Consider the following 87,209-nt stretch of genomic DNA (forward strand, 5'->3'; position numbering starts at 1 on the left):
TCTCGATAAACACTATTTCCCGACACGTCGCTCTTCCGATCTCCCGCCTTGACACACCCGGCCGCCGACTGAGACTCCCACCGGAGGGGCGGGGGAGGTCGGACCCGCCCCAGCCGCGGCAGAAAGATCTCTGCCGCGGCAGCGAAGGAAAAAGCGTCCTCGCCGGACAGGCAGGCTCTGGGATGACCACCCCTTCGCGCTGCTGGCCAGCGTTGGGGAGGTGGGCCGCCGGGTGGCCATCCCGTCGCCTGAACGAGGCCTATCACTTTGAGCCGGGCCCGCAAGCTTGCGTCGTCGGCCCGCTCTGCGCTGTGGGTTGCGGGCCCGGCTCAAAGCGATTTTCACGGCCTCAGGCGACGGGATGACCACCCAGCTCCTCCGATGACAAGCTTCCTGCTGCTCACCCGTCATGTATAAGCACTGTTACAATCTCCCCGTGTCTCTGGCCCGCGCCTTTGTCGACCTCGGTCCGCTCCGTACCTCGCCGCCCTTTCGGCGGCTTTGGCTGGGGCAGGTCTTCTCCGGCTTTGGCTCGCAGATGACCCTTGTTGCCGTCATGTTCCAGGTCTGGGAACTGACTCGGAGCACCCTGTGGACCGGGGCCGTGGGGCTTGCGCAAGCTCTGCCCATTGTCGTCTTCGGTCTGTTCAGCGGGTCGCTTGTGGACCGGGTTGATCGGCGGAAGGTTGCCCTCGTTGCCACCACCGGGCAGGCCGTCTGCTCCATTCTCCTTGCCGTGCAAGGGTTTCTGGGGGACGTTCCGGTTGTTGCGGTGCTGGTACTGGTCGCCGCCCAGTCGTGCTTTGTCGCCTGTGGTGGGCCGGCCGCTCGGACCTTCGTCCCGCGGCTGCTGCCGCCCGGTCAACTGGCCGCCGGGCTGGCTCTGGACCGGATTGCCTTTCAAAGCGCCATGCTGCTCGGCCCCGCGCTCGGCGGGCTCGTTCTCGGGTGGGCCGGTGTCGGTGGCTGCTACGTCGTCGACGCTCTCACCTTCGGCCTGGCCTTCTACGGCGTCTTCGGCCTCCCCGCGATGCGGCCCGATGGCGAGCCGTCGCGGCCGGGGCTTCGGGGGGTGGTCGATGGGCTTGCCTTCCTCGTGCGGACGCCCGTTGTTCGCGGGGCGCTGCTCACCGATCTCGCCGCCACCGTCCTGTCCATGCCGATCAGCCTGTTCCCGCTCGTCAACGCCGAACGCTTCGCCGGCGATCCGCGGACGCTCGGCCTGTTCCTGTCGGCCGTCGCGGTCGGCGGGGTTGTGGCGTCCGTCTTCTCCGGGACCTTCACGCGGCTGCCTCGGCCCGGCCGGGTGATGCTCGCCGGATCCGCCCTCTGGGGTGCCGCGCTGACCGGGTTCGGGCTGGCGCCGGACCGGTGGCTCGGGCTCGCCTGCCTCGTCCTCGCCGGGGCGGCCGACACGGTGTCGGTGGTTTCGCGCAGTGCGCTCGTCCAGCTGGCCACGCCGGACGCGCTGCTCGGCCGGGTTGCGGCCGCCGAGCAGATCGTCGGGCAGGCCGGTCCGGATGTCGGCAACCTGCGCGGTGGGCTCGTCGCCAGTGCCGTTTCGGGCACCTTTGCGCTGGTCAGCGGTGGGGTGCTGGGCGTGCTGGCGGTGGTGCTCGTCGGTGCGGTGACGCCCGGCCTGCGCCGCTTCTCGATCCCCGCCGAGGCCGTTGCGAACGGTTAGCCCGGTGCCAGTTCCAGTGCCTTCTCCGCGCCCTGGATGAGGTCGGCGTAGGTGATCACCTCGACGCGCCCGAGGTGGGCGTTGTACGTCCGGAGCGTGTCGGGGACCTGCTCGCGCGCCTTGGGGTCCGGCACGTGCTGCGGGTCGCCGATGACCACCGTGGCGAACGCGCGGCGGCATTCGATGCCGAGCTTCTCCTTGATCGTGGTGCGTTCTTCGTCGAATTCGCGCAGGTAGTTGATGCTCTGGCCGACCGCCTTGTTCACTTCGGGGCCGACGACGAAGTAGTTCCGGTGGGGGATGACCAGATCCGGGACGCAGGCCCGTTTCAGTTCGACGACGTGGAGTGCGCCGTCGGCGCGGATCAGGGGGACGTCCAGCTGGGTCATCACCGTCAGGTGCCGTCGCTTCGCCTTGTCGACGAACTTTCCGCCGAACATCCACCAGCTTTCCTCGAGGATCTTCTGGAATTCGTTCTCCTTGGCCGCCGGATCCCGGACGACTTCGGAAAGCGCCGTGATGACGTCCCGCTGCTTCGCGGCCTGGATGCCGTCGAGCAGCACCTGCCCGGCGCCGTGCGCGGCCAGGATTCCGGCCCCGTTCGGGGCGTCCGCCAGCGCTTCCGCCAATTGGGCCAATTGGCCCGCGTCCGCTTCGCCCGTCTGGACCTTCCGGATGACGGCCGCGAGCGGGGCGTCCGGCTCGGCGGGCTCGAAACGGCCCGAGAGGAACCGGTGCAGTTCGGCGATGTCGGCGTCCTCGCACGTCCACCCGCTCGCGCCCGGCCGCAGGTCGAACCCGGAGAAATCGGGGCGCGGTGTCCAGGAATTGACCACCAGGATCAGCTGCCCGTCGCCGCTTTGTTCCGGTACATAATAGAGCGTCGCGGTTTTGTAGACGTTTTCGCCCCGGTGGACGACCGTGGATTCGACGTGCCGGTAGCCGGGGGGTGTCGATTCTTCGATCCGCCTGATCAACTCGTCGGCGGGATCCGGTTCGCCGGGTGAGGAGGTCACGCCAGGCAGTCGCGCCGCCACTCGGTGGCGTTACGACGATCAGCGCAACCCGAGGTCACTACCTGCAGTGGCAAGATCACGAAACCCGGCCGCGTGACGTCGGTTTCTTTCCGGCCCTCCTGACCGTCCTGTCAGTAGGTTACCCGTTCGCCTTCTTGTCACTCTTTCGCGTGAACCTGGCGGGGCATATTTCTCGGCAACGTATTTGCGGCCCGGGAAATCGTCATCTACAGTCCGGCTGATCACGGCCGAACGAGCCGTATTCCGTGGTCCCCATAATTCTCTCCGAGGAGTGGCATGCTTCATCGCGCCTCGACACGCCGGCTCGCCGTGCTCGCCCTGGCCTTCGCCGTCCTGCTGACCGGGTGCAGCCAGCTCAAGAGCTCCTCCGCCGCCGGTGACGTCGAAAAGCCGTCGATCCGGGTCGCGATCCTCACCACCGTCGACCTCGCGCCGCTCTGGCTGGCCCAGGAGGGCGGGTACTTCAAGGCCGAGGGCCTCGAGGTGCAGACCGACGTCGGCGCCAGCGGGCAGGAGACGCTCAGCCGGATGACGAGCGGCCAGGACGACCTCGCGCTGTCCACCTACACCCTGTTCTTCCTGGCCAAGAGCAGCGGCGCCGCCGACGTGAAGCTGGTGACCGACGGGACGTCGGCGAGCCCGCGCAGCAACGAGGTCGTCACCGTGCCGAACTCGCCGGTCAAGACGGTGACCGACCTTCAGGGCAAGCGGATCGCCATCAGTTCGAAGAACGCCGCCTCGGACGTGCTGACCCGGTCGGTGATGCGCGACCACGGCGTCGACCCCGGCAAGGTGCAGTGGGTGCCGATGCCGCTGTCGGAGATGAGCGGCGCGCTGGCGCAGGGGAAGGTTGACGCGGCCTACCAGCCGGAACCGTTCCTCACCCAGGCCGCCCGGACCGCGGGTGCGTTCCCGGTCATCGACGCCGCCAGCGGCAGCACCCAGAACTTCCCGCTCACCGGCTACGGCGCCACCGCCAAGTGGGTCCAGGACCACCCGAAGACGATGCGGGCGTTCCAGCGCGCGATGCTCAACGCGACCCGCGCCGCCGTCGACCGGGCCCGGATCGAACCGCTGGTCGTCCGCAACGCCAAGGTCGACCAGGACATCGCCAGCCTGATGGTGATGCCGGCCTTCGGGTCGAGCCTGGACGCCCGCCGCATCCAGCGGGTGCCGGACTTGCTGCAGCAGCTGGGCGTGGTCCAGACGAAGCTCGACGCCTCTTCGATGATCGCCCCGCAGACCGGCACCGGCTGAGCCGGCGACCGGTCGCGAAGAGGGCGGGTGCGCATCGCGCATCCGCCCTCTTTTGTATGTGGCCGAGGGTTTCCGCAACGGCCGCTATCCCGAAATTTTCAGACCACCGGGCGCCCGTCCGGTTTCGGTGATTCGCACCTTGACACGACCGCCGCCGCAGCCCAGTCTCTTCATACCGACCGCGCGGTACGACGTTGTCCACATGGTGGGATAGGAGAGTCATCGATGGCGCTTCCCGGCGAAGACCTGCTCGTGGTCGACGGCCTCACCGTGCGGTTCGGCGGTCTTACCGCCCTGCACGACGTCCACCTCAGCGTCGACGCCGGCACCGTCGTCGGGGTCATCGGGCCCAACGGCGCGGGCAAGACGACGCTGTTCAACGTCGTCTGCGGCTTCGTCCGGCCCCAGGCGGGCCGGGTGCTGTGGCGGGGGCGCCCGCTCGTCCGGCACCGCCCGGAGCACCTCGCGCGGCTCGGGATCGTCCGGACGCTCCAAGGCCTCGGGCTCTTCCCCGGCCTGACGGTCCTGGAGAACGTGATGGCCGGCGCGGGCCGCCACGCCCGCACCGGCGCGTTCCCCGCCCTCGTCGGCGCCGGCCGCTCGGCCCGCGACGAAGCCGAGCTGGCCGGGCGGGCCCGGGAGACCCTGGGCGAACTCGGGATCGCCGACCTCGCCGGCCGGCTGCCCGGCGTGCTGCCCTACGGCGTGCGGAAACGGGTGGCGCTCGCGCGGGCCCTGGTGGCCGAGCCCGACCTGCTGCTGCTCGACGAGCCCGCGAGCGGGCTGTCGTCCGCCGAGCTCGTCGAGCTCTCGACGTTGATCCTCTCGCTGCGGCGGCAGATGGCGGTGGTGCTGGTGGAACACCACATGGACCTGGTCATGCAGGTCTGCGACCAGGTGGTGGTGCTGAACTTCGGCGAGGTGATCGCGACCGGCCCGCCGGCGCGGATCCAGGCCGATCCCCGCGTGGCCGAGGCCTACCTCGGCGACCCCGCCGAGGAGGCGTCCGGTGCTTGAGATCGAAGAGCTGTCCGTGGCCTACGGCGCGGTCCGCGCGCTCGACGGCGTCGGCATCACCGTCGAACGCGGCGGGATCACCGCCGTGCTCGGCGCGAACGGCGCCGGGAAGACCACCCTGCTGCGCACCATCAGCGGCCTGCACCCCGCCCGCAGCGGCCGGATCGCCTGGGACAAGAAGGACCTCACCGGGCTGGCACCGGACCGGATCGCCCGCGGCGGCGTGGCGCACGTGCCCGAAGGCGGCGGCGTCATCACCGAGCTGACCGTCGACGAGAACCTCCGGCTGGGCGCGCTGTGGCGGCGGGACCGCGCCGACCGGGCCGCCGCCCGCCGGGAGATGTACGAGCTTTTCCCGGCCCTGGAAGAACGTTCGGCGAAACCCGCCTCGACGCTCTCCGGCGGCGAACGGCAGATGCTCGCCATCGGCCGGGCCCTGATGAGCCGGCCGTCGCTGCTGCTGCTCGACGAACCTTCGCTCGGCCTCGCGCCGCTCATCACCGCCCGGATCATGGGCATCCTGCGCGACCTGCGGGCCTCCACCGGGCTCACCGTCGTGCTCGTCGAGCAGAACGCGCACTCCGCCCTGTCCATCGCCGACCGGGGGTACGTCCTCGCGCTCGGCCGGGTCGTGGCCGTCGACACCGCGGCGGAACTGCTGGCCGACGACGGCCTCCGCCACGCCTACCTGGGTTTCTGACCGTCCTAATTGGAGGTGAACGGTCCGGTATGCAGGACTTCTTCGACCTGACCCTCGGCGGGATCTCGGCCGGCGCGGTGTACGCGGCGCTCGGGCTCGCCCTGGTCATCATCTACCGGGCCACCCGGGTGGTGAACTTCGCGCAACCCGCTCTCGCCCTGATCTCCACCTACCTCGCCTACTCGGTGACGAAGGCGACCGGCAGCTACTGGCTCGGGTTCGCCGTCGCGATCGTCGCCGGGACGCTGCTGGGCGTCGCCACCGAACGGCTGCTCATCCGGCCGCTGCGGCACCGCTCCGAGCTCAGCTCGATCATCGTCACCCTCGGGCTGCTGCTGGTGCTGCAGGCGGTCGCGGGCATGATCTGGTCCAACGAGCCGCTGGCGTTCCCGTACGCCTTCGACTTCCGCGGCCGGTTCTCCGCCAACGACCTGTTCGTGGTGCTGATCGTCGTCGCCATCGCCGCGCTGGTGCTGGTGGTGTTCAAGTACACGCCGCTGGGCCTGCGGATGCGGGCGGCCGCGTTCGCCCCCGAAGTGGCGCGCACCCTCGGCGTCCGGGTCGGGCTGATGCTCACCGCCGGCTGGGGACTGGCCGCGGCCGTCGGCTCCCTGGCCGGGCTGCTCGCCACCCCGCCGTTCCTCTTCCCGAACGTGCTGGACGGCGTCTTCGTCTACGCGCTCACCGCGGCCGTGCTCGGCGGCCTCGACAACCCCTTGGGCACCATCGCCGGCGGGTTCGTCCTCGGCGTCGGACTGTCCTATGTGTCCGGCTACTTCGGACCGGAGATGGTGACGATCGCCGCGCTCGCCATCCTGGTGGTCGTGCTGACGCTGCGGCCCAACGGGCTGTTCGGCCGGGCCAAGGTGAGGCGGGTATGAGCGTGCGCACCGAACCACCCGAGGTCCTGGTGGCCCCGGCGAAGCAACGCCGGACGATGCCGCCGCTGCTCGTCCACGCCCTCGCCGCGCTGGGCGCGTTCGCGGTGGTGGTGCTGCTGACCCTGGTCACCGACGAGTTCACCAACCTGCGCCTCGCGACCATCGGGTACTACCTGGTCGCGGTGGCCGGGCTGACCCTGCTGACCGGCCTCACCGGCCAGGTGTCGCTGGGCCACGGCGCGTTCATGTTCATCGGTGCCTACACGGTGGCGCTGCTGGTGAAGCACGTGCCGTCGTTCCCGCTGTGGGCCGACCTGCTGCTGGCTTCGGCCGCCGGCGGGCTCGCCGGGCTGCTGGCCGGCGCGGCGGCGGCCCGGCTGCGCGGCCCGTACCTCGCCGGGGCGACCCTGGCGCTGGCCGTCGGCCTGCCCGCGCTGACCCGGAAGTTCCCCGACTTCCTGGGCGGCAGCAACGGGCTGAACTTCACCGTCCACAGCAGACCGGCCGGGGTCGGTGTCCCGGAACTGCGCTGGCAGACCTGGATCGTCTGGCTCAGCGTGCTGCTCGCGCTGGTCCTGGTGGTGAACGTCGTCCGCGGCCGGCTCGGCCGGGACTTCCGCGCGGTCCGGGACGACGAGGTCGCCGCCGCGCTGAGCGGGATCGCCGTCGGGCGCACGAAGATCCTCGCGTTCCTGATCAGCGCGGTGTGCGGTGGGCTCGCCGGTGGCCTGCAGGCGTTCCTGCTGGGCACCGCCGCGCCCGGCTCGTTCACGCCCGCGCTGTCGCTGAGCCTGCTGGCCGCGGTGGTGCTGGGCGGGCTCGGGTCCCTGTGGGGCGCGCTGTGGGGCGCGGTCGCGCTCGTGTACTTCCAGGCCTGGTCCGAGGACCTCGCCGACGTCCTGCACCTGAACACCGACGTGGCCAACAACCTCCCGCTCGCGGTGTACGGCGTGATCCTCATCGTCGTCGTGCTCGCCTTCCCGCGTGGCATCCAGGGCGGTTTCCAGAAGCTGCGCGGGCTTCTCCGTCGACCCGCCGAAAAGAAGGAGAACCATGAGAACCACTAGGTACGGCGCGGGGTTCCTCGCCCTCGCCCTGACGCTGACCGCGTGCGGCGGCGCGGGGGAGAGCGACGGCGGCGGGCAGCAGGCCGCCGATTCGGCGGTCGGCGTGACGAAGGACGCCGTTGTCATCGGCACGCACCAGCCGCTCACCGGCCCGGCCGCGCCCGGGTACAGCAAGATCTCCGTCGGGGCCCGCGCGGTCTACCAGGCGATCAACGACGCCGGCGGGATCAACGGCCGCAAGATCGACTACAAGGTCGAGGACGACGGCTACAACCCGACGAAGACCGTCGAGGTCGTCAAGAAGCTCGTGCTGCAGGACAAGGTCTTCGCGATCGTCGGGGGCCTGGGGACGCCGACGCACTCGAAGGTCGTCGAGTACCTGAACTCCGAAGGCGTCCCGGACCTGCTGGTGTCCTCGGGCGCGCTCGCCTGGGACAACCCGCAGAAGGCGCCGATGACCTTCGGGTACCAGGTGGACTACACCCGGGAAGGCAAGATCCAGGGCAAGTACGTCAAGGACACCTTCGCGGGCAAGAAGGTCGGCTACTTCACGCAGAACGACGACGTCGGCCGCGACACCCAGGCCGGGCTCGACCAGTTCGTCAAGGACCAGGTCGTCGCCAAACAGGGCTACGACAGCGCGAACACCGACGTCACGCCGCAGCTGTCGGCGCTCAAGGCGGCCGGGGCCGAGGTGGTGGTCTGCGCGTGCATCCCGGCGTTCACCGCGCTGTCGATCCTGGCCGCGGCGAAGATCGGGTACAAGCCGCAGTTCGTGGTCAGCAGCATCGGCGCGGACCCGGCGACGCTTTCCGGGCTGTTGCAGGACTTCGCCAAGCGCGGCGGCGCCAGTGTCTCGAGCGGGCAGCTGCTGGCCGGCCTGATCGGTACCGGGTACCTGCCCGACGTCGCCCAAACCTCGGACCCCTGGGTCGCCTACTTCAAGGGCATCCACGACAAGTACATCGCGAAGGAGCCGTTCACCAACACGGTGCTGTTCGGGATGGTGCAGGCCTACACGTTCGGGCAGGCGCTGAAGGCGGCCGGGCCGGACCCGACGCGGCAGAAGGTCGTCGACGCGATGAGCTCCGGCGCGCTGAAGGGGCCGGGCCTGACCCCGTTCGGGTTCTCGAAGGACTCGCACGCCGGCTACACGGGCGCGTACGTCTTCAAGATCAACCCGGACACCACGACGACGGTGCTCCAGCCACCGGCCGTCACCGACCGGGGGACGGGCGCGATCTCGCCGTACTCCGGTGAGCGGGCCACTCCCGAGCAGGTCAACCTGGTGAGCAAGTGACGTCCGGGCCGGCTCGTGGGCGCCACGGGCCGGCCCGTCCGCTCACATAGGGTGGCGACATGAGTGTCAGGGAGAAGGTCGTGCGGGCGGCGGTGCGGCTGTTCGCCGAGAAGGGCTTCGAGGCGACGACGGTCCGCGAGATCGTCGAGGAAGCCGGCGTCACCAAGGGCGGGCTGTACCACTACTTCGAGTCCAAGGACGACCTGCTCTTCGAGATCTACGCGGCGATGCTGCGGATGCAGACGCGGCGGATGGTGACGATCGCCGAGTCGGACCTGCCGCTGCCCGAGCGGCTGCACGCGATCATCGCCGACGTCGTGGTCACCAGCATCGCCGACCTCGACGCGGCGACGGTGTTCTTCCAGTCGTTCCCGCTGCTGGAGAAGTCCAAGCAGGTCCAGGTGCGGGCGGAGCGGCGGACGTACCACGAGCGAGTCCGCGACCTGGTCGCCGAGGGGCAGCAGTCCGGGGTCTTCCGCGCGGACGTCCCGGCCGACCTGGTGATCAACTACCACTTCGGCGCCATCCACCGGCTGGGGATGTGGTACCACCCGGAGGGCGAGCTGTCGGGGGAGCAGGTGGGGAAGCACTTCGCGGACCTGATGCTGCGCAGCCTCCGTCCATAGTGGACCGGTTTGACTTCGCCGCCGCCGTGGTATTGATCGGGATCATCGCTGTCTCGCCGAGGAGGGTGCTCGTGCAGATCCAGGTCAACACCGACCACAACATCCACGGTGGCGAACGGCTGGCCGCCTACGTGACCACCGACCTGGAACAGGGCCTGTCCCGGTTCGGCGGGTGGCTGACCCGGGTGGAGGTGCACCTCAGCGAAGACGGGGGCGCCGAGACGGAGGACAAGAAGTGCGTGATCGAGGCCCGGCCCAGCGGCAAGCAGCCGGTGGCGGTCACCCATCACGCGGCCACCGTGGACGACGCCTACGCCGGGGCGACGCACAAGCTGGTGCGCGCGTTGGAGTCCCGGTACGAACGCGCCCACGACCACAAGGGCAGTGACAGCATCCGGCACATGCCCGCGCCGGAAGACCCCGTGATCGGCTAGTCTCGAAGCCGTGTCGAGCCCCGAAGCGTCCAGGACCGGGCTGCCGGTCTTCCCGGCGGCCCGATAACTCCCCGTTCCCGGGTTGCCGGGTGACCACGAAATCGTCCTGCCGATCTCGTGATCTCCTGGAGCTTCCGTGCCCCTGTACCTCCTCGCCCTGGCCGTGTTCGCCATGGGCACGTCCGAATTCATGCTGGCCGGGCTGGTGCCCGGCATCGCCGCCGCCTTCGCCGTCCCGGCGGCGCAGGCGGGGTACCTGACCTCCGCCTTCGCCGCCGGGATGGTCGCCGGCGCGCCGCTGATGGCGGCCCTGTCCCGGTCCTGGCGGCGGCGGACGGCGTTGCTGGGCTTCCTGGCGCTCTTCGCGCTGACCCACGTCGTGGGCGGGCTGACGACGTCGTTCGCCGTCCTGCTCGCGACGCGGGTGCTGGCCGCGGTGGCGAACGCGGGATTCCTCGCCGTGGCCCTGACCGCGGCGACCGGGTTCGCGCGCCCCGGCCGCGCGCTCGCCGTCCTGCTGAGCGGCACGACGGTGGCGTGCGTCGCCGGAGTGCCCGGTGGAGCGCTGCTGGATGCGGCGTTCGGCTGGCGGTCGGCGTTCTGGGCGGTGGCCGCGCTGTGCCTGCCCGCGTTCGCGGCGGTGTGGTGGATCCCGGACACCGCGGCGGGCGAGCGGCCGGTCGGGTTGCGGGCCGAGCTGGCGGAGTTGCGACCGCTGGCCGGGGTGCTCGCCGTCGCGGCGCTGGTGAACGCGGCCACGTTCGGGGTCTTCACCTACCTGGCGCCGGTGGCCGCGGGTGTCGCTCCGGTGCCGGTGGTGCTCGGTGCGTTCGGTGTGGGGTGCTTCGCCGGGATCACCGCGGCCGGGCGGCTCGCCGACCGGTGGCCCGCACGGGTGGTTCTGATCGGTGGGCCGCTGCTGCTCGCCGGGTGGCTCGCGGCGGCCCTGGCCGGGCAGGTCCCGGCGGTGCTCGTCACGCTCGCGTTCACGCAAGGTGCGTTGTCGTTCGCGGTCGGGGGCACGGTGATCGCCCGGATCCTGCGGCTGGCGGAGGGCGCTCCGACGATGAAGGGGTCCTACGCGACCGCTGCGCTCAACGTCGGGGCCACGGCCGGCCCCGTGCTGGCCGGGGCGGTGGCGAACCCCTTCTGGCCCGCGGCGGCGCTGGTGGCGGCGGCGCTCGCGACCTACGTCTGCCTGCGCCGCCGGACGTAGTGGGTGACCAGGCCCGCGATCGCCGCGACCGCGATGCCGCCGGCGATCGTCCGAGGTAGCAGATCCAGCCCCACGAGCAGGCCGCCGGCGTTGACCGTGGCACTGATCACCAGCACCAGCCACAGCAGGACCGGGGTCGAGGGACGCGTCGAAACGTTGTCGTTGTTCATGCCGTGAACGCTAAAGATCGGCCGCGCCGGCGGAAATGCCGTGCGCACCCGGATGCGGGGTAGTGCCTGCGCTACCCCGCATCCCGGCCGAGGTACGCCAGCACCGCCAGCACCCGGCGGTGCCCCGCGCCCTCGTCGGAGGGCAGGCCCAGCTTCGCGAAGATGTTCCGGATGTGCTTCAACACCGCGCCGTCGCTGACCACCAGCAGCTCCGCGATGGTGCCGTTGTTGTAGCCCTCGGCCATCAGCGCCAGCACTTCACGCTCTCGCGCGGTCAACGCCGCCAAGGGATCGGCCGCGCGCCGGCGGGCCATCAGCTGGGCGATCACCTCCGGGTCCATCGCCGTGCCGCCCTTCGCCACCCGCTCGAGCGCGTCCAGGAACCGCTCGACCTTGCCGACGCGCTCCTTCAGCAGGTAGCCCACCCCGCCGACGCCGTCGGCCAGCAGCTCGACCGCGTAGCTCGTCTCCACGTGGGCCGACAGCACCAGCACCGGCAGCGCCGGGTGGATCTCGCGGGCCCGGACGGCCGCGCGCAGGCCTTCGTCGCGGTGGGTCGGGGGCATGCGGACGTCCATCACGACCGCGTCGGGCCGGTCGCCCTCGACGAAGGCCAGGAAGTCCTCGGCGTTGTCGACCGCCGCCGCCAGTTCGATGCCCGCCGTCTTCAGCAACAGGGCGAGGCCTTCGCGCAGCAGCGCGTCGTCCTCCGCGATCACGACCCGCATGGCAGCTCCACTCGCAGCACGGTCGGCCCACCGGGTGGGCTGGTCAGGGTGAGGGTTCCGTCGAAGGCTTCGGCGCGGCGCCGGATGCCGGCCAGCCCGCTGCCGTCCGACTCGACCGCGCCGCCGCGGCCGTCGTCGCGGATTTCCAAGTACAGCAACGACGCCGTGCCGCCGAGCGCGATGTCCACTTTGGACGCATCGGCGTGCTTGGTGACGTTGGCCAGCGCCTCGGCGACGACGAAGTACGCCGCGGCCTCGACCGCGGCCGGGCGGCCCGCCTCGTACTCGACGTCGACCGCGGCGGGCACCGGGCAGCGCTCGGCGAGCGCCCGCACCGCCCCGGCCAGGCCGCGTTCGCTCAGCAGCGGCGGGTAGATGCTGCGGACGACCGTGCGCAGTTCGGCCAGCGCGTCGGTCGCGGTGTCCTGGGCCTTGACCAGCAGGTCACGCGCGGTCGCCGGGTCCCGGTCGTAGAGCTGCCCGGCGATGCCCAGCTGCAGCACGACCGCCGCGATCCGGGCCTGCGTGCCGTCGTGCAGGTCACGCTCGATGCGCCGCAGCTCGGCGCCGTGGGCTTCCAGCGCCGCCGCGCGGGTCGCGGTCAGCTCGGCGACCCGGTCCGCCAGCACGACGCCGGGCGCGGGCCGCAGCAGCCGCTGCGCGAGCCCCGCCTTCCACCGGGCGACGCGCGGCATCAGCAGGAACAACGCCACCATCGCGACCGCGCTGAGCACGCTCAGCCCCGCCATGGGCCACGAGTTCACCACCAGGCCGAGCTGGCCTTCGATGCCGCCGGGCACCCACGGCCAGACGACGGCGAAGACGACCTGCTGGAGCGCGCTCACCGGCAGGCCGAACGACAGCACCCCCAGGATCGTCCCGGTCGCCGCGTGGAGGGCGAGCCACGCGAGGTCGCGGCGGGTCGCCGGGTCCTTCAGCGGGGAGCCGTCGCGGTACGGCTCGGGGATCGGCTCGCCGAGGTGGCGCGCGGCCTGGCGGCGATCCACCCCGACCGGCCACCGGGACAGCCGGATCATCGGGGCCAGCGACGGGATCCCGACGCCGAACGGGCACAGCAGGACCACGGCGAACAGCCCGGTGAGGGCGAACATCGACAGCAGCGAAGTGCCGGCGCCGACCACGAGGTAACGAACCGCCGACCAGCACTCGCGCAAGCGGGTCGTCACGGCCACAGTGTCCCACCCCACCCCCGGGGTAGTGCTGGCGCTACCCCGCATCCACCTCCCCACAGGATCGATCCGCCGTCCGCGCCGCCCTAGTTTTCCTGGGGAGAGAACGAAGGGGATCGCAATGACCACAGCGAATGCGCTGGAACTGACCGGGGTCCGGAAGGTGTACGGCTCCGGTGACGGCGCCGTCACCGCGCTCGACGGCGTGTCGGCAGAAGTGGCCCGGGGGACGTTCACCGCCGTGATGGGCCCGTCGGGCTCGGGCAAGAGCACCTTCCTGCACTGCGCGGCCGGCCTCGACCGGCCGACGTCGGGGCGCGTGCTGCTCGGCGGCACCGAAATCGGCCGGCTCAAGGAACGCCAGCTGACCGAGCTGCGGCGCACCCGGATCGGGTTCGTCTTCCAGGCCTACAACCTGCTGCCGTCGCTGAACGTGCTCCAGAACATCACCCTGCCGCTGCGGCTGGCCGGCACCAAGCCGGACCCGCAGTGGCTGCGGCAGGTCGTCGACGGCGTCGGGATCGCGAACCGGCTGGAGCACCGCCCGGCCGAGCTGTCCGGCGGGCAGCAGCAGCGCGTCGCGATCGCGCGGGCCCTGGTCACCCGGCCCGAGGTCGTGCTGGCCGACGAGCCGACCGGCGCCCTCGACACCCGCACCGGGCGGCAGGTCCTGGACCTGCTCCGCGCGATCGTCGAGCAGATGGGCCAGACCGTGCTGATGGTCACCCACGACCCGGTCGCGGCCTCCGCCGCGCACGGCGTGCTCTTCCTGGCCGACGGCAAGCTGGCCGGCCACCTCCCGCACCCCACCCCCGAGCGGGTCGCGGAGCGGATGACGCACCTCGGGGAGTGGTGAGCGTGCTGGACCTCGCCTGGCAGACGATCCGGAGCCGCCTCGGCGGGTTCGCCGGCGCCTTCATCGCCATCCTCTGCGGCACCGCCCTGGTCGCCGCCTGCGGCATCCTCATGGAATCCGGCCTGCGCGCCGGCGTCCCCACCCAGCGCTACGCCGCCGCGGCCGTCGTCGTCGGCGGAGCCCAGTCCGTGCGCCCGCCCGGCGCCGACGCCCTGTCCTCCGAGCAGGTCGGCGAGCAGCCGCCGGTCCCGGCGGCACTGGCCGGGCGGATCGCCGCCGTCCCCGGGGTGCGCGCGGCCGTGGCCGAGCAGAGCTTCCCGGCGCAGGTCGTCACCCGCGACGGCCGGGTGCTCGCCGACCGCGAGTCGCTGGGCCACAACTGGGACGCGGCCGTGCTGGCACCGTTCACCCTGCGCGGCGGCACCGCGCCCGCCACCGCGGACGAGGTCGTGCTGGACGCCGGCCTCGCCCGCCGGGCCGACGTCGGCGTCGGCGGCCAGGTGCGGATCACCACCCGGTCCGGGCCGGTGCCCTTCAAGGTGAGTGGCGTCGTCGACGGCACCGCGCGTCAAGCCGCCCTGTTCTTCACCCCCGGCCGGGCCGCCGAGCTGGCCGGCCGCCCCGGCCAGGTGCACGTGATCGGCGTCCTCGCCGACCCCGGCGTGGCGCCGGAGACGCTCGCCGAGCGGGTGCGGGCGGTCGCCGGCGGCGCCGAGGTGACCACCGGCGTCGAGCGCAGCAGCATCGAGTTCCTCGACGTCAGCCAGACCCGGGTGCTGCTGCTGGCCATCGCCGGCTCGTTCGGGGGGTTCGCGCTGCTGGTCGCGGTGTTCGTGGTGGCGAGCACCCTCGCCCTGACCATCAACCAGCGCCGCCGGGAGTTCGCGCTGCTGCGCGCGGTCGCGGCCACCCCGCGGCAGATCCGCAAGCTGATCGGCACCGAGACGACGCTGATCGCGCTCGTCGCCGGCGTCCTGGGCAGCCTGCTGGGCCTGGCGGTCGCCGGTGGCCTGCGGGACGCGTTCGCCGCGATCGGCGTGATCCCGGCCGACTTCGGGCTGGCGATCAGCCCGCTCCCGCCGGCGGCGGCGGTCCTGCTCGGCCTGGGCGCGGCCCGGCTGGCGGCCTGGGCGGCCTCGCGGCGGCCGTCGTCGATCCGGCCCGTCGAGGCGCTGGGCGAGGCCGCGGTGGACCGCCGTGAGCTGGGCCGCGGCCGGCTGTTCACCGGCTGGGCCCTGGTGCTGGCCGGCGTCGGCGGCGCGCTCGTCCCGCTGTTCCTGCGCGGCGACATCGCCGCCGCGATCTCGACCATGTCCACCCTCGTCGTCGTCATCGGGCTGGCCGTGGTCGGCCCGCAGGTGACCGGGCTGGTCACCCGGTTCCTGGCCCCGGTGCTCGCGCGGGTCTGGCGGATCAGCGGGTACCTCGCCGGGGCGAACGCCCACGCCAACGCCCGGCGCGTCGCCGCGGCGGTGACCCCGCTGATGCTGGCCGTGGCGTTCGCGCTCGCCACCTTCTACGGGCCGACCGCGACCGCCGCGGCGGCCCAGCAGGAGTCGGCGCGGTCGACGACCGCCGACTACGTCCTCACCGCACCGGGCGGGCTCTCGCCCGAGGTGGCCGCGGCGGCCGGCCGGGTGCCGGGGGTCGCGGCGGCGACGCCGGTGGTCCGCACGTCCGTGATCACCGCGACGCCGGTCGGCGACAGCGTGGAGGTCCAGCGGACCCCCGCGCAGGGCCTGGCGGGCGACCGGGCCGGGGCCGCGCTCGAGCTGGGCGTCGACGCCGGACGGCTCGCCGACCTCACCGGGAACACCGTGGCGCTGAGCCGGGCGGAAGCGGACTGGCTGGAGAAGAAGCTCGGCGACGAGGTCGAGTTCTACTTCGGCGACGGCGTCCCGGCGAAGCTGCGGCTGGTCGCCACCTACACGCACGACCTGGCCTTCGGCGACTTCGTGCTGCCGGTCGCGCTGGCCCGCGAGCACATCGGCGGCCGGCTGGACGATTCGGTGCTGATCCGGCGGCAGCCCGGCGCCGACGCGGGCGCGGTGGCTTCGGCGCTGAGTGCGTTGCCCTATCCGGGTTTGGTGGTGGCTCCGGCGTCCGTCAGCACCGCGCCGGAAGGCGGCGAGCGGCAGGCGCAGTTCTACCTGAACCTGGTCGCGGCCGGCGTCATCGTCGGGTACCTCGCGATTTCGGTGGCCAACACGCTGGTCCTGACGACCGCGCAGCGCGGCCGCGAGTTCGCGCTGCTGCGGCTGGTCGGCACGACCCGCCGCCAGGTGACCCGGATGATGCGGCTCGAAGCACTGGCCACGGTCGGCATCGCGATCGTGCTGGGCACGCTGGTGGCCCTGGTCCCGCTGGCGCTGCTCAACTTCGGGTTGCGGGGCAACCCGGTCCCGGCCGGTCCGCTGACCGTCTACTTCGGAATCGTCGCCGGCGCGGCCGCGCTCGGGATGGTGGCGATCGGGGTGGCGACGTCGGTGGCGCTGCGGGCCCGGCCGATCGACGCGATCGGCGTCCGCGAATAGGGGGAGCGGGGTGAGCCGGAGCCGGCTCACCCCGCCCGGTGTCAGCAGGCCGTGTGGGTGTCCACGCCTTCGAAGGAAGTCACCAGGTACTGGGTCGTCTGCCCGAGCAGCACCGAAGTGCCTGCGGCCACGCACTTCTCGCCCTGCTTGGCGCGGACGCCGCCGCCGTAGGCCAGCCCCCACACCTCGATCTTCGTGGCGGCGGAACCGCAGTTGCCCCAGTGGTAATCGCGTGCGGACGGGCCGGACGCGCCCGGCGTCCAGTAGTTGCCGCAGGTGACCGACTCCGTCGCGGACGCCGTGCCCGCCGTGACCGGCAGTGCCGTCGCGACGATTCCGAGCGCGACCGCGGCCGCAATTCGTTTCATGTGAATCCCCCGTGGTGATCGAGAACGGTGCGGTGCCCACGCTAGCGCTTTCCGGAAGCGGCAAACCCCCTGTAATTCCTAGGGGTTGACGCGAGGTACGCCCCGCGCGATCATCGAAACTTTCCGAAAGTTATTGCCCGACCAGCGGGATCGCTCGCATGCTTTTCCCATCCTGGCTCGCCTGCCAGCCTCGACGAGGAGGAAGCATGCTCACCAAGAAACGCGGCCGCAGCAGGGTGTTCGCCGGCGGCGCCGTCCTTGCGCTGATCGCCGCATTCCTGCCCGGAACCGCCTGGGCCGACACGGTCATCACGTCCAACCGGACGGGCACCGACAACGGGTACTACTACTCGTTCTGGACCGCCGGCGGCGGCTCGGTCTCCATGACGCTCTCCTCCGGCGGCAACTACCGGACCAATTGGAGCAACGTCAACAACTTCGTCGCCGGCAAGGGCTGGAGCAACGGCAGCCGCCGGACGGTGAACTACTCCGGCAGCTTCAACCCCTCCGGCAACAGCTACCTGGCCCTCTACGGCTGGACGTCCAACCCGCTCGTCGAGTACTACATCGTCGACAACTGGGGCAGCTGGCGGCCGACCGGGACGTACAAGGGCACCGTCACCAGCGACGGCGGCACGTACGACATCTACCAGACGACCCGCTACAACGCGCCGTCCGTCGAAGGCAACAAGACGTTCAACCAGTACTGGAGCGTGCGCCAGCAGCGGCGGACCGGCGGCAGCATCACCACCGGCAACCACTTCGACGCGTGGGGCCGGGCCGGCATGCGGCTGGGCAGCTTCAACTACTACATGATCCTGGCGACGGAGGGCTACCAGAGCAGCGGCAACTCGAACATCACGGTGGGCTGACCATGCGCCGGTCGATCACCATCCTGGCCACGGCGGCCCTCGCCGTGGCGGGCACCATCGCCGTCACGCCGGCGGCCCAGGCGGCCGCGTGCAGCGGGTACGTGGGCCTGACGTTCGACGACGGGCCGTCGAACGCCCACACCCCGGCCATCCTGAACGCGTTGCGCCAGAACGGCTTGCGGGCGACGATGTTCAACGAGGGCCAGTACGCGGCCGCCTACCCGGCGCAGGTCCGCGCCCAGACGAGCGCGGGCATGTGGGTCGGCAACCACAGTTACACGCACCCGCACCTGACCCAGCAGAGCCAGGCGCAGGTGGACTCCGAGATTTCCCGCACCCAGCAGGCGATTTCGGCCGGCGGCGGCGGTACGCCCCGGCTGTTCCGCCCGCCGTACGGGGAAACGAACGCGACGGTCCAGTCGGTGGCGGCCAAGTACGGGCTCCGCCAGGTCATCTGGGACGTCGACTCGGGCGACTGGAACAACGCGAGCGTCAGCGCGATCGTCGCGGCCAACGCCCGGCTCACGAACGGCCAGGTCATCCTGATGCACGAATGGCCGGCCAACACCCTCTCCGCCATCCCGCAGATCGCCCGCACGCTGGCGAGCCGCGGGCTGTGCGCGGGGATGATCTCGCCGCAGACGGGGCGGGCGGTCGCCCCGGCCTGAGGCGTGCGGAGGGCGGCGCGGCGCTTGCACCCCGCCGCGCCGTCCTCCGAACCTCCACAGTGGATTCCCCGGCGGCCGTCCGGTGGTAGCCTGCCTCCCGGTGCCGGGAGGGTGATCATGGGGGAGCCGCGGGTGATCAGGGTGGTCGTGGTGGACGACCAGCAGGCCGTCCGCGAAGGCCTGGTCGCGCTCATGGGCCTGCTCGACGACGTCGAGGTGGCCGGCGCGGCGGCCGACGGCGCCGAAGCACTCGCCCTCCTGCGGCGGCTCGACCGGATCGACGCGGTCCTGATGGACCTCACGATGCCGGTCATGAGCGGCGCCGAAGCGACCGAGCGGATCGTCCGCGACCACCCCGAGGTCGCCGTCCTGGTCCTGACGACGTACGCGGACGACGGATCGATCGCCGGCGCCCTGGCCGCGGGGGCGCGCGGCTACCTGACGAAGGACGCGGGCCGCACCGAGATCGGGGCCGCACTCCGGGCGGTGGTCGCCGGCCAGCTGACCTTCGGCGCGGGCGTGTCCGGCCGCGTGGCGTCCGCGTTGTCGGGCCGGGGCGCGGAGAAGGACCGGCTGCCGGACGGGCTGACCGCGCGCGAGGCCGAGGTCCTCGGCCTGATCGCGGCGGGCTTGAGCAACGGCCAGATCGCGGCCGAGCTCGTCATCGCCGAGGCAACGGTGAAGACGCACATCAACAACGCCTTCGCGAAGATCGGCGTGCGCAACCGGATCGAAGCCCTGCGGTACGCGGTCCAGCACGGCCTGGGCCGCGGGTTCCCGGCTTAGCGGCAACCCGGCTCACCGGCCCAGTTTCTTCAGGATGATCGCGACCACGCCGAGCAGCAGGACGAGCAGCAGGATTCCGCCGCCGATGACGGCGAAGCGGAGGAACATGAAGCCGAGCACTTCGTTCATGGCTTTCCTTTCCGGTGTTTCCGACGGAAAGGAAGTTAGGGCGCGACCCGGGTGGAGCGGGACCATCCGGCGGTGGAGATCCGGGTGGATCCGCCAGGCAAGGCGTCGGTCGACTCGGACATTTCACCGGCCTGGTGACGGCCGGTCGCCGGCGGCACCCGGAACCTGCCGGCCCGCCATCTCGTCACCGGCAATCCGGGCGCGGGATGGCCGTCGCGTCCGCCGAAGATCTGGCGCCGTCGGGCAACCGGTTGGTCGGCAACGCGCTGTCCGGCAACGGCGTCGACGTCGCCCACGCGGCTTCGGACCGGGCGCCGGGGAGCGGAACTGCTTGCAGGACAACGTCTTGACCTCGACCGCGACGGACGGGATCGCGAGTACGATGGCGTGCCCGGCGAGTCCCGGGCAGGCGGCGGGGTGCGCTCGGCTTTGCCGCCGGCCTCGCGCGCGGCCTGCCGGGGGCCGGTCGAACTCGACGGCTACCCGGTACCGCCGATCGCGCTGCCGGCCGAGCACGCCGGGGTCAAGCAGGGAAGCGCCTGGCGGCACTGGCGGCGGTGCTGCTGCTGGCGGCGTGTAGCGCGGAGCCGCGTCCGCTGTCCCCGGAGGAGGCGGAGCGGCTCGCGCCGGCGGGGTGGTCCCGGCTGCCTGCGCGGCGAACCGACAGCCGCCGCCTTGCGCGGGCGGCCGGGGAGCCCTGTCTGGCGATCGCCGGTCGCGCCGCCGGGCGGGAGGTCTGCCCCGGCGATCGCCGGTTGCCCGGCTGGGCGGGGAGCCCTGTCTGGCGGTCGCCGGTCGCGCCGCCGGGCGGGGAGCCCTGCTTGGCGGTCGCCGGTCGCGCCGCCGAGCCGAGCCGAGCCGGTGCCGCGTGCCCGGGTGTCCGCTCGACCTCAGCGGGCCGGGCGTAGGTGCTCGGCTCGCCAGTGGCGTCCGCGGCGGGGCGTCCGCCAGTGCCGTCCGCGCCAGGGGCGGACCGGGCCGCGTGCCGCCAGGAATGCCGGCTGGTGCTCCGCAAACCCTGCCGCCGTCAGCCCCATCAAAACTGGGTAGCGGACCTCGCCGCGGCGCAGCTCCGTGTCGCGGGGGCGGCCCTCCTCGCGGAAGCCCAGCTCTCCGTGCAGCGCCAGGGAGGCGAAATTGCTGCCGTTGATGCTGACCTCGCACTTGCGGTAGCGGCGCAGCTCGAACATGTACGCCAGCAGCACCGTGACCGCGTCGGCGGCGTACCCGCAGCGGCGGTACTGCGGGCCGATGCCGATTCCGTAGCTGAAGTGGCCGGTGGCCGGGTCGGCCTGGATCCAGATCGAGCCGACCAGCGTGCGGTTGTGCAGGGTCTCGATCGCGAAGTGGAAGTCGTCGCCCGTCGAGTCGCGGTGGGTCGCCCAGTGGCGGTAGCCGCCGATCTGGCGGTCGGAGCCGCGGTCGAAGCCGATCAGGGTGCGGTGATCCGCCGGGCGGACCTCCCGCAACCGCACCTTCCACCCCGCCCAGCTCATCGGCAGTGATGGTACAGCCCGGTCACCAGCAGCACAGCGTGGTCATGTCGTCGAGGCGGACGAACCTGGACGCGCCGTTCCACCGCGTGGACGGGGTGTCACAAGCTCCGCCCCGCCGGTGTCTTGAGGTCGTTCCGCCCGACGACACAGTGAGGACGAAGCCATGGACACCCGCCTCGACCTGTTTTCCACCGAGACCGGCACCCGGCTGGGCAAGCGGTTCGCGAGCCTCGGCCAGGTCATCGACCGCTCGCCGCTGCCGAAGCTCACCCGGGAGCTGGTCAGCCTGCGGGCCAGCCAGATCAACGGCTGCGGCTGGTGCCTCGACATGCACGCCAAGGAGGCCGCCGCGGCCGGGGAGTCGGCGGTCCGGCTCGCGCTCGTCGCCGCCTGGCGGGAGTCGACGGTCTTCACCGAGGCCGAGCGGGCCGCGCTCGCGCTGGCCGAGGAGGGCACCCGGCTCGCCGACGCCGCCGAAGGCGTGTCCGACGAGACCTGGGCCCGGGTGCGCGAGCACTACGACGACGAGCAGGTCGCCGCCCTGATCGCGCTGGTCGCCCTGATCAACGCCGCCAACCGGCTGGCCGTGATCGTGCACCAGAAGGGCGGCTCCTACGAGCCCGGGCTGTTCGCCGCTTTCGCCGAAAAGGGCTGAACCAGCGCGGCGAGGACGGTGCCGAGCACGACCACCGGCGTGAGCGCGAGGAACGCGCCCCCGATGTGCCCGGCCACGTCCTCGCCGAGCAGGCTGCCGAAGACGGCCACCCCGAACGCCGCCCCGATCGACCGGGCGAAGGTGACCACTGCGCTCGCCGCCCCGATGTCGGCGGCCGGGACCGCGTTCTGCGCCGCCGTCAGCGCCACCATCGGGACCATGCCGATCCCGACGCCGGTGATGGCGAAGTACGCGATCAGCGCCGGCTGCGTCGTCCCCGGCGCCAGGGTGCTCAGCAACAGCAGCCCGGCGACGTTCAGCGCCATGCCGGTCACCAGGACGCCCCGCACGCGGCCCGGCGCGGCGACCCACCGCCCGGCCAGCGACTGGCTGACGACCAGCCCGAGCACCAGCGGCAGCAGGTGCACCCCGGACAGCGTCGCCGAGACGCCGGCCACGACCTGCAGGTACGTCGGCAGGTAGACCAGGACGCTGAACATCGCCACGTTGGCGATGAACCCGACGGCCGCGGCCACGACGACCGTGCGCGAGGGGAAGACCGGCAGCACCGGGGCCGCCGCGCGGCGCTCGACCGGGACCACCAGTCCGATGAGGACGATCGCCCCGCCCGCGAGGGCCAGCGTGCCCGGGGACGTCCAGCCCCACCGTGGGCCGAAGGAGGTGATCAGGACCAGCGCCGTGGCCGCCCCGGCCAGCAGCACCGCCCCGGCGTAGTCGATGCGGACGGGCGCCCGCCGGGTCGTCGTGGGCAGCGCCCGCGCCGCGAGCACCACGGCCACCAGCCCGAAAGGGACGTTGATCAGGAACGCCCACCGCCACGACAGGTGGTCGGTGAACAGGCCCCCGAGCAGCGGTCCGGCGATGCTGGCGACGCCGTAGACCGAGCCGAACCGGCCTTGGTGGCGCCCGCGCTCGGCGGGCGCCGCGATGTCTCCGACCAGAGCGAACGTCAGGACGATCATGCCGCCGCCGGCCAGCCCCTGCAGGGCGCGGGCGGCGATCAGCTGGGGCAGGTCCTGCGCCAGCCCGCAGAGCGCGGACGCGATCAGGAACGCCGTGGTGGCCACGAGGTAGAGGCGCTTGCGCCCCAGCAGGTCGCCGAGCTTGCCCCACAGCGGCGTCGCGGCGGTCGAAGCGAGCAGGTAGGACGCGGTGATCCAGGCGACGTCCCGGAACCCGCCGAGGTCGCGGGCGATCCGGGGCAGGGCGGTGGCGACGATGGTCTGGTCGAGCGCGGCCAGCAGGACGGCGAGGAGCAGCGCCGTCATCGCCGGCCGCACCGCGGGTCTGACGGGGGTGTCGAGCGTCATTTCGCGGCCGGAACGGTGATCGTCTTGTATTCGGTGTAGGTGCCGAGCCCGACAGCGCCGTACTCGCGGCCGAGGCCGCTGGCCTTGAACCCGCCGAACGGGCCGTCGAAGCCGATCGGCGCGCCGTTGATCGTCACCGTGCCGGTCCGCACCCGGCGGGCGACGGCGAGCGCGTGCGCCGGATCCGCCGACCACACCCCGCCGGACAGGCCGTACTCGGAGTCGTTGGCGATGCGGACGGCGTCGTCCTCGTCGTCGTAGGCGATCACGACCAGGACCGGCCCGAAGATCTCCTCCTGCGCGATGCGCATCGAGTTGTCGACGTCGGCGAACAGCGTCGGCGTGACGTAGTTGCCCGTTTCCAGCCCCGCCGGGACGTCCGGGCCGCCGGTGACCAGCCGCGCGCCTTCCGAGACGCCGAGGCGGATGTAGTCCAGGACGCGCTGCTGCTGGTCACGGCGGATCATCGGGCCGATGAACGTCCCGTCGTCGGCCGGGTCGCCGACACCGAGCGACTCGACCAAGTCCTTCAGCCCGGCGACGACCTCCTCGTAGCGGCTGCGTGGCGCGAGGATGCGCGTCTGCGCGATGCAGGATTCGGCGTTGTTGAGCAGGGAGCCGAACTTGACGCCCTGGATCGCCGCGCCGAGGTCGGCGTCGGGCAGGATGACCATGGCCGACTTGCCGCCCAGCTCGAGGCTGACCCGCTTGAGCTGCTCCCCGGCCAGCGACGCGATGCGGCGCCCGGCGCGGGTCGACCCGGTGAAGGCGATCTTGTCGACGTCCGGGTGCTTGACCAGGTATTCGCTGGTCTCGCGGTCGGCGGGCAGGACGCTGATGACGCCCTCGGGCAGGCCGGCCTCGGCGAGCAGTTCCGCGAGCAGGTTCATGCTCAGCGTGTTCTCCGGCGAGACCTTCAGCACGACGGTGTTGCCGGCGAGCAGCGCCGGGATGATCTTGGCGGACGCCGAGGAGAACGGCGAGTTCCACGGGATGATCGCGGCGACCACGCCGATCGCTTCCCGGCGCACGACCGACCGGAACGGCGCGGCGGGATCCGACGGCTCCAGGGTCTCTTCCCAGCCGAACTCCTCGGCCGCCTTCAGGTAGGCGTTGGCCTGCCGGGTCAGGCCGGGCTGGCCGGCCTTCGTGAACCAGAGCGCCGAGCCGTTCTCCGCGGAGATGAGCGCCGCGATCTCGTCGGCGCGCTTCTCGCGCAGGGCGGCCAGCTTGCGGACGACGGCGATCCGCTCCGCGGGCGAGGTGCGCGGCCACGGGCCTTCGTCGAAGGCCTTCCGGGCGGCCGCGACGGCGCGGTCGACGTCCGCGGGCAGCGCCTGCGCGGCGCGGCCGAGGACGGAGTTGTCGTGCGGCGAACGGATGTCCAGCAGCTCGGTGCTGCTCGGGGCGGTCCACGTGCCGCCGATGAAGAGGTCCTGGTAGGTGACCACTGCTGCTCCCTAAGTCGATCTGCCACATCACTGTAGCACTTAAATGCCTCGCCGGTGTGACAGTTAATGCTAGGGTGGGAGAGTGAGAGCAGACGCCGCACGAAATCTCGAACTGCTGCTGACCACGGGCGCTCGCATGCTCGCCGAAGACCCGGCCACGAGCATCGCGGCGATCGCGGCGGAGGCCGGCGTCGACCGCCGGACCGTCTACCGCCGGTTCACGAGCCGGGAGGAGCTCCTGTCCGCGGTCTACCAGGTCCGCCTGGACGCGATCGAAGCGGCGATCGAGGCGGCCCGGTTCGGGGAGGCGCCGGTGGCGGAGGCGCTGCACCGGTACGTCCGGGGGATCGTCGAGGTCAACCGCACCTGGCCGACCGAGGTGAGCCGGATGCGCTCGGACCCGGAGATCTGGGCGCGGCGGCAGCGCGCGATCGAGGAGGTGGACCGGTTCCTCGAGCGGGCCGCCGGAGAGCACTTCCTGCGGGCGGGGCTGCCGGCCGGCTGGCCCGGCAGCGTTCTGGGGGCCCTGCTGCGTCTGTCCACAAAGGATCTTTCGGCCCTGGACAACCGCCTGGCCGCGGACGTCATCGTCGACACGTTCCTCCGCGCCTTCGGCGGCCCCTCGGTCTCGAACGCCTCGGCATGAGCCGGCTGCCGGCGTCTCCGCGCTGCGAAACGCCACCCGGTGCAGATCGACGTCGAGTTCGTCCCCTCACCTGACTCGGCTCGAGATCGCTGATCCTGGGTGGGGGTGCTGGCTGTTGAGCTGCGGTTTCGTCGTGTGAACGGCGAAAATCTGCGCACTGAGCGGCCGGTTCTAGGGGCCTGCCCATCGCTTCCCGGTTACGGCTTCAGCGACAAGCCGGCCGCGCCGGGGTGGGGGATCGAGCGGATGTCCGACGCGTGGTGCGAGCTGATGGCCCGGCTCGGCTACCGGCGGTTCGGTGCCCAGGGCAGCTGGTCGTGGACCGACTCCGGTGGCGACCTGCATCGGGCTATTACCCGGGATGAGATCTCCGGGTCGGCCGGGCGCCGGTGACCGTACCCACCGGCTGTTCGGTCTTCCTCAAGGAGCTGCAGCGCCCGTATCGGCGGTGGGCGGAGCGCCGGTTCCCGAACATCCGGTCCTGGAACGAGCCCGGCAAGGTCGGCCACTTCGCGGCGTTCGAGCAGCCGGCGTTGTTCGTCGACGAGGTCCGGTCATTCTTCCGGCTGGTCCGCTGATGGTCACTCGGACTCGGTAAGCGGCTGGCTGAAGACCAACAAGTGCCCATCGGGTGTCCGTACGTTGAAGTCGCGCATCCCGTAGGGCCGGTCAGCCAGTGGCTCGACGATGTCGGCGCCGCGGGCGCGCAGCTCGTCGTGGCAGGAATCGACGTCGTCGACGACAACCGTCACCTTGGCCGGGTCGACGCTGCTTTCGGCGGACAGGTGGAACTCGGCGGAATTGCGGACCACGGCCGCGTAGCTGGGTGGGGTCTCCCAGGTGAATATGGTGTCGAATCCGAGCACGTCCGTGAAGTACGACCGCGCTGCCTGCACATCTCGGCACGGCAGCACGGGAACCGCCACCCGCATGATCATTCGGACACCTTACCCGACTTTGGCTCAAGATCGCAGATCTTGGGTAGGGTGCTGGCTGTTGAGCTGCGGTTTCGTCGTGTGAACGGTGAAAATCTGCGCACTGAGCGGCCGGCTCCAGGTTGTCTCTCGTGGCGTATGTGCGCACGGTGAAGACGGCGTCGGGGGCCAGGGCGGTGCAGATCGTGCACACCTCGCGTCGCGGGTCGCGGGACATCGAGCACATCGGCTCGGCGCATGACGATGCGGCGTTGCAGGCCGGCAGTGGTGCACCGACTGCACGCCTAGGAGCGCTGGTCCTCGCCCGGAGCGTTCGTCCCGGTCTGCGACCCCGAGAGCTGCCGGGCCGTGTTGACCAGTCCGACCATGCTGAACGCCTGCGGCGTGTTGCCCACCTGACGTCCCAAATCCGTGTCGTACTCCTCCGAGAGCAGTCCGACGTCGTTGCGCAGCCCCAAAAGCTGCTCGAACAGCGAGCGGGCCTCGTCGGGGCGGCCGGTTGCGTGCAGGGCGTCGGCGAGCCAGAAGCTGCAGGCCAGGAAGCTGCCTTCGCCGCCCGGCAGCCCGTCCACCCCGCCGTCCGCGTCGGCGTCGTAGCGCCGGACGAAGCCGTCGTGGGCGAGCTCGGCGCGGACCGCGTCCACCGTCCCGCGGACCCGCGGGTCCTCCGCCGGCAGGAAGCCGACGCGCGGGATGAGCAGCAGTGCCGCGTCCAGCCCGCGCGAGCCGTAGAACTGGGTGAACGTGTTGCGGTCGGGGTCGTACCCGTGCGCGCAGACGTCCTGGTGGATCTTCTCCCGCAGCGCCCGCCAGTCCTCGACCGGGCCGGCGAGACCGTGCGCTCGCACCGTGTGCACCGCGCGGTCGACGCCGGCCCAGGCCAGCACCTTGGAGTGGACGAAGTGCCGCCGGTCGCCGCGGACCTCCCAGAGGCTGTTGTCCGGCTGGTCCCAGTGCCCTTCGAGGAAGTCGAGCAGGCCGCGCTGCAGGTCCCAGGCCGGGTGGAACGTCGGGAGCCCGGCCTCGCGGACCAGGTGCAGCCCGTCGAGGACCTCGCCCCAGACGTCGAGCTGGAACTGGTCCGCCGCGGCGTTGCCGACCCGGACCGGCGCCGAGCCCTCGTAGCCGGCCAGCCAGTCCAGAGTGGACTCCGGGAGCCGGCGGGTGCCGTCGAGGCCGTACATGATCTGCAGGTCGGCCGGGTCGCCGGCCACCGCGCGGACGAGCCATTCCCGCCAGGCGCGAGCCTCGTCGTGGTAGCCGGTGCCGATCAGGGCCTGCAGGGTGAACGTCGAATCGCGCAGCCAGCAGTAGCGGTAGTCCCAGTTGCGCGGCCCGCCGAGCTGTTCCGGCAGTGACGTCGTCGCGGCGGCGAGGATGCCGCCGGTCGGGGCGTAGGTGAGGGCCTTCAGGGTGATCAGCGCGCGCCGGACCGCGTCCGGCCACTGTCCCCGGTACCGGCAGCGGCCGATCCAGTCCGCCCAGAAGCGTTCGGTGTCGGCGAGCGCGGCCTCGGCGTCGGCGAACCGCGGCCGCGGCCGGTAGGAGGCGTTGTGGGTGAGGACGAACGGGACGCGCTCCCCGGCGGCGACGGTGAACTCGGCGTGCGTGGCCAGGTCCTCGCCGTGCAGCGGCACCGGCGTGCGGACCCGGATCGCGTCCGGGCCGGCGACCGCGACGAACTCGCCGTTCTCCTGCCGGACCCACGGGGTGACGGAACCGTAGTCGAGCCGCAGCCGCAGCAGCATGCGCATCGGCACCCGGCCGGACACGCCTTCGACGATCCGGACGACGTCGGCGGCTTCCCCGCGCGGCGGCATGAAGTCCAGGACGCGGACGGTGCCGTCGGCGGTGTCCCATTCGGTCACCATGATCAGCGAGTCGCCGCGGTACGAACGCCGGGTCGCGGGCCCACCGCTCGCCGGGGCGAGCCGCCAGGTGCCGGCGTGCTCGTCGCCCAGCAGGGCGGCGAAACAGGCCGGGGAGTCGAAGCGCGGCAGGCACAGCCAGTCGATCGCGCCGTCGCGCGAGAGCAGCGCGGCCGTGTGCAGGTCGCCCAGGAGGGCGTAGTCCTCGATCGGGGCCACGGCGATCAGCGCTCGAGGTCGAGAACGACCTTGACGTCGTCGTCGCCCGCTTCGAAGGCGTCGGCCGCCTTGCTCAGGGGCACCCGCCGGGTGACGAGCCCGCCCAGCCAGTCCGGGTCCGCGCGGCCGAGTGCGTCGGCGGCGGCCCGGTAATGGCGGAGGTTGGCGTTGACCGAGCCGATGACGACGTCGTTCTCGAGAACGAGCTCGCGGTTGATCGTCCCGGCGTCCACGGTCAGGCTGCGCCCGGTGGAGGAGACGCCGGTGAGGCAGACGATGCCGTAGGAACCGGTGCCCGCCATCGCGTCGAACACCAGCGAGCCGGCGCCGGTGGCTTCGAGGACGATGTCCGGCTCCAGGGACGCCAGCACCTTCTCGATCGGCTCGTGGTGGTAGGTCGCGCCGAGCGCCTCGGCCAGGCGGGGCTTGGGGCCGTCGGTGACGCGGTCGAGGAGGTGGACGTCGAGGCCGCGCTGGACGCCCAGCAGCGCGCCGAGCAACCCGATCGGGCCCGCGCCGGTCACCAGCACCCGCTTCGGTTCGAACCACGCGCGTTCCCCGACGCGCTGGATCTGCTCCCACGCCTTCGCGACCACCGTCGTGGGTTCCATCAGCATGCCGACGTCCCGCAGGCGGGGATCGAGGCGCACCGCGTAGTCCGCCTCGACGGTCCACAGTTCGCTGCCGTAGCCGTCGATCTCCTTGATGCCGCGCTCGGTGTAGCGGCCGTTGCGGCACATGTCGAACTCGCCGGCCGCGCACGCGCCGCACGGCACCGGGTCGGGCCGCCGGACGACGCCGACGACGAGGTCGCCCTCGGCGAAGTCACCGGTGGCGGTGATCACCTGCCCGAGTGATTCGTGCCCCAGCACCAGGCGGTCCCGGCCGGGTGGTGCCCAGCCGTACTCGCCGCGGGCGATCTCCTTGTCCGTGCCGCACACGCCGAGCGCGAGGCCGCGGACCAGCAGCTCGCCGTGCGCCGGTCGCGGGTCGGGCACCGTGGCGACCCGCAGGGAGCCCTTCTGTCCCGGCACAACGGTCAGCGCTCGCATCTTCGTTCCTTCCCGCGACGGCGTGCTCGATCACGGGTTGACACCGTTGCGTTCCGCAAAACATGCGTGCGGGCGGCAATCAGCGGGCAAATGCGACGTTGCGGTGCACAAAGTCCGGACGGGACCGGAAACCGGCCCCGTCCGGGTGACGCTTTCAGCCGGCGGCGACGATGCGCCACCGCTGGTTGGCGCTGCCGCTGTCGCCGTACTGGCCGACGTCGGCGCCGCTGCCGGCGCGGCCCATGCCGTCGAGGTACAGGCCGGTGCTGCTGTTGCGGATGCGGACGTTGTTCGCGTCGGTCACCACCGACCACAGCTGGTTGCCGCTGCCGCTCCCGGCGTACTGGGCCGCCGCGGCGCCGTTGGTGGTGCGACCCGCGCCGTCGAGGTAGAGGCCGGTGGCGCGGTTCTTGATCCGCACGCGGTTGCCGGCGTTCTCGATGACCCACTGCTGGTCGGCGCGGCCGGGGTCGGCGCTCGCCTGGCCGGCGGGGGAGCCACCGGCCGTGCGGCCCAGGCCGTCGACGGACAGGCCGGTGGCCGCGTTGACGATCCGGACGTACGTGCCGCCGCCGTCGCCCAGGCCCCACGCGTACCGCAGCCGGGTCAGCCCGCTCGGGTTGGACAGCGACAGCTTGATCCCCGGCCCGGTGCCGGTCTTGGTCGTCATGCTGTACCAGTCGCCGTCGCGCAGGCCCGGCCAGTACACGCTGCCGACGCCGAGGCTGCGCATCTTGCCGCTCACGCCCCGGATGTAGTCGGCGAAGAACGAGCCGCTCGGGATGCTGTAGTCGAGCGTGTCGTAGTGCACGCCGTTCTTGCTGCCGGGCGACATCGGGCCGCCCCACTCGGTGACGACGGTCCGGTCCGCGTACGCGCCGATCGAGCCGCCGAGGTGGTCCGCCCACTCGGTTTCGCTTTCGTAGCCGGCGAAGAACGAATAGTCGTGGGCCGCCAGCAGCGTCCCGTCGAGCCGCCGGTCGCCGCCGACCGCGGGCACGTTCTGGGCGTACCCGGTGCCGTCGAGGATGACCCGGCTCCGCGGCACGCCGGGGTACCGGGCCAGCCAGGCGGTGTAGAAGTCGTTGAGCGCGGAAGCGCTGTAGGCGTACGGTTCGTTGATGACCTCGAAGTAGGCGTTCGGGTTGCTGCCGTACTTGGCGACGACCGTGTCCCACATCTGCTGGAACCGGCCGGTGTCGGTGGGTTTGCCGCCGGTGTAGGCCCAGTAGGCGAGGATCACCTTGCCCTTGGTGAGCGCCGTGTCGATCGCCCCGGTGTAGGTGCCCCAGTAGCCGGAGACCGTCGGTTCGTTGATCGGCATCCGGACCGTGTCGGCCCCGGTGATCGAGTACAGCTGGCCGACGACCTGGTTCGCGGTGGCGGCGGCCGAGGAGTACGTGTCGGCGGCGCCGAGCCCGGAGACGTACAGCACGCCGTTGACGAAGTTGTCCCGCGTGTCGGCCCAGTTGACGCCCTTGAACCCGGAGGTGGCCGCCTGGGCCTGCGGCGGGACGGCGGCCAGCAGTCCGCCGGCCAGTGCGGTCAGCGCCAGGAACCGCACCGCCTTGGAAAGCGTCCTGCGGAGCACGGAGTGGGTCGGTTTCATCGGTTCGTTCCTTCCCGGATCCCTGCGCAGCTTCGAGACATTGGGTAACACCTCGCCCGGGGAACCGGCCAGGGTTTCGAAGGAAAACGATCGGAATCGGTCAGGAAAGAACACGGCCGTGCCGCATCGAGCAGCGCCAGGGCTGTTCGATGCGGCACGGAATGCGGTCAGCCGAAGTTCACGTCACTGCACCACATGTACGTCTGGTCCTGGTGGGAAGCCTGCCAGATCGTGAAGATCACGTGGTGCCCGCGGTAGCCGGAGGTCTGGACGTTGAAGGTGATGTCCTTCGCCGGGGCGTAGCGGCCGGTCTGCGTCACCTGGTCCAGGTTGCCCCAGCCGAGGCGCTGGGTGACCGGGTCGTAGCCGTTCTTGCTGACGTAGACCCGGATGAAGTCGGCGCCGTGGCTGGCCTGGTCGTAGAGGTGCATCGAGAAGGTGCTGCCGATGGTGGTGGTCCGCCACTGGCCGGGGGTGTTCAGGGAGTTGTTGCGAGACAGGCCGTTGCTGCACAGCTGCCCGTCGGGCGTCGCGCCCTGGAAGTTGCCGTGCAGCCCGTCCCGCAACGCGCTCATCCAGTTCCACATGGTGTCGGCGTTGGCCTGGAAAGCCGCCCAGCACATCGGGTCCTGCTGCTGCATGGCGGGGTTCGTGTGCTGGCTGCCCCAATCCTTCCAGCACTGGTAGGCCCGGGTGGCGGGGCCGACGATGGTCCCGTGCGCCGAGGCGGTGGGAACCCCGACGAACAGGCAGGCCAGCCCGGCGGTGACGAGGGCGATGAGCCCCCGCCGTCCGGTGCCGGCCCCGAAGAAGGTGCGCCTGCGCATGGAATGAGCCTCCATTCTCGGAAGAACGTGCGGTTCATGTGGGAGCGCTCCCAGGGTGGCAGCAGCTTATTCTCGATCCGGACAAACGTCAACCAATCGCCGGACCGGAATTGGGGTTATTCCCCACCGCACCCGGTTTCGAAAAGAACGGAATTCCCACCGAAACTTTCGGGTTCAGCAGGACGACGAGACGGTGACGTTCTGGTCGGACACGCGGATCACGCGCCCACCGGCAATGAAGAGCGACGTGCCCGCGTTCCCGCCCAGTCGCAGCACACATCCCGGTGCCGGCGCCGGTTTCGCGGGGTCGGCCGACGAAAGCCGCACTTCCGGCGCCCGGATCACCGTCGTGCCGAGGACGCCGAAAGCCACCGGGCGGCCGGCCAGCGCGTCGGCCGCGAACCGGTCGCCCAGCCGGAACGGCAGCACCACCAGGAAGACCACCGCGAACCCGGCCAGCGCGCCGGCCAGGCCGCGGAGCAGGTAACGCCCGGGCAGCGAAAGCCGCACCTCCGCCAGTGACCGCACCCCGGTGCCGAAGGACAGCCGGATCCACGTCGACTGCGCCGACGTCGCCCGGTTCTGCAGCCACCGGACGGCCAGGAACGCCGCCAGGGCGACCAGGCCGACCAGGAACGCGCGGGCGACCAGCCAGGTGAAGGTGATCCCGACGTCTTCCGGGTCGACGCCGAGCGCGCCGTAGAAGCGGGCCATCAGGAGCCAGCCGAAGGCGTAGGACAGGCCCGCCACGCCGGTGGTGATTTGCGCGGCCTGCGCCGCCCACTCCGAGACCCCGGCCAGTTTCGACGTGCTCACACGAACCTCACCAGGACGAAGATCGCGAGCAGCGCCCCGAGCAGCAGCCCGCCGGCGAAGATCCACCGGTCCGCCGTCCGCACCGCGGCCGGGTCGCCGACCGGCGCCGGTTCCACCACGGTGCCGGTGGTCTGCGCCGACGCCTTGTCCAGGCCCCGGCCCCATTCCGTCAGCGACGGCCGGGACCCGGCCGGTCCGGACGCCCGGACGACCAGCTCGGTGAGCGCGGCGGGCAGCCGTTCGGGCGGCAGCGCGTCACCCGGGTACCAGTGGGGCGAGACCAGCACTCGCGGCACCAGCAGGCCGAGGACGTAGGACGTCGACGCCCGGTCCGGGCGCGCGACCTCCTCGGTGAGCACGCGGCGGTCGGTCCAGTCGACCGTGGTGTAGAGCGGCGCGGAGCTTTCGCCGGCGAGCGGCCGCAGCGAGTCGCAGTCGAGGACGAACACCTCGGCGGGGTCGAGCTTCCACAGGAGGTTGTGCGACGCGAGGTCCTCGTGCACGAAGCCGTGGTCGTCCAGCCAGGACAGGACGTCCAGCAGGGCGCGCAGCAGATCGACCTTCTCGCGGTCGGTGGCTCGCGGCACGCCGAGCTTCTCGGACCGCTTTTCGTACAACAGGAAGTTGAAGTCGCGGACCCGCGTGCGGCCCGAAGGCAGGGTGAACTGGAACTCGGCCGCGGCCCGCACGACCAGTGCCCCGACGGCTCGGTCGCCTTCGCCGACGGTGGCGACCGGCCAGGCCAGCGTGCGCCGGACGTGGCCGAGCGTCTTCGCGTCCCAGCCGGCGTGCGTCCCGACCAGCCCGTCGAGCTCCGCGGCGTCCCGCGGCTCGGTGTACTTCTTGTACAGCAACGTCTTCCGCGGGCCGGCGATCGAGAAGACGGCCGACGCCCCGCCGCGCGCCAGCTGCTCGCCGACCGCGACCTCGGCTTCCGCGATGCGGGGCGGTACCGGCGGCCAGGCTTCGGCGCTCACGCCGAGTCGTCCCGGTGCCGGATCGCCCGGGACGTCACGAGCTGGTCGGTGTAGGACAGCAGATCGGCCAGGATCTGCTTGGCCAGCGGCTGGTCCGGGGAGTCGCTCAGCAGGCGCATCCCGGAAACCTGCATCGCGTCGAGGATGTGCTGCGCCTGCGACCGCTCCACGCCCACGGTGATGAGGATGACGCGGGGGTGGGCGTGCCGGTAGAACTCGTTCAGCGCCTCCCGCCAGCCGCGGTCCGCGGGGACGCCGTCGGTCACCAGCAGCACCAGCGGCCGGTGGAACGACACCCCGGCGGCCAGGTGGGCGGCCGCGTCCGCGTCGGTCAGCCGCGTGAGCAGCTGGAAGGCGGGCCCGAACCGGGTTTCCCGGCCCGGTGACAGGGCGGGGAGGCCGGTCACCTCGGTCAGGTCCGAAAGCGGCAGGACGCACCGGGCGTTTTCGGCGAAGGCCACCAGGCAGACCCGGACCCGGTCGCCCAGGAGCGGCGACTCCAGCAGTTCGTCGGTCATCGCGGTGAGCACGTGCTCGATCTCGACCAGGCGCCCGGCCATCGACGGCGAAGTGTTCACCACCAGGTAGATCGGCATGATCCGGTGCAATCCGCACTCCCCGCTCGTCCGGCCCGGAGCGCACCCCCGGGACAGCCACCCCCCTGAGAGGACCGCTTACCGCGGGGAGTCGTCGGACGGACCGGCCACCGTTACAGGCCACGTCGTCGGGTGGTGGTCTGCGCGGTCACGGCCCGCAGCGTCTTCCGGTGGCCGACGACGTGCTCGCCGCCGCCAGGCCGTCCGCGGGGTTGACGCTCGGTGCGGACACACCGGTGGACGGAGTCGGCGACGAGGCCCGGATCAGCACGCACGGGAGCCTGGTCGTGTTCGTCGCCCGGAAGTCCAATGTGGTCTTGGTGGTGGAACGCACTTCCTTCGGGAGCAAGGGAATCGAGGCGGCCGTCACCGGTACGCGAGAACACTGCTGGACTCGGTCGCGCTTTCCCGGCGTCGACCGCGTCAGGCCGCTTCGACCGCCTCGGCGAACCGCCACGGCAGCAGGCGGAGCACGCGCAGCACCCGGCCCGCCGGGTCGACGCGCACGGTGCAGGCGATGCCCCGGCCGGTGGCGAGCAGGTAGCCGTGCTCGACGGCGGCCAAGCCCGTGGCGCTGAGGAACTGCACGCCGCACAGGTCGATCACCAGGTGGGCCGGCGTGCTCGAGACCGTGGTGGCGATCAGGTCGCGCAGCCGCGGGGCCGTCGCGAGGTCCAGGTCCCCGGCCGCTTCGACGACCGCGGTGCCCGGGGCGGGCCGGTGGGCGGTGAGGCGGAAAGCGACCGGCGGTTCGACCGTGCCGGAAACCGTGGGCAGCGTGTGGTGGCAGGTGGTCATGGTGGCCTCTTTCGTCGGCCACACCCTAGGTACAACGCTGAAGTGAAATCGCGGAACGGAAAACCGCGCGACAACTGATGCCCTGAGCGCAGGGGGAGTCTCGTGCCGGCCGTCGGCTCGACCGCTGTTCTCAGCATAGGCCATCCGGGCACCGGCGGCAGGAACCGGGAACTGCTTGAACGCGCAACTGGATGCGAGTAGTAGTGGCAGGAGGACCGAACGAAGTCCAGTCACTCTCCAGGGGAGAAGCAATGCCACTTGGTTTCAGCCTTCCGGTGTTCGGCAAGGCGGCGGCCACGCCGGGCGGGATCGCGCGGTACGCGCGCGAGGCGGAACGGGCCGGCGCGGCCGGGTTGTGGGTCGGCGACCGGCTGCTGTCGCCGGTCGACCCGGTCGTGCCGTACCCGGGCTACGACACCATGCCCGAGGAGTTCCACACCGCGCAGGACCCGTTCACCGCGCTGGCCATCGCCGCGGCCGTGACCGAGACCGCGGTGCTCGGGTCGAGCACCATCAACGCGACCCAGTACCAGCCCGCCAACTTCGCCAGGCTGCTGACCAGCATCGACGTCGCGAGCAACGGGCGGCTGCTCCCCGGTCTGGGCATCGGCTGGTCCCCGGACGAGTACGCGGCGGTCGGCGTGCCGATGTCCGAACGCGGCAAGCGGCTCGACGACCTGCTCGACCTCCTGGAAACGTGGTGGTCCAAGGACACCGTGACGCACGAGGGCGTCGGCTACAAGATCGCGGAGTCGAACGTCGCGCTGAAGCCGGTGCGCAAGCCGCCGGTGCACCTGGCCGGCTTCGGCGAGAAGTCGCTGCGCCGCGTGGCCGAGCGGGCCGACGGCTGGCTGCCGGTCTGGTCGGTGCCCGAGCAGTTCCCCGCGGACGTGATCACCTCGACCCTGGCCAAGTTGCGCGCGGACGCCGAGCGCGCCGGCCGCGACCCGCAGGCGCTGGGCGTGGCGCTGCGGGTGAACGCGGCCCCGGGCACCGAAGCGGAGGCGATCGCCGAGTCGGTCACCAAGATCGTCGAACTGGTGGCGCCGGACCACACGTTCGTGGACCTCACCTACCTGACCGGCAGCATCGAGGAACACCTGGACCTGACCGGCCGGCTGCTGGAGCTGACCGCCAAGGGCTGAGCCCCGTCCACGTCGGCGGCACCGCGGGTCCGGCACCCGCGGTGCCGACACCGGCTCAGAGGGACGGCTTGCCGGGCTGGTAGAGCCAGGTCCGGAAGAACGAGCCGAGGTCGCGGCCGGTCAGCCGCTCGACGAACCGGATGAACTGCCGCGTCGAGACGTTGGTGTACCGGTTCGCCGACGGCCACTCCTTGAGCACCCGGAAGAAGGCGCGGTCACCGATCTTCGTGCGCAACGCGTGCAGGGTCATCGCGCCGCGGTTGTAGACCAGGTCGTCGAAGATGTGGTCGCGGCCCGGGTCGGCGACCTGGCCGCTCCAGTCCTCTTCGTCCGCGTACGTCTTCTCGAACGTCTGCTGCACCGGGACGCCGTCGAACTTCTCCTGGTAGAGCCACTCCGAGTAGGTCGCGAAGCCTTCGTTGAGCCAGATGTCCGACCAGCGCACCGGGGTGAGGCTGTCGCCGAACCACTGGTGGCCGAGTTCGTGGGCGAGCAGGTCGCCGTCGACGTCGCTGGTCTTGTGGTCGTAGACCGGCCGGCTCTGCGTCTCGAGGGCGTAGCCGACGCCGACGTCGGCGAGGATGCCGCCGGTCGAGTCGAACGGGTAGGTCCCGTACACCGACGATTCCCACTGGACGATCTGCGCGGTGGTCTGGTTGAACACCTTGCCCTGTCCGGGTTTCGTGTCGATCGACCGGCCGATCGCGGTGATGTTCGGCAGGCCGCCGGCCGCCACGCCGCGGGTGACGTTGTAATCGCCGATCGCGAGCATGCTCAGCTCGCTGGCCATCGGCCGGTTCATGGTCCAGCGGAAGGTGGTCCGGTGATCGCGGGTGGTGGTGGGCCCGGGTTCGCCGTTGGCCAGCACGGTGAGCCCGGCCGGCACGGTGATGGTCTGGGTGTAGGTCGCCTTGTCGTCGGTGGTGTCGTTGACCGGGTAGTAGGTCGCCGCACCGATCGGCTGGTTGAGTGCGACCGCACCGTCCTTGGTGGCGACCCAGCCGGACAGGCCCAGCGCGGGGTCGTCGATCTTCTGCGGCACGCCGGCGTAGGACACCGAGACGACGAACGGGGTGCCCTTCCGCAGCCCGGACGGCGGGGTGATCACCAGCTCCTGGGCACCGCTGCGGGTGAAGGCGGCGTTCCGGCCGTTCACCGAGAGCCTGCTGATCGTCAGCGGCCCCTGGAAGTCCAGGTCGAAACGGGAGAGGTTCTGGGTGGCCGTGGCGAAGATCGTGGTGGTCGCGTCGATCGCCTGGGTGCTGGGGTCGTACGCGAGCCGGATGTCGTAGTGGCCGACGTCGTAGCCGCCGTTGCCCATGTCGGGGAAGTACGGGTCCCCGGTGCCCGGCGCACCGGGGGAGAACACCGGCGCCGCCTCGGCCGCCGGGCTCGTCGCGGCCACCAACCCGGCGGACAGGACGCAGGAAACGAGCAACAACAGACCACGGCCGCGGTAGACGCCTCGCATCGATCCTCCTCGGCAATCATCGACGCTGAAGCGTAGGTCCGACCCGGCACCCGGATCAACCGAACGCAACGCGCCGGACGCTGACCTGCTTCAGTCCTCCGTGGCCCACCGGTGCACCGCGAACCGGCTGCCGTCGCGGCGGACCTCGGCCGCGCCCGATCCTCCGAAGTGAGCGGGGACGACGAGCTCGCCGGTGTCCGCCGCGCGTTCGAGGATCGCGCGCCGGGTGGTGGCGGCCTGCCGCGGGTCTTCGCAGAAGCAGCTGCTGTGCTCCGGGGCCACGATCTGGGCGGGGCTGTGCAGCAGGTCGCCGACGAACACCGCCCGGCCCGCGCCGGAGGACACCCGCAGCACCGACGAGCCGGGGGTGTGGCCCGGCGCGGCCTCGAGGGTGAGGTGGCGGTCGAGGCGGTGGTGGCCTTCCCACAGTTCGGCCCGGCCGAGCACGGGGGCGACGCTGTCGGCGTAGACGAGCAGGCTGCCTTCGCGGCGAAGCTGCTCGTGCGGAGTGCGCGGGGCGGGACGGCGATGGGCGTTGCCCGGGTCGAAGTACCCCTGGTCGACGCGGGGGATCAGGTAGGTGGCGCGGGGAAAGGTGGGCACCCAGTCGCCGTTGCGCAGTTCGGTGTTCCAGCCGACGTGGTCGTAGTGGATGTGGGTGTTGACGACGACGTCGACGTCCTCGGGCCGGACGCCGGCCGCGGCCAGCCGCTCGAGGAACGGCGTCGCGAGGTGGTCGAACAGCGGGATCTGCGGCCGGTCCCGGTCGTTGCCGACCCCGGTGTCGACCAGGATCACGCGGCCTTCGCTGCGGAGCACCCAGGTCTGCACGGCACCGCGGTAGCCGCCGGTTTCCGGGTTCCAGTGGTCGGGGGCGAGCCAGCCGGCGTTGCCGGTCCAGAGCTCCGGCGGGCTGCCGGGGATGATCGTCTGCACCGGGGCGATCTCGCCCTGCCACTCGACGACCTTGACGACTTCCACTTCACCGATGTGCATGACGCCACGCTAGGACGCCTGCACGAGCGTTTCCATGCGTCATCGGCTTGTTTCGATGCTCGATCGTCTCAGGGCTACGCTGTCCGTGTGGACGTGCTCAGTGACGCGATCGCCGCGGTGCGGGTCGGCCGGCCCACGTCGAACCGGCTGCAGGCCGGTCCGGACTGGTGCTACCGCTTCGCGCCGTACGAAGGTGCGGGTTTCCACGTGCTGCTGCGCGGCAGCGGCTGGCTGGTCCCGGACGACGGGGAGCCGGTGGCGCTCGGTCCCGGCGACGCGGTCCTGGTGCCGCACGGCAGCGCGCACGTGCTCTCCTCGACGCCGGACGCGGCCGGCGCGGTGCCGTTCGACACGGCGGTGGCCGAGCCGGCCGGGCGCACCGAGTTCCTGTGCGGCAAGTACCGGCTGTCCCACGCGCGGCAGCACCCCTTGCTCGCGAGCCTGCCGGAGGTCGTGCACCTGCCCGCCGAGGTCGGGCGCCACCCCGAACTGCGCGCGGCGATCGACCTGCTCGGCGTCGAGGTGAGCGAGCGGCGGCCGGGCTCGGCGACGGTCCTCTCCGGCCTGCTGGACGTGCTGCTGGTCTACCTGATCCGCGCCCGGCTGGCCGACCACCCGGACCCGGGCTGGCCGCAGGCGCTGCGGGACCCGGAAGTCGCGGCCGCGCTGGAAGCGCTGCACGAGCACCCCGAAGCGCCGTGGCGGGTCGAAGACCTGGCCGCCCGGGTCGGCCTGTCCCGGGCCACCCTGGCCCGCCGCTTCACCGCGCTGACCGGCCGGCCGCCGATGGCGTACCTGACCTGGTGGCGGCTCACCACCGCGGCACGGCTGCTGCAGGACACTGACCTGGCCTTGCCGTCGATCGCCGCGAAGGTCGGTTACGCCTCGCCGTTCGCCTTTTCGCACGCGTTCAAGCGCCAGTTCGGCACCGCGCCGGGCGGATTCCGGGACGACGGCCGGACTTGATCGTCGCCGGCCGGCACGTCGGTGCGAGGCACCGGCCCGGCCGGCCGGGGCCGGGCTGGCACACTCAGGCGGTGATCCTCGGATACGTCCTCGCCGTGCTGGCCGCCGTCGCCTCGGGCAGCGGTTCCATCCTGGAGTCGGCCGGCGTCCGGCGGGCCGGGGCCTTCGGCGGCTCGCCCCAGGATCTGGTCGCGCTGCGCCGGCAGCCGCTCTACTTCCTCGGGGTGGGCGTCGATCTGCTCGGGTTCGTCTTCGCCGCCGCGGCCCTGCACCGCCTGCCGCTGTTCCTGGTCCAGTCGGTACTCGCGTTCAGCGTCGGCGTGACCGCGACGATCTCCGCGATCCTCGGCGTCCGGCTGGCCGGCGCCGGGTGGGCCGCGCTGGGCGTGGGGGCGACCGGCCTGGTGCTGCTCGGCCTGTCCGCGGACCCGGGCCCCGCGCGCCTGCTGCCGCCCGGGTGGAAGCTGCTGCTGGTGGGCGTGGCGGTGGTCATCGCGGCGATCGCGTTCACCGCCCAGCGCGGGAACGGCCGCTGGGCGCCGATCGTGCTGGGGTTCTGCGCCGGGCTGGGGTTCAGCACCGTCGGGATCGCGGCGCGCACGCTCGACGCGTCCGGGCCGGTCTGGCACCTCGTCCTCGAGCCGGCGCTGTGGGCGATGATCGCCAACGGGCTCGTCGCGGCGGTGGCGTTCGCGATGGCCCTGCAACGCGGCCGGGCGACCGCGGTCACCGCCATCATGTTCACCACCAACACGGCGGTGTCCTCGCTCATCGGCGTGGCGCTGCTGAACGACCGCGTCCGCGAGGGCTTCACCGCCGCGGCCGTGGCGGGGTTCGTCCTCGCGGTCGCCGGAGCGATCGGCACCGCCCACTACGCGGCCGGCCACCGGACGGAGCCCAGCACGTCCGCGGCGTGAGCGCGGGTTCAGGTCAGGCGTAGCCGCGCTTGAGCATCATGCCCGCGGCTTTGCCGAACTCGGCGTCGGTCGGGATGGCGAAGCCCAGCGCGTTGGCGTAGCGGGTGACGATGTTGAACACGGCTGCGACCGCGGCCGCGTCTTCGAGCTGCCGCCGCGTCGCTCCCGCGGCCAGCGCCGCCCGGATGTGCCCGCTCTCCAGGTCTTCGGGGTGCAGTGTCATGGTTTCCAGCACGCCGAGCGTGGCGCGCAACGGGTCCGAGATCGGCGCGGTGTGGTAGTCGGCGAGGGCCGCGTCGGCCACCGCTGTGTCCATCCCGTGCACGGCGATGGCCCGGTGCGCCCCGACGCAGAAGGGGCACGAGTTCCACTTGGCGACCATCGCGGCCATCAGCTCCCGCTCCGCGACGGACCACCCGCTCGGCCCGCGCATCGCCGCTTGCGTCCACGCGCCGAGCGCCGTCCCGACGAAACCCTTGTGGTAGAAGGCAACCCGGGCCGCGTCCGGAAGACGCGCGCCCAGCGCCAGCGAGATGACCCGGATCAGCAGCCTGCTGCGGAGACCGTCGCCGCGTTCGACTTCAGGCAGGCGCATCGGTCGCCTCCGCGATCACCCGCGCGGCGGCGTCCCACCGGGCCAGGCCCGCGCCGACGCAGGCGGACAGGACGATCTCGAACGCGGCCTTGTCACTGCCGCTCGCTTGCCGCACGGCATCGACCTCGGCGTCGGTGACCCGGTAGGAGGCGGCTCCGATCTGCCGCGCCAGCTCGTCGTACGGTTCGGCGACGGGCGGCCCACCCGCCGCGCGGCCCGCGACGGCAGTCCGTAGCGCTGCCTCGGTGATCCCGGTGTCGCCGCCCATCGCCGTGCGCAGCGTTTCCGCGCGACGGCGGTGTGATTTGTCGGGTTCTGTGCTCATCGTGGCCTCTCCGCTGCTCCTGGGATCGGGTCCGGTGTGGACGGTATCGGCTTCAATTCCCGCGCGGCATCCCGTTGCGCCGATCGGCAGAGTTTTCGAGCGCTCGGACGCGGCCGGCGAGGTACCGCTGGTCGGCGGGGTTGGTGGCGACTTCGTGAGCGCGCCGGTACGCCGCGACCGCGTCGCCGGTCCGGCCGAGGCGGCGCAGAAGATCGGCGCGGGCGGCGTGCCGCAGGTGGTAGCCGTCGAGGCCGTCGATCCGGTCGATCAGGGCCAGCCCCTCGGCCGGGGTGGTGGCCATCGCGACCGCGACGGCGTGGTTGAGCGCGACCACCGGCGACGGCGTCACGGCGAGCAGCTGCTCGTACACCGCGGCGATCGCGGGCCAGTTCGTTTCTTCGGCCGTCGGCGCCTGGGCGTGCAGGACCGCGACGGTCGCCTGCAGCAGGTAGGGCCCGGACGTCCCGAACCGCAGGGCCCGGTCCAGCAGCCGCACGGCTTCGGCGATCTCGGCACGGTCCCAACGGGACCGGTCCTGGTCTTCGAGCAGGACGAGGTCCCCGGCCGGCGTGTACCGGGCGGCCGAGCGCGCGTGGTGGGCCAGCAGCAGCGCGACCAGGGCGAGGGCTTCCGGTTCGTCGGGCATCAGGGTGGCGACGAGCTTGGCGAGGCGGATCGCCTCCTGCTGCAGTTCGCGGTATTCGGGCTGGTCGCCGCCGGCGGTGTAGCCGCGGGTGAAGATCAGGTAGATCACCGCGAGGACGCCGGAGAGCCGCTCGGGCAGCAGGTGGTCGGCGGGGACGTCGAGGCTGATGCCGGCGTCGCGGATCTTGCGCTTGGCCCGCACGAGCCGCTGGGCCAGGGCCGGTTCGGCGATCAGGAAGGCCCGGGCGATCTGCCCGGCGGCCAGGCCGGCTACGGCGTGCAGCGTGAGGGCGACCCGCGCTTCCTCGGCCAAGGCCGGGTGGCAGCAGGTGAAGAGCAGGCTGAGCCGCTCGTCGCCGACGCCGAGCAGGCGCTGTTCGTCGAAGTCCACGGTCGCCGCCTCCGGCGGTGGTGCGAGCCGGGCGAGCTTGTCCCGGCCGGTGCGGGCCCGCCGGAGGCGGTCGATCGCCCTGTTGCGGGCCGCGGTCAGCAGCCAGGCCACCGGATCGCCGGGCGCCTGGTCGTCCCAGCGGCGCAGGGCGAGCGCGCACGCGTCCTGCAGCGCGTCTTCGGCGAGTTCGAAGTCACCCAGCACACGAACCAGGGCGGCGAGCAGCATCGTGCGGTGCTCGCGGAAGGTCGTCGACAGGACGGCCGCGGCCGTCATGCGCCGGTCGACGGACGGTGGTCGAGATCCGGAACCCCGGCGATCGGCCGCACTTCGATCGTCCCATCGGCGGCCATCGGGCAGAGCGCGGCCAGCTCGAGGGCTTCGTCGAGGTCGCGGCAGTCGAGGACGTAGGTGCCACCGAGGTGTTCGTGGGTCTCGGGGAAGGGCCCATCGGTGATCAGCGTCTTGCCGTCGCGGACGCTGACGGTGGTGGCGGTGTGCTCGCCTTGGAGCGGGTGCCCGGAGACGAACGCCCCCCGCCGCCGGCATTCCTCGGCGAAGGCGTTGACCCGGGCCAGGGCGTCGGGGAAGGCGGGATCGCCGGGTTCGGGCCGGTCGCAGTTGTAGATCAGCAGCATGTAGTGCACGTGTCCTCCAGGCCGGTGCGTCGGGTGCCTCGAAGAGGATGACGAACGGCTCCCCCGGAACTCGACAGCACCTTCGGAGATTGTCGGCCACAGGGTGTCGGCCCGGCAGCGTTGCCCGGTATCGAACTTCCGCCCGGTGCAACGAAATACCGCCCGCCAGGATCGGCTGATCGTGGCGGGCGGTTTCGAGAGAGTGGAGCTAGGGGGACTCAAACCCCTGACCCCCTCACTGCCAATGAGGTGCGCAAGGCCCCCTGACCTGCGGTTTTGGCGAAACCGCAGGTCGATTGGGGCAGTTGAGCGCACTTCGGTGCGGCTCAGCGCGGTTCTGGGAGGGGCTTTGCCCCAGCTGTGCCCCAGCGAAATCGGTGAGAAAGACTGTCCACGTTCGTCTCGAACAGCTGTGCGGTCTTCGCGCCCCGGGTTGGTGCCGGCCGAGCAACATCGAGATTTTGCGGCGCCTGCAGCCGGAGCCCACAGTGACGAGCTACGTCAGTCGCCCGACAGCGGCCTCATCAGGCGCGGGCCGAACGATCGCGCCTGTCGTCAGAAAATGACCGTATGAGCCGCGTCGCAGGCGGACCATCGGACGCCATCTCCTCGAGGCTGGTACCGCTGGTGGTGCGGTCAAGACGAGTCCGTTCATCGATTCGCCCCCAGCCGGACGAGGTCGATGCTGACGAGCGGCCCGCCGAGTTGGTGCAGCCTTCCGCCTTCGGCGAGGCGGCCAAGATCGATCGGCGCGTAGCCGAGGTTGGTGAGCACGGCGCTCAACGTCTTCTTGGCGGCTGCGTCGTCTCCCGAGACGAACAGCACACGATTTCCGCCGGCGGTCTGGGGCTCGGCTCCGAGGACAGCCGCGCCGAGGTGGTTGAGGGCTTTGATCATGTGCACTGGGGGCCAGCGCGGCGATCTGCTCGCTCGACGTCGGCTGTCCGAGTGCCGGGCGTGCCGAGAAGTCGTTGGTGGCGTCGACGAGCACTCGGCCGTTCCAGTCGGGCAGTCCGGCGAGCGCCTTGGCTGCCTGCGGGTGGGGCACGGCGAGCACCACGATCTCGGCCTGCGCGGCCTCGTCCCTCGTGGCGGCGATAGCGCCGGGCCCGAGATCGGCCACGAGTTGTGTGAGTGTTTCAGGGCCGCGGCTGTTGCTCAGCAGCGCCTCGTGGCCGGCTGCGACGAGGCGCCGGGCGAACGCGGTGCCGATCGCGCCGGCTCCGATGATGCCGATTCGCATGGTTGTTCTCCTGTCGTGTGTGGATGGGCTGATGGTTCAGCCGTGGAGGTTGTTTGTGGGGCGGCCAGCGGGCCGGTGCGTCGTGGGGGCTCAGACCATCTTGTTTCCGCTGAGCGTCCGTTCGGCGGTGAGGTAGGGCTGGACGACGTCCCAGTGCTCGACGATGCGGCCGTTGTCGAAGCGGAAGATGTCGACGATCGCGGCGTCGCCTTCAGGCAGCCAGCCGCTGACCTTGCTGTGGGCGATGACGTAGTCGCCGTCTTCGAAGATTCGTTCTGGGTTCCAGCTGAAGCCGACGAGCGACGGCACGGCGGTGCGCAGGGCGTCGAGGCCGTTGGGGAGGTGGGGACTGTGCTGGACGTACGGTTCCGCCCAATATCGGTCCAGAGCTGTCAGGTCTTTCTGCTCGAAGAGTTCGTGCATGGCGGTGCGCAGGACGTCCTTGTTGGACATGGTCGGCTCCAGTGGCGTGCGATCCGAAGTTGATGGAGACCATCGTCGGGTGCAGGCGCTGCGGGCCGCGCCCGTTGGATGACTGGCGTCGTGACGGTCACGAAGTACCGGAAGGAACGGACAGGGGCGCGGTGCCGGCGCCGCGCGGGGGGTAGCTGTCGATCTGTCGGCCACGCCGGTGTGCACGCCGTGGCCTTCCAGCCCGTCCGTTGTGAAGGTTTCGGGCGCGAACGACCTCCGCGGTCGGAGGTGTAGTGCTGGGCGTCGTGCCGATCGACCGATCATCCAGCTTCTGGCCCAGATTCTTCAGGGGGCCGGCCCTCCCTGCGGTGCAGGCCAACGCTCGCCGGCCGTCCATCTGGAGCCATGTGGCCGGGATCAAGAAGGCGATCACGTTGCTGCCGGACTTGCACTTCGACGTGCACAAGGTGGTCGCCTCCGGTGACTGGGTCAGCGTGGCGTCCAAGGTGACGGGGCAGGGCAACACCACGAAGGTCATCGTGGACACTTTCCGCTTCGAGGATGGCAAGGTCGCCGAACATTGGGATGTCACCCAGGACGAGGCTGCCGCGCCGGTCCTCGTGCGGTCATCGCCGGAACCTCTCGCACACGACGCCGTACCGGTCGTGGAGAAACTTCGGTGAAGGGAACGAGGTCTTCGTCCATGCGCGGGTTACCGGCTTCATGCCGGTGCCGCTGATCGCCGCCTGCATCTTGCGGCTCGACGAGGACGGGAAGATCACCGCTCACTGGCCTACTGTGCAGGAGGAGGTGCCTGCCGAGGGCACCGCCAACGGAAACCCGATGACCACACCGCGCCTGACTGTGTGAGAACACCGGCGACTGGGGAGGCAACGAACAGGGCCTGGTTCGAGCCGTTCGAGCCCTGTACCGGTGGTGCGACCAAACGCCGAAGGCGTCCATCTTGGATGCCTTCGGCGTTTGGTCGTGTATCCCCCGGCGGGTCGGCGTCTCGTCCTCCGCGGGACTGCGCGCGCGGCGGACTGAGGTCGTCGGCTGCCAGGCTTGCTGGTCAGCCGGGGCAGCCGCGGCGGGAGGGTGATGCCGGTCAGGCCGCGAAGCGTCGTGCAGGCCGGCGGCGTCATCGCGCCAGTGCACGATCCAGCAAGTCGCGGGACGCGGTCATGAACTTGTCGACCCGGTCCGGGGTCATGGTGAGCGACGGCCGGATCGGGCGGGCCTTGCGGTCGAACATCACGCCGGTGCGCTCGTCGAGGTCGTCGGTGAACAGCAGTGGCACGATGCGTTCGGCGTAGGTCTGCGGGGACTGGGCGAGCAGTCCGACGAGCGCCTCGGTCGCCTTGTGTGCGACGCTGCCTTCGCCGAGGTAGTTGGCGCGGATGCCGGTTTTGATCAGGCCGGGGTTGAGGCCGAAGAACGCCGGTCCCGTCGTGGCGTTGGCGCCGTGGATGGTCAGCGCCTCGTTGGCCACGACGGTGTTCATGTGCGCACTGTTCTGGTTGTAGGCGGTCAGCGCATTGAGGTCGTCGGGGTTTCCGTCCTGGTCGCCGCCGGGGCCGGCCATGATGAACACCCGCGCGCGGGGCGAGTTGGCGGGGCGAGCGATGCCGATGCGCGGGTCGAGGCCGCGCAGCAGGGCGTAGCGGCTGAGGTAGCTGATGGCCATGTCGCGCTCGATGCCGTCCGCGGTTTCCTCGCGGATCTTGGCGGCGGTGATGCCGTTGGTGAACAGGACGACGTCCTCGCTCTCCACGGGAAGCTCCTCGCCCACCCGGATGGCTTCCTTCATGGCGGACAGGTCGGCCTGGGCGAAGCGCAGCCGCTCGTGCGGAGTGTCTCGGAAAGTGCGGCCGACGACGGTGACGTCGGCGCCGCGGGCCAGGGCTTGGCAGGCGATCGCCTGGCCGAGGCCGTTGGTGCCACCGATGACGGTGAGGCGCTTGCCGGTCAGGTCGAGGCGGTCGATGGGGGCGGAGTGGACGATGGTGCTGCGGTCGAGAGTTCCGAAGGCTCCCATGGTGATCAGTCCTTTGGTGAGAGGTGCGAACGGTGGGCGAAGGGTGGTGCGTCACGGGGGCGGCCGCGCCGTGTGTTGTCGCGGGCGTGTTTCGTCGGCGGCCGCGGCGGAGAGTCCGGCACGCTGAGCGAGCTGCGGGCCGCCGGTGTTATCGGCTGCGGATCAGCGCGGGTCGGGGCGGAGGCGGACGACGCGTTTGCCGAAGCCATGCCGGGTGGCGACGTCGACGTAGGCGCGGCGGATCTCCTCGAGCGGGTATTCGGCCTCGATCGGCACGACCAGCTGCTGCTTGACGACCAGGTCCAGGAGCTTCTCCCAGATTTCCGGGGACATCGCATCCGCGTTGCCCCGGACTTGCGCGCCGTGGCGTTCGGCCGCTGCGTAGTCGGCGATGGTGTTGATCCGGTGAGGCGGCACGCCGAGGTCGATGGCGAGGTCGACGTATCCGCCGCCGAAGGTGTCGAAGACCGCGTCGATGCCGTTCGGGGCCAGCTCCTGGAGCTGGTCACGCAGACGCGGCCCGTAGAAGACCGGTTCGACCCCGAGCTCCTGGAGCCGGCCGGCATGGGCGGGAGAGGTGCCGCCGATGACCCGCGCGCCGTGGAGCCGGGCGAGCTGGGCGGTGAAGATGCCGGACCCGCCCGAAGCGGAGGAGACGAAGACGGTCTCCCCCTCGGCCGGTTTGATGGCCGCGACACTGCCCCAGCCGGTGGCGCCCGATGCGGGGATGGTGGTGGCGGCGGCGAAGTCCAGACCTGCGGGGATCTTCGCGGCACCGGAGGCGTCGATGACGGTGTAGTCGGCCATCGCGGCGCGGGGCGCGAACCCGATCACCGGGTCGCCGACGGCGAAGCCGGTGACGCCGGGGCCGAGCGCGGCGACGACGCCGGAGAAGTCGTGCCCCTGGCCCATCGGGAATTCCGCCGGCCACCGCTGGGCGTACACGCCTTCGCGGATGCCGACTTCGGCCGGGTTGAGCGAGGCCACCACGACCTGGACGAGGAGCTGTCCTTCGGCGGGGTCGGGGCGGGGGAGGTCGACGACGGACAGGACTTCGGGTCCGCCGTAGCGGGTGAACTGCACTGCTCGTGGCATGGGTTGCTCCTGGCTCGGGAAACGTGGTCAGGTCGAAACGGGCGGTCCGTGCCGGTCGAGAGGGCGTTCTCGGCGACTGTGCCCGCTCACTTGCTGCTGTGGTCTACTCAAGCGATTGCATGAACGTTCATGTATTACTGGCAGTTCTGTGCCCTGCGTCGTCGCCGGTGATGGGCGGTGCGCTGGTCCTGTTGCTGCTCGCGCTCGGACGGAGTCTCAGTGCGATCGGCGCGCTGGGCCCGGCCTCATTTCCGGGCTCAGTCGCCGGTGGTTTCCAAGTGGCGGCGCAGCGCCGCCGTGAGCTTCTCGACGCCCGCGAGCTCCTCGGCAGTGAGTGCGTCGACGAACAGCTCGCTGATCGCTTGCAGGTGGGGCTCGGCTCCGCGGCGCAGCTCCGTTGCCCCGGTCTCGGTCAGCACGATCTCGGCCGCGCGCAGGTCTTTCGCGCTGCCCTCGCGGGTGACGAGGTCTCGACTCTCCATCCGCCGCAGGTGGTGGGACAGCCGGCTGCGCTCCCAGTCGCACACGTCGGCCAGCGCCCCCGACCGCAGCCGGTGCCCCGGCGCCTCGTGCAAGGCGAGGAGAACCTGGTAGTCCGCGGGAGACAAGATCGATTCGCGCTGCATCCGCCGCGCCATCCGCGTCTTGAGCCGTTCCGCGGTTTCGATGAAGTCCCGCCAGATCCGCAGCTCGTCACGCGACGGCCGGCGTCGCTTTGCGCTCGCCTCGCTCATGCCCTCACCCCGTAGTTGACCCGTCAGTTGCTGACGTGTCAACAATAGCTCCGTGGGGTTGACGCGTCAATTACTCACGAGACGCGCTGCGGAGCGGTTGACCCCGGGCGAGGCTCGGGCTTGCGGGCTGTGCCTTCTTGCGGAGTCCACGCTCGGACCTTTCCGGCGATGGGGGAATGGGTGAACCGATCGGACTTGTGTCAGTCGATCGGGGACCAGCGGTGTTCCGTCGGTGAACCATGGTGATCACAGTGGCGGATGCATTCGGTGGCAGTGTCCGTCAAATGACCGGAGGGGCGACGGTCGCGGGGCACGGGCCGCGTCCGGTCCTGCGGACGGTCCGCACCGGCGGTCGCGGTCGCGGTTTTCGCTCGGCGGCCGGGTGCCCTGCCGGGCGCCTTCGTCACCGGCGTCAGCCTGCCCGTCGACGGCGGCTTCGGCGCGTAGTAGCCCACGCCGTCAAGTTATTGACGCTTCAATATTGACGCGTCAATCGTTCGTGGTTATGGTTGACGCGTCAGCAACTGACAGGTCAACTACCTGGCGTTCGACGCCGGAAGGGGAGGCGGATCATCATGGAATTCGGGATCATGGGTGTGGCCGACATCGAGCCGGACCCGAACACCGGCTACACCCCCAGCGAGCACGAACGCATCACCGGTGTCATCGAGTCGGCGTTGTTCGCCGAGCAGGTGGGCTTCGACGTCTTCGCCTTCGGCGAGCACCACAACCCGCCGTTCGCGGCGTCCTCGCCGGTGGCGCTGCTGTCCTACCTCGCCGCGCGGACCGAGAAGCTCACGCTGTCCACCTCGACCACGCTGATCACCACCAACGACCCGGTGCGGATCGCCGAGGAGTACGCCTACCTGCAGCACCTGGCCGGCGGCCGCATGGACGTCATGCTCGGACGCGGCAACACCGTTCCGGTCTACTCCTGGTTCGGGCAGAACATCCGCGACGGCGTCGAGCTGGCCCTGGAGAACTACAACCTGCTGCACCGGCTGTGGCGCGAGGACGTCGTGGACTGGGAAGGCAAGTTCCGGACGCCGCTGCAGGGGTTCACCGCGACACCGCGCCCGCTGGACGACGTGCCGCCGTTCGTCTGGCACGGCTCGATCCGCACACCGGAGATCGCCGAGCAGGCCGCCTTCTACGGCAACGGCTTCTTCGCCAACCACATCCTGGCGCCCAACGCGCACTTCAAACGGCTCGTCGACTTCTACCGCACCCGCTACGAGCACTACGGTCACGGCCCGGCGGCCCACGCGATCGTCGGCCTGGGCGGCCAGGCGTTCGTGGCGAAGAAGTCGCAGGACGCGTGGGCGCAGTACCGGCCCTACTTCGAAAGCTTCCCGGCCTTCCGCGGCGCGAGCCTCGAGCAGTTCGCCGCCGGCACGCCGCTGAGCATCGGCAGCCCGCAGGAGATCATCGACAAGACCCTGACCTTCCGCGACAGCTTCGGCGACTACCAGCGCCAGCTCTGGGCACTCGACATCCTCGGCCTGCCGCACGGCGTGCTCATGGACCAGCTGGAGCTGCTCGGCACCGAGGTGCTGCCCGTCCTGCGCAAGGAGTTCGACAGCCGCCGAGCACCCGGGGTGCCGGATACGCCGACCCACCAGAGCCTCGTGAAGGCGAAGTACGGCGACGCCGAACCGCGCCAGCCCCGTCCCAACCCCAACCGCGGCGACAACCTCTCCGGTGTGTCGCCCTATCAGGACAGCGACGCGGCCACCCCCGCGGCGTTCCCCCAGGAGGTGTGAATCATGACTGAGAAGACTCCGGCCACGCCGATCCGCGTCGTGGTGATCAGCGCGGGCGTCAGCGACCCGTCGACCACCCGGATGCTCGCCGAGCGCACCACCGCGGCGGTGCTGGACCGGCTGCGCACCGGCGACGGGCCGGTCACCGCATCCTTCGTCGACCTGGCGGCCCTGGCCGCCGACATCGGACGGTCGATCGTCTCCGCCGACCCGGTCGCGGCCGTGCAGGACGCGATCGAACAGGTCGGGACCGCCGACGGACTGATCGTCGCGACCCCGGTCTACAAGGCCGGAATCAGCGGCCTGTTCAAGTCCTTCGTGGACCTGCTCGACAACGACCTGATCGTCGCCAAGCCGGTCATCCTCACCGCGACCGCGGGAACGGCCCGCCACGCGATGGTGGTGGACGAGCAGCTGCGTCCCCTCTTCGCCTTCCTGCGGGCGATGCCGGTGCCGACGTCGCTGTTCGCCGCACCGGAGGACTGGGCGGACCCGGCGCTGACCAAGCGGATCGAACGGGCGGCCGTGGAGTTCGCCGCACTCGTGCGGGCGCGGGTCGCCGACACGATCGCCGACGCGGCGTGGAAGGGCTACCAGCACAACTTCAACGGCAACGCGACCCGCGCCGAGAAGACCGCCGACGACCTCGACTTCGACACCCGGCTGATGCGCCTGGCCGCCGGAGGCCGCTCCCTTGTGGACGTCGGGCCGTGAGGAGTTACGTGCTCTCGCGCAGCGCCTTGCGGATGGACGGTGCCAGCGGCAGATCGCTGGCACTGAGCGCGGCCACGATCCGGGTCGCGGTGTTCTGCAGCTCCGACCGCCCGGTCCGCCCGAGTCCGTCGAAGACCAGCTTCCGGACGGTCGCCACGTGACCCGGCGCGGCCTGCTCCATCTTCGCTCGGCCCGCCTCGGTGAGCACCGCGTTGGTGAACCGGGCATCGTCGGGATCGGTGTGGCGCTCGACCAGGCCGCGCTTCTCCAGCCGCGCGACCAGATGTGAGATCCGGGACAGCTCGGCGCTCGTCAAGACGGCCAGTTCGGTGAGGCGCCGCCGGCCCGAGGGCACCTCCGTCAGCCCCGCCAGCACGTAGTACTCCAGGTAGCTCAGCTGCGCGTCACGCTGCAGCTGCGCGTCCAGCGCGACGGGCAACAGCACCAGCGCCGCGTGCAGCGCGCGCCACGTGCGCGCCTCGTCCGCGGTCAGCCAGTCGGGTTCCTCCGTCACCGGGTGAGCCTACGCCCGGTGGATCTTCGGGAGCCAGGCTGCTAGAAATACGTGAACGTTCATGTAATCAACTCGAAGGATCACCGATGTCTGCTCTGAAGATCGCTGTCATCCTTGGCAGCACCCGTCCCGGCCGCAACGGCAAGGCCGTCGCCGACTGGGTCCTGGCCCAGGCCGCCGGGCGCACCGGCGCCGAGTACGAGCTGCTGGACCTGCTCGACTACCCGCTGCCGCACCTGGACGAGCCGGCCTCGGCCAAGGCCGGCCCGGACCTGTACTCCAAGGACCACACCAAGGCGTGGGCCGGCAAGGTCGCCGAGTACGACGCGTACGTGTTCGTCACCCCGGAGTACAACCACTCCACCTCCGGCGTGCTGAAGAACGCGATCGACTTCCTCTACAACGAATGGAACAACAAGGCGGCCGGGTTCGTCAGCTACGGCGGCGTGGGCGGCGCGCGGGCGATCGAGCACCTGCGCGGCGTGCTCAGCGAGCTGCAGGTCGCGCACGTGCAGCAGCAGGTCAGCTTCTCGCTGTTCACCGACTTCGAGAACTTCAGCGCCTTCAAGCCCGCCGAGATCAACGCCACCTTCGCCCAGGTGCTGTTCGACCAGCTGGAGAGCTGGGCCGGCGCGATGCGGTCGGTGCGCGAGGCCGCCGCCGTCGCGGTCGCCTGACCCGCCGCCGACGACTCCCGTGTCCCCCCAGAACGTGCGTGAGCTCTACCGTCGCTACCTCGAGCTGCTCAACAACCGGCGGTTCGACGAACTCGGTGAGCTCTTCCACGAGCAGGTCACCCGCAACGGCCTGCCGGTCGACCGCGACCAGCTCATCGCCGACATCCGCCACACCACCACCGAAGCGGTCCCGGACCTGGTCTGGACCGTCCGGGACGTGATCGCCGTCGACGACCGCCTGGCCGTGCGGCTGACCGACACCGGCACACCGGTGGGCGAGTGGCTCGGCATCCGCCCCACCGGCCGCTCGTTCGAAATCGACGAAACCGCCTTCTACCGGATCCGCGACGGCCGCATCGAGGACATGTGGTTCGTCGTCGACACCATGACCGCCCAACGGCAACTCGACTCCTGAGGAGCACGCAACCATGCCTCTGAAAGGCGAGTACTCGCCCCCCACCTTCGACCTCGCCCGCGAGCAGGTCGAGGCCTTCGAAGCGCACGACGGCGCCGGCGACACCGGCAAGAACCCGGCCGGCGCCCCGATCATCATCCTCACCAGCGTCGGCGCCAAGAGCGGCAAGCTGCGCAAATCCCCGCTGATGCGGATCGAGCACGACGGCGCCTACGCCGTGGTCGCCTCCCTCGGCGGCGCTCCGGCCAACCCGGCCTGGTACGCCAACCTGAAGGCCGACCCGCACGTCGAGCTGCAGGACGGCGCGCACAAGCACGACTACCTCGCCCGCGAAGTCGACGGCGAGGAGTACCAGGCGTGGTGGGAGCGGGCGATCGTCGTCTGGCCGGACTACGTCGAGTACCAGACGAAAACGGACCGGAAGATGCCGATCTTCGTGCTGGAGCGGATGGCCGGGCAACCCGGCTGACCCGCCCGACCACCGACCCGGTAGCCAGGAGGCAAATAGTGCCCAGAGCAGTGCAGTTCACCCGTTACGGCGGACCGGAGGTCCTGTCCGTCGTCGATGTCGCCCGCCCGGACCCCGGCGAGGGGCAGCTTCTCGTCCAGGTTGTGGTGGCTTCGCTCAACCCGGCCGAAGTCGGCATCCGCGAGGGCGCGTTCGCCCGGGTCTGGCCGGCGGAGTTCCCGATGGGCCAGGGGCACGATTTCTCCGGCGTGGTCGTCGGGCTCGGCCCGGGCGTCACCGGCTTCGCCGTCGGCGACCCGGTGATCGGGTTCGCGCCTCGCGCCGCGATGGCCGACTTCACCGTCGTCGACGCGAATACCGCGGCCAGGCTTCCCGCCGGAATCGATTTCGCGTCCGCCGCGACCATTCCCGCCTCGGGTGCCACCGGGTGGGCGGGCGTCGCGGCGGTCAAGCCGGCTGCGGGCGAGACGGTGTTCGTGTCCTCGGCATCGGGTGGTGCCGGGGTGTTCACCGTGCAACTGGCCCGGCTCACCGGTGCCCGCGTCATCGGCGGCACGTCGCTGCGCAACGCGCCGCGCCTGGACGACCTCGGCGTCGAGCCTGTCGCGTACGGACCGGATCCGGGTGCCCGGCTGCAGGAGCTGGCTCCCGACGGGATCGACGCGGTCATCGACACCTTCGGCGGGGGGTACGTCGACCTCGCCATCGAGCTCGGCGTGCCCCCGCACCGGATCAACACGATCGCCGACCACGCGGCAGTGCAACGCTACGGTGTGCAGGCCCGAGGCAACGGGGACGCCATGGCACCCGGCATCTGGGCCGAGCTGGCGGAGCTGATCGTGTCCGGGAAGGTCGTCGTGCCGATCGAGGCCGAGTACCCGCTCGAGGAGATCCGCCGCGCCTACGTCGACGTCGCCACCCGGCACGGCTTCGGCAAACGCGTCGTCCGCCTCCGCCCCGACCCCAGCTGACCCTGCAGGAGAAACCATGAGCGACATCGACGTGCGCGACAACCCCGCTCAGCACCGCTACGAGATCACCGTGGACGGCGCACTCGCGGGATTCGCCGTCTACTACCTCGAAGGACAGCGGATCGTGTTCGTCCACACCGAGGTGGCACCCGCCTACGAGGGCCGTGGCCTGGGCAGCAAGCTGGCCCGCCAGTCCCTCGACGACGTGCGCGGCCGGGCACTGCGGGTGGTGCCGCTGTGCCCGTTCTACGCGAGTTGGATCGCGGCCCATCCGGACTACCGCGACCTGGTCGGCATCGGCGTTCACCCCCGATCCGTCCTGCAGAAACACGAGGAGTGAGCCGAACCCCGCCGCACGGTCACGGAGTGTCGGTAACCCGACGAATCCGTCATTTGACGGGCGCTACGGGGCCGACGGCAAGGCCACGATGGTCACTGTCGAACAAGGCGGCTTGCGGAGATGCCGGGAGCCACCGTGACCGCAACGAGGCCATGCCTCACCTTCAGGGACGGAGACCACGCCGATGCCGACCATCACCACCACCGATGGTGTCGAGATCTTCTACAAGGACTGGGGCACCGGCCAGCCGATCGTGTTCAGCCACGGCTGGCCCCTCTCGGCCGACGACTGGGACACCCAGCTGCTGTTCTTCCTGCAGCACGACTACCGCGTCATCGCCCACGACCGGCGCGGACACGGCCGCTCGGCGCAGGTCGCCGACGGGCACGACATGGACCACTACGCCGACGACCTGGCCGCGGTGACCGCCCACCTCGACCTGCACGACGCCGTCCACGTCGGCCACTCGACCGGCGGTGGCGAGGTCGTGCACTACATCGCCCGCCACGGCGAGTCCCGCGTGGCCAAGGCCGTCCTGATCGCGGCCGTCCCGCCGCTGATGGTGCAGACCGACGCCAACCCCGGCGGCCTGCCCAAGAGCGTCTTCGACGACCTGCAGGCCCAGCTGGCGGCCAACCGCTCGGAGTTCTACCGGGCGCTGCCGTCCGGGCCGTTCTACGGCTTCAACCGGCCGGGCGTGGAGCCGTCGGAAGCACTGATCCAGAACTGGTGGCGCCAGGGCATGATGGGCGGCGCGAAGGCCCACTACGACGGCATCGTCGCCTTCTCCCAGACCGACTTCACCGAGGACCTCAAGAAGATCACCGTCCCGACGCTGGTCATGCACGGCGACGACGACCAGATCGTCCCCTACGCCGACTCGGGCCCGCTCTCGGCGAAGCTGCTGCAGAACGGCACCCTGAAGACCTACGCCGGGTTCCCGCACGGCATGCCCACCACCCAGGCCGACACGATCAACGCCGACCTGCTCGAGTTCATCCGGTCCTGAGTTCCGCGGACCGGACCGCCGCCGCTTCTGCTGTCCCCTCCGGATCCCGGAGGGGACAGCAGCAGCCGCTCGTACCGGCGATTCAGTACGGCCAGCCCGGCACGTTCAGCTGAACGCGGTAGAGCGCGAAGTTTCCGCTGTCCCCACCGCCGGACGGCGTGCCGGAGGTGATGTACAGCGTCTTCCCGTCCGGGCCGCCGAAGGCGGCGTTGGTGGCGTTCGGCCCGGCGGAGATCGTGCCGAGCGACTGCCCGGACGGGGAGTAGACGTGGACGATCCCGTCGCCGTAGGTCACCTGGTAGACGTTGCCCGCGCAGTCGACCGTGCCGCCGTCGGTGCCCGCCAGTGACGCGAAGTCGGCGCGAGGGCCGGTACTGCCGTCGGCGTTCACCGGGTACCGGTAGATCTTGCCGGTGGCGTTCCCGCCCACGTACAGCGTTGTGCCGTCCGGGGACAGCTCGATCCCGTTGGGCTCGCGGATGGTGTCGTCGATCAACGAGACGACGCCGTCGCGCACCCGGAACACGCCGGTCTTGCCGCCCATCTCGTCCGGGCGGTCGGCGCGCTGGAAGTCGGGGTCGGTGAAGTAGACGGTGCCGTCCGGGCCCTGGGTGAGGTCGTTCGGCGAGTTGAACCGCCGTCCTTGGTAGCCGGCCGCGACCGTGGTCCGCTGTCCGGTCGCCAGGTCGTACGCCGAGACGGTGCGCTGGTCGTGGGTGGCCGCGAGGACGGACTTGCCGTCACGGCTCAATGCGAGCCCGTTGCTGCCCGCGGCCGGGATCACCGTGGTGAACGTTCCCGTCGCCGGGGTGTAGCGCAGGATGTCCGACGGCTGGACGTTCTCTTCGCCCGTCCCGTCGTGCATGTTCGTCAGCAGCAGGCTCTGGGTTGCCTTGTCCCAGGTCGGTCCCTCGAGGAAGTTGTAGCCGTCCCGGATCTTGACCGCCGTGAGGTGTCCCGATGGCAGGGGCGACCCGAACGGTCCGTCCGGGCAGAAACCGGTCGCGGGGACGGTCGTGCCGCCCGGCAGGGTCCACCGCTGGTTCGTCCCGCCGGTGCAGGTCCACTGCTGGAGCCGAGTGCCGTCCGCCGAGGACACTCCGGTGGCGTCGAGGCACTTCCCGGATGCGGTGTTGACGAGGGTGCCGTTCTGGGGCCGCCATTGCTGGGCGCCGGTGCCGTTGCAGTCGTAGACCTGGACCGCCGCGCCGTCGGCGCGGGAACCCCCGGCCACGTCGAGGCACTTGCCGGACGCCGCGCTGATCGTGCCGTCGGAGCGGGCGGTCCACTGCTGTGCGGTGCCGCCGGTGCACGACCACAGCTGCACCCGCGTGCCGTTGGTGCCGGCCGGGACGTCGAGGCACTTGCCGCCGATGCCGGTGATCGCACCGGTGCCCGCCTCCGCGGCCGGGGCGGCGATCGCCACCCCGGCCGCGACGAGGACGGCGACGGTCAGTGCGCGTCCGTTGTGGACGATCACGCGGGCACCGTCCAGCGCTGGTTGGGGCCGCCGGTGCAGGTCCAGATCTGCACCTTGGTGCCGTTGGCGGTGCCGCCGCCGGTCACGTCGAGGCACTTGCCGGTGCCGGCGTTGACCAGCGAGCCGTTCGCGCCGGCCGACCACTTCTGGTTCGGGCCGCCGAAGCAGTCCCACAGCTGGACCGCCGTGCCGTCGGCGGTGCCGCTGCCGGTGACGTCGAGGCACTTGCCGAGGCCGCGGACGGTCCCGTCGGTGCCCAGGGTCCACTGCTGGTTCGGGCCGGAGGTGCAGTCCCACAGCTGGGGCCGGTTGCCGTTGGCGGTGGAGCCGTCGGTGACGTCGAGGCACTTGCCCAGGGCCGAGACGGCGCCGGTGCGCCCGGTCGGCGGTGGGGTGGTGCCGCCGTTGCCGGGCCAGGTGAACGTGGCCATCGAGCCGCCGGGCAGGGAGTAGCCGAACGACTGGCCGCCGTAGGAGACCTGGAAGTTCTGCGTGCCACCGCTGTTGAAGGCGACGAGGGCGATCGTGCCGTCGGGGTTGCGGAAGGCGACGTTCTGGATGCCGCCGTCGCCGTAGCCGGTGGAGTCGATCCGCACGGCGCCGGGCTGGACGAACTTGCTGAGGTGGCCGAGGACGTAGTACTCGGCGTTGTAGGTGACGTTCGAGCCGTTGGTGGTGACGACGCCGGTGCAGTTGGTGCAGCTGCCGATGACCGGGCCGTGGTTGTTGTCCAGGGCCAGGTTCCACAGCGCCACGGACTTGGCCCAGTTGCGGGTGGCGCCGATGGCGAGGTTGATCCCGTGCCAGCGCAACGTGTCCCGGAATGTGCTGGCGTCGTCGCCGGAGGAGGTGCCGGAGCACTCGGTGAAGAAGATGTCCTTGTTCGGCTGGGCGTTGTGCACGACGGACTGCCAGTTCGGGGTGTCACCGCCGTAGCAGTGCCAGGCCGAACCGGCGACGTTGTTCCCGGCACCGGAGTTGACCTGCTGGGGGTAGTCGACGTCGTCCCAGTTGTGGTCGTAGCCGAGGATCTTGGCGTTCTGCCCGGCCGCCCGCAGCTTGGGTGCGAGGGTGTTGATGATGTTCACCTGCTGCCCCGAGGACATCGGCATGCCGGGATAGCCGGGTGGGGAGAACTTGGGTTCGTTCTGCACGCTGAGGTAGTCGATCGGTGCTCCGGCGGCGCCGTAGGCCTGGGTGAACTTGACGAGGTAGTCGGCGTAGGTGCCGATCCGGCTGTCGTTGAGGTTGCCGCCGATGAGGTTGTTGTTGTTCTTCATCCAGGCCGGCGCGCTCCACGGCGTGGCCATGATGGACAGTTTCGGGTTCAAAGCCTTGGCCTGCTTGACCAATGGCAGGATGTAGGCGTTGTCGTGGGCGACGGAGAACCGCGACAGGCTCGGGTCGGCGGCGCCGTCGTCATAGGTGTAGAAGCTGCGCGAGAAGTCGGTCGCGCCGATGGGCTGGCGCAGGAAGCTGAGCCCGACTCCGGTGCCCGGGTTGAACAGGGCGTTCATGATCTCGTCGCGCCGCGGAGAATTGAAGACGTTCCACGCGGCGGCGTCGGTGAACGACGCGCCGAACCCGACCATCGACTGGTAGGTCGCATTCGGGTTCACGGTGATCACCGGGCCGCTGCCACCGCCGCCGAAGGAAACGCTTCCCTGCTGCCGCAACAGGTTCGAGCGGTCGGCGGTGGTGAGCCAGACGCTGGCGGTGGTCGCGGCCTGCGCGATGCCGGTCGGTAACGCGAGCAGGGATCCCGCCGTGGTGGCACCGACGAGGGCCGTTGCGGCGGCCACCTTCCACCGCCGGCGTGGTATCCGCCGGTGGTGATCGTCTGTCATCGAAGACATACCGCTCCTCGGAAGCTAGGGAGCGATCACCGCACGGGTGCACGGGATCGGCTCGTCTGCTGCCACAGTGGCGGCTGTCAGGCAGTGCGGGACAGCACCTCGTCGAGAGGCCGACACCCACCCTGAGCCGGGCGGGTGATCGACTGATCGTAAAGATGGTTTACATGAACTGTCAAGTGATCCGCGGGTGATCCGCCGCCCGGCGACTCGTCGTCCACACCGATCGGGCGGCGATGACGCCGATGACGATCGTGACGAACACCAGCAGTGCACCGGTGAGCGGGACCCAGCCGGCCGGCCGGACCACTTCGAGCCACTCTTCGGCCAACGCCACCGCGGCGGCCAGCGGGAAAGTGAACGACCAGAACCCCAGAGTGAAGCGCAATCTGCGGTAACGCGGCACCATCGCGGCTTGCACCAGCACCAGCAGGACGCCGAGGCCGGCGATCGCCTGGGCGACGGGGTCGGCGACGTGACCGTGAAGGGAAAACCAGGCGATCCCGGCGACCGCGGGCGGGGCCAGCAGAATCGCCGTGGTGGGAACGAGTGCGTCCGGCAGAGGCGGGCGGAATATGAGGCGCAGGAGGACCATCGCGGTCAGGGTGACGGCGAAGAACGTCCCGACGCCGAACAGCGCCCACGCCAGACCGTGGTAGCCCACAGCGTGCGCCACGTCGGCGCCGACCAGCCCCGGCGCCACCGTCGGCAGCAGGTAACCCGGGTGCAGGGACTCGAGCGCGAGCCGCCCCTCGAACCAGGAGGCGAACAGCCAGGCGGCGAGGATCGCGGCCACGGCCACGGCGAGCAGGAAAAACGCGCGTCCGCCGGCGGGTGACCACCTGAAGAGATCAGCGGCGAGCAGCATCGCGGTGACCGGGGCCAACGCGGCGATAGGACCTTGCGCGGGGTGCCGCAGCTGGCTGCTCAGCCGTTCACCGCTGCGCGCGCCGCGGACAAGGTGGGCAATCAGCAGCGACGTCCACGCGATCGCCGCGAGTGCCCAGAACGCTTGGGGGACCAGCCGTGGCAAGGCCAGGGCCGGGGCGGCTTCGGTCCATGCCTCGGCCAGGCCGGCGAGGCCGAAACCGATGGCCAACGTGGTCAGCGGCAGCCGCGCCGGTGCCGGGCGGGAGCCGGCAGTACGGGGGTGGTCAACGGGTATTGGCGGGGAATCCAGCGTGCTGGTCATGATGCTCTCCGGGTGCGACATCACTCCGTCCGGACCGCGGGCCACCGCGGCCCGGACGGGCCGGCACCGCGGGTAGCGGTGCGGTTGAGGGAACGAGGAAAGGGTTCAGGCGCCGGCCGCGCGCAGCACGAGATCGGCGACCTCGGCCGGGTGCGAGGCGAACACGGCGTGGGAGGCGCCCTCGATGCTGACGACCTCGCCCTTGGCCCGCTCGGCCATGAAGTGGTGGGCGGCGGCCGGGATGTTCTTGTCCGCCTCGGCGATCAGGAAGTAGCTCGGGACACCGGCCCAGGCCTGCGGGCCGTCGGCGGCCTCGTTCAGCGCCGCGGCGGTGATCGGCCGCTGGGTGGCCGCCATCACCCGGGTCGTCTCCTCGGGCACGTCGGCGGCGAACTGCCGCCGGTAGAGCTCCTGGGCGACGTACATGTCCTGGTTGCCGTCGGGCAGCGGGACCGGGCGGAGCGTCTCGGCGAGGGTGCTGCCGGGGAACTGGCCGGACAGGTCCGCGGCGCTCTCACCGGCTTCCGGGGCGAAGGCCGCGATGTAGACCAGGGCCGTGACGTTCGAGGCGCCCGCGGCGGCCTTGCTGATGACCATTCCGCCGTAGGAGTGACCGACCAGGACGACCGGGCCGTCGATGGTGTCGACCAGGGCGCGCAGCTGGGCGGCGTCGTAGGCCACCGAGCGCAGCGGGTTGGCCGCCGCGACGACGCGGTGCCCTGCGGCCTGCAGGCGCTCGACGACCGGACCCCAGCCGCCGGACTCGGCGAACGCGCCGTGCGACAGGACGATGGTCGGCTTGGTGGTGGCCATGGTTTCCTCCGTGAGGATCGGGGTTTTCGTTCGTACTGACGGAAACCATGGTTGTCCGGACGGCGGGGGAGCAGCGCCCGTCAGATGACCGTGACCGTGACGGTCGCCGGGTGAGCAGTCGCCGTCAGGGGAGGTCGGCGAGGAGTTCGGCGACGCGGCCGGGGACGGACAGGAACGCCGAGTGCGACGCCGTCAGCTCGACGACCGTCGTGGGGTTCGCGGGGAAGGCCGCGTCGGCCTGGCTGATGAACAGCCGCTGCAGCGGAGCCGGGATGGTGCGGTCCTCGGTGCACACCACGTAGGTGCGGGGGAGCGAACCCCAGCCGTGCTCGGTGAGTTCCGTGCTGTCGGTGACCATCGCCAGTGGCGCGTCGCAACTCAGCAGCGCGGCCGCGGCCGCAGCGGTCGAAGGCTCGACGTCGCCGTAGAAGGCCTCGTGGATGGCGTCCTGGACGGCGGGGTCGGGACTGCGGGGGTCGATCCGCAGCGCGCCCGTGGCCGCCGGGTCCCCGACCAGCAGCGGCATGAACCGGTTGCTGCTGCCCTCGGGCAGCGACGGGTAGACCAGGCAGGGCGTGCCGGTGGCCGGCATGTAGGCGGCGAGGTACACCATGTGGGCGAGAAGGCCGGGTTCCCGCTCGGCCGTCCTCGTCAGCACCGCCCCGCCCATGCTGTGGGTCACCACCGACACCGGGTTGCCCCGGCCGGCTCGTTTCAGCTGGGCGATCAGCAGGTCGGCGGCGGCGTCGAGCCCGATCCCGGCGACCGGCGACGGCTCGGTGGCGAAGGCCGCCGGGTCGAACGGGCGGCGGTTCGCCGCGAGCGGGGCTTTCGCCAGCAGTCCGTGCGCCGCCATGTCGACCGCGACCGCCGCGCGGCCACGGGCGGCGAGCTCGGCGACGACGTCCGTCCACGCCCACGAGCCGTGGTAGAAGCCGTGCAGCAGGACGATCGGCGCATCCGCCATGGGCCCACACCTCCGAAACGGTTCAGCACCCGGACGATACGGGAGCCGGAACGCCGACAGGCGGGCCGCTCACCGTGGTGAGTGACCCGCCTGTATGGACTGTCGCGCGGAGAACCCGGTACCCCGTCACGGCTCGGGCGCGGGCGGCAGCGTGTCGAGCCAGCCGCGCGTCAGCTCGGCCCGGCCGGTGGGCAGCAGGGCCGCCAACCCGCGGGACGCCTCCTCGAAGATCACCAGGGCGCCTCCGCCGGGGTCCTCCAGCAGCAGCCACGACTGGTAGAAGCTCAGCTGGTCGCCGACCGCGGCCCAGCCGAACCGGGTCGGCGGCACGAACTCGCCGACGATCCCGTCGAAGGTGTGCGGCGGGGACACGACCACGAACCGGCTGCCGACGGCCAGGTCACCGGCGAGTTCGGTGCGGTCCACCGCGCGCTGCCACTTCGGCCACTCTTCGACGGCGGCGAGCTTCGCGAAGACCGCGCCGGTGGGCGCGGAGGTCCGGCGCCGGTGGTGGACGAAGCTGTCGCAGCGGTCCGGCCCCCAGCCGGGGGGCCAGTGGATCCCGGGATGCGGGTCTGGGTTCATACCGTCCAGGGTCACCGCGCCCGGGCGGGACAGCACCCGTCACATGACTGTGGTGTCCACCTGCTCGTCCTGCTGGTAAGCGGTCAGCGCGTCCCGCAGCGCGGCGCGCGAGGTGATGCCCAGCTTGGGGAAGATCTTGTACAGGTGGTCGCCGACGGTCCGGTGGGAGAGGAACAGCTTCTGCCCGATCTGCTTGTTGGTCAGGCCGGCACCGGCGAGCTCGGCGATCTCGCGCTCCTGCGGGGTCAGCTCGGCCCGGCCCTCGGGCGCCGACCGCCGGGTCAGCCCCGTCGCGCGCAGCTCGTTGGCGGCGCGGTCGCGCCACGGGACCGCGCCGAGTGCCGACAGCGCGTCGTGCGCGAGGGTCAGCTGTTCGCGCGCCGCGGCGGTGTCGCGCAGGCGGCGCAGCCGGACCCCGTACGCGAGGCGCACCCGGGCCACGTCGAACGGCCACTGGTCCGGGTTCGTGATCGCCAAGGCCGTGTCGAACAGGTCGCGGGCGTCGTCGTCCTCGGCCGCCAGCGCGCCGGCCGCGGCGCTCAGCAGGCCCAGCCGGGGCGACACGGTGTCCAGGTGGGCTTCGCGGAGGGTTGCGGCGTGCGCGGCGGCCTCGGCGCGGCGTCCCGTGTGCAGAGCGGCGTCGACGAGGTCGAAGCCGGCCCACAGCGCGGTGGGCCGGTACGGCGCGAGCTGCCCGGCCGGGCTGAGCCGGGTCGCGTGGTGGTAGGCGGATTCGTGGTCGCCGGCGGCGATGTCGGCCAGCGTGCGCGCCTGCAGGGCGAAGTAGGTGACGCCCGCGGCCTGGTGGGCGCCGGCCCAGCGGATCGTGTCGTCGGTCAGCTGCCGGGCGGCCTCGACCCGGCCTCGCGCGGCCGCGACGAGCGCGTGCACCCAGTCGAAGTACCAGCGGAAGAACCGGAACCCGTGTTCGGCGCACACGACGAGTCCCTCGTCGGCCCACTCGCCGGCCTCGGTCCAGCGGCCACCGTGGAAGGCGTCGAGCGCCAGGTGGATCAGCGCGCCGAGGTGCCGCCGGGCCGAGCCCTTGCCCTCCCGGCGGGTTTCGGCCAGCCGGCGTTCCGGGGCACGCAGGCGGTGCAGCCGGTCGGCGAACAGGGCGGCGGTGCCGATCCGGACGAGCTGAGTGGGTTCGGGGTCGGTGCCCACGGAGTCGATCAGGCCGTCGAGGGTGGCGATGTCCCCGGCGGAGGCGCGGGCGGGGTCGGTGAAGACGACCGCGTTCACCCGGGTCACCGGCGTGGGTGCCGGTTTCAGCCGGTCGACCAGCGCCCGGTACGCCTGTCCGGCCTCCTCGGTGCCCACCCACCAGCTGATCAGCATCAGGCTGTGCATGGCCTCGGTCAGGACGGGGTCGTTGGCGTCGAAGCCGTGTTCGCCGGCCTCGATCGCCCCGGCCAGGAGCCGGTGTGCGGTGGTCACGTCGCTCTCGGCGTTGATCAGCAGGTGCGCGGCGGCCGCGGCGGCGTGCAGCGAGTGGGTCTCGAGGGATCCGGTGCGCCGCGCGTCGCCCAGCAGCCTGCTCGCGGTGGCCATCTCCCCGCCGGCTTCCGCGCCGATGTAGGCGGCTTCGGCCAGGCGGCGGCTCCGGTCGGCGGCCGCCGGGCTGAGCTCGGCCGCGCGGGTCAGCGCGGTGACGGCACCGAGGGCGTCACCCTGGCGGAGCAGGGCCTGGGCGGTGTCCTCCAGCTGCCCGGCGATCTGTTCGTCCGGACCGACCGCGGATTCGGCGAGGTGGCGGACCCGCCGCTCCGGGGTATCGACGACGGCGGCCAGCGCGCCGTGGGCCCAGCGCCGGTCCCGTTCCGAGGCCGCCTCCACGACGGCCGCGCCGATCAGCGGGTGGCGGAAGCTCGGCCGCCCGCCGCTGAGCTGCACCAGCCGGCTCTCCTCCGCCGGGGCGAGGTCGTCGAGGTCGCAGGCGCTGCCGCCCGCCGCGCGCAGGCGCGCCGGGTCGGTGGTGCCGCCGAGCGCGCCGAGCAGCAGCATCAGCCGGCACCGCTGCGGCAGGTCGCGCACCCGGGAGGTGAACATCGCCTGGAGCCGCTCGGACAGGGGCAGAACCGCGGGGAGCGCGGTGAAGTCGGTGCGCTGGTCGCCGTCCAAGGCGGACGGCAGTTCCAGCAGGGCCAGCGGATTGCCGGCCGCTTCGGCGAGCAGCCGTTGCCGCACCGCGGGCGCCAGGTCCGGGAACCGGCGGTCGACCAGGGTCCGGGCCGCGGCGGTGGGCAGCGGCGGCAGGACGATCTCGGTCAGCCCGCTGTTGCGGAAGAAACCTCGCTCCGCGGATCGGCAGGCCGCCAGGAACACGATCGGGCTGCCGACCAGGCGGCGGGCCACGAAGCCGAGCACTTCGGCGCTGGCCCGGTCCACCCAGTGGAGATCGTCGACGACGAGCAGGATCGGGTTTTCGGCCGCGGCGGCGCGCAGGCACAGCAAGGCGGCGTTGGACACGACGAGCCGGTCGGGGACCTGGCCGATCTCGAAGCCGAGCGCGCACCGCAGGGCGGTGCGCTGCCCCGGGTCGAGGGTCGTCATCTCGTCGCCGAGCGGGAACATCAGCTGGTTCAGCGTGGAGTAGTTGACGTCGGCCTCGAACTGCACGCCGGCGGCCCGCAGGACGCGAACGCCGCGCCGGGCCTCGCCGTCGGCGAATGCGTCGAGCACCGCTGTCTTGCCGACGCCGGCGTCGCCGACCACCAGCACGGCCCCACCCCGCACGCCCGCGCCGTCGAAGAAGTCCCGCAGGGACGTGATGTCGTGCTCTCGGCCGATCAGCTCCACCGGTCGATCCTCCAAAAGTACGGCGCTCTCGGCAAGGGACTCGGTCGTGACACCCACTTGCTCGCGACGCCGGCGGTCACAGCACCGACAACCGGGTCGGCGGGATCCAGCAGGTGCCTCCGTCTCCAGCGTCGCCGGACCTCGGCGCCCGCGTCGACCACGGCGAGTCGCGCTGACGCCGCGGAAGTCACTGCGAGCGCGCCGAACCTGCGCCGGCAGCTCCGCGCAGGCGGCCTGTCGAAGCCGGGCTGGTCAGCGCTGTCCGCCACCGGCCGAACCTGGCTCTGCGTGATCTCCGTGTACTACACTCGCCACGATACATGAATCTTCACGCGATGAACCGAGGGATGATCATGCGCCCTTGTGACGACCACGCTCGCCGGCGGCACCTCGGCGCGACGCCGCGATGAGTGACCCGGCGCCCAAGTCCTACCGCGGATCCGACATCACTGTCAGCTTCGACGGCAGCCGCTGCCTCCATTTCGCCGAGTGCCTGCGCGGGCTGCCGGCCGTGTTCGACGTCCAAGCGCGCCCCTGGATCACCCCGGACAACGCCGAGGCTGACGCAGTCGCCGAGGTGGTGGAACGCTGCCCCAGCGGCGCGTTGCGCTACACACGACGTGACGGCACCGACGAACGCGCACCCGATCCGACAGTCGTGACCGCGACCGACGATGGCCCAACCCTCATCCGCGGCAACCTCGTCCTGACCGGCGCCGGCGGCGAGTCTCACCAGGACACGCGTATGGCGCTGTGCGCGTGCGGTCGGTCGGCAAGACGTCCTTTCTGCGACAACGCGTGCCGCCGCTGAGGGCATCTGGTAGCTGCACCGCGAGGGAATGTCCCTCCCGGTTGAGGCTGGACTGAAGGCCTGCGGGCGCAAGACCGTCGGAGCGGGTGCGATCGGCTCGGCCTTCGCGCGCCGCTCGTACCCGGGATCAGGTCGCCGCAGTGCTCGACGACCTGACGGACTGGGACGGGCGCATCCTGGTGGACGCCACCAACGATTTCTCCGCGCCGTTCAGGCCGGCGCAGATCACCACCAGCGAAAAGGCTGCCGCGCTCGCTCCCGCCGCACGCGTCCTCAAGGCGTCAGTCGCTCAGCCGCGGCTCCAAAGGAGACAGGACTGCGGTGATGCGCGGCGAACCGCTTCGTGACGAGATTCGGCGAGGGAGCTGAGCTTGCCGCCGATGGCACGTCGGTGCGCGCAAAGAACCTTTGGCGTCCACCTGCCCGGGGGACCCGACTGGGGCAGTTGTAGTGACCCCATTTCGCCGTCCTCGGGCCGGTGCCCCAGTTTTGCCCAGCTACCGATCGAGCTGAAGTTCTTCTTGACGAAACTCAAGATCCGGTACAGCGAAAAAACCGCCCTACCTGGATCGTCGGATCCGGTGGGCGGTGTTTCGTCACTGTGGAGCTAAGGGGACTCGAACCCCTGACCCCCTCACTGCCAGTGAGGTGCGCTACCAGCTGCGCCATAGCCCCGAGGCGAAGGTGAACTCCGCATCTCGTATGCCCATACAGTACACCCCGCCCAGAGGGCCTCCACGCGGGGGTACCCACAACCCCGCAAAGCCGCTGACCTGCACGTTCACACCTTATTTTTAGTCCTGTATTGACCTCCGCCTGTGGCCGCCGTTACATTTTGCGCGGTTGTGACGCCGAGGTCCCCGCCCGTTACGCCGCGTCTTCACCACCGGGCACACCTCTCGATGACGCCGCAGATGCGGCAGAGGAGGCTTCGATGACGAGACGGCGGGTGATGACGCTGCTCGCGGCAGCGTCGGTCCTGGTCGGAAGCATGACGACAGCCACGGCGAGTGCCGCCGTGACGCCGGACGGGTGGTACACCGTTGCCGCCGTCAACAGCGGGAAGTGCGTCGATGCGCGGGGTGCCGGGACGGCCGATGGGACCGTTGTCCAGCAGTACGCCTGCAACCAGACCGCTTCGCAGCAGTGGCAGTTCCAGGCCACCGGGGACGGCTACTTCCGGGTCAACGCCCGCTCCAACCCGGCCGCCGCCTGGGACGTCAAGGACGTGTCCGCCGCCGATGGTGGCCTGCTGCAGCTCTGGACCTACGGGGGCGGGGCCAACCAGCAGTGGCAGGCCGTCGACGAAGGCGGCGGCCGGTACCACTTCGTCAGCCGCAACAGCGGGAAGTGCCTCGACGTCCCCGGGGCGTCCACCGGCGATGTGCAGCTCCAGCAGTACACCTGCAACGGCACCGGGGCCCAATCCTTCATGCTGACGCCCGTGAACACCAGCCAGCCCGGACAACCCGACTTCGGCCCGAACGTGGTGATCTTCGACCCGTCGATGCCGAGCTCGACCATCCAGAGCCGGCTCAACAGCATCTTCTCCCAGCAAGAGCGCAACCAGTTCGGCAGCCAGCGCTACGCCGTCATGTTCAAGCCCGGCACCTACGCCAACGACGTCAACGTCGGCTTCTACACGCAGGTCCTCGGCCTCGGCCTGAGTCCCGACGCCGTGAACATCAACGGCGCCGTGCACGTCGAGGCCGACTGGTTCCCGCCGCAGAACGCCACCCAGAACTTCTGGCGGGGCGCCGAAAACCTGTCCGTGACGCCGAACGGCGGCGCCGACCGCTGGGCCGTCAGCCAGGCCGCCCCCTACCGCCGCATGCACGTCCGCGGTGACCTGCAGCTCGACGACGGCGGCTGGGCCAGCGGCGGCTGGATCTCCGACACGAAGATCGACGGCCAGGTCCGCTCCGGCTCCCAGCAGCAGTGGATCTCGCGCAACTCGCAGTTCGGCAGCTGGAACGGCTCGAACTGGAACATGGTCTTCGCGGGCGTCCAGGGCGCTCCGGCGAACACCTTCCCGAGCCCGCCCTACACCACCGTCGGCCAGACGCCGGTGACCCGCGAGAAGCCGTTCCTCTACATCGACGGCGCGGGCAAGTACCAGGTGTTCGTCCCGGGCGTGAAGACCAACGCGTCCGGCACGAGCTGGGCGAACGGCGCCGCTCCCGGCACCTCCCTGCCGATCGACCAGTTCTACATCGCCAAGCCCGGCGCCACCGCCGCGGACCTGAACGCCGCGCTCGCCGCCGGCAAGAACCTGCTGGTCACGCCCGGTGTCTACCACCTGAACCAGACGCTGCGGGTGACCCGGCCGGACACCGTCGTGCTCGGTCTCGGCATCGCCACGCTGATCCCGGACAACGGCATCACCGCGATGACCGTCGACGACGTCGACGGCGTCAAGCTCGCCGGCCTGCTGATCGACGCCGGCACGACCAGCTCGAACACGCTCATGCAGGTCGGCCCGGCCGGCGCGAGCGCGAACCACGCCGCGAACCCGACGTCGCTGCACGACGTGTTCTTCCGGATCGGCGGCGCCGCCGTCGGCAAGGCGGCGACCAGCCTGGTCGTCAACAGCAGCAACGTCATCGGCGACCACATGTGGATCTGGCGCGCCGACCACGCCGAGCGCAACGAATACGTCGGCTGGACCACCAACACCGCCGACACCGGGCTGATCGTCAACGGCAACGACGTCACCATGTACGGCCTCTTCGTCGAGCACTACCAGAAGACGCAGGTGGTCTGGAACGGCAACGGCGGCCGCACCTACTTCTTCCAGAACGAGATGCCCTACGACGTGCCGAACCAGGCGAGCTGGATGAACGGCTCGACGCAGGGCTTCTCCGCCTACAAGGTCGGCCCGAACGTCACCAGTCACGAAGCGTGGGGCCTGGGCAGCTACTGCTACTTCAGCACCAACCCGTCCGTGGCCAGCGCGCACGCCTACGAGGCGCCGAACACGCCCGGTGTCCGGTTCCACGACATGGTGACCGTGTCGCTCAACTACCAGGGCACGATCACGCACGTGATCAACAACACGGGCCCGGCTACGCCGTCCGGGACCAAGGCCGTCAACCTGGTGAGTTACCCCTGAGCAACCGGCGTGCGCCGTGGTGGCGGCCGCGGCGCACGCCGGTCCTATGTGGAATACACCGAACGGGGTGTTCGGGGCGCCGGACGGGGTAAACGCCGCGATACTGGGAGTCCCTAGATCCGGGAGCGGCAGATGACCTCTTTCGCAGCGTTCACCGTCGTCGAACCCCGCAGGGCCTGGCCGATCGCGGCCGTCCGCGGCGTCTTCGCCGTGCTCTTCGGGCTCTTCGCGCTGATCTGGCCCGGCGCCACCGTCCTCGTCCTGGCGATCCTGTACGGCGTGTACGCGATCGTCGACGGCATCGGCGGCCTGATGCAGGCGTTCCGCCCGGGTGACACCGGGCACCGGGTGGCCTACGGCGTCCTCGGCGCGCTCGGCATCGTCGCCGGGATCCTCGTCCTCGTCTGGCCCGGCCTCACCGTCCTGCTGCTGGCCCTGCTGGTCGGCTTCTGGGCGATCATCACCGGGATCGCCGAAATCGCCGCCGCGGTCCGCCTGCGCAAGCAGATCCGCGGCGAGGCGTTCCTCATCGCGGCCGGCGCGATCTCCGTGCTCGCCGGCATCCTCATCGTGATCAACCCCATCGCCGGCGCCTACGGCATCGCGCTGCTCGTCGGCATCTACGCGCTCCTGTACGGGATCATGCTGCTGGTGCTGGCGTTCCGCCTCCGGAAACTCGCCGCCTGAGTACCGTGCGGGGGTGTCGACCCGCGAACTGGTGGTGCTGGGCACCGCGTCCCAGGTGCCCACGCGCCACCGCAACCAGAACGGCTACCTCCTGCGCTGGGACGGCGAGGGCATCCTCTTCGACCCCGGCGAAGGCACCCAGCGCCAGATGCTGCGGGCCGGCGTCGCCGCCACGGACGTCACGCGGATCTGCGTCACGCACTTCCACGGCGACCACAGCCTCGGCCTGCCCGGCGTGATCCAGCGGCTGTCGCTGGACAAGGTCGCGCACCCCGTCCACGCCCACTTCCCGGCGTCCGGCGCGCACTACTTCGAGCGGATGCGGCACGCGACGGCCTTCTACGAGCAGGCCGACCTGCGGGAACACCCGATCGCCGAGGACGGCCCGATCGCCACCGGGAAGCTCACCCTCGAAGCGAAGCGCCTGAGCCACCCGGTCGAGGCGTTCGGCTACCGGCTGACCGAGCCCGACGGCCGCACCATGCTCCCCGAAAAGCTGCGCGAACACGGCATCGCGGGCCCGGACGTCGGCCAGCTCCAGCGCGAAGGCCGCCTCGGCGACGTCCGCCTCGAGGACGTCAGCACGCCGCGGCCGGGCCAGCGGTTCGCGTTCGTGATGGACACCCGCCTGTGCGACGCGGTGTACGCCCTCAGCGAAACCGCCGACACGCTCGTGATCGAGGCGACGTTCCTCGCCGAGGACACCGCACTGGCCGAGAGCTTCGGTCACCTGACCGCGCGGCAGGCCGCCCGGGTCGCCGCCGAGTGCGGCGTCCGGCAGCTCGTGCTGACCCACTTCTCGCAGCGCTACCCCGATCCGGACCGCTTCGAAGCGGAGGCGCGGGCCGAGTTCGACGGCGAGATCGTGGTGGCCCAGGACTTGGAGCGGGTCCAGGTGCCGAAACGACGTTCTTCGCCTCCGGGGCGGGAAGCGCCGTAGGCTGCACCTCGTGAGCCAGCCGATCCTGATGACCGTCGACGACGATCCCGCCGTGTCCCGCTCGGTCGCCCGTGACCTGCGCCGGCGCTACGGCAAGGACTACCGCGTCATCCGCGCCGACTCCGGCCCGGACGCCCTCGACGCGCTGCGCGAGATCAAGCTGCGCGGCGACGCCGTCGCGGCCATCCTCGCCGACTACCGGATGCCGCAGATGGACGGGATCGCCTTCCTCGAGAAGGCGATGGACCTGTTCCCGCACGCCCGCCGTGCCCTGCTGACCGCCTACGCCGACACCGACGCCGCGATCCAGGCGATCAACGTCGTCGACGTCGACCACTACCTGCTCAAGCCGTGGGACCCGCCGGAGGAGAAGCTCTACCCGGTGATCGACGCCCTGGTCGAGACCTGGAAAGCGGTCGGCGACAAGCCGGTCGAGGAGGTCAAGCTCATCGGCCACCGGTACAACTCGCCGTCGTTCCACCTGCGCGACTTCCTCGCGCGCAACGCCGTCCCGTACCGCTGGTACTCGGTCGACGACGACGAGGGCTGCCGGATCCTGCAGGCCGCGGAAGCGACCGACAAGGACATCCCGGTCGTCGTCACCCCGGACGGCACCGTCCTCAAGAACCCGACCGGCAGCGAGATCGCCGACGCGGTCGGCTTGTCGACCCGGCCGGCGCAGGAGTTCTACGACCTCGTCGTGATCGGCGGCGGCCCGGCCGGCCTCGGCGCCGCGGTGTACGGCGCGTCCGAAGGCCTGCGCACGGTCCTCGTCGAGAAGAAGGCCACCGGCGGCCAGGCCGGCACGAGCTCGCGCATCGAGAACTACCTCGGCTTCCCGGACGGCGTCTCGGGCGCGCAGCTGACCGACCGGGCGCGGCGCCAGGCGCAGAAGTTCGGCGCCGAGGTGCTGACCGCGCGCGACGTCGTCGGCCTCGAAGCCCGCGGCTCGTCGCGGGTGATCACCTTCGGCGACGGCAGCGAGATCGCCGCGCACTCGGTGATCCTCGCCAGCGGCGTCAACTACCGCGCCCTGGAGGCCGACGGCATCGAGGAGCTCACCGGCCGCGGCGTCTACTACGGGTCGGCCGCGACCGAGGCGCCCGAGTGCAAGGGCGAGCACGTCTACATCGTCGGCGGCGCCAACTCGGCCGGGCAGGCCGCGGTGTTCTTCTCCCGGCACGCCAGCGACGTCACCATCCTGGTGCGCGGTGAGTCCCTCGAAGCGTCGATGTCGCACTACCTGATCGAGCAGATCGCCGGCATCGAAAACATCCACGTCCGCACGCACACCACCGTCAAGCAGGTGCACGGCGACGGCCACCTCGAGCGGATCACGCTGTGCGAGAACGGCGTCACCGAGACGGTCGAGAGCGGGCACCTGTTCATCTTCATCGGCGCCGCCCCGCGCACCGACTGGCTCGGCGACGCCATCCACCGCGACGAGTACGGCTTCGTGTGCACCGGGCCGGACCTGCTGAGCGCCGGGCAGCGGCCGGCGGGCTGGCCGCTCGACCGTGACCCGCACTACCTCGAGTCGTCGATCCCGGGCGTGTTCGTGGCCGGTGACGTGCGGTCGCAGTCGGTCAAGCGGGTGGCGTCCGCGGTCGGCGAGGGCGCGATGGCCGTGACGCTGGTACACCGGTACCTGGAGGAACAATGAGCGCACTGCCGCGGGAAGAGCTTCGCGGCCTCTTCCTGTTCGAACACCTTTCCGAAGCCCAGCTCGACTGGGTCGCCGCCAACGCCGTGCTCGAGGAGTACGACGGCGACTCGTTCGTCATCCGCGAGGGCGACGAGGCGACCTGCTTCTACGTGATCCTGAACGGCGCCGTCCGGATGACGCGCCTGGTCAGCGGCACCGAGATCGAGACGAACCGGTCCGACCAGCGCGGCGCCTACTTCGGCGCGACGCAGTTCTTCGTGCACCAGGAAGCCGAGCACCGCTACGGCGCTTCGGTGCAGGCGCTGAGCGACGTGACGCTGCTCGCGCTGCCCGCCGCGGAGTTCTCCGTCGAGTTCCGCAGGTGGTTCCCGATGGCGACGCACCTGCTGGAGGGCATGTACCTCGGCTGGCGCAACAGCGACACGGTGATCGGTTCGCGCCGCCGGCTGCTGGCGCTGGGCGAGCTCTCGGCCGGGCTGACGCACGAGCTGAACAACCCGGCCGCGGCCGCCGTCCGGGCGACGTCCGCCCTGCGCGAACGCGTCGCCGGGATGCGCCACAAGCTGGCCTTCCTGGCCAAGAAGGACATCGAACCGGAGCTGCTCTACCAGCTCATCGACGTCCAGGAACGCCTGGTCAAGCAGGTCGCGCAGGCCGAGAAGCTGACGGCCATGCAGCAGGCCGACCGCGAGGACGAGATCGGCGACTGGTTCGACGACCGCGGCATCGACGGCGGCTGGGACCTCGCCGACATCTACGTCCGCGCCGGCCTGACCACGGCCGACCTCGACCATGTGCTGGAGCAGGTCGGCGACACCTTCATCGACGGCGCCGTCCGCTGGCTCGCCTACGCGCTCGAGACCGAGATGCTGATGGGCGAGATCGAGGACTCCACCACGAGGATTTCCGCCCTGGTCGGCAAGGCCAAGCAGTACTCCCAGATGGACCGGGCGCCGCACCAGTGGGTCGACGTCCACGACGGCCTCGACTCCACGCTGGTGATGCTGTCCGGCAAGATCGGCGACGGCGTCCGCGTGGTCAAGGAGTACGACCGCAGCCTGCCGAAGATCCCGGCGTACCCGGCCGAGCTGAACCAGGTCTGGACGAACATCATCGACAACGCCCTCGGCGCGATGAAGGGCGAGGGCACGCTCACGCTGCGGACGTGGGGGGAGAACGACCAGGTCCGCGTCGAGATCGGCGACACCGGCCCGGGCATCCCGGCGGACATCAAGCCGCGGATCTTCGAGCCGTTCTTCACGACCAAGCCGGTCGGCGAGGGCACCGGGCTGGGCCTGGACATCTCGTGGAAGATCGTCGTCGAGCGCCACCAGGGCGACCTGCGCGTCGAGTCGGAGCCGGGGAACACCCGGTTCGAGGTCTGCCTGCCGACGGCCGAGCAGGCCTCCCTCTGATGGGTTCCGTCCCGACGGTCACGACCGAACTCGGGGCGCTGGTGGGGCTGGCGGGCGACGGCGTCCGCGTCTGGCGCGGCGTCCCGTACGCCCGCCCGCCGGTCGGCGAGCTGCGGTGGCGGGCGCCGCAGCCGCCGTCGCTGTCCGGCGGTGTGCACGTCGCGACCGAGTACGGGCCGCACGCGATGCAGGCGCCGGACCCGATGAACCCGGCTGCCGTCTGCGACGAAGACTGCCTGTACCTCAACGTCTGCACGCCGGACGGCCCGGCGCCCGAGCGCGGCTGGCCGGTGCTGTTCTGGCTGCACGGTGGCGGTTACCGCGTCGGCCACGGCGAGCAGCTGGGCGACGGCGAGGAGTTCGCCCGCGCCGGGATCGTCGTCGTCACCATCAACTACCGGCTCGGCTCGCTCGGCTTCCTGCACCTCGCCGGGATCTTCGGCGGGTCCGAAGCGGACGCCGGCGTGTGCGGCTTCCTCGACCAGGTCGAGGCCCTGAAGTGGGTGCGCCGCAACGTCTCCGCGTTCGGCGGCGACCCCGAGCGCATCACCGTCTACGGCGTGTCCGCGGGCGCGAAGAGCGTCGGGAACCTCCTGGGCAGCCCCCTGGGCCAGGGGTTGTTCGCCCAGGCCATCAGCAGCTCCGGCGGCGCGGACCACGTCGCGACGCCAGAGGCCGGGACGGCGCTGGCCCGGCGGCTGCTGGACGAAGTCGGCTGCCACGACATGGACGCGCTCCGGGCGTTGCCCGCCAAGGAGTTCGTCGAGGCCCAGGAACGGATCCTCACCGGCTTCCAGGCGTTGTGGCTCTGGCGGCCCACTCTGCACCCCCGCGTGCTGCCCGAGGTCCCGATCGAGCCGATCCGGCGGGGGAGCGCGGCCGGGATTCCGCTGCTGATCGGCTGCAATAGCAACGAAGGCAGTACGTACGCGCTGATGCTCGGCGACGACGTCGCGACGGCGCCGGCGTCCGGTGTGCTCACGGGCATCCTCGGCGATTCCGGGGCTACGCAGCTTCTCGAGACGTACCTTCGCCGCGTCCCCGACCTGCAGGCCGCGAAGATCGCCGCCATGGGCGACGAACGCTACGGCATCCCGACGCAGCGGCTCGCCGACGCGCAGTCCGCGCACGCGCCCGTGTACCGCTACCGCATCGACATCGCCGCGCCCGGCGTGCCCGAGCAGCTCGACGGCGGTCACGGCACCGAAACCACCATGGCGTGGAAGACGCCGCTGCCGCTCGCGTCGCAGGGTTCCGCCGTCAACCCGAAGCGGGAAAGCGCGGCGTTGCTCATCCACCGCGCCTGGGTGCGCTTCATCCGGGACGGCGTCGCGGACGCGGACGGTCCCGAATGGCCGCCCTACGGCCCCGAACTCCGGCCGGTGCTGGTTTTCCGGGAAGACACCGACTTGGTGCTCGATCCACGCGCCGACGAGCGAAAGGCCTGGGGCGACACGGAATGGGCGTCCGGGACCTGGTTCCCGGTGACCTGAGACCGTTCCTTCACCCGCCGTTCACTTCGAACCGGCTCGCTCCCGCGTCCAATGGGCGAAGGCGGCTGAGGGGAGTGCTCGTGAAACGCCGGGTGTCGATCGGACTGGCCGTGGTGCTGGTGCTGGCCGTCGTGGGGGTGATCATCTGGGGCCGCGGCGACGACAGCGCCGCGGGCTCGACCACGACCGTGCGCGGGGTGATCGGTTCGGAGAAGCAGGCCTTCTTCACCGACCGGCGCGTCGTCGACGCCTTCGCCCGGCACGGCCTGAAGGTCGAGGTCGACACGGCCGGGTCGCGGCAGATCGCGACGACCGTCGACCTCGGGAAGTACGCCTTCGCGTTCCCGTCGTCGTCGCCCGCGGCGCAGAAGATCCAGCGCGACCGCAAGGTGACCACCGTCTACACGCCGTTCCAGTCGCCGATGGCCGTCGCCTCCTTCGAACCGATCGTCGCCCTGCTGCGGGCCAACGGCGTCGTGCACAAGGGCGCCGGCGACTACGACGTCCTCGACATCGCGAAGTACCTCGACCTGGCGAAGGCCGGGACACGCTGGGACCAGCTGCCCGGCAACACCGCCTACCCGGCCCGTAAGAACGTCCTCGTCACCACGACCGACCCGCGCGAGTCGAACTCCGCGGCGATGTACCTGTCGATCGTTTCCTTCGTGGCCAACGGGAACGCCGTCGTCAGCGCGCCCGACCAGGAGGCGAAGGTGCTGCCGTCGGTGGCGAAGCTGTTCCTCGACCAGGGCTACACGCAGAACAGCACCGAAGGGCCGTTCGAGGACTACCTGTCGGCCGGCATGGGGAAGACGCCGCTGGCGCTGATCTACGAGTCGCAGTTCGTCGACCGGGTGCTGCGCGGCGACGGCTCGATCCGGCCCGACATGCGGATGCTCTACACGGCCCCGACGGTCTACTCGAAGCACACGCTGGTGCCGCTGACCGGCGACGGCGACAAGGTCGGGCAGCTCCTCGCGACCGACCCCGAGCTGGGCAAGCTCGCCGCGACCTTCGGCTTCCGCACGACCGATCCGAAGCTGTTCGCCGAGGTCGCCGCGCCGGCCCACGTGCCGGCCGACCTGGTGGACGCCGTCGAGCCGCCGTCGTTCGAGACCCTGGAACGGCTGCTCGACGCCGTCGGCAAGCAGTACTGACATGGACTTCGCCCTCACCCCGCCCGAGCCGGTCACCGCGATCCCCGCCGAGCGCGCCGCCGGGCTGATCACGCTCAGTTCCGAGACGCGGTCGGAAGTCTCCGTTCGCGCCGCGGAGTTCGCGTCGCGGCTCGAAGCCCTCGACGTCCGGTCACCGGAGTTCACCGACCTCCTGGACGAGCTGCTGGCCGTCGGCGAGGCCGACATGCGCGCCGCGGCCGGCGTCGCGGGGACGATGCTCGACCGGTCGTTGCGCAGCGCGGTGTCGCCGCAGGACGGCGTCACGACGAGCCTCGCGAGCCTGCGCCGGACCGTCGCCGAGCTCGACCCGGCGAAGCTGCCGCTCACCGGCCGGAAGCTGCTGGGCATGTTCCCGGCCGCGGCCGGCGCGAAGCGGGCGCTGGACCGCTACCGGGCGGCGAACGAGCCGGTCAACGCCCTGGTCGTCGACCTGCGCGGCCGCCAGGACGTCCTGCGTCGCGACAACGCCTCGATCAAGCGCGAACGCGAGCGGCTGTGGCAGGTGATGGGAAAGCTCGCCGAAGCGGCCGCGCTCGCCGAGGCCGTCGACGGCGCGATCGAAGCGCAGGCCGGCGTCTTCGACCTGACGGATCCCGCGCGCGCCAACGCGTTGCGCGCGGACGTGCTGTACCCGATCCGGCAGCGGCACCAGGACCTGCTGACGCAGCTGGCGGTCAGCGCGCAGGGCTACCTCGCGCTGGACCTGGTGCGCAAGAACAACGACGAGCTGATCCGCGGCGTCGAGCGCGCGGTGTCGACGACGGTGTCCGCGCTGCGGGTCGCGTTGCTGGTCAGCGGCGCGCTGGCGAGCCAGCGGGACGTCCTCGACGAGGTCGCGGCGCTGCAGGCGACCACCGACGGGCTGATCCGCGCCAACACCGAGCTGCTGGACCTGCAGTCCGCGGAGATCCGCAAGGCGAGCAGCGACCCGGCCGTCGCGACCGAGACGATCCGCGCGTCCTTCGACCGGATCTACGCCTCGATCGACGCGATCGACGGGTTCCGCGCCGACGCCGTCCGCACCATGGCCGCGACCGTCGAGTCGCTGTCCGGGGAAATCCGCCGCGCCGAGGACCACCTGCGGCGTTCGCACGAGGGGGAAGCATGAGGAAGTTCCTGGCGTTCCTGGTGGGCGTGCTGCTGCTGGCGGGGTGTTCCGAACCGTCGTCCGCACCGCTCGGGGATCCCGAGCCGGGCGTGTTGCGGATCCTCGCGGGCAGCGAACTGGCGGACCTGCAGCCGGTGCTCGACGAAGCCGCTCGCGCCACCGGAGTGACGGTCAAGTTCACCTTCACCGGGACGCTGGAGGGGGCCGAAGCGCTGGCGAACGGCAGCGTCGACGGCAAGTACGACGCCGTGTGGTTCTCGTCGAACCGGTACCCCGCCGGCATTCCCGAAGCGGCGAAGCGGCTCGGGAACCAGGTCAAGATCATGAGCTCGCCGGTGGTGCTGGGGCTGGCCACGCCGGTGGTGCAGCGGCTCGGCTGGGCGAACAAGTCGGTCAGTTGGGGCGAGATCGCCGCGCAGGCCGGGAAGAAGGCGTTCAGCTACGGGATGACGGACCCGTCGGCGTCGAACTCCGGGTTCTCGGCGCTGGTCGGCGTCGCTTCGGCGTTGGCGGGCGCGGGCAACGCGATCGACGCCCAGCAGATCGCTGCGGTGACTCCGCAGCTGACGCAGTTTTTCAGCGCACAGGCGCTTTCGGCGGGTTCCTCGGGCTGGCTGTCGGACGCGTACGTCCGGCGCGCGACCGGGCCGGACCCGGTCGACGGGCTGATCAACTACGAGTCCGTGCTGCTGTCGGCGAACGCGTCCGGGAAGCTGCCCGCGCCGCTCACGCTGATCTACCCGAGCGACGGCGTCGTCACCGCCGACTACCCGCTCACCCTGCTGGCTTCCGCCGGCTCCGACGCGCGTTCGGCCCACCAGCGGCTCACCGATCACCTGCGGACGCCTGCGGTGCAGCAGCGGATCATGGAGACCACCGGACGGCGTCCGGTCGTGCCCGGGGTCGCGCTGGGGCCGCAGTTCACGCAGCGGGACCTCGTCGAGCTGCCGTTCCCGGCGACGCAGCAGGCGGTCGACGCGCTGCTCTCGGCGTACTTCGACAACCTCCGGCGGCCCTCGCGGACGCTCTACGTGCTCGACACGTCCGGGTCGATGGCGGGTTCGCGGATCGACTCGCTGCGGGCCGCGCTGGTCGGGCTGACCGGCGCGGACACGTCGCTGACCGGCCGGTTCCGGCGGTTCCGGAGCCGGGAGGAGGTGACGATGCTGCCGTTCAACACCGGACCGGGCGCACCGCAGACGTTCACCGTGCCGGCCGAGAACCCCGCGGCCGAGCTGGCGCGCATCAAGACGTTCGCCGAAGGGCTCGAGGCGCGCGGCGGAACGGCGATCTACGACAGCCTTTCGCGGGCGTACCAGGTGCTCGAGCCGCTGACGGCCGCGGATCCGGACCGATTCACCTCCATCGTGCTGATGACCGACGGTGAGAACGCGAACGGCTCGTCGCTGGGGGGCTTCCTGGGGTCGTTCGGGTCGCTGCCGCCCACGGTGAACCAGGTTCCGGTGTTCACGGTCCTGTTCGGCGAAGGCAGCAGCGACGAGCTCACCCAGGTCGCGACGCGGACCGGCGGCAAGGTGTTCGACGCGCGCAACGTCCAGCTTTCGCAGGTGTTCCAGGAGATTCGCGGGTACCAATGATGCTGCGCTATCTGGGGTCGACCAAGAACCTCGCCGGCTGCGTCGGCGGGCTGATCGGCGTCGGGCTGTACCTGACCGGGGTGGCCGGGTGGTTCTGGCCGTTCGTCGTGGCGGCGCTCTACGCGGCCGGGGCGCTGCTGGCGCCGGGGGAGAAGGTGCGGCTCGTCCCCGACACCTCCGGTGAGCTGCGGCAGTCGCTGGACGCGCTCGAGGCCGTGGTCTCGGCGCAGGCGTCCCGGATGCCGGTGTCCTCTGTGGACACCGTGCGCCGGATCGCGGTGGTGCTGCGCGACCTGCTCTCCCGGCCCTCGCGGCTCTCGGCCGACCCCGATCTGCAGCACGCCGTCGTGCGGCTGGCGGGCACCGATTTGCCGCTGTCGCTGGAAACCTACCTCAACCTGCCGTGGTGGTTCGCGGCTCGGCGGGCCGGTGCGGGCGAAGAACTGGTGGCGCAGCTGGGGTTGCTCGAGGCGGAGGCGCACCGGGTGGCCGAGCGGTTCTACGCGGCGGAGGTCGACCGGCAGGCCGACCACACGCGGTACCTGCGGGATCGCGACGCCTGATCTCCACACCTGTGAGTGATGATGTTCGAACGCGCGTTCGAGTAGCGTGGTCGTTGTCGCACTCGTCGGAGAGGAGAAGTCATGAACGGGTACCGAGGTTCGGCAGGGTCAGGGTCATCGCGGCGGTGGTCAGCCAGCTCAGCAGGTCCGGCAGGGGAATGCGGGAGAGGCGCTCCGGCCATTCCTCCGCCACGGTGTGCAACACGAGTTCGTCCTGCCGCGGCTCCACTTTGGCCAGTTTCAGGCCGGGCGGGAGTTCCGGCAGGGGAAGCACGATGGGGTGGAAGGCGCGGGGTGGGCGCAGCTGCCGCCGTCCGATGTGGAGGGTCTGCGGCACGAGCACCACGGCGTCGTCCGCCACCTGCGGGCGGAGCGTCAGGTGGCCCCAGTGCGGGCGCTTGGCCCAGCGGATCTGCAGCAGCCCGCTGCCGGCCGGGGTGGCGACGATCCCGGGGCGGGCTTTCGCCACCCGGTCCCGCAGCACGTCGGCGGACACGGCGATCCCGAGCTGCACCCGCGCGGGCTTGGCGGCCGGGGTGGGCAGCGAGCGGAGGCGGACGTCTTCGGCGAGCACGGTGACGCGGCGCAGCGGGATGCTGCCGGGCTCGTCTTCGCCTTCGGCGGCTTCGGACTCCGGCCAGTCGACGTCCTCGGCGACGATCCGGACGTCGCCGAGCCGTCCGGTGGCCAGCCGGAGGCTGTCGGCCGGGTAGTCGAGTGCGGCGAGGGTGAGGCCGACTTCGCGGTCGCCCACCTTCGCCGTCAGCCGGCGGCCGACGAGCTGCTCGGTGACGGTGCGCACGAGGGCGGCCGGCGTGACCGGGACGTTCGGGAGCAGGGAACGCCCGGCCGCGGCCAGGTCGGCCAGCTCGGGCCAGGGTGACCAGCCGTCGAACCACCTGCCGTCGCTCATCCGTCCAGTGTCGCCGAAGGCGACCGGCGGCGGCGACGGCGGGTGGTCCGCCTTCGGTCACCGTCCCGCGAAGCGGGCGATGATGCCGGTCACGACCAGCCAGAACACCGCGGCCAGGCCGTAGTCGAGAATCACGGCCAGGCTGGGGCTGTCCACCGGGAACAAGCCGGGCCAGAACAACGCGAGAGGAACCGCCAGCGACTTGATGAACTGGAAGAAGGCGTTGCCGGCGTTCGCGCCGGCGAGCACCATGATCATGTAGAGAACTTCGATCCCCGCGAAGATCGCGCCGATCGCCGTGATGACCCGCACGGCCGTGTTCCGTCTGGTGGTGGTTCGCCAAGGAGACATGCTGCGAAAATTCCCGGATCGGGTGACAGATCAAACGCGTCCGACCCAAGATTGCGCCGTTCGGCCGCTCCCGTTGCTCTCCGCCGCCCACCCACCACAGCAGGCAACCACCCCAACACCCCGGCTACCCGCGGCCTCCCCGACCAAACGCCCCCACCACCCACGCCCCGGCGACCCCCAGGCCCACCACCCGACGCCTCCGCCACCCGACACCCTCGGCGACCCAACGCGCCCCTCGGCCACCCAACGCCCCCGCCACCCGACGCACCCGCCGCCCAAGGCTCTCGGCCCACCCAATGCACCTGCCACCCAGCCCCTCCCGCCACTCCACACGCCCGCCGCTCAACGCGCCGGCCACCGAAGGCCCTCCGCCCATCTACCCGCGCCACCCCGTCCGCCGATGCCCCGTCCCGTTCCGCGCCTTCCCCGGCAGCCCAGCTCCCGGGCGCGTGTCGTCCACCTGGGTACGCGTGTCGTCCGTCTGGGTACGGGTCCCCAGCGGCGGGACTCGCTCCTGGGTGGCGCGCCCTCGTCCCGCCACACCCCCGCCGACCCGGGCCTAAGGCCACATCCCCATCGCCTCGCCCAGCAGCCGCCCGATGGCCCAGTCCTGCACCGCAAGCCCAACGGATTTGAACACCGTCCGCCCACCCACCCCCGGAGGCTGCCCCAAAGCCGACCCCAGCTCGACCAGCGTCCCCCGATCGAGAAGCCCGGCGGAGACGGCGTGGATCACCTCACCCGCCTCCGACAGCACCGCACCGACCTGATCCACCACCACACACCCCGCGGTGGCCAGCAACTCCGCGGGAAGCTCCCGCATGGAAGGCAGGTACGACCCGATCGCGTTGACATGAACCCGCTCCGGCAAGTCATCGACACCGAAGAGAGGAGTCGCCGATGACGTAGCACAACAGACGACGTCCGCATCGGACACTGCGTCCGCCGCGTCGCGGGCCACGCGCACCGTCACCGACGGGAACTCCGGCCGCAGCCGCTCCGCCAACGCCGAAGCGCGCGAGCGGTCCCGGCCGAACACCGACACGCGGCGAAGCGGCCGCACCGCCGCCACCGCCCTCACCTGGTCGGCCGCCTGGGCTCCCGTGCCGAGGATGGCCAGACTGCTGGCCGAGGGCGGGGCCAGCAAGTCCGTGGCGACGCCCGACACCGCGCCCGTGCGCAGCGCCGTGACCTCGACCGCGTCGGCGACCACCTGGCCGGCGGCCGTGTTCCACACCAGCGTGCCCAGGATCATCGGTGTGCGGCCGGGGGCCAGGTTGAGCGTCTTCACCACCGTCGTCGACGTCGGGGTGTGGCAGGCGGTCATCACGAGCGTGGTCGCCGACGCGAACGACAAGCGTTGCGGCACCTCGAAACGGCCGGCGGCGAGGTCGAGGAACGCCGAGCGCACCGCGTCGATCGCGGCCGGCATCGGCACGGCTTTCCGGACTTCGTCGGCGTCGAGCATGCGCGGCCCCTCCGGCGTCGGATCTGCCGCTAGCCTGGCGGCATGTCCGAGGCCACGCAAGAGGAGCAGCGGTTCGTCCGCGAAGACTGGTACGGGGCGGAGATCGCGGGCCGGCACTACGTGCGGTGCGAGTTCCGCGAGACCGACTTCTCGGAGGCGGTCACCCGGAACGCCGTCTTCACCGATTGCGTGTTCGGCAACGTGCGCTTCAACGCGTCCCGGCACGAGGACTCGGCGTTCACCGGCTGCACCTTCACCCGGTGCAACTTCTTCGACGCCGAATTCACCGGGTGCAAGCTCGTCGGTGCGAGCTTCAGCGAGTGCGAGCTGCGGCCGCTGCGGGTCATCGGCGGGGACTGGTCGTTCGCCGGGCTGGCGGGTGCCGACCTGCGGGCCGTCCGCTTCCAGGGCGTCCGGATGCGGGAGGCGGACCTCACCGGGGCGGACTGCGCCGGCGCGGTGTTCGCCGACGTCGACCTGTCCGGCGCGCTTCTGCACGCCGTCAAGCTGCCGAAAGCCGAGCTGCGGGGCAGCGACCTCTCGGCGCTCGACCCGACGGACGCCGTGCTGACCGGGGCGATCGTGTCACCCGAACAGGCTGCGGTGCTCGTCACGTCGCTGGGGCTGCACGTGCGGGCGTAGGCTCATCGCGATCGGGAAGGGAGCACCGCATGGGCGTCGTGACACCGGGTTTCCAGGGCCGGGCGCGCAGTGGCAACCCGCGGCTGCCACCGGGGCAGTACCTGGCCGAGGACTTCCCGGTCCTCTCGGCGGGCCCGACCCCGCGCGTGCGCACCGAGACGTGGGAGTTCACCGTCACCACCGAGACGGGCGAGAAGCACACCTGGAGCTGGGCCGAGCTGATGGCCCTGCCCAGCGAGAAGCCCACAGTGGACATCCACTGCGTCACCCAGTGGTCCAAACTGGACACCCGCTGGCGCGGCGTCTCGGTCGACACGCTGGTCGGCGGGCTCGGCACCGAGGCCGACTACGTCATGGTGCACGCCTACGGCGGCTACACCACGAACCTGCCGCTGGCCGACCTGCTCGACGGCCAGGCCTGGATCGCCTACGAGTACGGCGGCAAGCCGCTGACGCCCGAGCACGGCGGTCCGGCGCGGCTGCTCGTGCCGCACCTGTACTTCTGGAAGTCCGCGAAGTGGGTGCGCGGACTGGAACTGAAGACCCGGGACGAGCCGGGCTTCTGGGAGAACGCCGGCTACCACGACTACGGGGATCCATGGCGCGAACAGCGGTATCAGGGCGACTAGCCTGGCGGGTCGCCCGCCTGGCCGGCTTCCGCGACGAGACGCCGACGGCGCGCACGCTCGTCTTCGACCTGCCCGGCTGGCCGGGCCACCTGGCGGGGCAGCACGTCGACGTCCGGCTCACCGCCGCGGACGGCTACCGCGCGCAGCGAAGCTACTCCCTCGCCGCGCCCGCGGACGGGGATCGGGTGGAGCTGACCGTGCAGCGCGTCGCCGACGGTGAAGTGTCCGAGCACCTCACCGGCCCGTACGCGATCGGCGACCCGGTCGAGATCCGCGGCCCGATCGGCGGCTGGTTCGCCTGGCGGCCGGCGGATCCGGCGCCGGTCCTGCTGATCGCGGGTGGCTCCGGCATTGTGCCCCTGATGGCGATGATCCGCGCCCGTCGCGCGGCGGGCGTCCGGACGCCGTTCAAGCTGATCTACTCGCTGCGCACCCCGGCGGAGCTGTACTACGCCGACGAGCTGCGCACGCCGGTAGCGGGCGTGGACGTGACGTACGTGTACACGCGCGAGCTGCCCGAAGGCCGCCCCGGCATTCCGCGCCGCATCGACGTGGCGACGATCAACACGGCGGGGTGGCCGGCGGAGTTCGGCGCGTCCTGCTTCGTCTGCGGGCCGACGGGCTTCGTGGAGACGGTGGCGGACATCCTGGTCGCCCTCGGCCACGACCCGCACCGGATCCGTACCGAACGCTTCGGGCCCAGCCGCGACTGAATAGCCCTCAGGCATCCGATGAATAGGTGATCGACTGCCCCGCTGAGCGGGAAATTGTCGACATCGTCGTAGAGAGATCCTATCTTTCGAGCATGCTGACCAAGTGGGGCTCGACGCGGCGCCGCACCGTGGTGACCGTTCTCCTCGGCGCGGGCGCCCTGCTCGCCACGACCGGCCCGGTGGCCGCGGCCGACCCGACGGCCGCCGGCCAGGACGTCTACGTCTCGCCCACCGGCTCCGACCGAGCCGCCGGGAGCGCCGGGCATCCTGTCCGGACCCTCGAGCGCGCCCGCGACCTCGTGCGGCAGCGCGCGCCGCACCTGACCCGGGATCTCACCGTCCACCTCGCGCCCGGTGTCTTCCGGCTGACCGCCCCGCTGCGGCTCGACGCGCGGGACTCCGGGGGCAACGGTCACCGCGTGATCTGGCAGGGCAGCAAGGACACCGAGCTGAACGGCGGCGTGCGGGTCACCGGCTGGCGGCCGGTGCCGGGCCGTCCGGGCCTGTTCGCCGCGCCCGCGCCCGCCGGGCTCGACACCACGCGGCAGCTCTACGTCGACGGCGTCCGCGAGCAACGGGCCCGCGGCCCGCTGCCGGTGACCGTCAAGGCCACCGACACCGGCTACACCGCCAGTGCCGACACGCTCGCCCACTGGCGGAACCCGAAGGACGTCGAGTTCGTGTACGTCTCCGGTGAGGCGTTGTGGAACGTCCAGCGCGACGGCCTCGGCCAGTGGACGGAACCACGCTGCCCGCTCGCCGCCGCCGCGGGCACGACGATCACCATGGCCCAGCCGTGCTGGGACAACTCGACGAAACGGGTGCTGTTCCCCGACATCCCGGGCCGCAGCGTCAACATGGTCGGCCCGGCCGACCTCACCAACGGGCGGCACCCCACCTACGCCGAAAACGCCTTCGAGCTGCTCGACACCCCGGGCGAGTGGTACCTCGACCGGGCCGCCCGCGTCGTCTACTACCAGCCGAAGCCCGGCCAGGATCTGAGCCGCGCGGACGTCGAAATGCCGGTGCTGGAGAAGCTCCTCGACGCGAAGGGCACGGCGGCCGCGCCGATCCACGACGTCGCCTTCCGCGGCTTGCGCTACTCCTACGCGACCTGGCTGACGCCGTCGTCGCCCGAAGGGTTCTCGGAAATCCAAGCCGGCTACACGATCACCGGCGCCGACGGCTGGGCCGTCCAGGGACTCTGCCAGTTCGTGCCCGGCGGCACCTGCCCGTACGCCTCGTGGACGCGGGAACCCGCCAACGTTTCCGTCTCGCACGGCCGGCGCGTCGAATTCTCCGACAGCGTGTTCGCCCACCTCGGCGGCGCCGGGCTCGACCTCGTCGACGGCACCAAGGAATCCCAGGTGCTCGGCGACATCTTCACCGACATCTCCGGCAACGGCGTCCAGATCGGCGGGGTCGGCAAACCTCTCACGGACACCGACGCCGACGTCGTGCGCGACGTCCGGGTCACCGACAACCACCTCTACGGGCTGCCGCGCGAATTCCACGGCGGTGTGCCGATCGTCAACGGCTACACCGTGCGGAACACCATCACCCACAACCAGATCGACCACGTCGGCTACTCGGCGATCTCCGTGGGCTGGGGCGGCTGGCCGGACAAGATCAAGCGTCCCGCGACGCCGAACCTGTCGCACGACAACGTCGTTTCGGACAACTTGATCTTCGACTACATGCAGATGCTCGACGACGGCGGCGGCGTCTACACCCAGGGCGTCACCGGCAGGTCCCTGGCCGACGGCGAAAAGGTCACCGGCAACGTCATCCACGACCAGTGGGGGCTCGGCAAGGGCGTCTACACCGACAACGGCAACACCTACGAGACGATCCGCGGCAACGTCCTTTACGGCATGGCGTACTTCAACGTCGGCACGGTGCACGTCGACTACCGGGACGACCTGGGCAACAACGACCCGACGCTGACCGAGGGCAACTACTGGGAGCAGGGCGACCGCGACAAGGTCGACAAGGGCGCGATCACCCGTGGCAACCACCTCCTGCCGAACCCGGCGGCCGCGCCGCCCGGGATCGTCGCGAACGCGGGCCTCGAGCCGGCCTACCGCAGGCTGCTCGCCCGCCGGGTCGGAGGCCAGGCCCCGGCCGAAGCACCATCGCGCGTCGGCACGTTCGCCGTGGCGGGAAAGCTGTACGCAACTTGGAACCCGACGTTCGCGTTCAACAACGCCCCGGTGACGCACTACGTGGTGACGGCATCGGGCGGCGGCCGCACGCACTCGACAACGGTGACGGCAGCCGACTTCGCGAAGCGCGCGTACGCCGAAGTACCCGGACTCGCGGATGGAACGCCGTACACGGTGACAGTCGCGGCGCGCAACGCGTACGGGACGAGCGAGCCATCGCTGCCGTCGGCCCCGGTGATCCCGGGCCCGAAAACCGCGGTGCTGCCGGGAATCCCGACGAGCGCTCGAGCACTGCCGAGCGCAACGGCGGCCTCGATCCGCTGGAACCCACCGGCGGCAACGGGCGACACCCCGGTCCTGAAGTACGTGATCACGGTGTCCGACGGCCGCACAATCCGAGCGGAGGGCCGCGACGCCCTGGTCACCCAGCCGACGATCAAGGGCATGACCAGGGTGGTGGCCGGCCTGAAGCCGGCCACGGCCTACACGTTCACGGTCGCGGCGATCACGGCAACGGGAACCGGCCCGGCAGCGACGTTCACCGCCACGACGGCAGCAGCTTGACCTGAGCGGACCTCGTTGTCCACAACCCGCCGGCGATGTGGACAACGAGGCCCACCGGTCATCGTTCCCCGGCTTTTCGTCGCCCGCCGCCGATAGACTGGAACCGGGGGGCGCCCCCGGGGCGGGGCAGGGTTCCGGCAAAGTCGTGTCGTTGCAGGCAGGCACGGCCCGCTCTGGTGATCATGTGGTTGTCGAAGCCCATGATCTGTGAGAGAGCCGT

At 71.2% G+C, this 87,209-nt stretch carries 87 protein-coding genes, 1 tRNA gene and 1 pseudogene; 48 read left to right on the top strand and 41 right to left on the bottom strand.

Annotated elements, in window-relative coordinates:
• The first annotated feature begins 436 nt into the window (after positions 1 to 436).
• The gene (locus ACWEF6_RS20120; protein WP_449684345.1) at positions 437 to 1,684 is read left to right on the top strand and encodes an MFS transporter; all 1,248 of its coding nucleotides are present in this window, start codon (positions 437 to 439) and stop codon (positions 1,682 to 1,684) included.
• Here the strand turns inward: ACWEF6_RS20120 and ACWEF6_RS20125 are convergent.
• On the bottom strand, positions 1,681 to 2,700 hold the full coding sequence (locus tag ACWEF6_RS20125; RefSeq protein WP_449684346.1) for a Shedu anti-phage system protein SduA domain-containing protein: 1,020 nt from the start codon (positions 2,698 to 2,700) through the stop codon (positions 1,681 to 1,683). The genes ACWEF6_RS20120 and ACWEF6_RS20125 overlap by 4 nt on opposite strands.
• 297 nt (positions 2,701 to 2,997) lie before the next feature.
• Between ACWEF6_RS20125 and ACWEF6_RS20130 the strand changes: the two genes are divergently transcribed.
• The 9 genes from ACWEF6_RS20130 to ACWEF6_RS20170 all read left to right on the top strand — a co-directional run bounded on the left by ACWEF6_RS20130 (position 2,998) and on the right by ACWEF6_RS20170 (position 11,219).
• Entirely contained in the window at positions 2,998 to 3,978 is a 981-nt protein-coding gene (locus tag ACWEF6_RS20130) for an ABC transporter substrate-binding protein (protein WP_449684347.1), read from the top strand.
• Positions 3,979 to 4,203: 225 nt separating this feature from the next.
• Entirely contained in the window at positions 4,204 to 4,995 is a 792-nt protein-coding gene (locus tag ACWEF6_RS20135; protein WP_449684348.1) for an ABC transporter ATP-binding protein, read from the top strand.
• A complete protein-coding gene (locus tag ACWEF6_RS20140) occupies positions 4,988 to 5,695 on the top strand; it encodes an ABC transporter ATP-binding protein (RefSeq protein ID WP_449684349.1) in 708 nt (235 codons plus the stop codon). The genes ACWEF6_RS20135 and ACWEF6_RS20140 overlap by 8 nt, the downstream gene beginning before the upstream one ends.
• Positions 5,696 to 5,724: 29 nt before the next feature.
• Positions 5,725 to 6,576, top strand: a complete 852-nt coding sequence (locus ACWEF6_RS20145; RefSeq protein ID WP_449684350.1) for a branched-chain amino acid ABC transporter permease — start codon at positions 5,725 to 5,727, stop codon at positions 6,574 to 6,576.
• Positions 6,573 to 7,643 (top strand): branched-chain amino acid ABC transporter permease, encoded by a 1,071-nt coding sequence (locus ACWEF6_RS20150; RefSeq protein WP_449684351.1) that lies wholly within the window; start codon positions 6,573 to 6,575, stop codon positions 7,641 to 7,643. Before ACWEF6_RS20145 ends, ACWEF6_RS20150 begins: the two co-directional genes overlap by 4 nt.
• Positions 7,630 to 8,943 (top strand): ABC transporter substrate-binding protein, encoded by a 1,314-nt coding sequence (locus tag ACWEF6_RS20155; protein ID WP_449684352.1) that lies wholly within the window; start codon positions 7,630 to 7,632, stop codon positions 8,941 to 8,943. The genes ACWEF6_RS20150 and ACWEF6_RS20155 overlap by 14 nt, the downstream gene beginning before the upstream one ends.
• 59 nt (positions 8,944 to 9,002) lie before the next feature.
• The gene (locus tag ACWEF6_RS20160; RefSeq protein WP_449684353.1) at positions 9,003 to 9,569 is read left to right on the top strand and encodes a TetR/AcrR family transcriptional regulator; all 567 of its coding nucleotides are present in this window, start codon (positions 9,003 to 9,005) and stop codon (positions 9,567 to 9,569) included.
• Positions 9,569 to 10,003 carry an HPF/RaiA family ribosome-associated protein gene (locus ACWEF6_RS20165; protein WP_449684354.1) on the top strand — a complete coding sequence of 145 codons (435 nt, stop codon included), beginning with the start codon at positions 9,569 to 9,571 and terminating at the stop codon, positions 10,001 to 10,003. The genes ACWEF6_RS20160 and ACWEF6_RS20165 overlap by 1 nt, the downstream gene beginning before the upstream one ends.
• 172 nt (positions 10,004 to 10,175) lie before the next feature.
• On the top strand, positions 10,176 to 11,219 hold the full coding sequence (locus ACWEF6_RS20170; RefSeq protein WP_449684424.1) for an MFS transporter: 1,044 nt from the start codon (positions 10,176 to 10,178) through the stop codon (positions 11,217 to 11,219).
• Here the strand turns inward: ACWEF6_RS20170 and ACWEF6_RS20175 are convergent.
• The 3 genes from ACWEF6_RS20175 to ACWEF6_RS20185 form a co-directional block, all read right to left on the bottom strand.
• Positions 11,192 to 11,389: a hypothetical protein gene (locus ACWEF6_RS20175; RefSeq protein ID WP_449684355.1), complete on the bottom strand. Its 198-nt coding sequence runs from the start codon at positions 11,387 to 11,389 to the stop codon at positions 11,192 to 11,194. The genes ACWEF6_RS20170 and ACWEF6_RS20175 overlap by 28 nt on opposite strands.
• Before the next feature lie 71 nt (positions 11,390 to 11,460).
• Positions 11,461 to 12,117, bottom strand: a complete 657-nt coding sequence (locus ACWEF6_RS20180; protein ID WP_449684356.1) for a response regulator — start codon at positions 12,115 to 12,117, stop codon at positions 11,461 to 11,463.
• Positions 12,105 to 13,304, bottom strand: coding sequence for a sensor histidine kinase (locus tag ACWEF6_RS20185; RefSeq protein WP_449684357.1), 1,200 nt, complete (start codon positions 13,302 to 13,304; stop codon positions 12,105 to 12,107). The genes ACWEF6_RS20180 and ACWEF6_RS20185 overlap by 13 nt, the downstream gene beginning before the upstream one ends.
• 124 nt (positions 13,305 to 13,428) lie before the next feature.
• Here ACWEF6_RS20185 and ACWEF6_RS20190 point away from each other — a divergent pair, with 124 nt between their 5' ends.
• On the top strand, positions 13,429 to 14,163 hold the full coding sequence (locus tag ACWEF6_RS20190) for an ABC transporter ATP-binding protein (RefSeq protein ID WP_310975919.1): 735 nt from the start codon (positions 13,429 to 13,431) through the stop codon (positions 14,161 to 14,163).
• The gene (locus tag ACWEF6_RS20195) at positions 14,157 to 16,697 is read left to right on the top strand and encodes an ABC transporter permease (RefSeq protein ID WP_449684358.1); all 2,541 of its coding nucleotides are present in this window, start codon (positions 14,157 to 14,159) and stop codon (positions 16,695 to 16,697) included. Before ACWEF6_RS20190 ends, ACWEF6_RS20195 begins: the two co-directional genes overlap by 7 nt.
• A gap of 41 nt (positions 16,698 to 16,738) precedes the next feature.
• On the opposite strand, the gene ACWEF6_RS20200 is transcribed toward ACWEF6_RS20195, so the two are convergent.
• Positions 16,739 to 17,065: a hypothetical protein gene (locus ACWEF6_RS20200; RefSeq protein WP_449684359.1), complete on the bottom strand. Its 327-nt coding sequence runs from the start codon at positions 17,063 to 17,065 to the stop codon at positions 16,739 to 16,741.
• A 206-nt stretch (positions 17,066 to 17,271) separates the two neighbouring features.
• Between ACWEF6_RS20200 and ACWEF6_RS20205 the strand changes: the two genes are divergently transcribed.
• The 3 genes from ACWEF6_RS20205 to ACWEF6_RS20215 all read left to right on the top strand — a co-directional run bounded on the left by ACWEF6_RS20205 (position 17,272) and on the right by ACWEF6_RS20215 (position 19,391).
• On the top strand, positions 17,272 to 17,937 hold the full coding sequence (locus ACWEF6_RS20205) for a glycoside hydrolase family 11 protein (RefSeq protein WP_310975922.1): 666 nt from the start codon (positions 17,272 to 17,274) through the stop codon (positions 17,935 to 17,937).
• A gap of 2 nt (positions 17,938 to 17,939) precedes the next feature.
• Positions 17,940 to 18,605, top strand: coding sequence for a polysaccharide deacetylase family protein (locus ACWEF6_RS20210; protein WP_449684360.1), 666 nt, complete (start codon positions 17,940 to 17,942; stop codon positions 18,603 to 18,605).
• 132 nt (positions 18,606 to 18,737) lie between these two features.
• Positions 18,738 to 19,391, top strand: a complete 654-nt coding sequence (locus tag ACWEF6_RS20215) for a response regulator (protein ID WP_449684361.1) — start codon at positions 18,738 to 18,740, stop codon at positions 19,389 to 19,391.
• Positions 19,392 to 20,410: 1,019 nt separating this feature from the next.
• On the opposite strand, the gene ACWEF6_RS20220 is transcribed toward ACWEF6_RS20215, so the two are convergent.
• Positions 20,411 to 21,016, bottom strand: a complete 606-nt coding sequence (locus ACWEF6_RS20220; RefSeq protein WP_449684362.1) for a GNAT family N-acetyltransferase — start codon at positions 21,014 to 21,016, stop codon at positions 20,411 to 20,413.
• Positions 21,017 to 21,179: 163 nt separating this feature from the next.
• On the opposite strand from ACWEF6_RS20220, the gene ACWEF6_RS20225 reads away from it, so the two are divergent.
• Positions 21,180 to 21,671 carry a carboxymuconolactone decarboxylase family protein gene (locus tag ACWEF6_RS20225; RefSeq protein WP_449684363.1) on the top strand — a complete coding sequence of 164 codons (492 nt, stop codon included), beginning with the start codon at positions 21,180 to 21,182 and terminating at the stop codon, positions 21,669 to 21,671.
• Here the strand turns inward: ACWEF6_RS20225 and ACWEF6_RS20230 are convergent.
• Together ACWEF6_RS20230 and ACWEF6_RS20235 are read right to left on the bottom strand one after the other, a co-directional pair.
• The gene (locus ACWEF6_RS20230; RefSeq protein ID WP_449684364.1) at positions 21,629 to 22,960 is read right to left on the bottom strand and encodes an MDR family MFS transporter; all 1,332 of its coding nucleotides are present in this window, start codon (positions 22,958 to 22,960) and stop codon (positions 21,629 to 21,631) included. The two genes, ACWEF6_RS20225 and ACWEF6_RS20230, sit on opposite strands and share 43 nt — an antisense overlap.
• A 38-nt stretch (positions 22,961 to 22,998) precedes the next feature.
• A complete protein-coding gene (locus ACWEF6_RS20235) occupies positions 22,999 to 24,453 on the bottom strand; it encodes an aldehyde dehydrogenase (RefSeq protein ID WP_449684365.1) in 1,455 nt (484 codons plus the stop codon).
• An 82-nt stretch (positions 24,454 to 24,535) separates the two neighbouring features.
• Here ACWEF6_RS20235 and ACWEF6_RS20240 point away from each other — a divergent pair, with 82 nt between their 5' ends.
• The 3 genes from ACWEF6_RS20240 to ACWEF6_RS20250 all read left to right on the top strand — a co-directional run bounded on the left by ACWEF6_RS20240 (position 24,536) and on the right by ACWEF6_RS20250 (position 25,677).
• The gene (locus ACWEF6_RS20240; RefSeq protein WP_449684366.1) at positions 24,536 to 25,099 is read left to right on the top strand and encodes a TetR/AcrR family transcriptional regulator; all 564 of its coding nucleotides are present in this window, start codon (positions 24,536 to 24,538) and stop codon (positions 25,097 to 25,099) included.
• A 246-nt stretch (positions 25,100 to 25,345) separates the two neighbouring features.
• Positions 25,346 to 25,492 (top strand): hypothetical protein, encoded by a 147-nt coding sequence (locus ACWEF6_RS20245; protein WP_449684367.1) that lies wholly within the window; start codon positions 25,346 to 25,348, stop codon positions 25,490 to 25,492.
• Positions 25,489 to 25,677 (top strand): hypothetical protein, encoded by a 189-nt coding sequence (locus ACWEF6_RS20250; RefSeq protein WP_449684368.1) that lies wholly within the window; start codon positions 25,489 to 25,491, stop codon positions 25,675 to 25,677. Before ACWEF6_RS20245 ends, ACWEF6_RS20250 begins: the two co-directional genes overlap by 4 nt.
• A 3-nt stretch (positions 25,678 to 25,680) precedes the next feature.
• On the opposite strand, the gene ACWEF6_RS20255 is transcribed toward ACWEF6_RS20250, so the two are convergent.
• The 9 genes from ACWEF6_RS20255 to ACWEF6_RS20295 all read right to left on the bottom strand — a co-directional run bounded on the left by ACWEF6_RS20255 (position 25,681) and on the right by ACWEF6_RS20295 (position 34,796).
• On the bottom strand, positions 25,681 to 26,037 hold the full coding sequence (locus ACWEF6_RS20255) for a glyoxalase superfamily protein (protein ID WP_449684369.1): 357 nt from the start codon (positions 26,035 to 26,037) through the stop codon (positions 25,681 to 25,683).
• Between the two features lie 281 nt (positions 26,038 to 26,318).
• A complete protein-coding gene (locus tag ACWEF6_RS20260; protein WP_449684370.1) occupies positions 26,319 to 28,121 on the bottom strand; it encodes a glycoside hydrolase family 15 protein in 1,803 nt (600 codons plus the stop codon).
• Positions 28,122 to 28,126: 5 nt separating this feature from the next.
• Complete coding sequence (locus ACWEF6_RS20265) at positions 28,127 to 29,173, bottom strand: glucose 1-dehydrogenase (RefSeq protein ID WP_449684371.1); 1,047 nt, start codon at positions 29,171 to 29,173, stop codon at positions 28,127 to 28,129.
• Between the two features lie 154 nt (positions 29,174 to 29,327).
• Complete coding sequence (locus tag ACWEF6_RS20270; RefSeq protein WP_449684372.1) at positions 29,328 to 30,782, bottom strand: RICIN domain-containing protein; 1,455 nt, start codon at positions 30,780 to 30,782, stop codon at positions 29,328 to 29,330.
• Positions 30,783 to 30,949: 167 nt separating this feature from the next.
• Positions 30,950 to 31,609, bottom strand: coding sequence for a lytic polysaccharide monooxygenase auxiliary activity family 9 protein (locus ACWEF6_RS20275; protein WP_449684373.1), 660 nt, complete (start codon positions 31,607 to 31,609; stop codon positions 30,950 to 30,952).
• A gap of 174 nt (positions 31,610 to 31,783) precedes the next feature.
• The gene (locus ACWEF6_RS20280) at positions 31,784 to 32,425 is read right to left on the bottom strand and encodes a hypothetical protein (protein ID WP_449684374.1); all 642 of its coding nucleotides are present in this window, start codon (positions 32,423 to 32,425) and stop codon (positions 31,784 to 31,786) included.
• Positions 32,422 to 33,402: a hypothetical protein gene (locus ACWEF6_RS20285; protein ID WP_449684375.1), complete on the bottom strand. Its 981-nt coding sequence runs from the start codon at positions 33,400 to 33,402 to the stop codon at positions 32,422 to 32,424. The genes ACWEF6_RS20280 and ACWEF6_RS20285 overlap by 4 nt, the downstream gene beginning before the upstream one ends.
• Entirely contained in the window at positions 33,399 to 33,998 is a 600-nt protein-coding gene (locus ACWEF6_RS20290; RefSeq protein WP_449684376.1) for a vWA domain-containing protein, read from the bottom strand. Before ACWEF6_RS20290 ends, ACWEF6_RS20285 begins: the two co-directional genes overlap by 4 nt.
• Positions 33,999 to 34,421: 423 nt before the next feature.
• A complete protein-coding gene (locus ACWEF6_RS20295) occupies positions 34,422 to 34,796 on the bottom strand; it encodes an STAS domain-containing protein (protein ID WP_449684377.1) in 375 nt (124 codons plus the stop codon).
• Between the two features lie 251 nt (positions 34,797 to 35,047).
• On the opposite strand from ACWEF6_RS20295, the gene ACWEF6_RS20300 reads away from it, so the two are divergent.
• A complete protein-coding gene (locus ACWEF6_RS20300) occupies positions 35,048 to 35,941 on the top strand; it encodes a TIGR03619 family F420-dependent LLM class oxidoreductase (protein WP_449684378.1) in 894 nt (297 codons plus the stop codon).
• A 55-nt stretch (positions 35,942 to 35,996) separates the two neighbouring features.
• Here the strand turns inward: ACWEF6_RS20300 and ACWEF6_RS20305 are convergent, their stop codons facing one another.
• Together ACWEF6_RS20305 and ACWEF6_RS20310 are read right to left on the bottom strand one after the other, a co-directional pair.
• Positions 35,997 to 37,412 (bottom strand): M1 family metallopeptidase, encoded by a 1,416-nt coding sequence (locus tag ACWEF6_RS20305; protein WP_449684379.1) that lies wholly within the window; start codon positions 37,410 to 37,412, stop codon positions 35,997 to 35,999.
• 90 nt (positions 37,413 to 37,502) lie between these two features.
• Complete coding sequence (locus ACWEF6_RS20310) at positions 37,503 to 38,408, bottom strand: MBL fold metallo-hydrolase (protein WP_449684380.1); 906 nt, start codon at positions 38,406 to 38,408, stop codon at positions 37,503 to 37,505.
• 87 nt (positions 38,409 to 38,495) lie between these two features.
• Between ACWEF6_RS20310 and ACWEF6_RS20315 the strand changes: the two genes are divergently transcribed.
• A complete protein-coding gene (locus ACWEF6_RS20315; RefSeq protein WP_449684381.1) occupies positions 38,496 to 39,374 on the top strand; it encodes an AraC family transcriptional regulator in 879 nt (292 codons plus the stop codon).
• Between the two features lie 71 nt (positions 39,375 to 39,445).
• The gene (locus ACWEF6_RS20320; RefSeq protein ID WP_449684382.1) at positions 39,446 to 40,291 is read left to right on the top strand and encodes a hypothetical protein; all 846 of its coding nucleotides are present in this window, start codon (positions 39,446 to 39,448) and stop codon (positions 40,289 to 40,291) included.
• A gap of 13 nt (positions 40,292 to 40,304) precedes the next feature.
• On the opposite strand, the gene ACWEF6_RS20325 is transcribed toward ACWEF6_RS20320, so the two are convergent.
• The 7 genes and pseudogenes from ACWEF6_RS20325 to ACWEF6_RS20355 all read right to left on the bottom strand — a co-directional run bounded on the left by ACWEF6_RS20325 (position 40,305) and on the right by ACWEF6_RS20355 (position 44,581).
• Entirely contained in the window at positions 40,305 to 40,886 is a 582-nt protein-coding gene (locus tag ACWEF6_RS20325) for a carboxymuconolactone decarboxylase family protein (RefSeq protein ID WP_449684383.1), read from the bottom strand.
• Positions 40,873 to 41,211 (bottom strand): hypothetical protein, encoded by a 339-nt coding sequence (locus ACWEF6_RS20330; protein WP_449684384.1) that lies wholly within the window; start codon positions 41,209 to 41,211, stop codon positions 40,873 to 40,875. The genes ACWEF6_RS20325 and ACWEF6_RS20330 overlap by 14 nt, the downstream gene beginning before the upstream one ends.
• Before the next feature lie 52 nt (positions 41,212 to 41,263).
• Positions 41,264 to 42,523, bottom strand: a complete 1,260-nt coding sequence (locus ACWEF6_RS20335; protein WP_449684385.1) for an RNA polymerase sigma factor — start codon at positions 42,521 to 42,523, stop codon at positions 41,264 to 41,266.
• Positions 42,520 to 42,894: a YciI family protein gene (locus tag ACWEF6_RS20340; protein ID WP_449684386.1), complete on the bottom strand. Its 375-nt coding sequence runs from the start codon at positions 42,892 to 42,894 to the stop codon at positions 42,520 to 42,522. The genes ACWEF6_RS20335 and ACWEF6_RS20340 overlap by 4 nt, the downstream gene beginning before the upstream one ends.
• A gap of 642 nt (positions 42,895 to 43,536) precedes the next feature.
• Positions 43,537 to 43,782, bottom strand: a complete 246-nt coding sequence (locus ACWEF6_RS20345; protein ID WP_449684425.1) for a hypothetical protein — start codon at positions 43,780 to 43,782, stop codon at positions 43,537 to 43,539.
• An 85-nt stretch (positions 43,783 to 43,867) separates the two neighbouring features.
• Positions 43,868 to 44,128, bottom strand: a pseudogene (locus ACWEF6_RS20350) (NAD(P)-binding domain-containing protein); the annotation flags it as partial.
• 90 nt (positions 44,129 to 44,218) lie between these two features.
• Positions 44,219 to 44,581, bottom strand: coding sequence for a nuclear transport factor 2 family protein (locus ACWEF6_RS20355; protein WP_449684387.1), 363 nt, complete (start codon positions 44,579 to 44,581; stop codon positions 44,219 to 44,221).
• 254 nt (positions 44,582 to 44,835) lie between these two features.
• Between ACWEF6_RS20355 and ACWEF6_RS20360 the strand changes: the two genes are divergently transcribed.
• Positions 44,836 to 45,225: a nuclear transport factor 2 family protein gene (locus tag ACWEF6_RS20360; RefSeq protein ID WP_449684388.1), complete on the top strand. Its 390-nt coding sequence runs from the start codon at positions 44,836 to 44,838 to the stop codon at positions 45,223 to 45,225.
• Positions 45,226 to 45,265: 40 nt separating this feature from the next.
• A complete protein-coding gene (locus ACWEF6_RS20365; RefSeq protein ID WP_449684389.1) occupies positions 45,266 to 45,412 on the top strand; it encodes a hypothetical protein in 147 nt (48 codons plus the stop codon).
• Positions 45,413 to 45,683: 271 nt separating this feature from the next.
• Here the strand turns inward: ACWEF6_RS20365 and ACWEF6_RS20370 are convergent, their stop codons facing one another.
• The 3 genes from ACWEF6_RS20370 to ACWEF6_RS20380 form a co-directional block, all read right to left on the bottom strand.
• The gene (locus ACWEF6_RS20370; protein WP_449684390.1) at positions 45,684 to 46,580 is read right to left on the bottom strand and encodes an SDR family NAD(P)-dependent oxidoreductase; all 897 of its coding nucleotides are present in this window, start codon (positions 46,578 to 46,580) and stop codon (positions 45,684 to 45,686) included.
• 162 nt (positions 46,581 to 46,742) lie between these two features.
• Positions 46,743 to 47,675 carry an NADP-dependent oxidoreductase gene (locus tag ACWEF6_RS20375; protein ID WP_449684391.1) on the bottom strand — a complete coding sequence of 311 codons (933 nt, stop codon included), beginning with the start codon at positions 47,673 to 47,675 and terminating at the stop codon, positions 46,743 to 46,745.
• A 257-nt stretch (positions 47,676 to 47,932) separates the two neighbouring features.
• Positions 47,933 to 48,409, bottom strand: a complete 477-nt coding sequence (locus ACWEF6_RS20380; RefSeq protein WP_449684392.1) for a MarR family winged helix-turn-helix transcriptional regulator — start codon at positions 48,407 to 48,409, stop codon at positions 47,933 to 47,935.
• A 575-nt stretch (positions 48,410 to 48,984) separates the two neighbouring features.
• Here ACWEF6_RS20380 and ACWEF6_RS20385 point away from each other — a divergent pair.
• Both ACWEF6_RS20385 and ACWEF6_RS20390 read left to right on the top strand, forming a co-directional pair.
• A complete protein-coding gene (locus tag ACWEF6_RS20385) occupies positions 48,985 to 50,172 on the top strand; it encodes a CE1758 family FMN-dependent luciferase-like monooxygenase (protein WP_449684393.1) in 1,188 nt (395 codons plus the stop codon).
• Between the two features lie 3 nt (positions 50,173 to 50,175).
• Positions 50,176 to 50,886: a CE1759 family FMN reductase gene (locus tag ACWEF6_RS20390; protein WP_449684394.1), complete on the top strand. Its 711-nt coding sequence runs from the start codon at positions 50,176 to 50,178 to the stop codon at positions 50,884 to 50,886.
• Between the two features lie 4 nt (positions 50,887 to 50,890).
• Here the strand turns inward: ACWEF6_RS20390 and ACWEF6_RS20395 are convergent, their stop codons facing one another.
• Complete coding sequence (locus tag ACWEF6_RS20395; RefSeq protein ID WP_449678078.1) at positions 50,891 to 51,400, bottom strand: MarR family winged helix-turn-helix transcriptional regulator; 510 nt, start codon at positions 51,398 to 51,400, stop codon at positions 50,891 to 50,893.
• Positions 51,401 to 51,486: 86 nt separating this feature from the next.
• Here ACWEF6_RS20395 and ACWEF6_RS20400 point away from each other — a divergent pair, with 86 nt between their 5' ends.
• The 6 genes from ACWEF6_RS20400 (at position 51,487) to ACWEF6_RS20425 (ending at position 55,281) form a co-directional block, all read left to right on the top strand.
• Positions 51,487 to 52,077: an NADPH-dependent FMN reductase gene (locus ACWEF6_RS20400; RefSeq protein WP_449684395.1), complete on the top strand. Its 591-nt coding sequence runs from the start codon at positions 51,487 to 51,489 to the stop codon at positions 52,075 to 52,077.
• Between the two features lie 34 nt (positions 52,078 to 52,111).
• Positions 52,112 to 52,492, top strand: a complete 381-nt coding sequence (locus tag ACWEF6_RS20405; protein WP_449684396.1) for an ester cyclase — start codon at positions 52,112 to 52,114, stop codon at positions 52,490 to 52,492.
• 13 nt (positions 52,493 to 52,505) lie between these two features.
• Positions 52,506 to 52,961 carry a nitroreductase family deazaflavin-dependent oxidoreductase gene (locus ACWEF6_RS20410; RefSeq protein ID WP_449684397.1) on the top strand — a complete coding sequence of 152 codons (456 nt, stop codon included), beginning with the start codon at positions 52,506 to 52,508 and terminating at the stop codon, positions 52,959 to 52,961.
• Between the two features lie 38 nt (positions 52,962 to 52,999).
• Positions 53,000 to 53,932 carry an NADP-dependent oxidoreductase gene (locus ACWEF6_RS20415; RefSeq protein WP_449684398.1) on the top strand — a complete coding sequence of 311 codons (933 nt, stop codon included), beginning with the start codon at positions 53,000 to 53,002 and terminating at the stop codon, positions 53,930 to 53,932.
• Between the two features lie 16 nt (positions 53,933 to 53,948).
• Entirely contained in the window at positions 53,949 to 54,272 is a 324-nt protein-coding gene (locus ACWEF6_RS20420) for a GNAT family N-acetyltransferase (RefSeq protein ID WP_449684399.1), read from the top strand.
• Positions 54,273 to 54,456: 184 nt separating this feature from the next.
• Positions 54,457 to 55,281, top strand: coding sequence for an alpha/beta fold hydrolase (locus tag ACWEF6_RS20425; RefSeq protein ID WP_449684400.1), 825 nt, complete (start codon positions 54,457 to 54,459; stop codon positions 55,279 to 55,281).
• A gap of 82 nt (positions 55,282 to 55,363) precedes the next feature.
• Here the strand turns inward: ACWEF6_RS20425 and ACWEF6_RS20430 are convergent, their stop codons facing one another.
• From ACWEF6_RS20430 to ACWEF6_RS20460, 7 genes are all read right to left on the bottom strand, one after another.
• Complete coding sequence (locus tag ACWEF6_RS20430; protein ID WP_449684401.1) at positions 55,364 to 56,761, bottom strand: SMP-30/gluconolactonase/LRE family protein; 1,398 nt, start codon at positions 56,759 to 56,761, stop codon at positions 55,364 to 55,366.
• Entirely contained in the window at positions 56,758 to 58,608 is a 1,851-nt protein-coding gene (locus ACWEF6_RS20435) for a ricin-type beta-trefoil lectin domain protein (protein WP_449684402.1), read from the bottom strand. Before ACWEF6_RS20435 ends, ACWEF6_RS20430 begins: the two co-directional genes overlap by 4 nt.
• Before the next feature lie 181 nt (positions 58,609 to 58,789).
• Complete coding sequence (locus tag ACWEF6_RS20440; RefSeq protein WP_449684403.1) at positions 58,790 to 59,806, bottom strand: SLAC1 family transporter; 1,017 nt, start codon at positions 59,804 to 59,806, stop codon at positions 58,790 to 58,792.
• Positions 59,807 to 59,911: 105 nt separating this feature from the next.
• The gene (locus ACWEF6_RS20445) at positions 59,912 to 60,619 is read right to left on the bottom strand and encodes an alpha/beta fold hydrolase (RefSeq protein ID WP_449684404.1); all 708 of its coding nucleotides are present in this window, start codon (positions 60,617 to 60,619) and stop codon (positions 59,912 to 59,914) included.
• A 124-nt stretch (positions 60,620 to 60,743) separates the two neighbouring features.
• The gene (locus ACWEF6_RS20450; RefSeq protein WP_449684405.1) at positions 60,744 to 61,586 is read right to left on the bottom strand and encodes an alpha/beta hydrolase; all 843 of its coding nucleotides are present in this window, start codon (positions 61,584 to 61,586) and stop codon (positions 60,744 to 60,746) included.
• A gap of 126 nt (positions 61,587 to 61,712) precedes the next feature.
• Positions 61,713 to 62,171, bottom strand: coding sequence for a hypothetical protein (locus ACWEF6_RS20455; protein WP_449684406.1), 459 nt, complete (start codon positions 62,169 to 62,171; stop codon positions 61,713 to 61,715).
• Positions 62,172 to 62,210: 39 nt separating this feature from the next.
• Positions 62,211 to 64,973 (bottom strand): AAA family ATPase, encoded by a 2,763-nt coding sequence (locus tag ACWEF6_RS20460; RefSeq protein ID WP_449684407.1) that lies wholly within the window; start codon positions 64,971 to 64,973, stop codon positions 62,211 to 62,213.
• 406 nt (positions 64,974 to 65,379) lie between these two features.
• Between ACWEF6_RS20460 and ACWEF6_RS20465 the strand changes: the two genes are divergently transcribed.
• Both ACWEF6_RS20465 and ACWEF6_RS20470 read left to right on the top strand, forming a co-directional pair.
• Positions 65,380 to 65,784 carry a (4Fe-4S)-binding protein gene (locus ACWEF6_RS20465; protein ID WP_449684408.1) on the top strand — a complete coding sequence of 135 codons (405 nt, stop codon included), beginning with the start codon at positions 65,380 to 65,382 and terminating at the stop codon, positions 65,782 to 65,784.
• Positions 65,785 to 65,924: 140 nt separating this feature from the next.
• Positions 65,925 to 66,131 (top strand): hypothetical protein, encoded by a 207-nt coding sequence (locus tag ACWEF6_RS20470; protein ID WP_449684409.1) that lies wholly within the window; start codon positions 65,925 to 65,927, stop codon positions 66,129 to 66,131.
• Between the two features lie 255 nt (positions 66,132 to 66,386).
• Here ACWEF6_RS20470 and ACWEF6_RS20475 read toward each other — a convergent pair.
• Positions 66,387 to 66,459: transfer RNA gene (locus ACWEF6_RS20475), tRNA-Ala, on the bottom strand.
• Between the two features lie 259 nt (positions 66,460 to 66,718).
• Between ACWEF6_RS20475 and ACWEF6_RS20480 the strand changes: the two genes are divergently transcribed.
• The 10 genes from ACWEF6_RS20480 to ACWEF6_RS20525 all read left to right on the top strand — a co-directional run bounded on the left by ACWEF6_RS20480 (position 66,719) and on the right by ACWEF6_RS20525 (position 79,544).
• Positions 66,719 to 68,896, top strand: a complete 2,178-nt coding sequence (locus ACWEF6_RS20480) for an RICIN domain-containing protein (protein WP_449684410.1) — start codon at positions 66,719 to 66,721, stop codon at positions 68,894 to 68,896.
• Between the two features lie 132 nt (positions 68,897 to 69,028).
• Positions 69,029 to 69,583 carry an HdeD family acid-resistance protein gene (locus ACWEF6_RS20485; protein ID WP_449684411.1) on the top strand — a complete coding sequence of 185 codons (555 nt, stop codon included), beginning with the start codon at positions 69,029 to 69,031 and terminating at the stop codon, positions 69,581 to 69,583.
• 13 nt (positions 69,584 to 69,596) lie between these two features.
• Positions 69,597 to 70,523 carry a ribonuclease Z gene (locus ACWEF6_RS20490; RefSeq protein ID WP_449684412.1) on the top strand — a complete coding sequence of 309 codons (927 nt, stop codon included), beginning with the start codon at positions 69,597 to 69,599 and terminating at the stop codon, positions 70,521 to 70,523.
• Between the two features lie 10 nt (positions 70,524 to 70,533).
• Entirely contained in the window at positions 70,534 to 72,186 is a 1,653-nt protein-coding gene (locus tag ACWEF6_RS20495; protein WP_449684413.1) for an FAD-dependent oxidoreductase, read from the top strand.
• Positions 72,183 to 73,604 (top strand): ATP-binding protein, encoded by a 1,422-nt coding sequence (locus ACWEF6_RS20500; RefSeq protein ID WP_449684414.1) that lies wholly within the window; start codon positions 72,183 to 72,185, stop codon positions 73,602 to 73,604. The genes ACWEF6_RS20495 and ACWEF6_RS20500 overlap by 4 nt, the downstream gene beginning before the upstream one ends.
• The gene (locus tag ACWEF6_RS20505; RefSeq protein WP_449684415.1) at positions 73,604 to 75,097 is read left to right on the top strand and encodes a carboxylesterase/lipase family protein; all 1,494 of its coding nucleotides are present in this window, start codon (positions 73,604 to 73,606) and stop codon (positions 75,095 to 75,097) included. The genes ACWEF6_RS20500 and ACWEF6_RS20505 overlap by 1 nt, the downstream gene beginning before the upstream one ends.
• Before the next feature lie 80 nt (positions 75,098 to 75,177).
• Entirely contained in the window at positions 75,178 to 76,254 is a 1,077-nt protein-coding gene (locus tag ACWEF6_RS20510; RefSeq protein WP_449684416.1) for a hypothetical protein, read from the top strand.
• A gap of 1 nt (position 76,255) precedes the next feature.
• Positions 76,256 to 77,383: a toxic anion resistance protein gene (locus ACWEF6_RS20515; RefSeq protein WP_449684417.1), complete on the top strand. Its 1,128-nt coding sequence runs from the start codon at positions 76,256 to 76,258 to the stop codon at positions 77,381 to 77,383.
• Entirely contained in the window at positions 77,380 to 78,981 is a 1,602-nt protein-coding gene (locus ACWEF6_RS20520) for a substrate-binding domain-containing protein (protein WP_449684418.1), read from the top strand. Before ACWEF6_RS20515 ends, ACWEF6_RS20520 begins: the two co-directional genes overlap by 4 nt.
• A complete protein-coding gene (locus tag ACWEF6_RS20525) occupies positions 78,978 to 79,544 on the top strand; it encodes a hypothetical protein (protein WP_449684419.1) in 567 nt (188 codons plus the stop codon). The genes ACWEF6_RS20520 and ACWEF6_RS20525 overlap by 4 nt, the downstream gene beginning before the upstream one ends.
• A 79-nt stretch (positions 79,545 to 79,623) precedes the next feature.
• Here the strand turns inward: ACWEF6_RS20525 and ACWEF6_RS20530 are convergent, their stop codons facing one another.
• The 3 genes from ACWEF6_RS20530 to ACWEF6_RS20540 form a co-directional block, all read right to left on the bottom strand.
• The gene (locus ACWEF6_RS20530) at positions 79,624 to 80,457 is read right to left on the bottom strand and encodes a hypothetical protein (protein WP_449684420.1); all 834 of its coding nucleotides are present in this window, start codon (positions 80,455 to 80,457) and stop codon (positions 79,624 to 79,626) included.
• Between the two features lie 57 nt (positions 80,458 to 80,514).
• Positions 80,515 to 80,769, bottom strand: coding sequence for a hypothetical protein (locus ACWEF6_RS20535; protein ID WP_003083120.1), 255 nt, complete (start codon positions 80,767 to 80,769; stop codon positions 80,515 to 80,517).
• Positions 80,770 to 81,367: 598 nt separating this feature from the next.
• The gene (locus ACWEF6_RS20540; RefSeq protein ID WP_449684421.1) at positions 81,368 to 82,276 is read right to left on the bottom strand and encodes an ornithine cyclodeaminase family protein; all 909 of its coding nucleotides are present in this window, start codon (positions 82,274 to 82,276) and stop codon (positions 81,368 to 81,370) included.
• 42 nt (positions 82,277 to 82,318) lie between these two features.
• On the opposite strand from ACWEF6_RS20540, the gene ACWEF6_RS20545 reads away from it, so the two are divergent.
• The 4 genes from ACWEF6_RS20545 to ACWEF6_RS20560 all read left to right on the top strand — a co-directional run bounded on the left by ACWEF6_RS20545 (position 82,319) and on the right by ACWEF6_RS20560 (position 86,989).
• A complete protein-coding gene (locus ACWEF6_RS20545) occupies positions 82,319 to 82,918 on the top strand; it encodes a pentapeptide repeat-containing protein (protein ID WP_449684422.1) in 600 nt (199 codons plus the stop codon).
• A 29-nt stretch (positions 82,919 to 82,947) separates the two neighbouring features.
• Complete coding sequence (locus tag ACWEF6_RS20550) at positions 82,948 to 83,547, top strand: sulfite oxidase-like oxidoreductase (protein WP_310976007.1); 600 nt, start codon at positions 82,948 to 82,950, stop codon at positions 83,545 to 83,547.
• Positions 83,517 to 84,260: a ferredoxin reductase gene (locus tag ACWEF6_RS20555; protein ID WP_310976008.1), complete on the top strand. Its 744-nt coding sequence runs from the start codon at positions 83,517 to 83,519 to the stop codon at positions 84,258 to 84,260. Before ACWEF6_RS20550 ends, ACWEF6_RS20555 begins: the two co-directional genes overlap by 31 nt.
• A gap of 92 nt (positions 84,261 to 84,352) precedes the next feature.
• Complete coding sequence (locus tag ACWEF6_RS20560; protein WP_449684423.1) at positions 84,353 to 86,989, top strand: fibronectin type III domain-containing protein; 2,637 nt, start codon at positions 84,353 to 84,355, stop codon at positions 86,987 to 86,989.
• The last annotated feature ends 220 nt before the right edge of the window (positions 86,990 to 87,209 follow it).

This window comes from Amycolatopsis sp. NPDC004772, from assembly GCF_053601215.1.

Bases quoted from the DNA above. Each gene is read 5' to 3' on its own strand.
- ACWEF6_RS20295 (WP_449684377.1), bottom strand. From the start codon at position 34,796: ATGACCACCTGCCACCACACGCTGCCCACGGTTTCCGGCACGGTCGAA.
- ACWEF6_RS20200 (WP_449684359.1), bottom strand. From the start codon at position 17,065: ATGAAACGAATTGCGGCCGCGGTCGCGCTCGGAATCGTCGCGACGGCA.
- ACWEF6_RS20500 (WP_449684414.1), top strand. From the start codon at position 72,183: ATGAGCGCACTGCCGCGGGAAGAGCTTCGCGGCCTCTTCCTGTTCGAA.
- ACWEF6_RS20220 (WP_449684362.1), bottom strand. From the start codon at position 21,016: ATGAGCTGGGCGGGGTGGAAGGTGCGGTTGCGGGAGGTCCGCCCGGCG.
- ACWEF6_RS20400 (WP_449684395.1), top strand. From the start codon at position 51,487: ATGTCTGCTCTGAAGATCGCTGTCATCCTTGGCAGCACCCGTCCCGGC.
- ACWEF6_RS20310 (WP_449684380.1), bottom strand. From the start codon at position 38,408: ATGCACATCGGTGAAGTGGAAGTCGTCAAGGTCGTCGAGTGGCAGGGC.
- ACWEF6_RS20275 (WP_449684373.1), bottom strand. From the start codon at position 31,609: ATGCGCAGGCGCACCTTCTTCGGGGCCGGCACCGGACGGCGGGGGCTC.
- ACWEF6_RS20300 (WP_449684378.1), top strand. From the start codon at position 35,048: ATGCCACTTGGTTTCAGCCTTCCGGTGTTCGGCAAGGCGGCGGCCACG.
- ACWEF6_RS20545 (WP_449684422.1), top strand. From the start codon at position 82,319: ATGTCCGAGGCCACGCAAGAGGAGCAGCGGTTCGTCCGCGAAGACTGG.
- ACWEF6_RS20225 (WP_449684363.1), top strand. From the start codon at position 21,180: ATGGACACCCGCCTCGACCTGTTTTCCACCGAGACCGGCACCCGGCTG.
- ACWEF6_RS20530 (WP_449684420.1), bottom strand. From the start codon at position 80,457: ATGAGCGACGGCAGGTGGTTCGACGGCTGGTCACCCTGGCCCGAGCTG.
- ACWEF6_RS20130 (WP_449684347.1), top strand. From the start codon at position 2,998: ATGCTTCATCGCGCCTCGACACGCCGGCTCGCCGTGCTCGCCCTGGCC.
- ACWEF6_RS20305 (WP_449684379.1), bottom strand. From the start codon at position 37,412: ATGCGAGGCGTCTACCGCGGCCGTGGTCTGTTGTTGCTCGTTTCCTGC.
- ACWEF6_RS20270 (WP_449684372.1), bottom strand. From the start codon at position 30,782: ATGAAACCGACCCACTCCGTGCTCCGCAGGACGCTTTCCAAGGCGGTG.
- ACWEF6_RS20355 (WP_449684387.1), bottom strand. From the start codon at position 44,581: ATGTCCAACAAGGACGTCCTGCGCACCGCCATGCACGAACTCTTCGAG.
- ACWEF6_RS20210 (WP_449684360.1), top strand. From the start codon at position 17,940: ATGCGCCGGTCGATCACCATCCTGGCCACGGCGGCCCTCGCCGTGGCG.
- ACWEF6_RS20175 (WP_449684355.1), bottom strand. From the start codon at position 11,389: ATGAACAACGACAACGTTTCGACGCGTCCCTCGACCCCGGTCCTGCTG.
- ACWEF6_RS20390 (WP_449684394.1), top strand. From the start codon at position 50,176: ATGACTGAGAAGACTCCGGCCACGCCGATCCGCGTCGTGGTGATCAGC.
- ACWEF6_RS20440 (WP_449684403.1), bottom strand. From the start codon at position 59,806: ATGACCAGCACGCTGGATTCCCCGCCAATACCCGTTGACCACCCCCGT.
- ACWEF6_RS20455 (WP_449684406.1), bottom strand. From the start codon at position 62,171: ATGAACCCAGACCCGCATCCCGGGATCCACTGGCCCCCCGGCTGGGGG.
- ACWEF6_RS20180 (WP_449684356.1), bottom strand. From the start codon at position 12,117: ATGCGGGTCGTGATCGCGGAGGACGACGCGCTGCTGCGCGAAGGCCTC.
- ACWEF6_RS20245 (WP_449684367.1), top strand. From the start codon at position 25,346: ATGTCCGACGCGTGGTGCGAGCTGATGGCCCGGCTCGGCTACCGGCGG.
- ACWEF6_RS20160 (WP_449684353.1), top strand. From the start codon at position 9,003: ATGAGTGTCAGGGAGAAGGTCGTGCGGGCGGCGGTGCGGCTGTTCGCC.
- ACWEF6_RS20370 (WP_449684390.1), bottom strand. From the start codon at position 46,580: ATGGGAGCCTTCGGAACTCTCGACCGCAGCACCATCGTCCACTCCGCC.
- ACWEF6_RS20425 (WP_449684400.1), top strand. From the start codon at position 54,457: ATGCCGACCATCACCACCACCGATGGTGTCGAGATCTTCTACAAGGAC.
- ACWEF6_RS20380 (WP_449684392.1), bottom strand. From the start codon at position 48,409: ATGAGCGAGGCGAGCGCAAAGCGACGCCGGCCGTCGCGTGACGAGCTG.
- ACWEF6_RS20540 (WP_449684421.1), bottom strand. From the start codon at position 82,276: ATGCTCGACGCCGACGAAGTCCGGAAAGCCGTGCCGATGCCGGCCGCG.
- ACWEF6_RS20155 (WP_449684352.1), top strand. From the start codon at position 7,630: ATGAGAACCACTAGGTACGGCGCGGGGTTCCTCGCCCTCGCCCTGACG.
- ACWEF6_RS20150 (WP_449684351.1), top strand. From the start codon at position 6,573: ATGAGCGTGCGCACCGAACCACCCGAGGTCCTGGTGGCCCCGGCGAAG.
- ACWEF6_RS20145 (WP_449684350.1), top strand. From the start codon at position 5,725: ATGCAGGACTTCTTCGACCTGACCCTCGGCGGGATCTCGGCCGGCGCG.
- ACWEF6_RS20465 (WP_449684408.1), top strand. From the start codon at position 65,380: ATGAGTGACCCGGCGCCCAAGTCCTACCGCGGATCCGACATCACTGTC.
- ACWEF6_RS20450 (WP_449684405.1), bottom strand. From the start codon at position 61,586: ATGGCGGATGCGCCGATCGTCCTGCTGCACGGCTTCTACCACGGCTCG.
- ACWEF6_RS20365 (WP_449684389.1), top strand. From the start codon at position 45,266: ATGCCGGTGCCGCTGATCGCCGCCTGCATCTTGCGGCTCGACGAGGAC.
- ACWEF6_RS20325 (WP_449684383.1), bottom strand. From the start codon at position 40,886: ATGCGCCTGCCTGAAGTCGAACGCGGCGACGGTCTCCGCAGCAGGCTG.
- ACWEF6_RS20505 (WP_449684415.1), top strand. From the start codon at position 73,604: ATGGGTTCCGTCCCGACGGTCACGACCGAACTCGGGGCGCTGGTGGGG.
- ACWEF6_RS20550 (WP_310976007.1), top strand. From the start codon at position 82,948: ATGGGCGTCGTGACACCGGGTTTCCAGGGCCGGGCGCGCAGTGGCAAC.
- ACWEF6_RS20555 (WP_310976008.1), top strand. From the start codon at position 83,517: ATGGCGCGAACAGCGGTATCAGGGCGACTAGCCTGGCGGGTCGCCCGC.
- ACWEF6_RS20515 (WP_449684417.1), top strand. From the start codon at position 76,256: ATGGACTTCGCCCTCACCCCGCCCGAGCCGGTCACCGCGATCCCCGCC.
- ACWEF6_RS20420 (WP_449684399.1), top strand. From the start codon at position 53,949: ATGAGCGACATCGACGTGCGCGACAACCCCGCTCAGCACCGCTACGAG.
- ACWEF6_RS20230 (WP_449684364.1), bottom strand. From the start codon at position 22,960: ATGACGGCGCTGCTCCTCGCCGTCCTGCTGGCCGCGCTCGACCAGACC.
- ACWEF6_RS20560 (WP_449684423.1), top strand. From the start codon at position 84,353: ATGCTGACCAAGTGGGGCTCGACGCGGCGCCGCACCGTGGTGACCGTT.
- ACWEF6_RS20135 (WP_449684348.1), top strand. From the start codon at position 4,204: ATGGCGCTTCCCGGCGAAGACCTGCTCGTGGTCGACGGCCTCACCGTG.
- ACWEF6_RS20410 (WP_449684397.1), top strand. From the start codon at position 52,506: ATGCCTCTGAAAGGCGAGTACTCGCCCCCCACCTTCGACCTCGCCCGC.
- ACWEF6_RS20170 (WP_449684424.1), top strand. From the start codon at position 10,176: ATGGGCACGTCCGAATTCATGCTGGCCGGGCTGGTGCCCGGCATCGCC.
- ACWEF6_RS20385 (WP_449684393.1), top strand. From the start codon at position 48,985: ATGGAATTCGGGATCATGGGTGTGGCCGACATCGAGCCGGACCCGAAC.
- ACWEF6_RS20205 (WP_310975922.1), top strand. From the start codon at position 17,272: ATGCTCACCAAGAAACGCGGCCGCAGCAGGGTGTTCGCCGGCGGCGCC.
- ACWEF6_RS20330 (WP_449684384.1), bottom strand. From the start codon at position 41,211: ATGAGCACAGAACCCGACAAATCACACCGCCGTCGCGCGGAAACGCTG.
- ACWEF6_RS20375 (WP_449684391.1), bottom strand. From the start codon at position 47,675: ATGCCACGAGCAGTGCAGTTCACCCGCTACGGCGGACCCGAAGTCCTG.
- ACWEF6_RS20255 (WP_449684369.1), bottom strand. From the start codon at position 26,037: ATGATCATGCGGGTGGCGGTTCCCGTGCTGCCGTGCCGAGATGTGCAG.
- ACWEF6_RS20480 (WP_449684410.1), top strand. From the start codon at position 66,719: ATGACGAGACGGCGGGTGATGACGCTGCTCGCGGCAGCGTCGGTCCTG.
- ACWEF6_RS20435 (WP_449684402.1), bottom strand. From the start codon at position 58,608: ATGACAGACGATCACCACCGGCGGATACCACGCCGGCGGTGGAAGGTG.
- ACWEF6_RS20290 (WP_449684376.1), bottom strand. From the start codon at position 33,998: ATGCCGATCTACCTGGTGGTGAACACTTCGCCGTCGATGGCCGGGCGC.
- ACWEF6_RS20525 (WP_449684419.1), top strand. From the start codon at position 78,978: ATGATGCTGCGCTATCTGGGGTCGACCAAGAACCTCGCCGGCTGCGTC.
- ACWEF6_RS20485 (WP_449684411.1), top strand. From the start codon at position 69,029: ATGACCTCTTTCGCAGCGTTCACCGTCGTCGAACCCCGCAGGGCCTGG.
- ACWEF6_RS20335 (WP_449684385.1), bottom strand. From the start codon at position 42,523: ATGACGGCCGCGGCCGTCCTGTCGACGACCTTCCGCGAGCACCGCACG.
- ACWEF6_RS20445 (WP_449684404.1), bottom strand. From the start codon at position 60,619: ATGGCCACCACCAAGCCGACCATCGTCCTGTCGCACGGCGCGTTCGCC.
- ACWEF6_RS20190 (WP_310975919.1), top strand. From the start codon at position 13,429: ATGACCACAGCGAATGCGCTGGAACTGACCGGGGTCCGGAAGGTGTAC.
- ACWEF6_RS20265 (WP_449684371.1), bottom strand. From the start codon at position 29,173: ATGCGAGCGCTGACCGTTGTGCCGGGACAGAAGGGCTCCCTGCGGGTC.
- ACWEF6_RS20345 (WP_449684425.1), bottom strand. From the start codon at position 43,782: ATGATCAAAGCCCTCAACCACCTCGGCGCGGCTGTCCTCGGAGCCGAG.
- ACWEF6_RS20520 (WP_449684418.1), top strand. From the start codon at position 77,380: ATGAGGAAGTTCCTGGCGTTCCTGGTGGGCGTGCTGCTGCTGGCGGGG.